The organism is Streptomyces sp. NPDC050610, from assembly GCF_040654875.1.
In the GTDB taxonomy this organism is placed as follows: Bacteria; Actinomycetota; Actinomycetes; order Streptomycetales; family Streptomycetaceae; genus Streptomyces.
This window is the reverse complement of record NZ_JBFAIV010000009.1, coordinates 56,627-171,969: the sequence shown is the minus strand read 5'-3', so window position 1 is coordinate 171,969 and position 115,343 is coordinate 56,627. Positions and strand designations below refer to the sequence as shown.

The following is a 115,343-nucleotide window of genomic DNA, read 5'->3' as shown; positions in this document are numbered from 1 at the left end:
CGGAGGACACCCCCGGCGGCGGCATGACCATGGTGCTCACCCTGCGGGCCGCGCCGGGCCGCCCGCCCGTACGCCCGGACCTCCCGGCCCAGGCCATCTCATGAACCCTGACACCGACAGGACAACCCCAGAAAGGCGGGCCACCGAATGAACCGGGTGCTCGTGGTGGACGACGAGCCGCAGATCGTCCGCGCCCTCGTGATCAATCTGAAGGCGCGGAAGTACGACGTGGACGCGGCCCCCGACGGCGCGACCGCCCTCCAGCTCGCCGCCGCCCGCCACCCCGACGTGATCATCCTCGATCTCGGCCTGCCCGACATGGACGGCGTCGAGGTCATCCGGGGTCTGCGCGGCTGGACCCGCGTCCCCATCCTGGTCCTCTCCGCCCGCCAGACCTCGGACGAGAAGGTCGAGGCACTGGACGCCGGCGCCGACGACTACGTCACCAAGCCCTTCGGCATGGACGAGCTGCTCGCCCGGCTGCGCGCCGCCGTACGCCGCGCCGAGCCCGCCGGCACCCCCGACGACGCCGTCGTCGTCGAGACCGACGGCTTCACCGTCGACCTGGCCGCCAAGAAGGTCAACCGCGGCGGCCGGGACGTACGGCTGACGCCCACCGAGTGGCACCTGCTGGAGGTGCTGGTCCGCAACACCGGCCGGCTGGTCAGCCAGAAGCAGCTGCTCCAGGAGGTCTGGGGCCCCTCCTACGGCACCGAGACCAACTATCTGCGGGTCTATATGGCGCAGCTGCGCCGCAAGCTGGAGGCCGATCCGTCGCATCCCAAGCACTTCGTCACCGAGCCCGGCATGGGATACCGCTTCGAGCAGTGATTGCGGGGCGTTCACCTGGGCTGCCCCCGGTACGCTGGCTGCATGAGTGCCGTACCCCGAACCGAGAAGCCGACCGGCCGCTTCCGCCGGATGCTGGACCGGCTGTCCACCTCACAGGAGGAGCTGCACTCCGCCGAGCTGCAGCAGGACACCCAGTCCGCCGGCTGCACCCGGATCTGCGACTGCGACGACCGCCAGATAGTCAAGGTCACGGGCACTCTCCGGACGGTCACGCTGCGGCCCCGGGCGGGCGTGCCCGCGCTGGAGGCCGAGCTGTTCGACGGATCCGCCGCGCTCGACGTGGTGTGGCTGGGCCGCCGGTCCATCGTCGGGATCGAACCCGGCCGCAAACTGATCGCCTCCGGCCGCATCGCCATGAGCCACGGACGCCGGGTGCTCTTCAACCCCAAATACGAACTCCGACCGCTCGGACAGGAGTAGCCGGTGCCGTCTACCGACAAGCCGACCACCACCGATCAGGACCCCGGCGCGCACGACCCGGCGGCGCCCGGCAAAGCGGCGGCCGACACCGCGCTGCTGGAGGCGTTCGGCGGCGTATGGGGCATGGTGGACACCACCGTGCCCGGCCTGGTCTTCGTGCTGATCTACACGATCAACCGCGACATCCACACCGCCGCCATCGCGTCCCTGGCGCTCACCGCGGTGCTCGCCGTGGCCCGCCTGGTGCGGCGGCAGACCCTCAAGCACGCGCTCAGCGGCGTCTTCGGGGTCGCCTTCGGCGCGATCTTCGCGATGATGTCCGGCGACGCCAAGAACTTCTACCTGCCGGGCATGCTCTACACCCTGGGCCTGGCCGTCGCGTACATCGTCTCGGCGCTCTGCCGGTTCCCGCTCATCGGGGTGCTGCTCGGCCCGATGCTCAAGGAGAACCTCTCCTGGCGCACCCGCAACCCGGGGCGCTTCCGCGCGTACACGAAGTCCACCTGGGCGTGGGGCCTCATCCTGTTCGCCAAGTCGGCGGTGCTCTTCCCGCTGTACTGGTGGGGCGACGCCACGCAGCTGGGCTGGGTCAAGGTGGCGCTGGGCATCCCGCCGTTCCTGCTCTGCGTCTATCTGACGTGGATCTTCCTCGCCAAGGCGCCGCCGCCGATCGACGTGATCGCGGAGATGGAGGCCGAGGAGACCGCGGAGCGCGCGGCGAAGAACGGGGCGGCCCCCGCCGACGGTGTCGCGCGCGACGCCGTCGTGACGACCGGGGCCGAGCCCCGGCAGCCGGGCCAGGCGCGCCACCGGCGCTGAGGCCCGTACGCCTCGTACACGACCTGTGCCCCCGGAAACCGCGTGGTTTCCGGGGGCACAGACTTTGGTACGGGCAGAGGCGCGTACGGGCGCAGGGGCGCCGTAGCGGCCGTACGGGCAGGGGCCGCCCCGACCCTCAGAGCCGTCGCGGCTGTACGGGCACGGGCCCGGCCCTCAGGCCGAAGCGTCCTCCCTGCGGACCGACAGCAGGTCCTCCAGCTGCTCCTCGCGCGCGGGCGCGGCCACGAAGAGGAGCTCGTCGCCGGCCTCCAGCGCGTCCTCCTGGCTCGGCGTGAGCACCCGGTTGCCGCGGATGATGGTGACCAGGGAGGTGTCCTCCGGCCAGTCCACGTCACCGACGCGGGTGCCGGCCAGCGCGGCCTCGGGCGGCAGCGTCAGCTCGACGAGGTTGGCGTCGCCCTGGCTGAAGCGCATCAGCCGCACCAGGTCGCCGACGCTCACGGCCTCCTCGACCAGCGCGGACATCAGCCGCGGGGTGGAGACGGCGACGTCGACGCCCCAGGACTCGTTGAACAGCCACTCGTTCTTCGGGTTGTTCACGCGCGCCACGACGCGCGGAACCCCGTACTCCGTCTTGGCGAGCAGCGAGACGACCAGGTTCACCTTGTCGTCGCCGGTCGCCGCGATCACCACATTGCAGCGCTGCAACGCCGCCTCGTCCAGCGAGGTGATCTCGCACGCGTCGGCCAGCAGCCACTCCGCCTGCGGCACCCGCTCCACCGAGATGGCGGTCGGCGTCTTGTCGATGAGCAGCACCTCGTGCCCGTTCTCCAGCAGCTCGCCCGCGATGGAGCGGCCCACCGCTCCGGCACCGGCAATAGCGACCCTCACAGCACCTCTCCGTTCGCTTGTGGGCGCGTCCGGCGCGGGCACGCGCCGGCGTTCTGCGGCCCGGCGGCCGCGTCGTGCACGCCGCTCACCGCTGGCCCTCCTCGGGGCCGTCGGAGAACGCCGCCTCGACCTGCCCGACCTCGTCGGTGCGCATCATCACGTGCACCAGGTCGCCCTCCTGGAGGACCGTCTGCGAGGTCGGCAGGATCGCCTCGCCCAGCCGGGTGATGAACGCGACGCGCACCCCGGTCTCCTCCTGGAGCCTGCTGACCTTGTGGCCCACCCATGCGTCGGAGGTGGGCACCTCCGCGAGCTGCACGCCGCCGCTGGGGTCCCGCCACAGCGGCTCCGCGCCGGACGGCAGCAGCCGGCGCAGCATCTGGTCGGCGGTCCACCGCACGGTGGCCACGGTCGGGATGCCCAGGCGCTGGTAGACCTCGGCGCGGCGCGGGTCGTAGATACGGGCCGCGACGTTCTCGACGGAGAACATCTCGCGCGCCACCCGGGCCGCGATGATGTTGGAGTTGTCGCCGCTGGAGACCGCGGCGAAGGCCCCGGCCTCCTCGATGCCCGCCTCGCGCAGGGTGTCCTGGTCGAAGCCGATGCCGGTCACCCGGCGCCCGCCGAAGCCGGCCCCCAGCCGCCGGAACGCCGTCGGGTCCTGGTCGACCACCGCGACGGTGTGCCCCTGCTGTTCAAGGGTCTGTGCGAGGGCGGAGCCCACGCGGCCGCAGCCCATGATGACGATGTGCATACGCCCTTACCTCGCACCTTCCCTGAGTGCTGTGATGTGGGCAGCCATCGTTCATCATCCTTCCGAGCCCCTGCCGGGGCCACCACGGGGCAGTGCCGGTCGGCCGTGCCGTTTCGGCGACCACGCTACCTGGGATCGCGGCCGCTGCCGCCATCCAAACGTTGTGACGAGACTCGGACGCACGGTCACGGGGGTGGTTAGGATGATCACCGCGTTCCGCTTGCGGGCGGGCGCCGGGACGCCGACCCGTCTCTCCACTCGCTCATGCCCCCTTTGCCCCTGAGGAATTGATGACTGATCACATACCGGCGGCGGTGATCTGGTGCCTGGCGGCCGCCCTGGCGGTGACTCTCGTCCTGCTGGTGCGCCAACGGCAGATCACCGCGGGCGCCCGAAAGCGCGCCGCTGCTCTGGAGAGCAGCCTGCGGGCGCGGGACGAGGAGATGCACCACCTGGCCACGGTCCGGATCCCCGCGATCGAGGACTCCGCGAACCAGCCGGTGCCCCCGCCCGGCCTGCTCGACCAGCGGCTCACCGGCACCGCGTACGCGCACAGCCTGCAGACCGTGATGGACCTCTTCCACCGGGCCGGGGACAAGGCCAACGCGCGCGCCGAACAGTCGGCCAAGGCGGCCCTGAAGGCGTCGATGCGCGCCCTCCAGGGGCTCGCCCACGAGCAGCAGCTGTCCATCTCCGACATGCAGGACCGGCACGACAACCCCGACGTGCTCAGCGACCTGCTGGAGATCGACCACGCCAACTCCCAGTTCGGCCGCCGCGCCCAGGCCATCGCCGTGCTCTGCGGCTCCTGGCCCGGCCGCCAGCGCGCCGCCTCCGCCATGACCGACGTGGTCCGCGGCGCGAAGTCCCGCATCCGCGACTACCGCCGCGTCCAGGTCCACAGTCAGGCCGACATCGCCGTCGTCAGCCGGGCCGTGGAGCCCGTCGTGCTGGCCGTCGCCGAGCTGCTCGACAACGCGGCCCGCCACTCGCAGCCCAACACCACCGTCGAGGTCAGCCTCCAGCCGGTGCACAACGGCGCCTGCATCGTCATCGACGACGCCGGCGTCGGCATGGACGGCCACGAGGTGCAGCAGGCCGCGGCCCTGCTCGGCGGCGAGCGCGTCGCGGACGTCTCCCGGCTCGGCGACCCGCCGCAGTTCGGCTTCGCCGCCATCGGCGTCCTCGCCGCCCGCTACGGCTTCAGCGTCTCCGTCGACACCCGGTCGCCCTACGGCGGCGTACGGGCGGTGCTCTTCCTGCCCAGCGCCCTGCTGACCCACCTCGACGCGGACGCGCCGGCCGCCGCCGCGCCCGCCCCGCCGCCCGCGCAGCAGCGCCCGCCCCGGCGCGCACCGGCCCCGGCGCCCGCGGCGGACGAGCTCCCGGACCCGTACGAGCGCCAGGCCCCGGCCCAGGCCCCGTACGCCTCCCACTCCGGGCCGCCCGGCGCGGTCCACGGAGCCACCGCGGGCGGCCTGCCCAAGCGGCGCCGCAGACAGGCCGCGCCCCCGCGGCCGGACGGACCCCAGCAGCCGGACGGGCCCGGCGCCGGATACGGCGAGGCCCCCGTCGCGGAACCCCCGCAGGAACGGACCGCGGAGGAGACCGCCCGCCGCATGGGCGCGTTCGCCCGCGGCACGAGGTTCGGCCGCAGCGCCGCCGACGCCACCGAAGACGAAGGGAACCCCCACGCGTGAACGACCACATGAACAACGAGCTGGGCTGGATGCTCGACGAGGTCGTGAAGATGCCGGAGGCCCGGCACGCGATCCTGCTCTCCGCCGACGGCATGCTCCGCGCCCACTCCCAGGGCATCGGGCGCGACGAGGCCGAGCGGCAGGCCGCCGGACTCTCCGGCCTCCAGTCGATCAGCCGCTCCACCGGCGAGTTCTGCTCGCACGAGGAGAGCCCCTGGCGGCAGACGCTCGTCGAGTTCGCGCACGGCTACGTCTTCCTGATCGCCGCCGGCCCCGGCGCGTACCTCGCGGTCTCCGCCACCGACGAGGTCGACATGGAGGCCGTCACCTACCGCATGCAGAAGCTGGTCGACCGGCTCGGCAAGGAACTCACCAGTCCGCCCCGGCAGGACGCCCCCTGGCTGGGTACCGGCAGCCCGGCATGACCCCGCCCCGGCGCGGCCCAGGACGCGACAAAGGGCTGGTGCGGCCGTACGTCGTCACGGACGGCCGCGCCTACCCGACCCGCAACACCTTCGACCTCGTCACGCTGGTCATGGCGCAGGGCGACCGGCCGCTCGGCGGCCTCAGCCCCGAGAAGCGCAGACTCATGGACCTCTGCCTCGGCGGCGCCCTGTCGGTCGCCGAGGTCTCCGGCCACCTGATGCTGCCCGTCAGCGTCGTCAAGGTGCTGCTCGGTGACCTCGTGGACAGCGGGCATATCACCACCAGGTCCCCCATCCCCTCGGCCCAACTGCCCGAGGCCCAGCTCCTTCAGGAGGTGCTCGATGGACTCCGCGCTCGCCTCTGACGGAGACGTCTATCTGCGGCAGAGCGTCCGCACCGCCGCGAAGCTCCTGGTCGTGGGGCACTTCGCGGTCGGCAAGACCACGTTCGTCGGCGCGCTCTCCGAGATCCGGCCGCTGCGCACCGAGGAGACGATGACCCAGGCCGGGGCGCACCTCGACGACCTCGCCGGCACCGAGTCCAAGACCACCACCACGGTCGCCATGGACTTCGGCCGCCTCACGCTCAGCGACAGCCTCGTCCTCTACCTCTTCGGCGCGCCCGGACAGAAGCGCTTCACCCGGCTCTGGCAGGACATGACCCGAGGCGCCCTCGGCGCGCTCGTCCTCGCCGACACCCGCCGCCTGGAGCAGTCCTTCGACGTCATGGGGCTGCTGGAGGAGCACGGCCTGCCCTACGCCGTGGCCGTCAACCACTTCGACGGCGCGCCCGCCTACCCGGAGGAGGAGATCCGCGAGGCCCTCGACCTGCTCCCCGAGACCCCCCTGATCACCTGCGACGCCCGGGACCGGATCTCCTCCACCCGCGCGCTCATATCCCTCGTCGAGTACTTGCAGACCCGTACCGCCCAGGAGTACGCGTGACCTACAGCCCCGACACCGGCGCCACCCCGCCGCCGGGCTGCCCCGCCCACGCCGGCGGCGGCCCGCTCCCCGGGCTCGCCCAGCCGGGACCCACCCCGATGTACGGGCCCGACTTCGCCGCCGACCCGACCGCGTTCTACGAGCGGCTGCGCCGGTACGGGCCGACCGCCCCCGTCGAGCTGTCGCCCGGCGTGCACGCCACCCTGGTCACCGACTACCGCGCCGCGCTCGAAGTGCTGCGCAGCCCCGAGAAGTTCGCCAAGGACGCCCGCCGCTGGCGCGCCCTCGCCGACGGCCGGGTCGGCCCCGACAACCCCGTCGTGCCGATGATGGGCTACCGGCCCAACTGCCTCTTCTCCGACGGCGAGGCCCACCGCCGGCTCCGCCAGGCCGTCACCGACAGCCTCGGCCGGGTCGACCCCACCGCCCTGCGCGGCTACGTCGAGCGCAGCTCCGACACGCTCATCGACCGGTTCTCCCCGTACGGCGAGGCCGACCTCCTCGGCTCGTACGCCAAGGTCCTGCCGCTGCTGGTCTTCAACCAGCTCTTCGGCTGCCCGCCCGCCATCGGCGAGCGGCTCGTCGGCGCCATGTCCGCGATCTTCGACGGGGTCGACGCCGAGCGCGCCAACGCCCAGGCCACCCAGAGCTTCATCGAGCTCATCGGCCTCAAGCGCGAGCAGCCCGGCGCGGACGTCACCTCCTGGCTGCTCGCCCACCCCGCGAACCTCAGCGACGAGGAAATGATCCACCAGCTCGTCGTGCTGATGGGCGCGGGCACCGAGCCCCAGCAGAACCTCATCGCCAACGGGCTGCGGCTGCTGCTCTCCGACGACCGGTTCGCGGGCGACCTCTCCGGCGGCGCCATGCCCGTCGAGGACGCCCTCGACGAGGTGCTCTGGCTCGACCCGCCGATGGCCAACTACGGCGTCCACTACCCCGTGCACGACCTCGACTTCGGCGGCGTCCGGCTGCGCGAGGGCGAGCCCGTCGTCATCAGCTACGCCGCCGCCAACAACGACCCGGGCCTCCTGTCCGACCAGCGCGGCGGCAACCGCGCCCACCTCGCGTGGAGCGCCGGCCCGCACACCTGCCCGGCCAAGGACTCCGCCCGGCTGATCGCCGCCGTCGCCGTCGAGAAGCTCCTCGACCGCATCCCCGACCTCGAACTCGCCGTCCCCGCCGACCGGCTCGTCTGGCGGCCCGGCCCCTTCCACCGCGCCCTCACCGCGCTCCCCGTGCGGTTTCCCCCGGTACCGGTGCCCATGCCCGCCCCGGTACGCGACCAGTTCGACGAGACACCTGGAGACAGCCGATGGAACGTCAGACCTGCCCAGTCGCAATCGACCCCGCCGGCCACGACATCCACGCCGAAGCCGCCCGAATCCGCGAGCAGGGGCCCGCGGCGCGTGTGGAGCTCCCTGACGGCGTGGTGGCGTGGGCAGTAAGCAGCCCGGCCCTGCTCAAGCAGCTCCTCACCGACCCGCGGATCTCCAAGGACCCCCGGCAGCACTGGCCCGCGTGGATCAACGGTGAGATATCCCCCGAGTGGCCGCTGTTCACCTGGGTCGCGGTGCAGAACATGTTCACCGCCTACGGCAGCGACCACCGGCGGCTGCGCAAGCTCGTCGCCAAGGCGTTCACCGCCCGCCGCACCGCGGCCCTGCGCCCCCGCATCGAGGAGATCGTCAGCGGTCTGCTCGACCGGCTCGCCGCGACCCCGCGCGGCGAGACCGTGGACCTCCGGGAGGGCTACGCCTACCCGATCCCCATCCAGGTCATCTGCGACCTGTTCGGCATCGAGGACGAGGCCACCCGCGAGGGCCTGCGCGAGTGCGTCGACTCCGTCTTCCACACCTCCGCCGACCCGGCCGAGGTCACCGCCACGTACACCCGGATCTACGAGATCCTCGGCGCCCTCGTGGCGGAGAAGCGCGAGCAGCCCGGCGACGACATGGCCAGCGTGCTGATCGCCGCACGCGACGAGGACGACGGCGCGGGCCTCAGCGAGCAGGAGCTCGTCGACACCCTGCTGCTGGTCATCAGCGCCGGCCACGAGACCACCGTCAACCTCCTCGACAACGCCATCCACCTGCTGCTCACCCACCCCGACCAGCTCGCCCTCATCCGCGAGTCCAAGGCCGGCTGGGGCGACGTGATCGAGGAGGCGCTGCGCGTCGAGGCGCCCGTCGCCAACCTGCCGCTGCGCTACGCCGTCGAGGACATCGAACTGGACGGCGGCATCACCCTCCACAAGGGCGACGCCATCGTCGCCGCCTACGCCGCGGCCGGCCGCGACCCGAAGCAGCACGGCGCGGACGCCGACCGCTTCGACCTCACCCGCGCCAACAAGGAGCACCTCGCCTTCGGCCACGGCGTCCACTTCTGCCTCGGCGCGCCGCTGGCCCGGCTGGAGGCCGAGATCGCGCTGCCCGCGCTCTTCGAGCGCTTCCCCGACCTCGCCCTCGCCTCCCCGCCGGAGGGGCTGCGGCCGGTGGAGTCGTTCATCTCCAACGGGCACCGCAGCCTGCCGGCGCGACTGCACGCGACGGTGGCTGTCTGAGTCGCGGTGCGCACGCGGGCCCGGCCGGCAGGACGGCTGGGCCCGCGGTGTGTTCCGGGGCGGGGCAGGCCCGTTCCGGGGCGGAGGGGCGGGCCCGTTCCGGGGCGTACGGGCGGGTGCGCGTCTGAGGCGTGGCGGCAGGGGCGGGTGTGCGTCCGGGACGTACGGGGCGCGCGAGAGCCCATGAGCGCCGCCCGAGCGACCCCCGGCCGACCCCCGACCGCCCTCGTGCTGCCACCGGAACCGATCCGGGCGGGACAGCCCATGGGTGGCGGGTGGGCGACCGTATTCGCCAGCGCTTACGATCCTCTGCGTGTCCAAACTGACCGACGTGCCGAAACGGATCCTCATCGGCCGAGCGCTGCGCAGCGACAAGCTGGGGGAGACACTCCTCCCCAAGCGCGTCGCGCTCCCCGTCTTCGCCTCCGACCCGCTGTCCTCCGTGGCGTACGCGCCGGGCGAAGTGCTCCTCGTGCTGTCCGTGGCGGGCGTGTCGGCCTACCACTTCAGCCCGTGGATCGCCGTCGCGGTCGTCGTGCTGATGTTCACGGTGGTCGCCTCGTACCGCCAGAACGTGCACGCCTACCCGAGCGGCGGCGGCGACTACGAGGTCGCCACCACCAACCTCGGCGCCAAGGCCGGACTCACCGTCGCCAGCGCCCTGCTCGTCGACTACGTGCTGACCGTCGCGGTCTCCATCGCCTCCGGCATCGAGAACCTCGGCTCCGCCATCCCCTTCGTCGCCGAGCACAAGACGCTCTGCGCGATCACCGTCATCGTGCTGCTCACGGTGATGAACCTGCGCGGCGTCAAGGAGTCCGGGAAGCTCTTCGCCATCCCCACCTACGTCTTCGTGGGCGGCGTCTTCCTGATGATCCTGTGGGGCGTCGTCCGCGGCCTCTTCCTCGGCGACACCATGAAGGCGCCCACCGCCGACTACACCATCCACGCCGAACACCAGGGCCTGGCCGGCTTCGCCCTGATCTTCCTGCTGCTGCGCGCCTTCTCCTCGGGCTGCGCGGCGCTCACGGGCGTCGAGGCCATCAGCAACGGCGTGCCCGCGTTCCGCAAGCCGAAGAGCAAGAACGCGGCGTCCACGCTGGCGCTGATGGGCGGACTCGCCGTCACCATGTTCTGCGGCATCATCGCGCTGGCCATGACCACCAAGGTGCGGATGGCGGAGCACCCGGCCACCGACCTGCTCAGCAACGGCAAGCCCGTCGGCTCCGGCTACACCCAGAACCCCGTCATCTCGCAGGTCGCCGAGGCGGTCTTCGGCCACGGCTCGCTGCTGTTCGTCATCCTGGCCGCCGCCACCGCGCTCGTCCTGTTCCTGGCCGCCAACACCGCGTACAACGGCTTCCCGCTGCTCGGCTCGATCCTCGCCCAGGACCGCTACCTGCCGCGCCAGCTGCACACGCGGGGCGACCGGCTCGCCTTCTCCAACGGCATCGTGCTGCTGGCCGGCGCCGCCGCCGTGCTCACGTACATCTACGGCGCCGACTCGACCCGGCTGATCCAGCTCTACATCGTCGGCGTCTTCGTGTCCTTCACCCTCAGCCAGATCGGCATGGTGCGGCACTGGAACCGCCATCTGCGCACCGAGGCCGACCCGGCCAAGCGCCGCCACATGGTCCGCTCCCGCGCGATCAACACCTTCGGCGCGTTCCTGACCGGCCTGGTCCTGGTCGTCGTGCTGCTGACGAAGTTCACGCACGGCGCGTGGGTCGCCCTGCTCGGAATGGTGATCTTCTACGCCACGATGACCGCGATCCGCAAGCACTACGACCGGGTCGCCGAGGAGATCGCGGTCGAGGACGACCCGGACGACGAGATGGTCCGCCCGTCCCGCGTGCACTCCATCGTCCTCGTGTCCAAGGTCCACAAGCCGACGCTGCGCGCCCTCGCGTACGCCAAGCTCATGCGCTCCGACTCGCTCGAAGCGCTGAGCATCAGCGTCGACGCCGCCGAGACCAAGGCGCTCCAGGAGGAGTGGTCGCGGCGCGGCATGGACGTACCGCTCAAGGTCCTCGACTCGCCCTACCGCGAGATCACCCGGCCGATCATCGACTACGTCAAGAGCCTGCGAAAGGAGAGCCCGCGCGACGCGGTCAGCGTCTACATCCCGGAGTACGTGGTCGGCCACTGGTACGAGCACCTGCTGCACAACCAGAGCGCGCTGCGCCTCAAGGGGCGGCTGCTCTTCACGCCCGGGGTGATGGTCACCTCGGTGCCCTGGCAGCTCGACTCCTCGGAGGCGGCGAAGAAGCGGGCGCGCAGGCGGGCGGAGTGGAACGCGCCGGGGTCCGTGCGCCGGGGCCCGGTGACGCAGCCGAAGCGGGAGAAGGCGGGGACGAAGAAGTAGGGGCGCGCCGGCACGTAGACTGGTGGGCTGCTGCGCAGCGCGTACGCCCCACCCACCTCGCCCCACCCCAGCTCAGGAGCAATTCGCCATGCCGCAAGAGACCGAAGCATCGCAGGTAGCCGAATCGCTGGTGGGCGAGGAGTACGAGGTCGAGGTGGGGCCGGTCGCGCACGGCGGGCACTGCGTCGCGCGTACGGCCGGGGGAAGGGTGCTGTTCGTACGGCACGCGCTGCCGGGGGAGCGGGTGAAGGCCCGGGTCACGGACGGCGAGGAGACGTCCCGCTTCCTGCGCGCGGACGCCGTGGAGATCCTCGACCCGTCGAAGGACCGGGTGGAGGCGCCGTGCCCGTTCTCCGGCCCGGGCAAGTGCGGCGGCTGCGACTGGCAGCACGCCAAGCCGGGCGCGCAGCGCCGCCTCAAGGGCGAGGTCATCGCCGAACAGCTGACGCGGCTCGCGGGCCTGACCCCCGAGGAGGCGGGCTGGGACGGCACGGTCATGCCGGCGGAGGGCGACAAGCTCCCGGCGGGCGAGGTCCCGGCGTGGCGCACCCGCGTGCAGTACGCGGTGGACGCCGAGGGCCGCGCGGGCCTGCGCAAGCACCGCTCGCACGAGGTCGAGATCATCGACCGCTGCCTCATCGCCGCGCCCGCCGTCACGGAACTCGGCATCGAGAAGCGCGAGTGGCCCCAGATCGCCTCGGTCGAGGCCATCGCGGCCACCGGCTCCGCCGACCGCCAGGTCATCCTCACCCCGAAGCCCGGCGGCCGCCTCCCCATCGTCGAACTGGACAAGCCCGTCTCGGTCCTGCGCGTAGGCGAACGCGACAAGGCCGTCCACCGCGTCCACGGCCGCCCCTTCGTACGCGAACGCGCCGACGACCGCACCTACCGCGTAGGCGAAGGCGGTTTCTGGCAGGTCCACCCCCAGGCCGCCGACACGCTGGTCAAGGCCGTCATGCAGGGCCTGATGCCGCGCAAGGGCGACATGGCCCTCGACCTCTACTGCGGCGTGGGCCTCTTCGCGGGCGCCCTCGCGGAGCGCATCGGCGACAAGGGCGCCGTCCTGGGCATCGAATCCGGCAAACGCGCCGTCGAAGACGCCCGCCACAACCTCCAGGACCTCGACCGCGTCCGCATCGAACACGGCAAGGTCGAACAGGTCCTCCCCCGCACGAAGATCGAAGAGGCCGACCTCATCGTCCTCGACCCCCCGCGCGCCGGCGCCGGCAAACAGACCGTCCAGCACCTCTCATCGCTGGGAGCCCGCCGTATCGCCTACGTCGCCTGCGACCCGGCGGCCCTGGCCCGGGACTTGGCCTACTTCGCTGAGGAGGGATACCGGCCGGTCACGCTGCGGGCTTTCGACCTCTTTCCGATGACGCACCATGTGGAGTGCGTGGCGATTCTGAAGCCTGTGGCGAAGGACGCCTGACCTGAGGGTTCTTGGGCTGCGCGTGATGTGCGGGGCGGGCGTTACGGGCGATGTCTCGGCGCTCATATGACGCTTGTCCTGATGGGGTGTCAGGTGTGTTGCGTCGCTGGTCAGCTGGCCTGATGGAGGAGTCCGCGGGGTAGGGGTGCCGGAGAGTTCGCCGGACCGCCGCCCCTCGAGACCGTCCAGGCCGAGCCGCCCGAACCACGGCCGGGCCTCGGCCAGCGCGCTCGCCCTGCGGGACTTGGCGAGCAGCAGCGGCAAGGCGACGTTCTCCTCGGCGGTCAGCTCGGGGACGAGCTGACCGAACTGGAAGACGAAACCGAAGCGGTCTCGGCGCGGCGCGCTGCGCTCGGGTTCGCGCCGGGTGTCGACGCGGCGGCCGTCGAACCAGATCTCGCCGGAGTCGGGTACGAGGATCCCGGCCAGGCAGTGCAGCAACGTGGACTTGCCGGAGCCGCTCGGGCCGGTGACGGCGAGGATCTCGCCGGCACGGGCGGAGAGGTTCGCGCCCCGGAGCGCGGGCGTCTGACCGAATGAGAGCACGGGGCGCTCCGTGCTTCCACGAGGAAGGAGTCGTCGTACGAACTCGTAAACACACCTCCGCTGTCAGGGCGGCGAGCCGTGCCACGGTCTGGTCCATCCATCGCAGATCGGCCTCCAGGTGGAACACGCCGTGGTCGGCGAGGAGCGAGTCGATCGCGATGCCGGTCCGGCGCAGTTCGGTCAGCTCCCGCATCCGCTCCATATGGGCAGCGCGCTGGATGTCGAGGTACACGCGAGGGTCGCGTTCGAGCAGCACCGCCAGTACGACCTTGGTGAACAGCACCGTCTGCAGGTGCGGTTCACCCGTGACCGGCTCGGTCAGCCAGCTCTCGACCTGCGTGACCCCCAGCTCGGTGATCACGTAGCGCTTGCGGTCCGGCCCCGACCCGGGCTCGGTCTCACCGGCCTCGATCTTTCCGTCACGGGCGAGGCGGCCCAGGGTCGAGTAGACCTGGCCGGCGGGCAGCGGTTTGCCCCGGCCGAAGTAGGCGTCGTAGTCGCGCTTGAGGTCGTAGCCGTGGCTCGACTCCCGTTCCAGGAGTCCGAGGAGTGCCAGAGGAACGGTCATACCTTGGTGTCTACACTCAGTATCTAGTCGCATCAACGGGCGAGTTGGCCCGAACCGGGCTGGGATCACGAGGAGACGGTGACGGTCGGCCGGCGAGGACGGGACGGCCCTGGGAGTACGTGACCGCAGGGCGGGCGGGCCGGTGCGATCGCCTTTGGGCCTGCGAGACTGCTGCACATGAGCACGGAGCAGCGCCGCGTACTCGTCATCGGCACCGGAGCGGGGGACCCGGACCACCTGATCCTCGGAGCGGTCAAGGCCATCCGCGGGGCCGATGTCTTCTTCATCGTCGGCGAGGGACCGGACAAGTCCGCGCTGACCGGCCTACGCCACCGCATGCTCCAGGAGCATGCGCAGGGCCCGTACCGCGTCGTGGAGATGGAGGACCCCAGCCGGGACCGGCGTCCCATGGACCGCTCGGACTACGCCTCGGCCGTCCAGGACCGGCGCGGGGAGCTCTTCGAGGCGCTGATGCGCGACGAGATGACGGCGGGGGAGACCGGCGCGTTCCTGGCGCTGGTGACCGCGTTGCGTCGTGAGGGAGTAGGCGCGGTCCGGCGAGGCCGGCCGTGGAAGGTGCCGCTGGAGGACCGGGACTTGCTCCCCACCGGCTTTACCCGGCTCAACCCACGACCCGACCGCCGCCCGGCAGCACGGGATCATCGACGACCTCGCCGCAGCGGGCCTCAAGTGCTGGGCGGACAAGGCGTATCAAGGAGCCGGCAGACCCGTCCGGGTCCCGTTTCGGGGCCGCCGCCTCAAGCAGTGGAAGCGCCGCCACAACACAACCCACGCCAAGATCCGTTGTCTTGGCGAGCAGGCCATGCTCGCCCTCAAGGGCTGGCGGCTCCTGCGGAAACTCCGCTGCAGCACCAACCGCATCACCAACATCGTGAAAGCCTTCCTCGTCCTGCACCACACGCCAGCATGAGGTTGGAAGAGGCTCATTGTCCTGCGGCTTCTCCTTCGTTCAGCCGGCCGCGGTGGGGTAAGCCTGGGTTGTTTGGTAACCGAAGCGGCGGGCTACCTCGGCGATGTGACCGGAGCTGAATTTTCGGTGCAGGCTGGGGGTGATCCAGCGATGCCATTCATTGGGCGTGCCGCTGCGCATGATGCGTGTTTTTGTCATGGGTTCGCTTTTCTTGTTGTCCGGGTGGTTCTCCTCGTGAGCTCGCATGTTCGCAAAGCTGCTGCGTTCCACGGCTCGTGCAAGGTCTTCCGTGCCTACTTGGATGCCGAGGTCGCCGAGGCCGTTCCGGAGCGCCGCTATCGGTTCCTGTTTCAGCTCCTCGAAGGTGGTCACGGTGCTCCGCCGGAAGTTTTCGCGAGCCTCGTCCCACGCGTCGTAGAAGGTTGCCCAGTCGGTCAGCCGGTCGGCTCCGGTGGGCCCAGGCTGATCCAGCCATTCCTCGAAGGTGCCCGCCCGTAGGTCCAATGGATCCTTGGCGAAGTTCGTGCGGAATTTATGCCAGGAGTAGAGGGAGTCACGTGGGTCTCGGGGCAGGATCCATGCCCCGAGTAGATTCCTGTGGGCCAGGAACTCTGGGGTCAGGTGGGTTTTGATGAAACGGGGCCAGCGCGTCTGAACTCCGTCCTTGTTGTCGGCGGTGGTGCGGTCTGTCGCAGCCAGCCTGGTGCGATAATCGGCGTAGGCCGCAACGGGCTGGCTGGTTCCGTCGGCGCTCAGGGCGTCGATATAGGGATCTGCGTAGTTGAGGCCCAGTTCCAGAAGTATGTTCCCGAGGAGCGATTGACCGGAGCCGCCGATGCTGGCGATCGCGATGTCCTGATCCCCGAGTTGAGTGATGTTGTCCTGGTAGAGGGCGTTGTAGCGGTCCTGGATTCCGTGCAGTAGGTAGTGGATCTTTTCGCCCATCACCGTCTCCTGTGTGGTTTCTCTGGAACGGACTTTCTAGTGTGTGTGGAGTTGTTCCCCGTTGCTGTGGCTGCCGACTGAGGCGGGTGTTGGGGGCGCTGCCTCGGATCACGGAAGCCGCCCAGCAGGGTGACGAGGACACCGCCGAGGACGGCGATGCCCGCGGCGATGAAGAAGGCGAGCTGGTAGCCGGCGGTGAGCGCCGGAGTCTGGTGCGGTGCCGGTGCGGCATCGGCACGGGCAGCGGCGACCGTGCCCAGCCCTGCGATGGCGAAGGCGCCGGCGACGTACTTCGCGGTCTCGAAAAGGCCGTAGCCGACTCCCTTGTCCCTTGCGGGCAGATCCTTTCCGGCCGCGACGTTGAATGAGACTGCTCCCACCACGGTGCCCAGTCCCAGGACGAGCAGGCTGGGCAGGATGTGCAGCGGGTAGCTGCTGCCCGGGCCGGCAAGCGCGAGGAGAGCCAGGCCCGCGGCGCTGGCGCACTGGGCGCCGGCGGCGACCAGTGTCCAGCGACAGCGGCGCAGCAGTCGGTTGGCCACGGACGAGCCGAGCAGGACCACCAGACCCAGGGGGCTGAAGGCCAACCCGGCGATGAGCGGGCTGTAGTTGAGGGACTGCTGGAGGAAGAGCAGGCCGATGAAGACGCTGCCCTGGTAGGCGAATTCGTTGGCGGGCATGGCGAGCGCCGCAGTGCGAAAGGACGGCTGGCGCAGGATGCCGAACCGGAGCAGCGGGGTTCGCGTTTTGCGTTCGTGGAGAAAGAACCCGGCAAGGGCCGCGGCGGACAGCACCAGTGGTCCCAGCGTGGCCGGGGTCAGGACGCCGTCGTGCTCAATGTTGGTGATGGCGTAGACCAGCAGCATGAGGCCAGCCATGGAAAGGGCGACGCCCGGTAAATCCAGACCTTTGGTATTCGTCGGCGGTGGTTGGGCGGGCAGGAGCTTGAACGCTGCCGCTGCCGCGAGGAGCGCGACGGGTGCAGAGAGGAGGAAGATGTACCGCCAGCCGAGTCCTTGCGTGACGACGCCGCCGATGACGGCGCCGGCGGCCGCACCCACTCCTCCGGCGACCGCCACAGCGGCGAAGAGGCGGTTGCGCTCGGCGGGCGACTCTCTGGCGCTGATGATCGCAAAGGAGGTGGGCACGGCGAGGGCGGCTCCGACTCCCTGCAGCATGCGCGCCGCCAGCAACAGCCACGGGGCCGGGGCCACTGCAGCCAGCAGCAGACCGGCGGCGAAGAGCCCGAGGCCACCGACGAGGACTGGTCGACGCCCATAACGGTCACTGCATCGGCCGCCCAGCAGCAGCATGCCGCCCAGCGGGATGGTGTAGGCCGTCATGACCCACTGCGTCCCTGCCTGGCCGAGTCCGAAGCCTTGTTGCACCGCGGGAAGCGCCACGGTTACCACCAACCCGTCGAAGACGACCAGGAAGTTCGTGGTGGTGAGCAGGGCTGTAAGCAGGCGTGCCTGGTGACGGGGCATCCGCGCCGCGATTCGAGAACCAGTCATGATCTTCCATCTGCCCGGTGAAGACAGCGCGTATCACCATCGGCGAGGGACGGGGTCGGCGAAGGAGGTCAGACGGCGGCCCGGCGCGCCGCCCAGGCGCGGGTGAGGTAGGTGGTCTTCACGGTTTCCGAATCTCCGATGCGCTCGCGCGCGTAGGCGAGGAAGCGTTCGAACTTCTCCTCACCGAGTTGCACCCGCACGTCGTTCACCGAGCGCCAGACCCCGATGTAGTGGTCGACGGTCTGCTGGACTTCGTGACGGCCCTCCAGGAGGAGCACATCGTCGAATTCAGGGCAGGCAGCGAGCCGGTCGGAGAGTTCGTCCATGAGGCCTTGCCGGGCGGAGGAGACCCTCTTCATGCCGGGCTGGAGCCTGCTCAGTTCCGCCTCAATGTCCGTCAGCAGCGGGCTCGCCTGGATGTATCGCGGGTTCCAGAGCGCGACGAACCACCCGCCGGGGCGCAGGACACGACAGAATTCCTGTGTGCCCTTCTCGAAGTCCACCCAATGAAACGAGGAGGCCATGGTCACGAGATTCGCAGAGGCGGACGGCAGTCCGGTGTCCTCGCCGCTTCCGGCATGCCACGTGATGTCGTGCTGCGCGGAGTCTCGGGCGCCCGTGGCGCGCATGGTGTTGTTGGGGTCGACGGCAGTCACCGACCGGAAGCCAGCCTCTGCGAGAGTACGGCTCCAAATCCCGGTGCCAGCTCCGACGTCGACGGCGTCGCAGTCGCCCGCCGATCCGCCTAGAAGGCCGATCAGGGCAGAAACGACTGATGGCGCGTAACCCTCTCGGTATTTGGCGTAGTCCTCTGCCAGGCTCGTGAAGTCACCGTGCTTGAGCGTTGCGGTCATGGGAGCTTCCTTTCTGCTCGGGACTGTGACCATGAGATCGCAGTATTAGCCGTCCATGCAGACCTCGAGAATGCGTGACGCCGCCGTTTCGGGGTCGATATCGGAGAAGTTGGCTATCTGCAGGTCAGGACTGACCGGAAACTCCGGCTTCACGCCGATCCCCACGATCTCTTCGTCATCCTTCTGTTCGTATATCCCCTTGCTGTCTCGCTTCTTCAACTCCTCCATCGGTACGTCCAGGAAAACCTCGATGTAGCGATTGATATTCTTTCGGTTCCATTCATGCACTTCGTGGTACAGGGATATGGTGGAGCAGATCACGAATTGGCCCTGACTCGCCAGCATATGGCTGAGGCGGGCGTAGGTGTAGGCCATTTTCTGCCTGCCTGCACGATCGAACGACCTCGTCTCCCCCAGCGCCTCGCGGACGATATTGCCGTCCAGGAGGACAGGATTCACCCCGCGTTCCTTTACGCAGCCGGACAGCGTTTGGGCCACGGTGGTCTTTCCGGACTCCGCAAGGCCGGTAATCCAGACCACGCCGCCCTCGCGAGCCAGGGGAGAGGTGAGAATTTTTGCTGCTGTCGTCATTCGGCGGCCACCCTTCGATGCGGCACTAGCTGAGCGGGGGCAGAGCCGTCGGGAGCACGCCTACGGCCGCGAAGCGCGCAGTAAAGGCGCGCCGCCGCCCCGCCAATTTGCGGCTGACTGTGAGTGCGTTAAATGTTCCGCGAACTAAGCATGAACATTACGAAGCACTGTCATCTTGCGTCAACGATGCCAGTTCGCAGGACGGAGGGGGTTTAGCTCGTTTTCCCGTTAATCACTCCGGCACGCCCCTCATGATCAGAGAGGGCCAGTTTTGAGTGGCGCGCAATGTGGCTATATCGTCTGATCTGGCTATTATCGGTGCAAAATGGAATAAAACGATCATTATGGCGCCGCCTGTAGATGGCCTTGCAGGTAGCGCGAGATGGATGTGAAGTGAGTCACATTGAAAGTGGAGAGGGATCACGCCAGCGTGCCTGCGCCGTGCTTCTCGAACCTGTCCGGCGCGGAGAGGGGGTGCCGGTAAGGGTGCTGTCGGTGCGCCACGAGGCGCTGTTGTTTCGGATGGAGGTGGAAGGCCCAAAGGCCACCATCGCTTCGCCGTCGTAGCGGCGAGGTGAAACTGGAGGCAGCCTGAGCCGGGGATCGCCGGGGAGGGTGAGAGCAGCCTCGGCAAAGTTCGACCCATCCGGCAGTGCCGGGCCGACCCGGCAACCTCAACACCCACCTGACAGCCGGCATGCGCCGCTACATCGCCGACCGCGATTGGCTCACCCTCTGTCAACTGCCCTCCTATGCACCCGACCTCAACCCGGTGGAAGGCATCTGGTCCATCCTGCGCCGCACCGCCCTGGCCAACCGCGCGTTCGCCGCCCCCGTCACCGCCGTCCGGCGCGGCTTGCGACAGGTCCAGTGCCGCAGCGACATCCTGAACGGCTGCCTCATCGGCACCGGACTTACCCCAGCCCCACCGTGACGACATCACGCATTCAAGGTCAGTAGTGAGGCAGTCCCGCTGAGCATGAGCCGGGAAGGCGTTGCGGCGGAGACGATTTCTGGGCGCCCGTTCGATCGACAAGGTGTCTCGTCGGATGAGTACGAGTACGGATGCCCGCCCCGGGCTCAAGCCTTTAGGGTCGCTCCATGTCCCAGACACCCATGCGTGCCGCAGTCGGCTTGTCCGGATGCGGCCGACTCTCCTCGGCAGCGTACTCAGGTTCTTCGCGGTCATCCCGGGCGCTCTCACCTTTGCTGCAGGAGAGAGGATCGCTGGTGCGGACGCCGGGCAGTGAATCGTCGGGATCGGGGTTTTGGGCTCAGGGCGCGCCGGGCTGGCTCCGCTCGCCTGGTGGGCGGAGCGTGATGGACGAGCGGAGTTGGGTCGTTTCACGGAGAACGCGCCCCCTTGCGCGCTCCTGATGATGCGGTTCTCCGGGGCCAGTGCTTGAACCATCACAGGTTCCCTGGCTGAGAACCCGTGACCACCAGGTGGCGACCTTGGTTCGACTGACCTAGGCACTCGAACTCAGCTGGTTTCGTGCAAGGTTGAGGCCGCCGGACACCGCACGTACTTGCCGAACGTGTCTGTCTGGCCCTCAGATATTCGCCGGGTGCGGGCCAAGAGATAGGTGCCGGATGTTCGAGCGGCGGCCGAGACAACTCTGCGGCTGCGACCGCGCCGACCGTGGACGTGATGCTGGCCGGACGGGAGATGCGCTTTCATCTCGCGCTGCTGAGGAGGGCGCTGACCGCTTGCCGGCAGGGGCACATAGGCTGTTCGCCGCCGCTGCTATTCCCTTTCCTCTGCCGCAAAGAGCTGGGGGGAGCCGGTGGATTGCGAAGGGATGGAATCGTTCGCCGAACCGTATTCGGCTGGGGGGATTCCTCTTGTCTCACCACAGACATAGGAGAAGAACGAGTTATGACCAGTCAGACGCCGGGCGCCGACCCGGCGCGTCGAAGACTGACAGTGGCGATCGTGGTGGTCACAGGTCTTGCCTTGGTCGCGCTGACCGCGGTCGGCGTGCTCGCACTGCAGCGCAGCGACACCTCGGCAGGGGAGAAGGGGAAGCCCTCGGACGAGACGGTGGCGATCACGGATGACGCATTGGCGGATCTGGTCAGGGACAGGTCGGACGCCCTGAGCGACGGGGACGAGGAACGCTTCCTGTCCGCCTTCTCCGGACAGGCAAAGGATCAACAGCGCGTCGTGTTCCGCAACTTGCGGAAGGTGAAGCTCGAATCCGCAAGCTTCCACATCAACGGGACAGCCGGTCGTCTGGAGAGCAGTTTCGGCAGCGTGACGGCCCGGGTCGATGTGGCCTTCGCCCACCAGATAGCCGGCGTCGATGTGCAGCCGCTGAAGGAGGGCTACCGGTGGACGGTGACAAAGAAGGACGCCAAGGCGAAGCCGGTGATCACGGCCGTCGACGGCGCTCCGTACAAGCTGCGGGGTCCGGATGAGCCCGTCAGGAAGGTGGCCTACCCAGCCCCCTGGGACTTGTACCGGGATCTGCGGGTCATCCGCACCGATCATGTGGCGCTGATGACTGACGCCGCTCATGCCGACGCGGCCCGGTCGGCGGCCCCGCAGCTGGAGAAGGCGGGCCGCGATGTGCTGGCCGCATGGAAGGCCGACGGCCCCAGTTCCCCGCCCGCCGCCCGCGGGTTCGCCGTCACCTTCGAGCCGGACAGCAAACGCCTCGCGAAGCTGTACGGGCACGGCGGCGAACCCGGCAACGAGGACGGGTTCGCCGCGAGCCTCTTCAACGACTCTGCCTCCGACGACTTTCCCTTCGGCGGGGCACGCGTGGTGCTGAAGAGTGCCACCGCCCGCGTTGGGAAGCACGAGATGACCCACGCACTGCTCGCACCGATGATGCGGCACGCCCCGCTCGGTGCCCTGGGCGGCCCGCAGACCTGGCTCGTCGAGGGGGCCGCGGAGTACATGGCAGGCGGGGGCCTGGACGACCGGGGCGGACTCAGCGCCCTGCGCCGGGTCGGGTTCAATGGCCGCCTTCCCGATTCGATGGCGTTCTATGTCGAGGACGCCCACCAGCAGGCCGCCAATTACGAGCTGGGGCGCCTCGCGGTGACGTACCTCGCCGAGAAGTACGGCGAGAAGAAGGCGCTGGCATTCGTGGCCGCGCAGTACGACGCGCCTGACAAGCTCGACGAGCAGATCACGACTGCTACCGGACTCGACAAGGCCGGCTTCGAGGCGCAGTGGGCCGCCTACGTCAGGAGCACCCTCAAGTGAACACGCCGCAGGACGCGCCGATATTCATCCAGCCTCCGCCGTCCGGTCCCAGACCGGGCCGTACTCGGCTGATCGCGATGCTGGTCGCCGCGAGCGTGGTGCTGGCCAGTGCTGTTGCCGCGGGCGTCTGGCTGCTGCTCAGCCCTTCTCCGGAGGTCGGGCAGCAGGATTCCGGGGCCGGACAGCAGTCCAAAGCGCAGTTGCCCTGGTCCCTGCCGTACACGAAATCCGGACGTGAGCAGCCCACGATGGTGCGCGGCCTCTGGTTCACCGACCGGTTCGTGGTCAAGGCGTTGCCAGACGGCATCGCCGGGCTGGACCGCGGCACGGGCAAGAGGGTGTGGGGTACTCCCACCCCCGGGGTCGGCTCCGTCGTGTGCCAGGCGTCCACGGACGACTCGGACGGCATCGCCGTCCTCGCTTCCGGTGTCGGCGAGGAGTGCTCGACCTTCTTCGCGATCGATCTGGCGTCGGGGAAGGTTTTGTGGGAGCACGAACTCGCCCAGGACGAGTGGGTCCGGGAGAGCGGTACGCGCATCGCGCGCAGCGGCAACACGGTCGTCGTCAACGCGAAGACCAGGAAGACCACCGCGTTCCGGGTCAGCGACGGCAAGAAGCTGTGGACGGACTCCAAGGCCGTCTACGGCGGCCACGACTGCAAGGGCACCGGGTACACCGGCGGTCGGCAACTGATCCGGCTCCAGCGCTGTTACAGCGACGACCCCGATGCCATCGGCGCCCCGTACGACGTCGCCGCGGTAGACCCGGCATCCGGTCACACCCGGTGGACCTACCGGCTGGGCGAGGATGGGGTCCTGACGAAGGTCCTGGCCACCAGCCCGGTTGTCATCGGCGAATCCCCCAGAGACAGTGGGATGCGTCTGACCGTCATCGACGGTGGCAAGCGGCGCAGCAGCCTCGCCGCGGGCCCGGAGCGCCAGTTGTCGGGCAGCGGGCGCGGGGACGGCAGTCCGGATACCGCCGTGCAGATCGCGGGTGACACGATCACCGTGGTGGCGGACAAGCTGAAGACCGATTCCAACGAGAACAACAAGATCATCGGCTGGTCGTTGTCGAGCGGCAAGCGGCTGTGGGAGCACACCGCCCAGGGAAAGCTCCAGAGTTACCATGCCGTGGCCTCGGACACTGGCGATCTCCTCGCCTACGTCTCCGGCAATCGCTACGACCCTGCCTCACTGGTCAAACTCGACCCCAAAAACGGACGGCAAAGCATCGTGCACAAATACGAGCCGTCCCCCAAGGGCAAACCGTGGATCGGAGCAGACCCTTTGGCCCTGGTCGATCGCAAGGTTCTCTACCTCTCCGTCGGATTCGGTTTCGAAGTGCGCGGTATAGGTACGGAACCAGATGAAAGGTCTTTGATCGCTCTGCCCGCGGCGTAGTAGCGGCCCGCGCCCACTCGGCCAACCTGCCGGGCGGTTCCTCTTCGTGACGGTGAGAGGACAGCGGCTGTACGTCGAACGGCAGACGGCGATGACGTTCCGTCCGCCTCGCACCTGCCCGGCGATACCACGCCGACTCGTGAATGCCCGGAAGTGGAACCTGCACGGAAGGGGTTCTTTCACCCTCAGAAGAGTGAAGGGGCCCCTTCCGCTGTCTCGCCGCGGGATGCGGGCAGGCGCGGCCGGTGGGTGGTCGGGGAGTGTGGTCGAGGAATGGTCGGCCGGTTCTACCGGCCTGTCGGGGGTTCCAGGTCGCTTGCGCGTAACCGTATTGCCGAAGCGCTGCGGGCACGAGTTGGCATCTCGGAGCAGATCCGCGAAGCGATCCAGCCCACTCAGGGAAGGCCGACCGGGCCGCGGTATTTCTTGCCTGCGTACTGGGAGAGGGCGGCCATCAGGCGGCCGGCGTCGGCTGCGGGGATGCCGTGGCCGGTGAATACCTCGCGCTCCGGGTCGCTGCTGGGGGGCTTGATGGTCAGGGACACGGTGGTGCCTGAGCGCTTGAGTTCTACGGCGGCCAGGTTGCTCGAATCTGTACTCGTCCTTCTTCTGGCCCGTCATCGTCAGCCCTCCCGGACTGACCGTGAGGCTGTCGAGTTCACCGAACAGGGCCTCCACCCACCCACTCGTCCAGCCTAAGAAGACACCCAACGCCGCTCCCCCCAGGCAGCCGAAGAAGCCGAACTGCAGCAGGCTGCCCTCCCCGGTGCCTGCGGAGAGACGCATGCACACCGACCTCGCGCGCGCCTGGTGGCTGGTGAACCGCCGTGCTCAACGCGAGGGGCCGGCCACCCTGGCAGATCATCGGCTCGATACGTTCGTCGACGGCCGCCTGCTCACAGCCGTACGCCCGGTCGACAGCCCCCGACCGAGCTGGGACCGGATCAGCGCAGAGCTGCTGGAGCATATCTGAGGCCCGTATCTCGTACGTCGGCTGGCGGCCAGTCACATGGACTTGCTCTTGGTGACTGGCCTGTTGCCCGTGGCGGACCGACGCACTCGACGACATCCCGCGGACCGACACTTTGGAACGGTGGGGCGTGGCCCCCGGGGGTGGCTCACTTCGGGACGATGACTGTCCCCGGGGGCAGACGAAGTGGCCGGGACGGGGGCGAATGACGGCGTCAGAGGGGTACGGGCGTGACGCTCATATGACGCTCCGATCCGGGGTAGGCCGTTCCGGTGCCAGAAAAAGGCCCTCTCACCTGCGGTTTTCTCCAGCTGGGGAATCCGGAAATATCTCCGATGACGCATCATGTGGAGTGCGTGGCGATTTTGAAGCCGGCGGCGAAGGACGCCTGACCTGCGGGTTCTTGGGTTGTGAGTGATGTGCGGGGTGAGCGTTACGGGCGATGTCTTGACGCTCGTGACGCTCGTCCTGATGGGTTGTCAGCCGTGCTGAGCTGACGGCCTGATGGTCGGCTCGGTGAGGTGGGACTGGTCTTCGTGGCTGGGGGCCTCACATGGATCTCCGCAGCGTCCCACAAGGGGCCGCCAGCGCCTGCACCTCCGCGTAGGAGAGGGGCGCGCGTTTCACGGGGAGGCCGTCGCGGATGGCGGTCGCGGTGGTCACGGCCGCCGCCAGGGCGTTGCGGTAGAGCAAAGAGCCGAGACTGACCCTGCGCACGCCGAGTGCGGCCAGGTCGGCGAGGGTGGGTCCGGTCGGCGTGTACAGGATGTTCAGCGGCACGGTGAGGGTTGCCGTCAGGGCGGCGATCCTGTCCGGATCCGACAGTCCTGGCACGAATGCCCCGTCCGCGCCGGCCTGTTCGTACACCGCGAGGCGCCTTGCGGTCTCTTCCTCCTGGTGTCCGAGCCAGTAGGTGTCGGTGCGAGCGTTCACGAACAGCGCGGGCACGGCGGCCTTGACGGCGGCGATCTTCGCGGCGTGGAGTTCCACGGGGGCGAGGGTGCTGTCCGGGCGGCCGTCTTCGATGTTGATTCCCGCGGCGCCTGCGTCGTGAAGCCTGCCGGCCAGCTCGGCCACTTCCTCGGGGTCATCGCTGAAGCCCCCTTCGGCGTCGACGGTGAACAGGAAGGAGCCCTGCCCGAGTCGGCGGGCCAGAACCAAGGTCTCCTCGACGGTCGCTGCTGCCCCGTCCGGCAGGCCGGCGGCCGCAGCCACGCCGAGGCTTGTGGTGCCGATCGCCTGGAAGCCCTGTGCCGCCAGAAGGGCCGCTGAGGCGTAGTCCCAGGCGTTGGGCAGCAGCAGCGGCGTGGCCTGGTGGTGCAGGCGGGCGAAGGCGGTCGGCGGCATGCTGTGCGTCATGGTGCCAAGGCTAGGGCCGGAACGGTTCGGCACCCTCCGAACTGTGCCTGCGGCATTGTGACCTCATGCCCCGCTCGCCGAGGCCGCCGGCCGGTTCGCCGAACGCACCTGGGCCGCCTTCTGCCAGGCGCTGCTCGACGGCCGCGCCTGGACAGCGGGCGAGCCTGCTCGGCACCCAGGGGTGCGGCCGTCCACTGCCGACGCGCAGCGCTCCCGGCTCGTCGCGGGCGGACTGCTGATCGAGGAACGCAACGTCGGCACCGCTACGTCCGTCCGGTCGGCCCGGAGGCAGCCGCCCTGATCGCAGCCCTCTCCCCGTACGCGCCAGACACCCCGCACCCGCGGAGTCTGCGCGAGCCGGCGCGGCTCGGTGCCGAAGCACGGGCCCGTACCTGCTACGACCATCCGGCGGGGCGGCCGGGTGTGGCTCTGGCAGACGCGATGATCGCCCGAGGCTTGGTCGTCACTGGCGCCGGGCCCGCGGGCACCTTGGAGGGCGGGCCTGGCCGGCCGACGCCGTGGGCTACAGGCGGCCTCCGGACTCTCGGCGGCTCCGCGTGCGGGCCTGCCTGGGCTGGACCAAGCGTCGCCCCCCACCTCCCCGGAGCGCTGGAGGCGGCCCCGTGCGTCACGACGCTGGACCAGCAGTGGGTGCGGCGAGTCGGCTCCGGGCGCGCTGTGAAGGTGACACCGCAGGGGGTCGGAGCCTTCGGGGAGCTGCTGGGCGCCGAGTTTCAGCCACGCCCCTCGAAGCCGGACTTCCCTATCAGGTGCGCGAGTTGTCGTACGCCGGGTACGAACGATGACTCGGGGGTGTTGCCGTATCCCAGGACGAGCCCGTTGTGGGCCGAGTCCGCGAGCAGTGACGAGCGGGACAGGGGCCAGGGGGCCATCCCGTGCTGCCGGGCGGCCTGGGCCACGCGCTGATCCGGGAAGTCCGCCGGCAGCCGGACCGTCAGGTGCATGCCGCTGTCGCCGCCGGTCATGGTGTGCGGCACGTCGAGGTGTTCGGCCAGCGCCGCCCTGAGCGCGTCCCGGCGGCCGCGGTACAGGCGGCGCATGCGGGCGAGGTGCCTGCTGTACTGGCCGCTCTCCATGAAGTGCGCCAGGGCCAGCTGCTCGCAGCGGTGCCCGCCGCGCAGTATCTCGTCCACGACTGGTGTCGCCTGGTCGACCAGGGCCTCGGGCAGCACGAGGAATCCCAGGCGCAGTGAGGGGAACAGCGTCTTGCTGAAGGTGCCCGCGTAGAACACGGGGGCGTTCGGCGTCATGCCCTGCATGCAGGCCAGGAGTTCTCCGCTGTGGCGGAATTCGCTGTCGTAGTCGTCCTCCATGATCCAGGCGCCGTGGTCGCGGCATTTCTCGATCAGGTCGAGACGCCGGGAGGCCGTGAGGACCGAACCCATCGGGTACTGGTGCGCGGGGGTGGTGTAGACGAGGCGCGGCGGGCGGTCCCTCCAGTCGGCCGCGGAGACGCGCAGGCCCTCCGCGTCGACCGGCAGGGGGTGGACGTCCAGGTCGCCGGAGGCCAGAGCGGTCTGTGCGCCGCGATAGCCGGGGTCCTCGATCCAGGCGGTGTCTCCCGGGTCGGTGACCAGCCGGACGCACAGTGAGAGCGCCTCCTGCGATCCCTCCGTGATGACGACCTGCTCCGGGGCACAGCGCATGCCGCGGGCCAGTGCGAGGTGGCGCAGGACGGCGGTTCTCAGCGCGGGCTCCCCCTGGGCCGGGCCGTAGCCCAGCAGACCCGTGCCGCCCTGCTGGAGCGTCCGGTCGAGGGAGCGTCGCCAGGCCGCCAGCGGGAACTGGGCCAGGGCGGGCACCCCCGGCATGAAGGCGAGGGAGTCGACGCCTCCCTGGAGGGGCTTTTTACGGATCCGGGCGCTGCGCCGCGACAACGTGGGCGGGGCGGGGGCGTGGTGGGCGTGGCTGTCGGGCTCCGGCCGGGCCAGCGCGGCGACCCGCGTTCCTTGTCTACTGAGCTCGATGTAGCCCTCGGTGCCCAGCACGTCGTAGACGAGCGTCACGGTGTTGCGGGAGATCCCGAGCCCTCTGGCGAGGGTGCGCGAGCCCGGCAGGCGGCTGCCGGCGGGCAGCCGGCCGTCGAGGACGGCGGTGCGGATGCGGTGCAGGAGCTGCGTTTGCAGGGACTCCCCGTCGCGGGCTCGGGACAGCGGTTCCTGCTGGAGGAAGTCGAGTTGCGGCCCCAGGGCCTCGCTGCTGGAGGTCGACACTGCTCCGTCTCCCCTCGTACGACGCCCGCCTCCCCAGGGCCGGACCTTGTGGACCCATGGAATGGCCCCATTGTGGACCTTTTCGGGGGTCCACGCCAAGCCTAACCTGGCAGGGGCGACACGCACAGGGAGAAGAGAATGTCCGCACGTCTGAACGACTCCGTGAACGGCAGTCAGTCCTCGGTCCTTCGCCGCACCGGCCGGGTGGTGGTCGGTGTTTCCGGTTCGCCCGGCAGCCTGGCGGCGCTGACCCGAGCTGTTCAGGAGGCCCGGCGCCGCGGACACCTGCTCGTACCGGTGAGCGCCTGGACCCCGAGGGGCGGCGAGGCGGCAGCACGGCGCGCACCCTCGCCGGGGCTCGACGCGCAGACGGAGCGTGCCGCCGAGGAGCGCCTGAAGCGCGCCATCGCCTCCGCACTCGGCGGCATGCCCGAGGACGTACCGGTCGCGCCGACCGTGGTACGCGGCTCGGTCCCCGACGCTCTCGTCTCCCTCGCCACCCACCCCGGCGACCTGCTCGTCCTCGGCGGCGGCCCGCGCCATCCGCTGGTCAGGCTGGTGCGGGGCGGTATACGCCGCCAGGTGACGGCCAGGGCGCAGGCACCCGTCCTGCTGGTCCTGGAGCCGACCGTGCCGCGCGGGACCCGCCGCTGGCTGCGGAACCTGACCGCCGACGACTTCCGCCGTAGGGCGGTCGACGGCCTGGCCGGCTAGCAGGGTGCCGCGAATCCAATGCGCCGCGCCGGCTTCGGTCCAGCCTGGGCGCGCCTGAACTGGGCAGTACGTCCGACAGTTCGGCGGTTGGGTGGTTGGTTGGGTGGTCGGGCGGTCCGGGGCCTCCACTGCTCGTGCGCCCTGCCCCTTCGCGGACAGAACGGGAGTGGACCTATGGAATGACTCCATTGTGGATCTCATCGGGGATCCACTCGTTGCCTAGCCTGGCAGCAACCGGCACGAAGCGAGAGAAGAGAATGTCCGCACGTCTGAATGAATACGGCCAGCCCACCGGCCACCCGCTGCCCGACTGGACAGTCCGTCCGGCACCCGCCCGAGTCACCCTCGACGGCCGCTTCTGCCGGGTGGAACCGCTGAACGCGGACTGGCACACCGACGACCTGTACTCCGCCTACGCACGCGCGGCGGACGGCAGGGACTGGACCTACATGACGGCCGGTCCATTCGGGAGCCGGGACGACTACCGCGGCTACGTGGAGACGGTGACGCAGGCGGACGACCCTCTGCACTACGCGGTCATCGACCTGCGCAGCGGAAAGGCGGTGGGCACCCTCTCCCTGATGCGCCAAGACCCGTCCAACGGCGTCGTCGAGGTGGGAAACGTGGCGTTCTCACCCCTGCTCAAGCAGACCCCGATCTCGACGGAAGCACAGTTCCTGCTGATGTCCTACGTCTTCGACGAGCTCGGCTACCGGCGCTACGAGTGGAAGTGCGACAGCCTCAACGAGCCCTCGCGCAGGGCGGCACAGCGGCTCGGTTTCACCTTCGAGGGGATCTTCCGCCAAGCCGTGGTCTACAAGGGCCGCAGCCGGGACACCGCCTGGTACTCCGTCATCGACTCCGAGTGGCCCCAGGTCGGCAAGGCGCTGCGGGAGTGGCTTTCGCCGGACAACTTCGACGCGGACGGCCGGCAGAAGCAGTCCCTGTCCGCTGTACGCACCTGCGATGCGGACCCCGAGGCGGAACGGGCGCTCTGAGGTCTTGAGGTCCTGAGATCCTGGGGTCCGACACTGGATGCCGCAGGCGCCCGGCGCATCCACGCGAGTCCGAGGACGTTCCGACGCCCGCGGCACCGCCACCCGGCAACAACTCCTTGAGGTGGCTGCTCCTGTCGTCGCGGACGCTCTCGGCTACCACGACAAGACCACCACCGTATGGTCAGCCCCGACTGACAGTGTGCCCTGGAAATCATGGCCGAGAAAACTGCGTCCTCTGGTGCTGAGCAGGCTCGGTGAAGTCCGGTGCGGTTCGGCAGTGCTTTGGAAGGGAGCGGGAAACTGCGCGGCCGGTCGCGATGCTCCCGCCGGTGGCGCACCGGGTTTCCAGTGAGGAGCTTAGGGCGGTTTGGCGGACTGAGTGGCCGTACTCGTCGTCACCGCATTTCCCCGAGGGGCTCTGCGCTTGTCGTCCGGGTTCGCGTGCCAGTGCGGTTCGGCGATGGTGTCGGCCAGGGGCTCGCGTCCTATTCCGTGAGGAGGTGCGGCAGTCGGGTGCCTATCGGTAGGCCAACGAGGTCCTCGTGTTTGTGATTCGAGACGTCAGATGTCTCTCTCAACAGCGCGAGGACCTCGGTCATTACGGGACCGGCGGGGTCCCCCCGATCTGTGGCCGGAGAACCTCGGCAGTGTCAGCAGTACACGTCTACTCCGGTGACCAGGTTGCCCTTGTCCAGGGCCCGCTCGGTCCAGGCGTAGGTGGTGTCCGACGTGCCATTCACGTAGCGGACGACGAAGGTGTTGCCGTGCGCCTTGGCTCGCTCGTAAAAGTCGCGGATGGGGTTGTACCCGCAATTCTCCAAGTTCCATACCTCCGAGGAGGACTTGTAGATACAGGCCCTCCCGTAGTCGCATTTATTCGACCAGTACGGAGCAGGGGTTGCGGAAGCCGTGCCGGCACCGCCGATAATCGCGGTGGTAGCGAGGGCGGTAGCAAGGGACGCAAAACGAGTGATCGGCCGCATTTGAGATCCTTCTCTCTGTCCGGACCATCGCTGCGCCCTCAGCATGAGCAATGTGCGGCCGAGGAACCAGGTGGTTTTCGGCTTTCATCATGGAGCCCTGAGGCGGGGCTCGACTTTCCAGGGGGCCGATACTTCAGTTGTTGCAGCGACAGCTGTCTACTCTTGAGCTTTACGCAGTACGACTGTCGGGTGCCGGCGTGGAGGTGCCGGCGACGGCGTGGCTGGTGCCTGCCCGCCCGCCGCTACCGGTAGGGCTCGTCCGGCAGATCATGGGCCGGGCCAGGGCCCGACCGGGGCGAGGGCCGGCCAGTGCCTAATCGTGTTGACCGCCCAGGCAGGCAGTGCTGGAGTCGGCACGTGGACAGCATCCCCGCCAACCGGCGGCTCTGGAACCAGATCAGCAGCGCCTACCAGCACGAGCACGACCCGCGAATCGGCGCCACACCCCGGCTGTGGGGCATGTACTCCATCCCCGACGCGCACCTGCACGCCCTGGGCGACGTCACCGGCAAGCGCGTCCTCGAACTGGGTTGCGGCGCCGGGCAGTGGTCCAGGGCGCTCGCCGCCGAGGGCGCCGCCGTTGTCGGGCTCGACCTGTCCGAAGCTCAACTCGCTGCAGCTGCCCGCGCAATGGGAGTGGCCCGCTACCCGCTGGTGCAAGGTGCCGCCGAACAACTCCCCTTCGCCGACAACAGCTTCGACCTGGTGTTCTGCGACTTCGGCGGGCTCAGCTGGGCGCCCCCGCGCCTGGCCGTCCCGGAGGCCGCACGCGTCCTGGGCCGAGGCGGGCGCCTGGTGTTCAACGTCGCCAGCCCATGGTTCGAAGCCTGCTACGACGAAGCCGCCGACCGCGTGACCACGACGCTGCGGCAGGACTACTTCGGGCTGGACACCATCGCCGAAGACGACGGCGCAACCAGCTATCAGCTCACCTACGGGGACTGGGTCAAGGTCCTGCGCGGCGCGGGTCTCATCATCGACGACCTCATCGAGCCGCGGCCCGAACTCGGAACACCCAACGGCTACAACGAAACCGACCCGCCCGACTGGGCGCACCGCTGGCCGGCGGAACTGCTCTGGGTAACCCACAAACCGTAAGCTCCGCCGCTCCGAGGCGTGAAGGCATCCCCTCGCCGGACAGGCCCTAACGGCACACGGTCACCAAGTCGGGGCGGGACGTGGGGTGGTCGTGGCCTGCGGATGCGCGAGCCGTCCAGCGCCGGAGGGCCGACGAGTTTCAGTCGCACCAGCGGGCGGTGCGCGAGGAGTTGCTCGCCGCCGGCAGCGGCTACGGGCAGCACTCCAGTTCCTCGACCGCCCGCGGGCTCATGGCCCGGATGCTCGCCGCCCTGCGCCCGGCCGACGGCGACACCGTGCTGGAGATCGGCACCGGCACTGGCCCCGGCACCGGCTGCAACGCCGCGCTGCTGTGCGAACGCCTCGGCGACCAGCACGTTCACCAGCCTCGACATCGACGGACATCTCGTCGGCCGGGCCCGCGACGTCGTCATCATCGGTGGAAGCTCGGGGATCGCCTGAAGGAAAGCCTGGAACGCGCTTACGAGTTCGACCAGGAGAACCGCTCGGAGACCGGGCCGCCCGCCCGGCTCAAGGACCCCGGTGACGTCCTCGGCTCCACCAACGCGCCTGGCCTCCTCATGCTCTACGGTCTCAACCGCCAAGTCGGCGACGCGACGTTCCAGAAGATCGAGAAGACCTTCTTCGAGCGTTTCCGCCACAAGACCGCCTCGACCCAGGACTACATCAACGTCGCCAACGAAGTCTCCGGACGAGACTTCACCGCCTACATCAAGAGCTGGATCTACGGCGCAAAAACACCGCCCAACCCCATCGAGGCCCCCACCTCGGCACTCACTCCAACGCCGACAGAGGGACACAAGGTTCGAGCAGCCGGCCCATCGTCCCGACCCTGACCGACCTCAACGACTGGGGGCACGACCCGGCACCCCGCACGCGGAGACCGTCCTGCTCGACGGCGGCCACTTCCTCCTGGAGATCGTTTTCAAGGTCAGAGCCAGAGCAGGATCGAGGCGATGGTGACGGTGGCCTGGTAGGGCTCGCGGGTCTTGTCACAGCGGGTGGCCAGGTCCCGCCACTGCTTGAGCCGGTCGAAGCAGGCAGACGCGGATCTCGCGGGAACCGCAACCCTTGCCGACGATCACGTGGCCGGCCGGGGCCGGTGCCGGGAACGCGAAGGGCGCTCATGACCACCTCGAAGCGGGTGCTGTCGTTGGCGTTGCCGCCTGCCTTGCGTTCGTAGCGGCGGTGCGGGCGGCAGGCAGCCAACCAGACTGTCAGCGAGCCACGCCACGGTCCGCTCTACGGCCCAGCGGTGGCGGCCCAGGTGATGAGAGCTTCGCTCACCTCGGGGAGCTGTTCGTGGTCGTGGCAGCGCCGGCAGGCCCGCATGGTCCACGGCCAGCCTCGTTCCACCGCCCAGCGGCGCGGCAGGACGATGAAGTCCTTGGCCTGCGGCGGCCTGCGCACCGTCTTGATGATGTCGCGGTATTTCTTCGCGCAGGGCACCACCCGACCCGGAACAGCGGAACCCGGCGACCACCCGAACCGACACTCGGGCCACCGGGCTGCCCGCCCTCAGCCACAGGACGCGAAATGATCCACCGACTCCATCGGCGGATCACCGCGAAAGATCGAGGTTAAGGGAGCGGCTTGAGCGACCCTGCCCCAAAGGGCACCCAACTCACCTGGCAGTAATTCTTTATGGCATCCGTCTCGACGGAAATCCTGCTGCCGTCCCTCACCATGCCCCTGAAGGTTTCATGGAATTCCTTGATCGTGTTTCTCGAATTCCATCCGAAGTCGTCCTTCGGCCTGTGGATCGTAATCGTCGCCGAGTAATTATCGTAAAAAGGAAATAGAACCTCCACATACCCGTCTCCGACAGCTTCCCACCTGTTGGCCTTTCCGGCTTCCGCCGTATACCACTGCGTTTCCTGCATCATCGTGACGGGGCCGTTGAGCGCGGTGGCGCCGTTGACGGTGAGGTTGCCGGTGTCGAGGTCCGGCCTGCGTACGGTGACCTGTGTGGACAGGATTCGGATGACGGGGTTCGAGGGGTCGCCGGCGGTGCCTCGGAGGTAGAACGTGGTGTCGGATTTGATGTTGGTGATGGGCCGGGTGGTGTCGTTGGTGACGTCGGGGATGTGGACGTCGCCGTAGAGCAGTTCGTAGGCGGCATTCGCGGAGCGTTCCCAGGTGAGCTTGACCTCGCCGCCGTTGTCGATGACGAGGGGCTCGCAGATGAAGTTCCGCAGGTAGAAGTCGGCCGGGAATTTCCCGACGTCGAAGGCGGTGTCTCTGCTCAGGAACGCGGCGGAGCCGGCGCGGGAATTCTCCGTCACCTTGATGGGCGAGGTCCCGACCTTGCGGTTGATCGGGATCTGGGCCAGCTGAATGGTGAACCCGGTGTCGGGGCCGATTGTCGCGAACTCCGCTGTGGGGGTGAACACGAATTCTTTGGTCGAGGAGTTCAGTGCCACGGTCCAGCCGCTGAGGCTGATCTTCGCGGTGATCTTGGCCAGGTCCGTGGCGAGGTCCGGTGACATCGCCCCCGCGAGAACCTGAACCTTGATCCACTTCACGTCCGCCGGGGTGCGGTCGCGCCGTGAGGCGACGATGAGCAGTTCCCCGATCTCCTCGGGTGCGTCGGGGTTCTCGGGGGAAGCCTTGAGCGGGTCGGGCGTGGTCTGGATGGTGTACGACACCAGCGGGTCATTGGCGACGGTGCCCGCACCGCGGGTCTCGGAGACCAGGGCCATGAGGGGGTGCTCCTTTGGCTGGGGTGCCGCGTCGCCCGGTGAGTGCGGGGGCGCGGCGGGGGTGGTGGCGTTCTCAGTGGTCGGTTCGGCTGTGTGCGGCGGCGTCGTCGAGGGTGAGGAAGCCCGAGCGGATTTCGGGCCGGGCGAGCGGCAGGTCGTACTGGTCCTGGCTGAGGATCGGCAGTTTCTCCCAGGCGCCTGCCCGGTTCTCGCTCCATGTCCAGGTGCCGACGGCGCCGGCCGGGGTCAGCATGAGGACGGTTTCCTCGGCCTCGTCCTGGGGGCCGCGCAGGGGGGTGGTGGCGGCGAGGAGCGGTCCGGTGCGGAAGTTCACCGTCATCCGGGCGATGGCCTGGTCGGTGAACTCCTGGGGGACGAAGACCCGTTTGGTGGTGAGGATGTCGGTGGTCGCGTGGACGGCGGCGCGCGGGTCCAGCAGGACTGTGGCGACCGCGGTGGTGTTGCTCCCGAAGTCCAGTCGCAGGCGCGGCTTGTCGCCGATCGGCCGGAGGAAGTCGCCGCTGCCGGTGTCGGGGTCGATGACGGTTTCGAAGTGCTTGTAGTCGTCGTTCAGGACGTAGCCGATGAGGCCGTCGTCGCTCTGCTGCGCCTCGCCCAGGCGGATTGTCCAGGGGTAGTGCGGCAGTTGCGGGGCGGGCGGTTCGAAGAGGTGCTGCCAGCTGGTGTCGGTGCGCAGGGGGCCGCGCAGGTCCATGGTGAGGCGGGTGCGGACCAGGGCGAGGGGCCGGCCGAGGAGGAAGCCGAGGCCGGGGTCGGCGGGGCCTTCGGGGTCGATGGTCTGCAGGGCGCGGTCCACGGTGGCGCGCAGGGCGTCGAAGGTGCTGGGGCCACGGGTCTTGACGGTGTTGAGCAGGTGGTACGCGTGCGGGGAGGCTGCCCGTAGCTGGTCGAAGTCGGTCAGGTGCGAGCCGGGCAGGGGGGACCAGGTCACTTCGCGCTGCCCACCGCGGTTGAGGGTGACGCGCAGTTCGCCCAGGGCCGCGCCGTCGGGCGCGTAGACGACGAGGGATCGGTCGAGGCGGTTGTGGAGCAGCCAGGCGCAGACGGGGTTGGCCCCGGGGGTCAGGTCCGTCTCGTCGTCGGTGGCGGCGGCCAGGAAATCGAAGCGCAGGCGGGCCGGCTGGAGCAGGCGGGGGCCCAGTTCCGCCAGGCGCCTGGTGTCGTAGTCGCTGACGGGGTGGGCCGGTCGCATTGTGTCGGGCATCTCGGGCCGGAAGTGGCTGGGGTTGTTGATGAGGTTGACGGAGCGTCCGAAGCGGTCGACGACAGCGAGGTCGAGGAAGGCGAGCTGGCCGGCGCGCAGTTCCTGGAACGTGGAGTCGGGCCAGGGGTCCCAGCCGACGGGCAGGTCGCCGGGGTCGGGCGGGGAGTAGTCGCCGTTGCCGATGAGATCAGCGGTGGTGCCGCTGGGCCGGAGGCCGGCCTGGGCCTGGCGCTGGGCGATGGCGGCGCCGAAGCCGTCGAGGCTCTGGGAGAGCATGTCGGTCTCGCGGGCCTGGGTGCGGACCTGTCGCAGGGTGTCGGCCGGCAGGTGGTCGCGCAGGCGGGCGTAGCTTTGGAGGGTGCCGTCGATGATGTGTCCGGCGGTGGGGGCGAGGATCTGGCGGCCGGAGATGATCAGGGGGGTGCCTGGTTCTCCGGTGCCGTTCCACTGGTAGCGGGAGCGGTCGACGAAGTCCCAGTGCGGTGCGTCCCCGTCGCGGAATGGCAGGGGAAAGTATTCGGCTTTCCACAGAAGGTAGAGCGGCTGCCAGGGCATGCGCCAGGGGGCGGTGCCGTACTCGGGCAGGGTGCCGGTGACGTCGCGGATCTGACCTGCGCGCAGGGCGCGGTCGAGGATGAGGAACTCGGTGAGCAGGGCCGGGAAGCAGGCCGGCTGGTTCCGGAGGTTGAGCTGGCCCGCGACGGCGGCCACGTCGGTGGTGGTGACGCCCGAGGCGCGGGTGACCAGGCGTTCGGGAGTGCGGCAGGGCAGGGCGGTGGCGCGGGTGAGGGGGGCGTTGAGGTTGGCGCCCTGGAGGGTGAGGACCGGGTCGGCGCAGTACTCGAAGTCTGCCGTGGGCACGCGGATCAGGCGGCGGTGGGCGCGGGTGCCGAAGGCGGGGTGCAGGGTGTCGATGCTGGCTGCCAGGTCCGTTTCGGTCTTTCCCCAGGGCAGGGTGGCGCGTTGTTCGGTCAGGCGGTGGGCGAGGGCCACGACGCGCCCGGCCGCCCCGTCGGGATTGGTGGGGTCGAGTTCGGCGTCGGCGCGGTCGGCGAAGTCCTCGGACTGGCGTTCCAGGCGGCTGAGCCACCACAGGTGGTAGAGGTGTTCGCGGGCGGCGTCCAGGTCGGCTTCGGTGGTGTCGTGTTCGGCCTGGCGGCGGTTGAGGTCGGCGAGGGTCTCGGCCTCTGCCGCCTGGCCGGCCTGCCGGGTGGGCGTTCGGGCGATCTCCTCGCCGCGTTCGCCGATGAACCAGCGGTAGCCGCCGGGCACGGGCCCGAAGGCGGTGTCGTGGGCGCGGCGGTCGGTGAGGATGTCGGCTTCGGGGCGGTCGCGTTCCTCCAGGGCGTCGACGCCGCCGAGGAGGAAGGCCCGGAACAGTTCCGCCTCGTCGGTGGAGAGGGCTCCCTCGCCGTCCGCCTGCGCGCTGAGGTGGGCGACGGCCTCGGTGGTGCTGTTGGACACGACGGGGGTGACGTCGGCCGGCTTGGGGCAGTCGGAGTCGGGGACCGGGCCGGTCAGGTTCCAGTCCAGGCCGAGGACGGTCCCGCTGTAGACGGAGGTGCGGATGGCGCTGCCGGATCCGACCGGCTGTGTCCACTCCAGGCGTTCCAGGAGGGCAGGGAGGCTGTCGGTGCCGGCGAGGATGTCGCTGGCCGGATCGGCGTTCCAGCCGGCGACGAAGTAGCTCAGCCGTTCCTGGCCGGCCACGCCCTGGAGCGTGTCGTGCAGGGAGAACACGTTGCTGTTGTAGGGCTGGAAAGCGGAGAAGGCCAGCAGGCCGGGGCCGATCGCGGTGAGGAACGGTGTGTGCCGGTCGGCGGGTTCGCTCCAGGCGCCGGTGAGTTCGTGGCACTTGCCGATCAGGGTGGCCGACGGTTCGGCGCTGTCGGGGTCCTGGAAGGAGACGCTGCCGTCCATCGCGTCGAGGTAGTCGCTCTCGACGATCCAGGCTTTCACCTTGCGGGTGCTGTCTGTGTGGCGCACGACGAGCCAGCGGTTGGGCACCAGAGGGAAGTCGCCGACGCCTTCCTCCTCGTCGTGGCGGCCGCGGGTGAGGGCGGCGGGCAGTTCCCACTGGAGGTAGACGCCGAGGCGGTCCTCGCGGCCGGTCCAGTCCTCGGAGCCGGAGAAGGGCTCCGGCTCGGGGGCGATGCCCGTACCGATGTTCTTGAAGTTGGTGATCCAGCGGTGGATGACGTGGTGGCTGCCGGTGTCGCGGGTCTGCCGGTTGACGGCCAGAGCGGCCACCTCGACCGGCACGATGAGGGTGTTGTCCACGGACATGGCCCGGGGTCCTTTCGTTCAGGGAGGGTGGGGCTCAGGGCCGCGAGAAGGTCTGCGCCTGCGGGGCATTGATCATCTGCAGGGCGAACTGGGCGGAGGAGATCTGCTGGACCCCATGGGCCCGGGACAGGGCGGGTACCAGGGCGTCGCCGGTGCCGTGGACGTTGAGTACGTCGTGACCGCCGGGGCGCAGGAAGCGGGCGAATCCGGCGGGCTGCGGGAATTCGCCCTTGGGGTGGCCGACCCGGTCCCCGCTGATCTCGCGCAGCTCGACGGTGCCGAGGTCGCCGATGCCGAAGCACAGACCGCGCGGCGGCTCCGCCAGCTCGAAGCGCTCGATCACTTCGGGGTAGAGCACCAGCTGAATCTCGGTGCCGAAGACGGCCGAGCGCAGCGGCTCCACGACGCGCTGCCCCGCGTAGGCGGTCATCACCGTGTGGGGCCAGTTCGGGACCAGGCTGGAGTTGATCAGCACCGCGCACCGCGGGACCGGGCCGCCTTCGGCGGCCAGGGCGTTGAGGTCGGCGTCCAGGGCGTGGCCGACACCGATGCTGAGCGCCCCGTCCACCGCCGCTCGCACCCAGGCGCTGTCGACGTAGGCGAAGCGGATGCTCTCGGCCGGCAGTGCGCGGCTGTCGGGCACCAGGTGCGGCAGGCTCAGCGGCTGCAGGCGGCGCAGCGCGTCGAGCCAGTCGGTGACCTTGTCGAACTCGTCGGGGGCGGCCTGGGTGAGGAGGTGGGCCACGCCCGGTTCGCGGAGTACGGCGCGCGCGTCGCCCGCGGTGCGGCGGGTGCGGGCGGCGGTCGTCCGGCGACGGCCGTCGCGCAGCTGCGGGCCGGCCTGGTCGACGGCCCGTGTCAGGCGGGTGCCGTCGCCGTCCAGGAGGATCCGGTCGAACGCTTCGAAGGCGAGCGGTGCGGTGAGGTGGCGGGCTGTCAGCGCTGTCGCGGTACGGGCGGCGAGTTCGGGGTGGGAGGCCAGGCGGCGGGCGGCCGTACGGGCGGCGGAGCGGAACTCCAGGAGCGCGGTGCGGAAGTCGGCGTCCGCGAGGGCCAGGGTGCGTCCGGCGGTGAACGCCGCCGCGTAGGCGGTGTCGAAGACGCCGTGCTGCTGCAGGTAGATCAGCGCTTCGCCGGGTGAGTCCAGCCGGGTGGCCTCGGGAGCGGGCAGACCTTGGGCGGGCTGGGCGGTGAGGGGGCCGCGGTAGAAGGCGAGGGTGCGCTCGCCGGTCTCCAGGCGCTGCGGCAGGGCGACCGCGCCGCTCCGCATCCGGCCGAGGGCCTCGGCCTGCGGGCCGGTCGGGTCGGCCGGCGCCGGGGTGGGTACGCGAAGGCGCAGCTCGTCCTCGGGGCGGGGGGGTGGTGCCGTCGGCAGTGGCCAGGTGCTGGCACACGTCGCCGAAGCCGATGCCGGAGTCCGGCTCGGTGGTGAAGGACCAGCAGGTGAGGGAGGCCAGGCGCAGGCCCTCGGCGGGGGCGGCCGTGTTCAGGTACTGGTCGAAGCCTTCGAGGGAGACCAGGTGGGCGACGTGCCGCCCGCCTGTGGCGGCGGGGAAGCGGTTGGCGACCAGGACGGCGTTGAGTTCGCCCTCGTCCGGGGCGGGGTCATCGCCCGCCAAGGTAGCGTCAGGGCGCCCGCCCTCCCGCAGGTGCGCGAGGTAGCCCATCTCCACGGGCAGCGGCTTGACCGCGTCGAACAGGGGCCCCGGGACCAGGACCGTGGCGCACTGCTCGTCGTACTCATCCGGTCGCAGGCTCGCCGGGTCGAGGTCGGGCGCCGTGCCGGGGCCGAACTCGCCGTTCAGGAACCGGCGTACGGTGCCGGCCGTGACGAGGCCGACGGCATCAGGATCCTCGGGCAGCTCGTCCTCCCGGAACAGCAGCAGCGCCATCCACGGGACCTCGCCCGGCTGTGCCGGGGCCAGGAGCCGGTTCCACGGCAGGCCGGGGGCGTCGAGGTTGATGTGCGCGAGGGTCTGGCTGTAGGCGCCGACGGCATCCGGTACCGGGAAGCGGGCGTTGATGCCGACCGGGTCGATGCTGAAGCGCGGCTGGATGACGTCGAAGGGCTGTGGGGCCGCCTCGATGACGCGGTCGTCGCCGTCGAGGTCCTTGAGGACCTGCCGGTTGTCGATCTGGTAGCGGCCGGCGTGCAGGGAGGGAATCCGGTGGTCGAAGAACCGGGTGCGGTGCTGGGCCCCGGGCGCGCTGGTGCGCGGGCGGGGGCCGGATTCAGGTGCGGTGGTCACAGGACATGCCTCTCAGCAGGACACGGCAGCGGGGGCGGCGGGGCAGCGGGGGCGGCTCGGGCGGGGCACGGCGCGGCAGTCCGGTGCCCGGGCGCGGTGGTGCGGCAGGCGTCGGCCCGCGGTGGCGGCAGGCCGGCGGGGCGGGTCAGCCGGCCGGGACCAGCATCGGCGCGTTGGTGAAGGCGGTGCCCGCCGCGCGGGCGTAGCCGCTCAGGTCCGCGTCGAGGGCGTCGAGGTCCGCGCCGAGGCTCGTGAGGGCCTCGGCGAGAGCGGTGCGGTTGCCGCGGGTGGCGGCGGTGTCGATGCCGTCCTGGATCGCCGCGATGACGCCGCCCGGCCGCAGCGGTACGGGGCCTGTGGCGTCCTCGCCGGCGGAGAGTGGCTGGTTGCCGTCGGGGGCGATCGGGTCGAAGGAGATGCCCTTCTCGCTGATGAACCCGGTGGAGGTGCCGTGGTCCACCATGGGCGAGATCAGCCGTACGCCGATAATCCGGTCGGGGATGAGCCCCTCACCAGGCGCGTCGGCCTGGGTACCCCACAGGCCGTTGGGAACGTTGCCGCGCATCGCGGTGGCGGTCCAGTCCGCCAGGCTGTCCTCGCTGCCGTTGTAGGTGAGCCAGGCGCGCAGTTCGCTGTCCTTGCCCCGGACGCGCATCGGCAGGATGTCCACCGCGTCCTCCTCGATGACCGGGGCGGTGCTGTGCTGGTCCAGATACACCTTGCTGACCGGCGCCTGGGTGTCCGCGGTGAACGTGAACCCGCCGTTGCTGACCAGCCACGGCTTGACCGCGCCGCGAGTGGCGGGGGCGCCCTCGCCCGCGTACCCGGCGACCGGCGTGGTGCGGACCATGTTCTCGGGCGGCGGCAGCATGCCCTGGAAGCCGCCCCAGTCCAGCGCGGGCGCCTCGCTGCGGCGCTCGGCCCCGAAGCCGATGGTGAAGGAGATGAACCACAGGTGGACGGTGGCCTCACCGCCCACGGCGGGGCCCCACACCCGCACGCTGACGCCGACCTCGACCGAGACCTTGACGTTGACGAACCACACCTTGACCGTCGCTGAGACCCCGACCCGCACCCCGACGCCGACGTCGAAGTAGAAGGGGTTCCACTCCAGCAGGGCGTCGATGCGGGCGGTCAGCCAGGCGCGCAGCATCCCGGAGTGGAAGGTGACGTCCAGCGCGCCGCCGGCCATCAAGGACTGGGGCGTGAACGCGGCGTACGCGCTGCCGGCGATGTTGACGGTCGAGCCGACACTCCAGGTGAGGCCCGCGGCCTGCTGCTTGGGGTAGCGGGCGGGCAACTGCCGTCCGGCCGGGATCGCGCCGAGTATCACCGCGAAGTCGCCGGCCTTGGCGTGCTCGCCGAACCAGAACTTCAGACCGATGCCGCCGCGCAGCTTGCAGTTCGGATCGATGAGGAACGTCTTGTCGGTGAACGCGGCGCCGATGCTCAGCTCCCCGGCCGCCGGGCGCAGCGTCGCCTCGATGCCGATCTCCACCCGGGCGATCTTCGAGGTGCTCTTGGTGGGCAACTGCGCGCCGCCGACCCCCAGCAGACTGATCGTCAGGTCCGAGCCGGTCTGGACCAGCGCCATCGCATGGCCCCGGAAAGTCTCGAAGCAGTCGAAGGCCAGACCCGCGGCGAACCACAGGTCACCCTCTTGCGGGCGCACCCAGGGGGCGGGGCCACTGATCAGCTCCCCCAGCACCTTCAGCGGATCGACCTCGTCGTCGGCCCCGATCGCTCCCGGGTCGTCGAGCGCCATCAGGAACGGGAAACCGCTCAGCGCGTCGGCCGCCGGCACCCGCACCCGGCTGTTCCAGCCGAACCCCGCCGAGATTCCGCGTACTTGGAACATCGGCGGACCGAACCCGGTGGCGCTGCCCAGCGAGCCGTAGGCGAACAGCGACGGCTCGCCGCCGTTGTCGGGGATGACGTAGGCGCCCATCGCGGAACCGTTGAACGCCCCGGTGTCCACCAGCAGTACCCCGCCGACCACCGCCTTGTAGGGCGGTGAGGCCGGCAGCGCGGTCAGCGCGCCCGCGATCCGCAGCGGCGGGTTCGCGTAGTCCACGCTCAGGCCGTTCTCACCGCCCGGCGTACCGATCGGCGACCAACCGCGTACCGACGGGGCCTCCAGGATCCGCACGCCCTTGCGTCGCCGAGGCCCGGGGCGGGGGATGAAGACGCCGTTGTCGGTGACCAGGGCCTGCGGGCCACGATCAGCCTCGCGTTCACCGCCGGTACGCCGTCGCACCGCGGGCAGGGCACGGCCCAGGCCGTCCAGGCGTCCGGAGTCGGCCGTCGGCACGGGAGCCCGCCGGGTCAGCCGCAGGGCACGGCCGTCCGCCACCGCCCAGGCCCCGGCCGGCAGCGGCGCCCCGGCCGGGGCACCGTCGACCAGCACCAGCCCGCGGCCCTCGCCCAGGTCGGCGGCGGCCAACGTCCCGGTCACCCGTTCGCCGTCATCGGTGAAAGAGACCCGCACCGGGACCGGGGCGGGTGACGCGGTGGTCATGGCCCGCCCCGTGACCGCGAATTCACCCGGGTCGCATATAGCGCCCTCGACCCGTAAGAGGCCCCCTCGCAGAACCAGCGCCGCGGCACCGTGGTCGCCGAGGACGGACCCCGGAATTTCGACAGCACCTCCCGGGCCCGTCTGATCGAGGAGCTTACGGATATCTTCCACACGTGCTGTCACAGCGCTCCAGCCCTCGAATCGGCGGAAAAGGTGGGAAGGCCCACCCAGGCACCACCCAGGCGCGGGCCCGGAAAGGGCCAGGGCATCCACTGCGAGATCTTAATCAGCACCCCACGGTAAGTGCATGGATGGCTACTTTCGGTTAGCGGATTGGCTGAAAGGTGATACCCGGACAACTCTCCGTGCGGCGGACCAAAGGGATTCGGTCCTTGACCTCGGTCTTTCGTGGTGATTCGCCGAGGGGGTCGGTGGATCATCGGCTCCCTATCGGATCTCACCGTGCTGCTCGACGGCCGGTGTCCGGGCCGATGCCGGGTCCTCGGCGTGTGCGGATGGAACGGCGCCGGTGATCACCATGCCGGCCGGGCTTCGGCCCGTACGGAGCGGACCGCCCGCAGCGCGCCGCACCACCCCTCGGCTGGGTCGACCGGAACTTCAGCGCCTTCGTGCCGTATCCAGTGGTTTCTGCGGACGCGCAGAGGGCGCTCCCGGGGCGGGGCCGCCTGGCGGGCTCAGCCGCGGGCCCCGATCAGCCGTCTGGCACACTGTGCTCACTCAATCAAGGCGGTCAGGGCCAGGAAGCCGGTGCGAATCCGGCGCGGTCCCGCCACTGTGACCGGTCGACCTCTCGTGGGCGCGGCCGGCAGCCAGATACTGTCTGGCCGCCTTTCCGTACCGACCGGGGACGAGGATCCCTCGGAAAGGCATGTACATGCTCCGCACCGGCGCGGTCTCGCGCACGCTTCTGACGTCTCTGCTGCTGCTCCCGCTCGCCGCGTGCGGCACGTCCGGCTCATCCGGCGCGGACAAGAGCGACGACAAGGCGGGCGGTGCGGCCGCCGGTTTCCCGTACACGGTCACCAACTGCGGAGTGAAGACCACGTTCACGCAGGCGCCGAAGCGGGCCGTCGCGCTCAATCAGCACGCCACCGAGATCCTGCTCGCCCTGGGGCTGAAGGACCGCATGGCGGGCACCGCCTATCTCGACGACAAGATCAGTCCCGAATACCGGAAGGCTTACGACTCGGTGAAGGTGCTCGCCGAGAAGTACCCGTCGAAGGAGACCCTGCTCGGCGCGAATCCCGATTTCGTGTACGGCGGCTACGCCAGCGCCTTCGACAAGGGCGAGGGCCGCGACCGTACCGGATTTCAGAAGTCCGGGATCAACACCCGCCTGAACATCGAGAGCTGCGCCAAGGGGCCGATCGGCGTCGACGACCTCAAGACCGAGGTCACGCAGGTGTCGCGGATCTTCAACGTCCCCGAGCGCGGCAAGAAGCTCATCGCGCGGGAACAGAAGGGCCTCGACTCCGTCGCCGCACGCCTCACGGGCATCGAGCCGGTCTCCGTGTTCGTGTACGACTCCGGCGACTCCAGCGCGTTCACCGCGGGCGGCCAGGGGCTCGGCAACGACATCATCCGCCGCGCGGGCGGCCGCAACGTCTTCGCGGACGTCGGCAAGTCCTTCGCCGACGTCTCCTGGGAACGCGTCATCGCCCGCAAGCCCGACGTCGTCGTGATCTACGACTACGGCGGCACCAGCGTCGCCGCGAAGAAGCAGCGGCTGCTGGACGACCCGGCGCTCAAGAACGTCCCGGCGATCAAGAACAAGCGGTTCGCGGTGCTGCCGCTGTCCTCGGCCGTGCTCGGGATACGCGCCGCCGACGCCGTCGACGGCCTCGCCGCGCAACTGCACCCCGACGCGAAGTGAGCGGCGTCCGCACCCGGTGCTTTCCCCTGCTCGTCGCCGTGCTCGTCCTGGCGGTGGGCGCGGCGGCTGTCGCCGGACTCGCCATCGGGGCCGTGGGGATCCCGCCGGGGGAGGTGCTGCGCATCCTGGTCTCCGGTGAGCGCGGCGGCGCGTTCGCGTCCATCGTGTGGGACGTGCGGATGCCGCGCGTCATCCTCGCCGTCGTGGTCGGCGCGGGGCTCGCCGTCGCCGGAACCGTGCTACAGGCCGTGGTCCGCAACCCGCTCGCCGACCCGTACCTGCTCGGCGCCTCGTCGGGCGCCTCCTCCGGCGCGGTCCTCGTCATCGTGCTCGGGGTCGGAGCGGGCACCGCGAGCACCGTCGCGCTGCCGGTGGCCGCGTTCATCGGCTCCATGGGCGCCCTCGTCGTCGTGTACGCGCTCGCGCGGCGCGGCGGCACCATGACGTCCGGGCGACTCGTGCTCGCCGGGGTCGCCGTGCAGTACATCCTGGCCGCGTTCACCAGTCTCGTCCTTGTCGTCTCGGCGCAGGCCGAGCACGCGCGGGCCATCATGTTCTGGACGCTCGGCGGTCTCGGCGCGGCCCGTTGGAGTCAACTCCCTCTGCCTGCCGTCGTGTTGACTCTCGGCACGGTGCTGCTCGTCGCGCTCGCCCGTCCGCTCGACCTGCTGCTCGCGGGCGAGGAGGGAGCCCAGGTTCTCGGCCTGGACACCAACCGCTTCCGGGCCGCCGTCTTCGTCCTCACCTCGCTCGTCATCGGCGTCCTCGTCGCGTTCAGCGGCGCGATCGGCTTCGTCGGCCTGATGGTGCCCCACGCCGCCCGCATGATCACCGGCGCGGGACACCGCAGGCTGCTGCCCGTCGCCGCGCTCGGCGGCGCCGTGTTCCTGCTCCTGGCCGACCTGGGGGCCCGCACCGTCGCCGCACCACAGGAGATCCCCGTCGGCGTCGTCACCGCACTCACCGGAGGCCCCTACTTCCTGTGGCTGCTGCGCCGCCGCACCCGGGCGGAAGGAGTCACGGCATGACCCAGCCGCCACCGGCCGCCCTCACGGTCACCGGCCTCGGCTACGCCGCCCCCGACGGCACCACGCTCATCCGCGACATCGACCTCGACGCCGCGCCCGGCGAGACGGTCGGCCTGGTCGGCCCCAACGGCAGCGGCAAGACCACCCTCCTGCGCTGCGTCTACGGCACCCTGCGCCCCACCGCCGGCGCCGTCCGCGTCGACGGCGCCGACTCCGCCGCCCTCACCGTCAAGGAGCGCGCCCGCCGGATCGCCGTCGTCCCGCAGGACGCGCCCGGCGCCTTCGGCCTCACCGTCGCCGAGGTCGTCGCCATGGGCCGCAGCCCGCACAAACGGTTCTGGGAACAGGACACCAAGGACGACGCCCGCCGCGTCACCGACGCCCTCACCCGCGTCGGCTCCGCCGACCTCGCCCACCGCCCCTACGAACAGCTCTCCGGCGGCGAACGGCAACGCACCCTCGTGGCACGGGCGTTGGTGCAGGAACCCGGCCTCCTCGCCCTGGACGAGCCCACCAACCACCTCGACATCCGCCACCAGCTGGAACTCCTCGCCCTGCTGCGCAACCTGCCCGCCACCAAGCTGGTCGTCCTGCACGACCTCAACCTCGCCGCCTCTTACTGCGACCGCCTCCACGTCCTGGACGCGGGAAGCGTCGTCGCCTCCGGGCGGCCCGCCGACGTCCTCACCGAAGACCTCCTGGAGAGGGTCTACGGCGTACGCGCCCACATCGGCGCCCATCCGACGACCGGCGCCCCGCACATCGTCTACATCCCGCCGGAGGAGCCGAGTTGAGCAGCGGAGCCCACCGGAGATCGCGCTGGCACATCGAAGCGGGCCTGCCGCCCGCCGCGCAGGCGGCGAACTGGCTCGCCGCCGACCGCCTCCTGAACCCCACGAGCCCCGAACTGGGCCGTCTCCTCGCCTACGAACACGAGGCCGCCGGCCACCGCACCGCACACGCCGCCGCCCTCACCGTCATGGCCGTCTACGCGGGCCACGTCACGGCGGCGGCCCTGCTGCACTGGGCCCTGCACGACGAGGTTCTCGACCTGTCCGCCCCCAATGTCCTCGTCACCGCGGACGGCCACGGCATCACGGGCGTACGCGCACGGCGACCCCGCACCCTCCCTCAAGAGGGCTCCACCGTCCGCCAGTTGCACGACACGGTCCTCGATCGGCACCTGCTGCCCTTCGCCGACGCCCTGCACCGGCGCACCCGTGCGGGCCTGCGCCAGCTCAGGGGCGGCATCGCCCACGGCTGCGCGACCGCCCTGTGCGCGTCGGACGCGGACCCGGACCTGCTGGAGCGACGCTGGAACCTGTTCGCCGAGGACGCGCCGGGCGGCCTGGCCGCGCTCGGCCGCGTCGCCCGGGTGCGGCGCGCGAGCAACGGCGCGACCCGGCTCGTGTACCTGCGCCGCACCTGCTGCCTGTACTACACGAGCGCCGAAGCCGTGCGCTGCGCGAGCTGCTGCCTCACCAGCGAGGAGGAACGGCTGAAGCGGTACGCGGCGCGCGGGTAGGACCGCGGCCTGCCCCGGCCGGTCGTTCAGCGCGTTCCAGAAGTCGAGTGCGCCGTCGCCGGCCATCGAGGCGGGAGCGCGCGTACCGCGCGGGGCAGTCCCGCACGCAGCCGACTGGTACTGCGATCACAGTTGCGGGGTGTGGCCTCGGCGTCTGTAGCGACTGTGGCGGGCGGCGCGGGTCTCTGACTGAGGCGTCCCCACCGTGGCCAGTGTGGGCGGTGGGCCGGAGTGAGGTGTCGGGGGTGGGGGAGGAGTCCGATCGGGCGGTGGATCTCTGCGACGGACCATGTGGAGTGCGCGGCTATGTTGAAGCCGGTGGCGAAGGGCGCCTGACCTGCGGGTTCGCGGGTTGCGCGTTATGGGTGTTATGCGCGGAGTGGGCGTTGTGGGCGATATCTTGACGCTGGAATGACGCTCTCCGAGGTGTCCTGACGCTCGTACGACGCTCGTCCTGATGGGGCGTCAGCCGTGCTGAGCGGCTGGTCGGACGGCCTGACGGGTGACCCGGTGAGGTGGGATCACGGAGAATTCCGTCGTGCCGGGCGGCCGTGCTCAGCTACGTGCTCGGCGGGCCGCTCACCCGGCGGGCCGGCCGGAGCGTACGCCGTCCGCATCATCCGCACTGGGGCCGTAGCCGTGGGCATGGGCCCAGGCGACGGCCTCCGCACGGGTGCGGACCTGGAGCTTGGCGAACAGGTGGTTGATGTGGGTCTTTACGGTGGCCTCCCCGACCAGCAGGCGCCGGCCGATCGCGCCGTTCGACAGCCCTTGGGCGAGCAGCCGCAGTACGTCGGACTCGCGCGGGGTCAGCAGGTCCTGCGGCGGTTCGGCCCGCCGCCGCTCGGCCGGATGGTCGGCGCCGCGCATGGCGGCGGCCAGCAGCCGTTCCTGGGCGATCGGGTCCAAGGTGGTGTGCCGGGCGAGCGCGGCCTCGATCGCGCGGACGATCTCGGCCTTGCCGGCGTCCTTGGTCAGGTAGGCGCGGGCGCCGGCGTGCAGGGCGTCGAGAATCAGCTGATCGTCCGCCATGGTCGTCAGCACCACGACGGCCACGTCCGGGTGCGCCGCCACGATCCGGCGGGTGGCCTCCACGCCGCCCATCCCCGGCATGCTCAGGTCCATCAGCACCGCGTCCGGATGCGTTTCGGCGACCTGGGCGACGGCCTCCTCGCCGTTCGCGCCCCCGGCGACGACGTCGATGCCGGGCATCATGTCCAGCAGGGTCATCAGGCCCTCGCGGACCACCTGCTGATCGTCGACGACCACGACCCGAGTACTCATGCGGGCACCTCCGCCTGCACGCGCCACCCCTCCGGGGTGGGGCCGACCGCCAGGTCGCCGCCTACCAGCAGCAGCCGCTCACGCATGCCGGCCAGCCCGTAGCCGCCGTCCATCCCCGCCACTCGGGGCCGTGGGCCGGCCTCGCCGCTGGCGGAGTCGGCGGGCTCGGCGCTGGCGGGTCCGGAGCTGACAGGCCCGGAGCCGGCGGGCTCGGAGCTGACAGGCCCGGAGCCGGCGGGCTCGGAGCCGGTGGGCTCGGAGCTGACAGGCCCGGACAGCACGGTCAGCCTCACCTGGTCCTCTTCGTAGTCCAAAGTGGCGGTCAGCTCCTGTCCACGGGCGTGCTTGGCGGCGTTCGCCAGGGACTCCTGGGCGACTCTCAGCAACGCTAGCCCGACGTCCGGTTCGAGCGCGCGCGGGGTGCCGACCGGTGTGAAGGTCGCGGGCGCGCCGGAGGCGGTGCGGTGGTCGTGGACCAGCGCGGTGAGGGCCTCCGGCAGGGGCGGGGTGTCCGCACGCAGGGCCGCGATCGCGCGGCGGGTCTCGGTCAGTCCGTCGACGGCGATCCGGCGGGCGTTGCGGACCCGCTCCACCGCCTCTTCGGTGCGCGGCGAATCCGCGGTGAGCAGCGAGTCGGTCACGTCCAACTGCACCGCCAGGGCGCCCAGCGACTGCGCCAGGACGTCGTGGATCTCCCGGGCGACCCGGGTCCGCTCGGCCAACGCCGCGGCCCGCTGCTCCTCCTCGTGCACACGCCGGGTCTGGAGCAGCAGTTCCTCCGCCTGCGCGTGCTGAGTCCCGATGTTGCGCCGGGTCGCGCCGGCGAGCTGACAAGCCAGCAGGGCGGCGATCCAGGCGGCGACGCTCGCCCAGGCCTGCCCGGGGAGGCCGGCCACGATCCCGCCGATCGCCAGTGCCAGGATGCCGGCCGCCAGCACGGCAGCGCTGACCAGCGTGGACAGGAACACTCCGGACGACACCGCCGCCATGCCGACGATCGCCGTGGCCAGCATGGCCTTGGGTTCGAGGGTGATCAGGACGTTCCCGCTGATCATCGCGACGCCCAGGACCGGCACTGCCAGCGCCTCGGACACGGGAGATCCCGTACGGAAGCCGGCAGCGCTCCACAGCGCCCAGGCGCCGCTCATCAGCACCACCAGCACCCAGGTGGTGGCGGACCAGACAAGCCCGTCCGCGAACGGCAGGCCGATCAGCACCAGAGCCAGCCCGAGCACCCGGGGCAGCGCATGCTGCCAGAGATCAGGACGGGGCAGAACCGGCCGCGGTGGCACGGGGTGCGCCGACGACGGCTTGCCTTCGGTGGTGACGACCATGGTTTCAGCTTGGCATGTACCTCTGCCCCGCAGCCGGGTCGGGGCCCGCCGGCAGGTGGAGGAGGGTGGAGAAGGGTGGAGGCATCCGCGCTCCACCCTCCTCGGTTCCTCGGCCGACGCCCGGACCGGGGCACAGATTCGACGCTGTGTGGACAAGATCCCCTCTTCACCGACCGGCGGAATCCATGTCCACTTTGCAGAGCGCTCTCCTCATCAACCTCGTCGTGCTGCTCACGACCCTGTACGCCGACCTCGGCACCAAGGCGGTGAGCCGCGGACGCCTGCTCCGCCCGCTGATCGTCGCGGTGATCATCGTCCCCGTGTTCGTCCACACCTTCTTCGGCAGCGGGATCGGCCTGGCCATCGAGATCTGCGGCCTCGCGGCCGGCGTGCTGTTCGGGCTGATCGCGGTCAGCCAGGTCCAGGTCTTCCGGGAGCCGGAGGGCGGGGTCGTCTCCCGGGCCGGCCGCAGCTACGCGGCGCTGTGGATCGGCCTGGTCGTCGCACGCTCGGTGTTCTCCATCGGCGCCACCTACTGGTTCGAGGACGAGCTCGGCCGCTTCTTCTTCCGGCATGGCGCCCCGCCTCAGGACATCCCCTCGATCGTCGCCAACGGGCTGGTGTTCATGGCGATTGCCGCTCTGCTCACCCGCTCGGGAGCGCTGATGGTGCGCGCCTCCGGGCAGCGCTGAGCCCTGGCCTGCCCCGGGGTGCGGAGGGCGCGGCCACCCAGTGCGAAGAAGAGGCGGTCGAGTCGCGCACAGTCGAGATCGGGGCGCTCGGGCTGTCGGGGCACGCCTGCGGCGGAGCGAAGTATGAAGTTCGACGATGTCCGATGTATATGGAGGGGCGCGCGGCCAGCGCTCAGAGAAGGGAAGGAGGCCACCGCCGATGAACCCGCGCTTGGTGCGAGCCGGCGCCGGCCTCGTGGCGGCCACCGGGGCGGGTGAGCGACGAGTGCGTCATCGGCCTCGACCGCCGCCTCCGGCGGGCTGCCGTGGCCGGATCTGCCCCCGTGGGCAGCGGCTGCTTCGTGCTCGAACTCGAAGCCGTTTTGCCCAACAGCCCTTTGCCCGACAGCCCTTTACCCAACAGTCCATTACCCAACAGCCCTTGTACAGCCAGACATTGGGGTCCGCCCTGGTCGTGGGAGCCGCCGCAGTCGGCAGACCCCGGCCCGACGGACCGGACAGAAGAAAGGTGCAACACGCATGAGTGCCAGCGACGCCGTCGACCAAACCGGTGCCGGAGGACACGGCCCGGCTCAGCCGCCGGTCCCCGCGCCGGGCAAAGGCGAAGGGGGTGCCTCGGGGGAACGGCTGGTGCTGTTCACCGACGCGGTGACCGCGATCTCGATCACCTTGCTGATCCTGCCGCTGATCGATCTCGTCCCGGAGGCCGTGTCCGCCCACGAGCGGGCCAGCGAGGTGTTCACCGGCCACCTCGACCAGGTCTGGAGCTTCCTGCTCAGCTTCGCGGTCATCGCGAACATCTGGCGGGAGCACCACCGGACCTTCTCGTCGGTCGCGAGGGTCACCCGCCCCTTGATGGTGTGGAACATGGGGTGGCTGCTGTCCGTCGTCGTGCTCCCCCTGCCGACGGAGATGATCGGTGCCTACGGCCGTGACCGGTTCGTGGCAGCGTTCTACTACACGGTTCTCCTGGCGAGCATGGTGTGCCGGCTGGCGATGCTGAGGATCCTGAAATCCACCCCGGGGCTGCTCGACGAGGACGATCAGGAACCGGGCAAGATCCAGGAGTCCTACACCGAGAGCTATCTCAACGTTCTCCTTCTGATCCTGGCTCTTGTCATCGCCCTCGCCGTACCCGTCCTGCAGTACTACAGCCTGCTGCTGCTCATCCTGCCCAGGCGGGTGCTCCTCCGGGGCCGACTCGCCCGCTGACCCGCAGCCAAGGGGACGATCACGTCCGGGCCGGCACCGGTGCCGGCCCGGCTGGAGCCGAGTGCCGCCTCGCAGCAGGATGTGCTCCATCGGCTCCCTCCTCGGTTTGGACCCGGGCGGCCCGTCGTGGCTCAATCTCGCCACCACGGCGTCCAACCCCACCCAGGAGGCCGTTCTGTTCTTGCCGCACCGGCACTGGCACCAGGTCCTGGTCCCGTCGGTGCCCCCGCCTACAGTGAGCGGCTGGCAGCCGTATGCGCGGACCCGCGTCCCGTACCTGGACGCCAACCGCACGCAACAGGATGCCCCCGTGACGCCGATCGGGGCAGAAGCTACTGCTCGGATGGTCGCCGTAGATGTGCAAGCACAGCGGCGTGGTCGGACGGCCAGACGCCGTCCACGGGTTCGTCACCGACACGGCGGACCGAGGCGACGGAGCCAAGGCCTTTTTGACCAGGCGGTCCTGTGTGGATGTAGTCGATTCGGGCGCTGGGCTCGAATCCGGCCGCAACATAGGGGTTCGCCGCATTCCACGTCGCTGACGGTTGCCCTGGATCCGCGTACTCCCACGCATCGAGGAACACCTGGCCAGGGGCGGCGGGTGACGTTTTGTACCCGCCGAACTGCCGTACCTCGTCGGAGTCCGGAAATGCGTTGAAGTCGCCCGTAACAATGGGCGGGAAGCCGGTTCCATGGCGGTGCGTCGCAACGAACTGGGCCAGGACTGCTACCTGTTGACAACGAATCGCAGAGGCGTCAATGGCTGACGAGAGATGGGTGGTGAAGAACGGCACCTGATGGGTGGGAGTCTCGATTCCTGCGTAGAGGGCCAGACGGCCGTCATCATCGCCCCGGCGGGCCGGCAGCTGCGCCACGTCGTGCTCGACGATGGGCCACCGGCTTGGAACAGCGTTGCCGATGCCGATCGTCGAGTCCCCGATTCGCCGTTGCCATCGTTGTGGCGCACGGGACGGTGCCCAGGTCCAGTGCATGTCGAGGTGGGACGCGAGCCACTCCGCGAGGTTCTCTCCGCCGCAGGCCCATACTTCCTGCAGACCGATGACATCGGGTTGGAGATCGTTCAGCACAGTGCGGATGGCCTTGCGTCGCTCCTCCCACGGACCAAAGCGCCACCAGAGGTTCCACGTCAGTACGCGCATCGTCTCGCCCCTTCGTTCCGACTGGCGACCGCCGGACGCATCATGCCGGGGGGCCGTCCGGCGAGTACCAGGTTGTGGAGACGCGCGATGCCGCGCCTGGCGTAATGGATGCCGTCGCCTTTGAGGCGCCAGTCTCGCAGGATCTTCCAGCCTTTCATTCGTGCGAAGACATGCTCCACACGAGCGCGAACTCGTATGTGAGACCAGTTGTGTTCCTCCTGCCAGGCCGGAATTTCCTCACCCTTCGCACAACGGTGCGGGATGACGAGGCCAGTGCCCTGGCAGCCGCCGTCCGCAATGGTCATGGTGTGGCCGACGGCGGCCTTGGCATCGGATTCTGCCCAGCCGCGGGAGCCGTGCCGGTTGCCGGGCAAGGGTCGACCGACCACGACGATCAGGCTGGTATCGGCATCGATGACGACCTGGTGAGCCGTGGAATAGCGATAGTTCTTCGACTGCTCGGCGATCGACCGGTCACGGATGGGCTCAAGGGTGCCGTCCACGATGCGCACGGTGTCCTTCGCGAACCGCTTGCGCGGCTTGAGCTTGCTCCGCTTTGACGGACACCATTGGTGTGGTGGTCAGGCTGCGAGTGCGGTCTCGGTGAGTTCGAAGTCCCTGGCGCCCTGCCCGACCGGGCGGTCGCCTCGTCGGCATAGCCCGACGATCTCGTCCTTGAACTCCGGCGTGAACGAACGGCGAGGGCGGCGCGGCTTCTTCTTCCCCACGCTCTCCATGATGGACATCCTGCCGGAGCTGAACCCCTGACTTCGAATGTCCGTCCAAGCGGACCAAGCCCCGTACGCGGCTTCTTCCGTGTCGCGGTCAGAGGCGGAGGGCGGGCCGCCGAGGCGCTGCGCCCCGGCCCACCTCCTCAAACTGAGTGGCAGCCTCCTGCGCGGCCCTGCGAGCCCAGCTTCCGGTGCTGATCAGTGCCAGGGTGCCGATGCCGATGCCGATGCCGATGCCGATGCCAAGGCCGAGCAGCAGCCACCACACGCCGCGCTCCGAGGGACACACGGACTCCGGCCACCGCCAGGGACGTCATGCGCCGCGGGCGACTGCCCGCTGACGCTGCTCTGAAGCAGCGTCGAGCACCATGCCCGGTAGCTGACGATGACGGCCATGTACTCCTTGCTCTCCTGGTCAGGGACCCCGCAGAAACTCAGCGTGGCAGTGATCTCCAGTGCGAAGAGCCGCCGGTAACCAGAGCGGTCGCCCAGTCGTGCGGCGGGGATGAGCAGGCACGTGTACGCCAGGGTGTACCCGGCCGGCAGAAGCGGCACCGTGCCGTGCCTGCGACCAGGCCGGACTGGATGGCCGGCACGGTGACTCAGCGGGCCGCCACCAGGTGACGGAAACAGGGCCGCGCGGCCCCCTGGCATCAGCCACAGGGGCGCACGGTGATCGGGGAACCTAAGGCCCCTCTTCTTCCTGGTCAGAAGCCGACCCCAGGGCTGTCCGCGTCCAGTTTCAGGTCCACGCTGTACAACGGGCGGTCCTCGGCCCCCAGAGGGTGGGCCGATCTCAAGGAACCCCGCCTCCTGTAGGCGGTCAACAGCCTCATCGCCAACCCCAACAGCCCCCACCAGGTGACCCAGTTGCGCCCGGCACCATGGATGGACGGCACCGACCGCGACCCCAACGGTCCCGCGGCCAAGGTCGGCGTCCCCGTTCTGCCGTTCCCCCAGTGGCTGCGCTGCACCGCTTGCAACGAACTCGGGGCCCTGGACTCCAGTAACTTCCGCTTCGAGAACGACAGGCCCCGCCGCCCCGACAAGGCCCGTTTTTTCCACGCGGGCTGCAACGCCAAGCGCAAGGGCAAGCCTCCGCTCGCCGTGGCAGCCCGCTTCGTCCTCGTCTGTCAGGCCGGCCACCTCGACGACTTCCCGTACACGACCTTCGTGCACCGCGGCGGCAGATGAGCCGTGCGGCCTTCCGGCAGGCAGCGGCGGCCCGGGTAGGCCCCTGTCCGGCGAGGGCCGTGGCGTCGAGGGTGTACTTGCGGCCCTGTATTCCGGAGCGCGCGGGGAGTGCGGCGGAGTTACGGACTGGTGCCGCGCAGACGACGTGCAATGTCGATGTCCCGTTGCAGTGCGCTGAGCCGCGGAGGTTCGCGGCTGGCGTCCAGGACGGTGACGTGGAGGGTGTCGCCGACCTGGGGAGGGGCGGCGTTCTCGTCCCACCAGGAGGGATGTTTGACCTGGTCGATAAAACCGGTCGCGCCGTCTACGTCGACCTTCGCTCCCACGGGGGCTACAGCGACCACCGTCACGTCGAATTCCTGGTGATTTCGCATCGTCACTTCGGCCCTCCGAAAATAGATACCCAACTCCGGCCCTGCGTCAGCTCGTTGAACCTGTCGAGCTTCCCCACGGGAATCTCGAATTCTAGTCGCGCCGCCACCCAGCACGGCGGAAGCCGCCGGGGAGGGTATCGCCGAGGAGGGAGCTACTCCGGGTGAAGCCGCCGAGGCCGCCTCACCGAGGGAGCCGACTGCCGAAGCCGACGCGTCGGCCCGCATCACCAGCAGCCTCCGGACTCCGCTCTTCGCCCGCTATGACGATGAGACCCTCGTCGGGCTCGGTGTGGTCCCCTCGCTCCTGCCGGCCCTGCGGAAAGTCCGCACGCCCGACCAGTTCAAGGGACTGCTCGGCCACAACCTCCCGGAACTCACCCGTGACGTCCTCCTCGCGCTCCACGACCGTGTGGAGCCGCAGGACGTGCGGCAGCACATCACCGAAAAGTGGCGTCCCGAGGAGGATGTCAACCCTCGCGACTGGTCCCGGGCCGCCCAGCGCGCCGTCTCCCAGGCCGAGACCGACGACGACGCCGTACTCGGCGCCCTCGGCAGGAGCTTCGACGCTTGGCGGTTGTTTCTCCACCCGGAACAGAGATGCCTCGCCGTGGGCGACTTCAAGGGGTCCGCCAAGGTGACGGGCGGCCCCGGTACGGGCAAGACGGTCGTGGCCCTCCACCGCGTGCGCCACCTCGTGAACCAGCTGCCTCCCGGCCACTCGCGTCCGGTTCTGCTCACCACGTACAACACCAACCTCGCGCTGGACCTCAAGGAGCGGCTTCGCCAACTGGGCGGCGACGAACTGCTGCGCCGTGTCGACGTGAAGTCCGCCGACGCGCTGGCCCGCGAGATCATCCAGGAGGCCCGGGTAGAACTGGGCAGGCCGATGGACGACGACGCGGCCATGAACTTGTGGCACACGGTGCTCACCGAGACGGGCCGGTTCGAATACGACGCCGACTTCCTGGACACCGAGTTCAAGCATGTGATCGTCGCGGGCCGCTGTGGCTCGTGGGACGCCTCCCGGCGCGTCGGCCGCTCGGGACGCCCTCGAATCAGCACAGCCCAGCGCCATGAGATCTGGCAACTTGTGCTGGCCTACAAGGCGCACTTGGAGTCTCCGCCGAGGCAGACGACGTACGCCCTGATCGCCGACGAAGCGGCCGTCATCGAGCAGCACCGTATGGCCAGAACCGAGGAGCAGGCCCGGTACAAGGAGGAACAGGGCGGTCGCGATCTCGTCCACCGGGAGGCCGGCAGCGGCATGTGGCTCAAGCCCCGCTACGACCACATCGTCGTCGACGAGGCGCAGGACCTGTCCGCCTCGCACTGGCGGATGCTGCGCGCCATGGTCCGCAAAGGACCGAACGACATCTTCCTCGTCGGCGACGCTCACCAGCGTATTTACGGCAACCGAGTCGTCCTCAGCCACCAGGGCATCGAGATCCGCGGCCGTGCGTCACGGCGTCTCACGCTGAACTACCGCACCACCCGGCAGATTCTGGGCAGCGCCAATGGTCTGATCACCGGTGCCGCCTTCGACGACCTCGACACCGGGACCGACACCCTCGACAGCTATCGTTCCGTCCTCACGGGGCTGGCCCCGCAGTTCTGGCGGGCCCCCGACCGGCTGACTGAGATGCGTGCTGTGGCCATTCTTATCAGGGAGCGCCACGACACTTACGGGACGCCGTACTCCGCGATGGCCGTGAGCGTCCCGGACGGGAGTTCCGCGCAGCAGTTCGCCAACGTCCTGGCCCGGGAGCCCTTCTCCATCCCGGTGGTCGAACTCGGCAGGGACGGAGTCCGTGCCGACCGCGAGGCCGTGCGCATTGGCACCATGCACCGTTTTAAGGGCCTCGAATTCCAGCGCGTCTTTCTCACATCGGTCGGCGAGGGGCAGGTACCGCATCAGCGAATCGAGCAGTATCGCCTTGCGAACCCGGCCCGCTACCGTCAAGAGGAACAGCGGTGTCGCTCCCTGGTCTTCGTCGCCGCCACTCGCGCGCGGGACGAACTCGTCGTCACGTGGAGCGGCAAGGCCAGCCGTTTCCTTCCGCGGGACGCCGACGCAACCGCTTACCGGGCCACGGATCTGCTCAGGCCTGATGGACCACCGTCCGGGTCGTCGAGATCCGCCGCCTGACTGTTCGTGGCATACCGCGTTGTTTTCGCCATCGTCTCCGGGGATCGAGTTGGGCTGGATCTGGATCTCTCCGTCGGGGATGTCGGCGCGGTGATAGATCCCTCGGAAGTGGCTGTCGCGCTCGATGAAGACCAGGCCGAGGCGGTCGCTGACGAGGCGGACGAGTTCGTGGGCGGTGTGGCTGCTGGTGTCGTAGGTGGTCATGGTGCGGCAGACCCTATGTCGTGACGGCGGCGCGACGTTCAGCCGTTTTGTCGTCGTTCGAAGTGGGTGCCCGTGCGGGTGGCGTCGTTGCCCGGTAGGGGGTGGGGAATTGGGGGGCGTGTCAGGACGCGGGCCGTAGGTTTTTCTGTGTCCATTCCTCGAAGTTGGTGAGTGGGATGCCGAGGGCCGTGGCGTACTGCGGGCGGGCCGGTTGGCCGGCTGTGTTCAGCCATTCGTGGGAGGCGCCCATTTTCGGCATTCCGGCGGCGAGGGCCTGTTCCTCGGTCATGTCCGGTGCGGACAGTGGTGTGCCCAGGGTTCGGGAGAGGGTCTCGGCTATCTCGGTCATCGACAGGTAGTCGCTCGCCAGCTCCAGTTCGATCCCGTTGAACCGCTCCGGCGCGGTGATGGCCGCGGCGGCGGCCCTGCCGATGTCGTCCACGGCGATGAGGGACAGCCGGGTTTCGGGGTTGAGGACGCTCACCAGGCCGCCCTCGATGCCGCGGGGGAAGAGGAACGCCATGGAGGGCAGGAAGTTCTCCATGAAGAAGCCCGGCTTGAGGAGGGCCCAGTGGGGGAAGCCTGCCGCGCGGACCCGGTCCTGGATCGTGCTCTTGGCGCCCATGACGGGTTCCAACGATGTCCAGCGGCCCTCGGCCCAGCCGGGGGTTTCGGTGTGCCGGCCGGCGCCGGTGACGGACGTGTGCACGAACTGCGTCACTCCGGCGGTCTTCGCGCCCTCTATGAGGTTGACGCCCTGGGCTATCTCCCCTTCGAAATCGGGGCCCTCCGCGGTCATGGCGGGCATTTGCACGGAGAAGACGGCGCGGGCGCCTTCGGCGGCCCGGATGACGGAGGCGCGGTCGTGAAGGTCGCCGGTGACCAGTTCGACGCCGAGTGCCTCGACGGCCTTGGCGCGGGCGGTGGCCGGGTCGCGTACGAGGGCGCGTACGGGAATGCCCGCCGCGCGCAGGGCGCGGGCGGTGGCGCCGCCCTGTCTGCCGGTGGCGCCGGTGACCAGGACGGGCGCGGAGTCTGCGGACATGGTGCTCCTCGGGGTGCGTCCATTAAGTGGCGGGGGCCGCCGTTTCTACTCGGGTACGATATGGCGGGCCCCGCCACTTAGCAAGCGTGGAGGTCACGCCATGCCCGACCGCCAGCGCGCCGACGCCCGGCGCAACTACACGCGCATCTTCGCCGTGGCCGAGGAGGAGGTCGCCGCCCGTGGCGCCGACGCCTCCCTGGAGCAGATCGCCCGTACCGCGGGGGTGGGCTCGGCGACCGTACGGCGGCATTTCCCCACCCGCCAGGCGTTGTTGGAGGCGGTCTCCCGGCAGCGGATCGAGGCCCTGTGCGTCCGCGCCCGCGATCTGGCCGGCGAGGGCGACAGCCGGAACGCGCTCCTGGAATGGCTGAGCGACGTCGTCGCCTACTGCGTCTCCGCCCGTGGGCTGGCGGCCGTGCTGGCCTACGACGGCGCCGGGGCCGGGCCGGTGCACGAGAACGCCTGCTCGGCGGCGCTGGAAGAGGCGGCAGGGCCGCTGCTCCACCGCGCCGCGCGGGACGGCGCGGTGGCGTCGGGCGTCACTGTCGCCGACCTGATCACGCTGGCCGTCGGCATCGTCCTGGCCACGGAGCACCACCCCGGCCCCGCCGCCCGAGCGGACCGGCTGTTCCGGCTGGCGGTGGCGGGACTGAGCCCGCAGGGCTGAGGACGGCGCGCGACCGGCAGTCCGGCAGCATCGAGGCCAGGAGCGCGTGCCCCGTCGTGCCGTTCGTCGGTGACCCGGGCCTCTCCGCTCGGCCTCGGCGGTGGCGGTGAGCGCGCCGCGCCGATCCCCGCATCCCGCCCGCGCCAGCGCCAACCGGAGGTTCAGCAGGTCCGCTTCGGCCGAGTGCCGCGGCTCGCCGTCGAGCGCGGCAACCGCCAACCCGAGCGCCTGGTCTCCGTGGCCGAGGTCCTGCGCCTGCGCGCTCATGGCGCACAGCGTGACCGCGTAGCGATGCGCGTCACCGACGGCGGCGGCGAACGCGGTCGAGGCGCGGAAGTACGAAAGGGCTGCGCCGTGCGCCAGCTCGTCGACGCTCATCCGGCCCGCGAGCCGCGCGAGATCCGCGGTGACCGCCAGCAGTCGATGGCGCACCGTGGGGGCGGCCGGAGAGCGCAGGCGCGGAGCCAGGTCGCCGGCGAGCAGCGCGGCGAGCGCGTCCCGCGCGAAGCCGCCGCCGAGCATCCGGTCGCAGTCGACGAGTACGGGCAGCAGCCGCTCGGCCGCTCGTACCTGCGCGGCGCCGACGCGCTCACGGCGCGGATCGAGGGCAGGGGGAACCACGCGGGGCAGGGCACGGAACGGCGGAAGCTCCGTCGAGTCGAGGCGGTACGGGGGAGTGCGCGCGCCCTTGTCCCCTCCGCGACCGCCGGCCGCGAGGCCCAGCAGCAGGCCGACCGCCTCCTCGGCGGTGGGGAGCGGATCACCGGGCGGAGGCGGCACGGCGGCGTCCGGCGCCATGCCCAGATCCGCCGCCGACACCTGCCGGCCGAGCCGGCGGGAGAAGACCTCGGCGGCGAACGCCACGATGTCCGGCGCGGGGCGGCTGCCCCGCAACCAGTGCGCCACCGACGTACGGTCGTAGCTGACGACGCGGCCCGCCTCGCCCGCGGCCGCGTTGACGGAGTCCGCCAGCGCCTGTCCCGTCATCACGGCCTCGCCCATCAGCGATCGCAACCGGGAATTGGGCGGAAGGGGATTACGCATCGGAGCGTTTCGGAGCGTGCGAAGTGGGGCTCAACGGCCTGAACATTTCCACGGGGCGGCGATGCCGGGATCTCCCGAAACCGCGACCGGTCAGGACCACTCGGAGAGCGGCGGGTATGGATCGAACACTGCCCGAATCCGAAGCGGACGAACGCGGCGCACACCGGCGCACCGGAGCGCGGCCCGGGCATGCGGTGCGGCGGCCCGCACCCTCTCGTGCGACGACGTCTGACGCACGATGTTCGCAGGAGCGCGTCCCCCCCGGCTGGCCGTCGGCTGCTCGGGCGGTCGTGGGGCGTTCGGGCTGGGCCGGGGGTTTTGCCGGACCTGCCGATCGAAGGAACTGAGGACCGACGGAACCGGGGAGCGACGGAACCGAGGAACGAAAGACCGGAGGATCGACGTATCGGAGCCGAGAGCATGGCCGTATCGATCAGGAATGATCAGGAATCGATCAGGAATCGAGAAGCGCGGGGCACAGGCCGGTTCTAGCCTTCTCGACATGGACATCACCATTCATACGAGCTTCCTGCCGCACGACGATCCGGACGCGTCGCTCGCCTTCTACCGCGACATCCTCGGCTTCGAGGTACGCACTGAAGTCGGGCAGGGCAGGATGCGCTGGATCACGGTCGGCCCGGCCGGTCAGCCCGACACGTCCCTCCTCCTGGCGCCGCCGGCCGCCGACCCGGGAATCACCGAGGACGAGCGCCGCACCATCACCGAAATGATGGCCAAGGGCACCTACGGCTGGATTCTGCTGGCCACCCCGGACCTCGACGCCACGTTCGCGAAGGTCCAGGCCGGTGACACCGAGGTCGTCCAGGAGCCGACCGAGCAGCCGTACGGCATCCGGGACTGCGCTTTCCGCGACCCCGCGGGCAACCTGATCCGCATCCAGGAGCTTCGCGGCGCTTGAGCGCATGCGTGCCGGGGGCCTGTCTCAGCTGGCCCCCGGCACGCGTAGGCGGCGTAGACGCGATGAAAGATGAAAATGGAAGAGAAAGAAGAAAAAGAGGAATGGAAGGGATGCACTCCCGTGTGCCGACCTGAGTGGCAGCGTGCCCGCGTCGAGGCGCAGCGCCTCGCCGATCTCGCGCGGCTGCGCCGCGTCCGCGACCGGATCGACCGGGAGTACGCGCAGCCGCTGAACGTGGAGGCGCTCGCCCGTGGGGTGAACATGTCCGCCGGGCACCTCAGCCGGCAGTTCCGGGCCGCGTACGGCGAGCCGCCGTACTCGTACCTGATGACGCGTCGCATCGAGCGCGCGGCGGCGTTGCTGCGGCGTGGCGACCTCAGCGTCACCGAGGTGTGCTTCACGGTCGGCTGCGCGTCGCTGCCCACGTTCACCGCCCGCTTCACCGAGTTGGTCGGCATGTCGCCCGGGGCCTTCCGGCGCCGCGCCGCCGGTGCGGTGGATGCGGCGGCCGACCGTACTGACGACGCGAGTACGGCCGGTGCGGCGGGGCCTGCGGTCACCGTGGAGGGGATGCCGGCGTGTGTGGCGAAGCAGGTGACAAGACCGGTCAGGAATCGAGAAGCGCCGGCCACCGAGCGACCCCTAGCGTGATGGCCATGGCAACCACCGCATCGACGGCATCCACCGCATCGACCATGTTCATCGCGTCCGTCACCCTTGAGGTGGCCGACCCCGAGGCCGCCCGGCGCTTCTACACCGCCTTCGGGGTGGACGCGTACGTACGCCTGCGGGCGTCCGAGGCGCACACCACCGGATTCCGCGGCTTCACCCTGGCGCTCACGGTGTCCCGCCCTGCCACCGTCGACAGCTTCTTCTCCGCCGCCGTGGACGCCGGTGCCACGGTGCTGAAGCCCGCCGCGAAGTCGCTGTGGGGCTACGGCGGCGTCGTCCAGGCGCCGGACGGGACGATCTGGAAGGTCGCGACCTCGGCGAAGAAGGACACCGGCCCGGCCACCCGCGAGATCGACGAGATCGTCCTCCTGCTCGGCGTCGAGGACGTGAAGGCCGGCAAGCGGTTCTACGCCGGCCGGGGGCTGACCGTGGCCAGGAGTTTCGGCGGCAAGTACGCCGAGTTCGCCTCCGGCGAGTCCAGCCCCGTCAAGCTGGCGCTGTACAAGCGCGGCGGCCTCGCCAAGGATCTCGGCGTCCCCGCCGAAGGCGCCGGCTCGCACCGCATCGTCATCGGCGGCACCGCGGGCCCCTTCACCGACCCGGACGGGTTCGCCTGGGAGGCCGCCGCGTAGCTCACTCCGGCGCCGTTCGCGGCGTCAGCACCGTCAGGAGACGGACGTCGGGGCGTCCCGCAGGGTGACGTTGGCGTGGCTCTCCTGGAAGCTCTGTTCCGAGACGATGGTGAGCCGGGCCGTGGACCGGAACTCCGGCAGGGTGGCGGAGCCGCAGGAGACCATCGTGGTCTTGAGCTTGGCGACGGTCTGGGCGAGCCCTTCGTCGAGGCCGCCCGCGTAGGGGACGTAGCCGTCCACGCCTTCTTCGAAGACCAGCCCCTGGCCGCCCTGGCCGTAGCGCTGCCAGTTGCGGGCCCGGTTCGAACCCTCGCCCCAGTACTCCTTCACGAAGCCGTCGCGGGTGGGCAGCTTCGCGCCGGCCGCCTGGTCGAAGCGCGCGAAGTAGCGCCCCATCATGACGAAGTCGGCGCCCATCGCCAGGGCCAGTGCCACGTGGTAGTCGTGCACCAGTCCGCCGTCGGAGCAGACCGGTACGTACTCGCCGGTACGTTCGCGGAAGGCGTCCCGGGCGGCCGCGACGTCCAGTACGGCGCTGGCCTGGCCCCGGCCGATGCCCTTCTGGTCCCGGGTGATGCAGATGGAGCCGCCGCCCACCCCGACCTTGACGAAGTCCGCGCCCGCCTCGGCGAGGAAGGTGAACGCCTCGCCGTCGACCACGTTGCCGCCGCCGACCGGGATCTCCGGATAGTGCTTCTTCACCCAGGACAGCGCCTGCGCCTGCCAGTCGCTGTAGCCGTCGGACGAGTCGAAGCACAACGCGTCCACGCCCGCCTCCAGCAGGGCCGGGACGCGCTCTTGATAGTCGTGGGTGTTGACGCCCGCGCCCACGCGCAGGCGTTTGGCGGCGTCCACGGCCTGGTTGGGGAAGCGCTTGTTGTCCGCGTAGTCGGAACGGAACACCAGGTGCCGCAGGCGGCCTTCGGCGTCCAGCACCGGGAGGCAGTCCAGCCGTCCGTCCCACAGGCGCGCGTTGGCTTCGGAGAGCGTGATGTCGGCCCCGGCGTGGACCAGGTCGGCGACCGCGGTCATCCGCCCGCTGACCGGCCCGTCCAGATCATGGCGCTGGGGGTGGAAGTCCCGCGAGGTCACGAGCCCGAGCAGCCGCCCGCCGGCGGTCCCGTCGTGGGTGACCGCGGCGGTGCTGTGACCGGTGCGGCGCATGACATCGACCAGGAGGCTCAGGCTGTCGTCGGGCCGGACGTTCGTATCGCTGGTGACGAACCCGGCCTTGAAGTTCTTCACCTGGCGGACCGCCGCGGCCTGGTCCTGGACCGGCTGATTGTGGTGCAGGAAACTGAGACCGCCGTTTCGCGCGAGCGCGATGGCGAGTTCGGGTGTGCTGACGGCCTGCATGATCGCGGACGTGAACGGGGACCGCAGCTCGATCGCCGACGCCTCGCCCGCGATGTGCCGGACCAGGGGCGTACGCAAGTCGACCGTCGCGGTAGAGCAGTCGGTCCGAGTCCGGTTCGGCAAGAGCAGGAACTCGTTGAACGTCCGTGAGACCTCGGCGATGATCTGTGCCACTCGTTCCTCCTGACCCGTCGGCCGGGGCCCGACTGCCCCGCCGTGAGGCTCGCCCCCGTGTTCCCGGGCCGGACGGACAGAGACCGGCGCGCAGCCGTGGAGTTGCCACCGACTGCGGCAGAGCCCTGACCGGTCCGTGGATCGAACGGGGAGCGGTCGTGACGTGGCACCTTAGCGACAGACTCAGCCGCCGCACGAATCGTGGCCGCCACAGGTAACCGGCGCGCCGGGGCGATTGCTTCCCGCCCTTTTGGCTGGGGCCGTCAGCCGCCATGAGATACGCGCCCCAGCGCGCGGGTCGCGCCGTGCGGGTCGAGTTCGGGTCGATTTCGGGTCGCACGGGACGGGCCGGCGAGGGTCTGGACGGGCTCGTGAGAACTGGGGCTGCGGCTACGGCCGTTCGGCGCGGCGCCGCCCCAGGACTGCGGCGAGTCGTGGGGGCAACAGAGAGGGGCGGCGCCTGGCCAGTTGGGGCCGCCTGCATACGTATGGGCTGGGTCTCTGGGCTGTCCGGGGCCAGGCGGGCGAAAACCACAATTGCTCGCGCCGGGCCTGCTCGTAGGGCAGAGGCTTGCCGAGGGGGAGAGGCTCGTTCTCGTCCTCGACATTGGGCCGAGCTCGCCGCATGGAGCAGAGCCGATCGGACCACGGAGCCTGCCTACAAGGCGCGCTGCGCTCCCCAGCAGCCGGCGCGCGCCAGTACCGTAAGACGATGTCGAGCGATCAGGCAGGATGCCTGATTCGGTTGCCCGCGTACGTTAGAGGGCAAGGACGGTATAGGGCGTCTCTCCGAACTGATCGGCGACCAACTCCTCCTCGTACGGAGTCGGTGCACGGAAGACCAGAGCATGAAACTGGTCGTGCACCTCACGAAGACCGGCTCGGCGAAGACCAGTTTCCAGTAATGGATATACGACATGTCGTGTCCCGCCCGTCAGTCGCCGTCGGTCCGCGTTCCACCCTCGCAACTTCTCAAGCAGTGGCCGCCGCTTCGGAGGGCGCGCGCAAGGGATACACAAGCAAATGACGCCGTCGGTGCCCCCACGCGCCCCTGTTTCGGCCCGCTCGGCCGAAGAAGCACTTGGCCGGGCCAGTAGACCCTCCCGATACTCATAGAGGCGCGGTGTGGGGAATGGGGGGGGGATCCGATGCTGCTCGTCGTGGCATTACTGGTGATCGGCGGCACCGCACTGGTGTCGCGTTGCGGAGGCCCGACCGCTTACAACCGGCCGTGTCGCCGTAGGCGCAGGGGGCTGTTCGCGCGCTGTCGCGACCATGCCTTCACCTTGGTCACGATCACCGATCTGGCGGGCCTCGCACTGTTCGGGCTGGCCGGCGGAGTGTGGGCGCTCTTCGGCCCGGTCGTCTGATGCGGCGCGGCCGGAGCCAGGGAGGGTGGGAGGCGATTCCCTGGTGGGGGTGGGGCGTCGGAGCCCTGGCTGGGGGCAGTGCGCTCTGGCAGGCGGCCGAGCAGTGGCCCGTGTGGGCGGGCATCGTGTTGACCGCCGCGGCAGTGGGGCTGGGCTGGAAGCCGGGGTGGCCGACTGTACGGAGATGGATCGACCGCTCGCGGTTCTCCGCCGGGCCCGTGCGGTATTCACTGGCATATCTCGACGCCCTGGATCCTCGGGCGTTCGAGTTGGCGGTCTGCTCCCTGCTGCGCCGTGACGGACTGGCCGCGGAGCATGTGGGCAGAGCGGGGGACAAAGGCGCCGACGTGCTTGTAGTCGACCGTTCGCGACGGCGGGTCGTCGTGCAGTGCAAGCGGTTGCGTCAGGACCGGCGGGTCGGGGACCAGGATGTGCAGCGAGTCAACGGCACGTACCGCCATGACCACGGCGCCCAATTCGCGGTGATCATCACCACCGGTGGTTTTACGGCATCCGCGAGAGCCAGCGGGCCACGCTATGGGATTCACCTGGTGGATCGGGACGCACTGGAGAGATGGGCGGACCTGGGCGAGCCGCTGTACAGAATTTTGTCGGTTTCGGACGGAAGCGCACGACACAGGCGCTGGATGCTCGGATCGGCGCGGCGAGATCAGTAGCTAGGCTGACGAGCCATCAGCAGTGCTGATAATCCAGCTTGTAAGCACGTGAGTTGGCGGTATGAGGGAGAATATGTCCGACGAGATCGAGGCCGCGACAATCCAGGTGTTCGGCGCCGACCCGCGGCATGCGGAGGCCGAGGCGCGAGAGCTCCGTGAGGTCCTGCGCCGGCTGGACGACGCCCAGGTGCGCTTTGCCGAGTCCGAAGCGTCGCTGGACCTGGTGAGTGCGAAAGGGACGGAACTGCTGTCCCCGGAGGTCGTGCTCATCCTCACTTCGGGAACTTTCGCGCTGGCGAGGTCTGCCATCAGGGCGTGGGTCGAAGTCCGTAAAAGCCGCAAGGTGCGCATCGTGCACTCCGACGGTACGGTCACGGAATTCCAGGGCGGAGTATCCGGGCGAGAGGTAAGGGCGCTGCGGGACGGACAGGACGGAAGGCAGGGCATCGCCCCGGGGGACGAGCGATGAGCCGCAAGCACGCCTTGCTCGTGGGCACCGCTGTCTATGGGGACGCTCACTTCCCCGCCCTGCCCTCCGTTCGCGCAGACGTCCATTACCTGAGCCAGGTTCTGGACATGCCGGCGGTTGGCGGGTATGAGAAATGCTTGAAGGTCGAGGATTCATCGAAGGCCGCGATCAGACAGGCCGTCGAAGATTTTCTGAGGGATCGCGAGCCGGACGAACTGGTCGTGCTCTATCTCAGCGGCCACGGGGCGTACGACCGTGAGGACGGTCAGCTCTACTACGTCACTACGGACACTGTGGAAGGCCGAATCCAGCAGACCGCCATCGAAGCCTCCTATGTGACCGACCAGTTGGAGAAGTGCGCGGCACGACGCAAGGTCCTGCTGCTCGACTGCTGTTTCAGCGGTAGCGCGGTACAGGGTTTCCGCAGCAAGGGAGCCTCGCGCTCGGCCTCAGCTCCGGTGGTCGAGGCCAGCGGAGTGCACGTCATCACCGCCTCGCAGCACTGGGAACCGGCATTCACCACCGATGCGGACCAGCCCTCGCAGTTCACCAGAGCAATAGTCGAAGGTCTGCACTCGGGACAGGCGGACCTCGACGGCGACGGGCAGGTCTCGGCGAATGACCTGTTCCGGCACATCAGCCGAGACCTGCAGAAAGCGCCCGACGGACGTCGGCAGACGCCGACCCAGTCGAGTCTTCAGGTGACCGGCGACATTTATCTCGCCCGTGCCTCCGCAGGCCGGCAGATCCCGGCCCTCAAGCCGTTGCCCGCCGGACACACGGCGGTCAGTGACGGAGTCGGAGGGGTGGTGCCGTCACCGGCCAAGTCCGTCGAGGCAGCACATGACGACTCCGCCTTCACCGACGCCGACTGGTCACGGCTGTTGACGTACTACCAGCACTGCCTGGAGGCGGAGAACTCCACTGACGAACTGCTGCCGCTGGTGGGCAGCGACCCTCCGCGCGCGGTCTGGCCGGCGGGGGAGGAAGTCTTGCTCTCCGGCACGGAAGCCACAGTGCAAGCGCCGGAACGTGTGGTGGACCTCGCCGAGCAGGCCCATAAGGATGGTGCCGATCTCTGGTACGGGTATCCCGTCGCCGTCCTCTACGACGGAAAGCGGCAGGTGTGTGCGCCCCTCGCTATGCGTCAGATCGAGGTCGAACGCGACCCGCAGGGACGCAGTGCGGTAACCCCCACAGGGCCGATCGCCTTGCATCCGAAACTCGTTCTCGACCGGTTGGGCAAGGATGAAGGCACGGAGCTGCTCGCCGCCTACCAGCCCAACTGGCGCCCGGGTTTCCGCGACGACATGATCCGCGACCTGCGCAGCCTGCTGCAGGAACTGGGACTACCCGACACGGAGCACCTGGACCCCGGATCACTCGGCGACGGCAGCACGCTGTACGCCGCGCACGAAGGCGTCCGCAATGTGGCCATCGTCTTCGCCGCACGGCCGGACTCAGCTGCCACCGCACAGCTGTTGAAGGACTACAAGACCCTGCAGAAGAGTGTCGGCCAGTTCGCAGGCACCGCGCTCGACGCGTTCACCGCGCGGGCGGGCCAAGAGGTGGACGAACGCGCCGAACAGCAGGTGAGGGTAGTCGCCCCACTGGAGCTGAACGAAGGACAGGAGGCGGCCATCCGGGCCGCCATGGTTCGTAAGCTCACCGTCGCCACGGGGCCGCCCGGCACCGGGAAGAGCCAGCTCATCGTCAACGCGGTCGCCACCGCCAGAGCAGCTGGTCAGACCGTGCTCGTCGCATCGACCAACAACAAGGCGGTGGACGAGGTCTGGGAGCGCTGCGAGGTCCTGGCTCCGGGCCTTCTCGTCCGTACGGGCAATCAGGCAGCCGTAGAGGAAGAACTGCGGACGTTGGAGCGGCTGACCCGCAGTGCTGAGCCCCTCCAGTCCTTCCAGATGCACCAAGGCGAACTGCGGAACCACCTCCGAGAGCAGGAAGCGCAGCGTCGAGGCCTCGCCGAGGCCGCCCGTCGGGAGCGAGAATTGGCCGACCTCGGCCGAATGCGCTTCTCCTATGCCGAACAACGACACAGCGACCCCGAGATGCTCGCTGTGGCCCTGGGCGACGATGTCTCACTCAACCGGTGGCTGCGCCGGGCTCGTATGGCAGTGCGCCTCGGCATCTTCGGCGGGTGGCTGCGAAGGCGATGCCTGCGCGGCCTCGCCTCGCTGTCCCTACAGGTCGCGGAGCCTGAGGAGTTCGCTGACCTTATCCGCTTCGCGGAAGCCGAGGCGATCTGGCGGGACAAGCGTGCCGATGCCGACGCGGCTGCGGACGACACTCAACTCCTGACGACGCTCCGGGAGGCTGATCGACGGGCCCGGGAGACGGCAGCGGTACTGCTGCGGACTTTGGTGGCGGAGCAGGCGACAACCGTGCGTGCGGCCATCCACGACCGCATCGAAGCCGTGAAGTCACGGTCGCCGCGGCAATGGTCGTCCTTGGACCGCATTCTGCCGCAGGTGTCCGGCTGGGCCGTCACCGCGAGGTCTCCTCGGCGGTTCCGTGACCGGGCCGCCCTCTTCGACCTGGTCATCATCGACGAGGCGAGCCAGTGTTCTACGCCGGATGTTCTGCCTCTGCTCTTTCGCGCACGTCGGGCCCTCGTGATCGGCGACCCCATGCAGTTGCAGCACATCACGACACTTCAACCCCGGCAGGAGGCCGAGGCGCACCGCGGAGCGGGGCTGCGGGCGAGTTGGCTCGACGAGCACCGGTTCGAGCACCGCCGCTACTCCTCGTTCCACGCGGCTGCCCAGGCGGCAGGGGAGACCCTGCTGCTGGATGAGCATTTCCGCTGTCACCCCGACATCGTCGGCATCTCCAATCGGTATTGCTACGGCGACCGGCTGACGGTCCTCACCGAGCCTCGGTCGTTGCGCCGTCTGGAAGGGGTCGACGCGGTTCAGTGGCTCGATGTGACAGGAACGGCGCGCCGGGGCCGCAACGGGTCGTGGGAGAACCAGGAAGAGGCGGATCGAGTCCACCTTTCGGTGGAGCGGCTGCTGATGCGTCTGCCTGAAGGATCGACGGTAGGGGTCGTCACCCCGTTCCGGGCCCAGAAGGACCTGGTCGCCAAGCGTTGGGAAAACGAGCCGCGGGTACGCGTCGGTACGGTGCACACGTTTCAAGGAGGACAGCAGGACGTGATCCTGCTGTCGCTCGTCGCGGGCGCGAGGATGCGCCCCAGTGCGGTCAACTGGCTCTGCCGCGAGATCAACTTGTGGAACGTAGCCATCACCCGCGCCCGTTCGCACCTCATCGTCTTCGGCGACCGCGACTTCTGGTCGGCCCGTTCGGGTATGCCGCATGCTCTCTTGGACGCGGCTGAAGCCAAGGCCGCGCGGTCTCCGCAGGGCGTGGAATCCGATCAACAGCGCGAGCTTGTCGGAGACCGGCTCCAACTCCTGCTGACAGACGAGGTTTCCGGAGCCCTGTTCGACCGGAATGTCACGGCAGACGGCTATCCTTACGACTTCGATGTCCGCCGGGGTATGGACGCAGTCCAGGTTCAGATCGACCATGGGGCGTCGGCCGCCATGGAAGGCGCACGCCACTTGAGGCTCACCCTCAGCCATGCAGCCCTGTTGCCGAATGGCGTGCGGCTGCCTGCCTGGCACGTGTGGGCGGGCCGAGCGGATCGAGTGACGCGACGGCTCAGCGGCGGATGAGAGAGAAGACCAGGAACACGGGGAGCAGGCGATCGTGCCGTCGCCTGCTCCCCGTGAGCTTGGCCTTGACAGCGGTCAACCACATTCGCGGAGCATTGGATTGCTGGCCCTGTCGACGCTGTCCAGACAGCCTTGTGGGCGGTGTGTCGGTACTCGCCGATGGGGGCCGGGGAGCACCGACTGTGGGTAATGGCATGGGACTTCGGCTGAGATCACTTGTCGTTTGCCTGCCGCAAACCGATGCCGTCGCATTACGATATGCGTGGGGGCCTCGGCGGCTCGGCGTGAGTGCTGGTGACCGGTGTGTCGGCGTGCCTTGCGAGCTGGCAGGCCGCATGAGCACCTCCCGTAACTGACTTCTTCGCAGTCCGCCAGGAGCGTAACGTGCCGTATACGGCAGAGATCAGCCGCAGCAATCCGACGAGCATCATCTTCCTCATCGACCAGTCGACTTCCATGAGCGACCCCATCGGCGGTGAAGTCCCCCGGCAGAAGGCCGATGTCGTTTCCGACGCCATCAACCGGCTTCTCACTGAACTCTCCGTCAAGTGCGCCAAAGAAGAGGGCGTACGCGACTACTTCCACGTCGCGGTCGTCGGCTATGGAGCCACCGTCGGCTCGGCGTTCGCGGGGGCGCTTGGCGGCCGGGATATCGTTCCCCTCAGCGAGGTGGCGGACAACCCGGCCCGGGTCGACGAGCGGAGCAAGAAGGTGTCCGACGGCGCCGGCGGCTTGGTCGAGACCGTGGTCAATTTCCCGCTGTGGATGGACCCGGTGGCGCACGGTGGAACCCCGATGAACCGGGCTCTTCAGTACGCCGAGAGCCTCGTCGCAGGCTGGACCGAGCAGTACCCGGCGAGTTTCCCGCCTATCGTCATCAACTTGACGGATGGCGAGTCGACCGATGGCGACCCGACCGCGGCAGCCGAGGCCATCACCTCACACGCCACGGCCGACGGCGCGGCACTGCTCTTCAACCTGCACGTCTCCGCTGCAGGCGGCACCCCCACCGCCTTCCCCGACACCGTCGACGGCCTCCCCGACAGTTATGCTCGTACCCTCTTCGCCATGTCGAGCCTCCTGCCGAGCCATATGCGTTCGTACGCGGCCTCACAGGGCCAGCGGGTCAGCGAGACCACCCGCGGCTTCGTCTACAACGCGGATATCACCACGGTCGTGCAGTTCCTCGACATCGGCACGCGCGCCACTGAGCTGCGGTGACGGGTCGTCCCTCCTGCGTATACGTCACTCGCCTCGTAGCTCCTAAGGACGGGAGCACTGAAGCGGAATGCGAAGACGCCGTCGTCGTGCTTCCCAGTCGCTCCCACGACTACGAGTTGAAGGAGCCCATCACAGCAGGCGTCTGTGATGGGGCGACGGAGAGTGCCCTGGCGAAGGACTGGGCTCGGTTGCTGTCCCGCTCGGTGGCCGAACACGCCATGAAGAGGCCGGAACTGCTGGCCGGTGGCACCGCCTTTGAGGAGTTCGCGGCGTCGGCGGTAGCTCAGTGGGACCCCTGGCTCCTCCAGTACACACAGGCGCGCGTCGCGGAAGGACGCCCGCTGAAGTGGTACGAGCACACCAAGCTCGCCGAAGGCGCCTTCGCGACTCTGCTGACCGTGCGTGTCGACCCGGACCCTGGCCCTGGTGCCGGCATCGACGTGGAGGAGGCTGAACCTGCGTGGCACTGGCGGGCCGCCGCCCTTGGGGACAGCTGTCTGTTTCACCTGCGCGACGAGCGGTTGGTACAGGCATTCCCCGTGGGCGACGCCGACGAGTTCGGCACGGTCCCTGACCTTTTCGGCAGCCGTAACCACGATGCGGCGCTGCTGGCTTGCCGTACTCGGTTCACAGAAGGCCGGTGCAGGCCCGGCGACCGGTTGTTTCTGATGACCGACGCACTGGCCGCGTGGTTCCTGTCGGCCCCCGATCAAAAGGTCGCCGTGCACCAGTTGCTGGAATTCTCCGGGCCCGACGATCTGAGCGGGTTCGTGGACTGGCTGAACAGCCTGCGGGACCGACGGCAACTGCGCAACGACGACGTCGCTGTCGTACGGATCGATTTCGAAGGACGGTGAACGTGAACTCGCCGACCGGTCGGCAACGGCAGTTCCCCAGCGGTGCCGCCTACGCGGAGGCTTTGCAGCATACGCAGTTGTGTTTCGATCACCCTGAGCTCAAGGGGGCGAGGCCGGAGCTGACCAACCTCGGCCTGCCCCGCGCCATTTCTGGTGCCTTCGCGAGCGTGTTCTCCCTGACCTCGGCCACGTCGGGCCAGCGGTACGCCGTCAAATGTTTCACTCGCTACGTCCCTGACCAGGAACTCCGTTACCAGGCCATCAGCAGCCAACTCGCGCGGCTGAACTCGGCAGAGCTCTCCCAGCCGTGGAACCTCGGCTTCGAGTACCTTCCCGACGCGATCGGCGTCGGCCAAGAGCGCTACCCGGTCCTGAAGATGGAGTGGATCGAGGCAGTTACCTTGTCCTCCTGGCTCGACGACAACCATGCCGACCAGTTCGCTGTCGGCCGTCTGGCCGACCGGTTCGAGGCTCTGATCCGCGATCTGTCGGATCACGAGATCGCCCACGGCGACCTTCAGCACGGGAACCTGCTGGTCGCGAGCGACGACACCTTGCGCCTGGTGGACTACGACGGCATGTTCGTGCCGGCGCTGGCGGGCCTCGGCGGTACTGAGCGGGGCCACCGCAACTACCAATCACCCATGCGCGGAAACGACGACTTCGGGGTGGAGTTGGACCGGTTTTCCGCCTGGGTCATCTTCATGTCACTCAAGGCGATCGCCACCGACCCTGCTCTGTGGCATCGGCTGCATGAGCCCAGCGGTGAGTTTCTGCTGCTTACCGAGGACGACTTCAAGAGTCCGGGCGGTTCCACAGGGTTGCAGACGCTCCTCACCCATCCGGACGGGACAGTGAGCGGCCTGGCTGATCAGGTGAGGTCCTTGGCTTTCCAGCCGCTGGACTTCCTTCCGCCGCTCGCTCACGCGATTCCCAAGCAGCGGAAGACCACGACGACGACCACCTCGGCGTCGGCTCCCTCCACGACCGCTGCACCGGGTGCGGGCGGCCTGCCCGGCTGGATGACCGGACATGTTCCCCCGCAGGTCGCACCGCCGTCGGTCTCGCCCGCCGCCACTTCACCGGACGGCTTCCGTACCCGGACGCCGTTGGACGTCGTCACAGCCGTACTCTGGCCACTGCTGTTGGCCGTGGCGGTATTGATGGCCGTCGGAGGGCTCCCGATCCCGCTGATCGGAGCCGCCGCGCCCGTCATCCTGGCCGCCGCGATCACAGGCTACGCATGGAGCCGCCGAGTGGAGACCGCCCAGTCCCGGGCTGTCCTGGCCAGGCTGACGGACGAGGTGGACCGACTTGGAGACCCCGCCAAGGCCGCGGAGAGGCTGCGCAAGGACAAGGCGAAGCTCGACGCGGCGGAGACGAAGCGGGCCACCGCCTACCCGCAGGCTCAGGACAAACTCACAGCCCAGTACCACGCCGAGCTCAAGGAGGCCGAGAAGCGCAAGATCCGCAAGTCGCGCGACATCGACAAGAAGATCGACGGGCTCTCGGAGGAACTCCGCAAGTCTTTGGCCAAAGCGCTTGTCGACAAGCAGGCCGCGTATATTCGGGACCAATTGAGCCGTCGGTTGATCGCCCAGTCCCCGCCGCATGGCATCGGCTCGACACTGGCCGCTCGACTTGCCACGGCGGGCATTCGGACGGCGGCTGATTTTACGGGGTATCGGCCCGTGCAGAACAGTTCCTACAACAGCACGGGAGCAGTGCTGGTACTGAGCAACGGCCGAGTCACCAATGTCCAGGGAATCGGCGAGGCCAAGGCCATCGCCCTCGACAGATGGCGCCAAGGCTTGGTCGCGTCCGCCGTCGCCCGGCAGCCGACCGCCCTCGGTGCGGCGGAACGACAACAATTCGAGCAGGACATTACTCGCCGCCGGGCGCGATTCGCCGACCAACGCAAGGGCGTGGAGTCCGAGACCGATTTCTTGCGCGAGCAGGCGCGGAAGCACTTGGCGGTGGAGCTAGAGCGGCTCGCCCAGGAAAACACACTGGCGGGCGACCGGGCCCGGCAACAGCGTCAGGAGTTCGGCCGTCGTACGGTTGCGCTCCAGCAGAACAGCGTGCTCCATGGGACGCTGAGCGCCTCCCTGGAGGCTGCGAACCTCCAGCACCGCCGTCTGGCGTGGGGGTATTACTTGCGGTTCCTCTACACCGGTCGCTGACGCTGAGCCCGGATGCGGGCAGTGGCGCAGATCGATGGGGCAGGGCGTCGCGTTGCGGCGTCGCGGCGACCGTGCCCGTTGCGCTTGCGGGTCACCTGCTCGCGGCCTACCTCGCCGGGAACCCGTACGCGTTCCAGTTCTCGATCACTCGGCGGCGGATGTCGGCCGGGAACGAGTTGTGGAATGACGCGGTGGTGCCTCTGGTCCTGCCCTCGAACTGTTCCGGCAGCAGGCAGCTCGTGATGGATTTGCCGCCGTGGCCGGTGCGGGTCTCCTCTTCGGTGAGGTACGGGACCAGGGGGATGCCCGGGGCCCGCGGGTAGAGGTACTGGCCTGTCGTGGGGTGGTGGCGGGTGGCCAGGGCCCAGGTCACCTGATTGATGTCGGTGATGTCTATGTCGTCGGCCACCAGGATCACCTTCGGCACCAGCCAGCCCGTGTGCGAGGTGAAGAGCACTTCGGCCACCGCGTCGGACAGCTGGCGTTCGGTCAGGTGCAGTTCGGCGAGGCGGCGGATGTCGATGGAGACGACGAGCCAGCAGGTGGCAGCCTCGTAGGAGCACCAGGCCAGGGAGACGGGGAGGCCGCTGGAGCGGAGGAGGTCCAGGCTGGTGGCCGAGATCATGGTGCCCCAGATGGTGTGGTTCTCCTCTGGGGGGACGCCTGCCACGCAGATGGGCAGGATGGGGTCGTCGCGGAACGTCACCGCCTCCACATGGAAGACGGGCTGCGGCTTGCTCTCGGCGAACGCGTAGCCGTGGTACTCGCCCATCGGGCCCTCGGGGGCCGTCTCGTCAGGGCTGATGAACCCTTCGACCACGATTTCCGCGTTGGCCGGGACGTAGAGGCCGTTGGTCTCGGTGCGGACCACCTCGACGGGGCTGCCGGTCAGTGCGCCTACGTAGCCGTCCTCGCTCACCTCGGCGGGCAGCGGCATGCCGGCCGCGGCGAGGGCTGCCGGCGGGGCGCCGAGGACCATGGCCCACGGGGTGCGCTCGCCCCGCTCGCGCCACATCTGGTGGATCATGCCGAGGTGCTGCTGCGGCATGGCCGGGCCGACCAGGGTGTTCCGTCCGTGCAGCATGGCGCGGCTGACCGACCAGCTCGTCCACCGTTCGTCCGGAGTGCGTACGACGTGGAAGCCGTACGTACCGAAGTACCGGCCGCCGTCGTGTTCGTGCAGGAGCGGCACCGGGAAGCGCTCCAGGTCGACGTCGTCGCCGGTGCGGATGTTCTCCTTGCAGGGGCCCGTCTCCACGACGCGCGGGGCGACGGGTTCCGCCTTCATCGCGGAGATCAGCTTCTCCAGCAGCTCGCTCGGCGTGGTGTCGCGTTCGAGGCCGAAGTGGGCCGCCAGTCTGGCGAAGGGGGCCGCCGGGGACGCGCTCAGCCCGGCGGGCGCGCCGAGGATGCGGCAGCCGGGAGCGCCCTCCGTCAAGGCGCTGAACAGCGGTGCGGGGCTCCTCGTGTCGTACGTACGCCGGGTGACGGCTCCGGCCTCCAGCGTCGGGCTGACCGGTTCGCGGACGTCGATCGCGTCGCCGGTCGCCAGCAAGTCCGTTACGAAGTCCCGGAAGTTGAGCGCACTGCCCCTTTGCGACGGGCGTGATCGCTGCGGCTGATGTGTCATTCCTGGAAGCCTTTCCGTGCGAGGGGGAGCGGGTCGCCGGGGGTCCGGTGCGCGGCCGGGCCCATGCCCTGCCACCGTTCGGCGTTGGGCATCTCCAGGCCGAACTGGTCGAGAACGCGCGCGACGATGTGGTCGACCAGGTCCTCGATGGTCGACGGCCGGTTGTAGAACGCGGGCACCGGCGGCATCACCACGGCGCCCATCCGCGCCAGCTCGTACATGTTCTTCAGATGCACGGCCGACAGCGGCGTCTCCCGGGCCACCAGGACGAGGGGGCGCCGCTCCTTGAGCGTCACATCGGCGGCTCGCGCGATGAGGCCCTCGCCGTAGCCCGTGTTGACGGCCGCCAGCGTCTTCATGCTGCATGGCGCGACGATCATTCCGTCCACCTGGAACGATCCGCTGGAGATCGACGCTCCTTGGTCGTCCGGGCTGTGACACACCGACGCCAGCGCCCGTACGTCGCGCAGCGAGAGGCCCGTCTCCTGCGCGAGGGTGGCGCGCGCCCAGCGGCTGACGACGAGGTGCGTCTCGACGTCCAGTTCCCTCAACGCCTCAAGCAGGCGCACTCCGATGGGCGCGCCGGTGGCTCCGGTCATCGCGACGACCAGACGCACCATGGCGGCCTCCTTTCATTCATTACGCTACGCAGAGTTATTCCGTCTACGTCCTATTTCTCCAAGGTATAGTACGTGTACGTCCTAATCAACCGTGGGGGCGGGGAGCGAAGGTGGAAACGATGGCGCACGGGGACTCGGACTCCCGCGCTCTCCTCGACGCGATCAGCGGGGTCGGCCCCCTGGCACGCCGGCTGAACCAGGTGCACACCCGGCTCTGGTACGAGCAGGTGGACTCGGACCTCACCGGGCCGCAGTTCACGGTGCTGAGCCTGCTGTGCGAGCGCGGCGTCACGGACCAGGGCACCCTCGGCGCGCTGGCCCATCTCGACAAGTCGACCGCCGCCCCCCTGCTCGAACGGCTGCGCCGACGCGGCCTGGTCGACCTCGCCAAGGACGCGAGCGACCGGCGGCGCAAACTGGTCAGCATCACCGATGAGGGCCGGGAACTGGCGGCCCGGTTGGCTCCCGCGGTCCTCAGGGTGAACGAGCAGATGCTGGAGCCGTTCTCCGGGGAGGAGCGGGAACAGCTCCTGAGCCTGCTACGTCGCGCGGTTCAAGGGGCCGAGCGTTAGCCGGGTTCCGGTTTCTGTTCCGCGGCGGGACCCGATCCTGCCCGAGCGGGCGCTCGCCGGGTCGGTTGGCGGCCCTTGAGGGGTGTACGTCTCATGCCCCATGCCCCATGCGACATGCCGCACACTGGGCGGCGGGGGAGCGGCATGGCGGGCTACCCGGATCGGCCGACCCGGCGTCGTACGGCGAGGGATCACACCCGCCACACCACCCTCAATCGTGTTATTCAGGTGCGGTGACGACTCCCTCGATACCGGGCCGCCCTTTCGACGCGGTGCTGTGCGACCTCGACAATGTGATCCGCTTCTACGACACGAGCCGGCTGGCGGAAATGGAGCGTGCCGCCGGGCTGGTGGAGGGCACGACCGGAAAAGTGGCCTTCGAGCCCGCGACGGACCTGCCGGTGCTTCTCGGCGAGATCAGCCACGAGCAGTGGATCGATTCCATCGCGCTCGGCCTTTCGGGGCAGGTGTCCCGCGAGTTGGCCCGCGAGCTGGCCACGACGTTGACCGGCTCGCCGTTCTCGGCGGACGAGGCGGTGGTGGCTCTGCTGCGCCGGGTACGGGCCCACGTGCCGCTGGTCCTGGTGACGAACGCGACTTCGCAACTGGAAAGCGACCTGGCGACCATGGGGCTGGACGACCTCGCGGACCACGTCGTCAGCAGCGCCCGGGTGGGAGTGGTCAAGCCCGACCGCGAAATCTATGAGATCGCCGCCGGGCGCGCGGGCGTCGCCATGGACCGGTGCCTCTTCGTGGACGACCGGCTGGAGAACGTGGAAGCCGCGGTCGCGCTGGGAATGACCGGCGTGCACTATCGCGAATTGGGGGATCTCCGCGCGGCGCTGGGCGGTTTGCCGGGCATCTGAGGTGAGCTGCCCGCGGGGCGGCGAGCCTCCGGACGGACCGTTGGAACGGACTGACGGCCTGGGGCCGAAGATCGGATGCGCAGGCTTCCCCCGACGATCACGAATCCGCATACTGCGGAAAGGGAAGCCCGAACTCCTCTTACCGTCGCGGCCGTTGTCCTTGACCGCCCGTCCGTCCAACAGGAGCAGCGCGTGTCTGATGCACAACCCGATGTGGGCCCCGCCGGACCGGCCGTCGACAGACCCGCCGCCGACGGGCCCCCTGCCGACGTGCCCGCCGTCGACGGCTACCCCGGCTCGCCGAGCGTACGGGCCGGGGGCACCCTGCGGCTGCACGTGTCGACGCGCGCCGAACGGTTCCGGGCCGACTTCTTCCGCTGCGGTGCCACGATCCGCCACATGGGCACCACGCACGGGCCCGGCCGCTACGCGCCTCCTCGCCGACAGGACGAGGACTGGGGCTGGCCCGGCCACGACTTCGCCGTACCGGAGGACTGGCCGTCGGGCGTGTACGTCGCGGTACTGAGCCCGTACGCCGAAGAGCCGTGCCCCGAAGTCCCCGATGTCCCCGAAGCCCCGGCCTGCGCCGAAGACCTCGACGCCCGCCACTCCCGGCTGCTGTTCGTCGTGACGGCCCGCGAGCCCGGCCGGACCACGAACATCCTGTACAAGGTGCCGGTCTTCACCTACCACGCGTACAACATCAGCGGCGGCGGCAGCCTGTACGGCCCGGTCGACGCGGCCGACCCCGCCCCGCACACCGGCACTCTGGCCGTCACCCTGCGGCGCCCCGGCGGCGGAATCGGCGGGCCGGTCAAGGGGCGCCCGGACCCCCACGACCCGCGTACGCCCCGCCAGACCTTCGCGCACTGGGACGCCCCCTTCATCGCCTGGCTCGAAGGCGCCGGGCTGACCGCCGACTACTGCACCGACCTCGACCTGCACGAATCGCCCGGCATCTCCGACCGTTACCAGCTACTCCTCTCCGTCGGCCATGACGAGTACTGGAGCGCGCGTGTCCGCGACAACGTCACCGCCTTCCGCGACGGGGGCGGCAACATCGCGATATTCGGGGCGAATACGTGCTGGTGGCGGGTCGCGGTGACGGACGGCGGTACGGCCATACGGTGCGCCAAGTACCCGCCGGGCGTCCCCCGCGGCGCCGACGTCGACCAGATGCGCGGCGCCCCCGACCACTGGTGGGAGACGGAACCCGAGAACACCCTGACCGGCGTCAGCTACCGCAACGCCGGCGGACACTGGGAAGGCCCCCGGGCGCCGTTGGGCTTCACGGTCCAGGACACCGACCACAAGATATTCGCGGACACCGAACTGCACGACGGGGACGTTCTCGGCGCGGAACACCGCCTCGTGGGGTACGAATGCGACGGCGCCGCATACGCACGCGACGCCTTCGGCCGGGCGGTCGCGACCGGCAAGGACGGCACCCCCGCCGACTTCGCCATCCTCGGCACCGCCGACCTCCCCCAGGAACCGTCCGCAGGCTGGCACACCGCCGCCCGCGAAGACCCCGCCCCGGCCCGCGCCGCGACCTTCGGCCTCTACACCCAGGGCGGCACGGTCTTCACCGCGGCCACCACCGACTGGCCCCGACTGCTGCCACTGGACCCGCGGGTACGCGCCATCACCAACAACGTGATCACTCTGCTGACCTGAAGCCAGGCAGCGCGAGCGGCTGCCCTGGAATCGGCCGGGGCCGCACCGTCGTCTCGACGCAACTGCGGTTCTCCGCTGTGCTGGACGATCACGGCACCCCGGGGGCGGTCTGGCGCGGCGCATGGGCGTCACACGTCAGACCGCCCATCAGGCCGTACACGGTCCGGTCGCCGCCGGGTTGCTCGAACAGGCCCCGACCTGCCCTCCGCCCGGCAGCGGCTGATTCGGCGCACCCGTGAGCGCGTAGTGGTGAGGCCGCTACCCGAAGGGGTGGTTTGGGAGAAGGGTGCGTCTATAGGGCGTGGGTGTGGGCACGGTCCGGCCGTTGGCTTCCGCGCCGGCGTTGAGGTCGAGGCCGAGGCCGAGGTCGACCGAGCCGCGCGGGCGCTCATTCCGGCACGCATCCCGATCCCGAGGAGTCGCTTGTGTTCGACGGCATTCGCATTCCGCACTCGTTCCCCAAGGCCCGCGTCGTGGCGTCAGCTCTGGCCGTCGTCGGCCTGACCTGCGCGGCTCTCGCGCCGGGCAGCGCCTCGGCGGACGTGGGAGACCGCAACGGGACGATCAAGTCGGGCTACGCGCAGAAGTACTGCCTCCAAGGCGACAAGGGTGCGGCGAAGGTCTCCGTCGCGCCGTGCAACGGCAGGCAGAACCAGGCGTGGCTGGTCTCGGCGGTCGGCAACCGCAACGGGACGATCAAGTTGGGGTACGCGCAGAAGTACTGCCTCCAGGGGGACAAGGGTGCGGCGAAGGTCTCTGTCGCGCCGTGCAACGGCAGGCAGAACCAGGCGTGGCTGGTGTCGGAGTCCGGCAGCCGTAACGGGACGATCAAGCTGGGGTACGCCACGGGGTACTGCCTGACGCATGACAAGGGCGCGGCGAAGACCCGCCTCGCCGCGTGCAAGGGCACGCAGAACCAGGCCTGGCTGGTGTCCTGAGCCGCGGTGTCGGACATGGCGGTGCGCCACGACCTGATGGTCGTGGCGCACCGGTTCGAGGCGGCGGGCAGCCGGGTCAGCGGTGGCTGTGGTGATTGTGGTGGGGGTGGCCCCAGTGCTTGGTGTCGACGGTGTGGTGGTGGGCGTTGCGCAGGGTGGCGGTGTCGCGGTGGTCGTCCCACGCGTACTCGCGGCTGTTCTGGAAGACATCGCGCGCGGTGTCGTGACCGCGACCGGTGTGGACGCGGACGCTCTTGTGGCCGCCCAGGTTCAGGTGGCGGAAGTGGTAGACCTTGTGGGTGCAGTCGCTGGTGAGGGTCCAGCCCTTGAGGTCGACCGGGCGGTTGCCGGTGTTCTTCACGGTGACCCATTCCGCGTTCAGGCTGCGGTTGGAGTGGTCGTCGTGCCCAGGGCTGTCGGCCTGGACGGCGCCCAGCACGATCGGCGAGTGGTGCTTGCCCGGCGTGTGATGGCCGGTGGCCGAGGCCGGCAGGGCCAGGGCGGCGGCCAGTGCGGCCGAGCCCAGGACAGCTGTGGCGAGACGCGGTGCGAAACGGATCACGTGAACCTCCTGCGAACAGCCCCTTGTTCTGGGGCTGCTGTTACCTGATGCCCGGACTGTCGCCGGGCGAGCCCCACTGTGGCGGACCGTGAGTGCCGTGGTTGAAGAAGCGGTTGCCCTTTACGAAATACGGACATTTGCACACCCGGTGCGCGCCGGGCGTACACGCCTCGGCGCGCGCTCACCGCCTGGCGCTCACTTGCACTTTCACTCTTCTCTCGTCTCCGTTCGCGGCTCGCCTTCCGCGCCCGCGCCCACGCCCCTGCCCCCCCGCCCTGGCCCGAGCCCGCGCTTGCTCCGTGGAAAACTCTTCGCCGCTCCACCAATCCGCCCGCGCCCCCGCTCCGAATACGGGGCATGAGAACGTGGCGCAAGAGTCTTCTCCACGCCGCACTGGGCGCACTGAGCGGCCTGGTCGCCGGTTACGTGGCCCTCGCCGTCGCCGAGCTGGCAGCCGTCGCGGTACGGCCCGAGGCCAGCCCCGTGACGGCCGTCGGCGGCGCGGCCGTCGACCGCACGCCCGCGGCGGTCAAGATCTGGGCCATCCGGAACTTCGGGACCGACGACAAGCTGGTCCTGCGACTCGGCATCGTCGCCGTGCTCGCCCTCTTCGCCATGGCCCTGGGCGTCCTGGCGCCGCGCTTCCGGCGGGCGGCCCCGGCCGGGGTGCTCGTCTTCGGCGTGGTGGGCGCCCTGGCGGCGACGGGGCGGCCCGATTCGCCGGGTGCGCTGGACGCCGTGCCCTCCCTCGTCGGGGCCTTCGCGGCGGCGGTGGTCCTCTACTTCCTCGCCGGACGACTCCCATCACCCGGTACGGCCGTGGCGGTGGCGGGGTCCGGCGTGGACCGCCGACGCTTCGTCCTCGGGCTGGCCGGTGCGACGGCGGCGGCCACCGTCGCCGGGCCGCTCGGCCGGGGGCTGAACGACGCCGACGCCGAACGGGCCGCGGAGTCGCGGGCCAAGGTCGAGCTCCCCGCGCCCGCTTCCCCCGCGCCCCCGCTGCCGCGCGGCGTGGACCTGAAGCTGCCCGGCCTCAGCCCGTTCACCACGGCCAACCGTGACTTCTACCGGGTGGACACCGCGCTGACCGTACCCCGCGTGGACGTCGGCGGCTGGCGGCTGCGCGTACACGGCAAGGGCGTCGGCACGCCCCTGACCTTGGACTTCCAGGATCTGCTGCGCCGACCGCTGATCGAGCGGGACATCACCATGACGTGTGTGTCCAACGAAGTCGGCGGTCCGTACGTCGGGACCGCCCGCTGGCTCGGCGTCCGCCTCGCCGACGTCCTGCGGGAGGCCGGGGTGCGGCCGCCGTCGAAGGGCGGCCCGGCCGATCAGCTCGTGGCCCGGTCCGTGGACGGCATGACGCTCGGCACGCCCGTCGAGACCGTACTGGACGGCAGGGACGCGCTCCTCGCGGTCGGGATGAACGGCGCACCGCTGCCGTTCGAGCACGGCTTCCCGGTGCGCATGCTCGTACCCGGCCTGTTCGGCTACGTCTCGGCCTGCAAGTGGATCAAGGACATCGAGCTGACCACGTTCGACGCGTACGACCCGTACTGGGTCCGGCGCGACTGGGCCGCCGAGGCGCCGGTCAAGACCCAGTCGCGCATCGACACCCCCAAACCGTTCGCGAACGTCCGGTCCGGCACCGTCACCGTGGCCGGGGTGGCCTGGGCCCAGCACAAGGGCATCGGCCGCGTCGAGGTCCGCGTCGACGGCGGCGGCTGGCAGCCGGCCGAACTGGCCGCCGAGGCGGGCGTGGACACCTGGCGGCAGTGGTCGTGGGAGTGGCGGGCCACGCCCGGCACGCACGCCCTGCACGTCCGGGCCACCGACCGTACTGGCTATACCCAGACCGCCCGGCGTGCCCGCACCATCCCCGACGGCGCCTCGGGCCGGCACTCGGTGGTGATCACCGTGGCCTGACGCCCATGACCTGGCACCGGGCCCCGGACAGCTGATCCCGGACCCCCGGCCCCTGACCTCCGCTCGTCCTCACCGACACACCACTTGGAGCACACCATGAACACTCGCATCACCTCGCGCCTGCGCCGTCGCACCGCTCTCGCCGTCACCGCCGTCGCGCTGCTGCCGATCGCCTTGACCGCCTGTTCCGACAGCGGCGGCGGCAGCGGCAAGGAGAAGACGGCCGAGAGTTCCGCCTCCGCCGAGCAGCCCTCGGCGACCGGCGGCACCGACGGCGGCAGCGACGGCGGGGACGACAGCATGGACACCGCCGCGAAGCCCTTCGGGCCGGCGTGCTCGACGGTGCCCAAGGACGGCAAGGGCAGCTTCGACGGCATGGCCAAGGACCCGGTCGCCACGGCCGCCTCCAACAACCCGGCCCTCTCGACGCTGGTCGCCGCCGTCAAGAAGGCCGGTCTCGTCGACACCCTCAACAGCGCCAAGGACATCACCGTCTTCGCGCCGACCAACGACGCCTTCAAGAAGATCCCCAAGGCCCAGCTGGACAAGGTCCTGGCCGACAAGGCGCTGCTCACCAAGATCCTCACGGGACACGTCGTCGGTGAGACGATCGCCCCGGCGCAACTGGCCGGCGGCTCCTTCGACACGCTGGCCAAGAGCAAGCTCACCACGTCCGGGTCCGGCGAGTCCTACACGGTCGACGGCTCCGCCAAGGTGGTCTGCGGCAATGTGCGGACCGCCAACGCCACCGTCCACCTCATCGACAGCGTCCTGCTCCCCAAGAAGTAGCGCGCGGCCGTTCCGAGAATCCAGTGCCGTACTTCCGTCGGCCACAACGCAGTTCGGAGGCGACCATGCCCGTAGCGGCCCCCGGTGATCAGTACCCGGCCCCGGCCCCCGCCCACGGCGCTCTGGAGGCCCTGCTGGACCGCGTCGCGCGCGGCGACCAGCGGGCGTTCGAGAGCCTCTACACGGCGGTGGCCGGTACGGTCCTCGGTCTGGTGCGGCGGCTCGTACGGGACCCCGCCCAGTCCGAGGAGGTCGCCCAGGAGGTGCTCATCGAGGTGTGGCGGTCCGCCGCCCGCTTCGACGTACGGCAGGGCAGCGCCATGTCCTGGATCGTGACGATGGCCCACCGGCGCGCGGTGGACCGGGTGCGTTCGGCGCAGGCGGCGGCCGACCGCGAGCAACGGGCCGGGGCGGCCGCCGCGCACGTCCCCTTCGACGAGGTCGGCGAGCAGGTCGAACGGCGCCTGGAACGGGAGCAGGTGCGGCGCTGCCTTGAGCAACTGACCGAATTGCAGCGGGAGTCGGTGACCCTGGCCTACTACCGGGGCTACACCTACCGGGAGACGGCAGAAGTGCTGGACACGGCGCTGGGGACGGTCAAGACCCGATTGCGCGACGGGCTGATCCGGCTCCGCGACTGCCTGGGGGTGGCGGCGTGAGCACCGTCGATCTGCACACCTTGACCGGTGCGTACGCGCTCGGCGCGCTGTCCGGGCAGGAGGCGGCGGAGTTCGCCCGCCACCTGGCGCGGTGCCCGGCGTGCGCCCGGGAGGTGCGGGAGCTCCGCGAGACCGCGGCCCGGCTGGCGGGGGCGGTGGCCGAGGTGCCTCCGGCGGAGCTGCGTACACGGGTGATGGCGGCGCTGCCCGACGTCCGGCAACTGCCGCCCGTACAGCGCGAGTCCACGGCCGTACCGCCCCGGCGGCTGCGGCACCGGGCGCCGCAACTCGCGGCCGCCGCCTGCCTGGTGGCCGCCGCCGTCGCCGGCGGGTTCGCCGTCGACGCCCGGCAGGACGCCGACCGGCAGCACGACCGGATGGCCCGTGTCGAACAGCGGGCGTCCGCGCTCAGCGCGCTGATGGCCGCTCCGGACGCCGCCTTCCATACCACCGCGCTCAAGGGCGGCGGCAGCGCGACCCTCGTCGCCTCGGAGCGCCAGGGCCGTTCGGCGCTCGTCTACGACGGGCTGCCGGCCCTGTCGGGCTCCCGCGTCTACCAGCTCTGGTACAGCCGCGGCGGCACGATGGTCCCCGCCGGGTTCCTCGGGCCGGGCGGCTCCGGCCGTGCCGGCGGCGCGGCGCTGCTGAGCGGTACGGTCCGGGGGGCCGACGGGGTGGGGGTGACGGCGGAGCCCGCCGGCGGCTCGGCCACGCCGACCGGCAAGCCCCTGGCGCTGCTGCCCGTATGAGTCCGGCGTGGCTCCGTACGACCGTCGGCCCTGCGATCTGTCGTCCGGTGTGGCTTCGTACGGCCGGTCGGCCCCGCTACCTGTCGTCCGCCCTGTCTCCGTACGGCCGGTCGGCCCTGCGACATCCCGTCCGCCCTGGCCCCGTACGACCGTCAGACGCGCCGACCTGCCGTCCTCCGCGGGCGAGCCGACCGCGGAGTAGCCGTTGTCCGCCCAGGGCAGGGCGGCAGGGCAGAGTGGTAGGGCAGGCCGGCGGGGGCCCGCCGGCCCGAGTCCCTACGGCGTCACGATGATCTTCCGCCCCTTGCCCGCCTTGAAGCGGTCGACGGCCTCGGCGTAGTCGTCCAGCGGCAGCCGGTCGCTGATGAAGACGGACGGGTCCAGGACGCCTCCGGCGAAGAGCGCCGCCGCGCGTTCGTAGCTGTGCAGGACGGCCATCGAGCCGGTGATGGTGATCTCCTGGTTGTAGATCTTGTACGGCTCGATGACCGCGGTCGTCGCGTAGTCGGCGACCCCGAACTGGAGGAACGTGCCGCCCTTCGCGACGCGGCCCAGGCCGTCCTGGATCGCGGCGGCGTTGCCGGTGGCGTCGACCACGAGGTTCCAGCCCTGCGGCCGGTCCAGTTCGTCGGCGTGCGCCGCCGCCTGTGAGACGCCGAGCGAGCGCGCGGTGGCCAGCCGCTCGGGGTTGACGTCGAGGACGTCGACGCTGACGGCGCCGGTGCGCTTGGCCAGTTCCAGCATCATCAGGCCCATGGTGCCGGAGCCGTAGATCAGGACCTCCGCGCCGAGGGTGGAGCGCAGCACGTCGTAGCCGCGCACCGCGCAGGACAGCGGCTCGATGAGGGCGGCGTCGCGGACGTCCACGTGGTCGGGCAGTTTCACGCAGTTCGCGACGGGGGCCACCGCGTACTCCGCCGCGCCGCCCGCGACCGTGACGCCGATCGCGCCCCAGCGGTCGCAGAGGTTGCCGCGCCCGGCCCGGCAGTACTTGCACTCGTGGCAGTACAGCGACGGGTCGACGGCCACCTGGTCGCCGACGGACACCTCCGTCACGTCGCTGCCGACGCCGACGACCTCGCCCGCGAACTCGTGGCCGGGCACCACGGGCAGCACCGGAGCGAACTCGCCCTGGAGGATGTGCAGATCGGTGCCGCACAGCCCGCACGCGGCGACGTCGACCACCACCTCGCGCGGCCCCGGCGTGGGGTCGGGGAGCTGGGTGACGGATACCTTGCCGGGCGCCTCGATGAGCGCAGCTTTCATTTGACCGCTCCTAGCGAAAGGCCCTGGACGAGTTTGTCCTGGGCGGCGAAGCCGGCGACGAGCACCGGCAGGGACACGACGACCGACGCGGCACAGAGCTGGGCGAGGAAGAGGCCCTGGCTGGTGACGAAGCTGGTCAGGAACACGGGGGCGGTCTCGGCGACCACCCCGGTGAGGACCCGGGCGAAGAGCATCTCGTTCCAGCTGAAGATGAAGCAGATCAGCGAGGTGGCGGCGATGCCCGGGCCGGCCAGCGGGGCGACGATGCGGACGAGGACCGTCGGCAGCCCGGCCCCGTCCATATGGGCCGCCTCGATGATGGAGACGGGGATGTCGGCGAGGAAGGACTGCAGCATCCACACGGCGATGGGCAGGTTCATCGAGGTGTAGAGGATGACGAGCAGCCAGACGTTGTCGAGCAGCCCGGCGTTCTTCGCGAACAGGTAGATCGGCAGCAGCCCGGCCACCACCGGCAGCATCTTGGTGGACAGGAAGAAGAACATCGCGTCGGTCCATTTGCGGACCGGGCGGATGGACAGGGCGTACGCCGCGGGGAGCGCCAGGACGAGGACGAACAGGGTCGACATGAGGCTCGCCGTGGCCGAGTTGAGCAGCGCGGGCGCGGGGTCGGCGCCGCCGCCCGCGCCGAAGAACTTCTTGTAGCCGTCCAGCGTGAGCGACGCGGTGAGCGACGGCGGGTTGGTCGCCGCGTCCGGTTCGGAGTGCAGCGAGGTGAGCAGCATCCAGAAGACGGGCAGGCAGAAGAGGATGCCCGCGACCCAGGCGAGCAGGCCGAGCGCGGCGGAGCGGCGCCGGGCCCGGCGGGCCATGGGCGGCAGGGGCGTGGTGGCGATGGCGGTCATGCCTGGTTCCCTCCTTCGCGGAAGAGGGACGAGACCACCCGCAGCGCGAAGGTCGCGATCACGATCGTGCCGATCACGACGAGCACCCCGGCGGCGGAGGCCATCCCGTACTCATGGGCTCCGTAGAAGGTCTGGTAGATGGTGTACGGGAGGTTGGCGGTGCCCAGCCCTCCGGAGGTGATGGTGAACACCGCGTCGAAGTTCTGCACGACGTAGATGGAGCCGAGCAGGATGCCGAGTTCCAGGTAGCGGCGCAGGTGCGGCAGGGTCAGGTAGCGGAACATCTGCCAGGCGTTCGCGCCGTCCAGCCGGGCGGCCTCCATCATGTCGGCGGGCCGGCTCTGCAGCCCGGCGAGCAGGATCAGCATCATGAACGGCGTCCACTGCCACACCAGGGCCGTCTCGACCGCGACCAGCGGCATGCCGGACACCCAGTCCGGCTGGGCCGGCGAGGAGTCCCCGAAGAGCCCGGCGATCCAGTTCCAGGCGCCGTTCAGGAGCCCGTACTCGGGGTTGTAGAGGGCGTGCTTCCACAGCAGCGCCGCGGATACGGGCACCAGCAGGAACGGCGTGATGAGCAGGGTGCGTACGAGGCCCCGGCCGCGGAACTTGCGGTCCAGCAGCACCGCGAGCAGCAGCCCGAGCACCACGGAGACGATGACCACGGTCACGGTCAGCAGGATCGTGGTGAGGACCGACTTGCGCAGATCGGCGTCGGTCGCGGCGGTGACGTAGTTCTCGAACCCGGCGAAGCGGCGGGCGTCGGGGGCGAGCGCGTTCCAGTTGAAGAGGGAGATCACCAGCGTCGCCACGAACGGCAGCTGGGTGACGACGATCAGGAACACCAGGGCGGGCAGCAGCGGAGCGCGCCTCGCCCAGGCGCGTTTCCCGCCGCGGCGGGCGGGGGCGGCCGGGCGCGGCGGGGCGCCGACGGTCCGCGGTGAGTCGTTCAGGGCAGTGGTCACCGGTATTTTCCTCCGGTCTTCTCGGCCAGCGCCTGCGACTTCTTGAGCGCCGCGTCGACGGACTGGCGGCCGGCGATGGCGGCGCTGATCTCCTGGGAGACCTTCAGGCCGAGGTCGGTGAACTGGGGGATGCCGACGAACTGGATGCCGGGCGCGGGCCGCGGCTGGACGCCGGGGTCGTTCGGCCGGGCGGAGCGGATGGCCTGCAGTGTGACGTCCGAGAAGGCCGACGCGGCCTTGACGTACGGGGGGCGGGCGTAGGTGGAGGCACGGCGGCCGGCCGGCACGTTGGCCCAGCCGCTCTTCTCGCCGACCAGCTCCTCGTACTTCTTGCCGGAGGCCCAGGAGATGAACTTCCAGGCGCGCTCGGTGTTCCGGGACGCCTTCTCCATGCCCCAGGCCCAGGTGTAGAGCCAGCCCGAGCTCTTCGTACGGTCGACCGGCGCCGGTACGTAGCCGATCTTGCCCTTGACGGGGGAGTTGGCGGCCTCCAGGGAACCGGCGGCGGACGTGGCGTCGTACCACATGGCCGTCTTGCCCTGGGTGAGGTTGTTGAGGCACTCGGCGAAGCCGGACTGCGCGGCGCCGGTCTCGCCGTGCGAGCGGACCAGGTCCACGTAGAACTTCGTCGCCTTCTTGAACTCCGGGGAGTCGAGCCGCGCCTTCCAGTCCTTGTCGAACCAGGTGCCGCCCATGGTGTTGACGACGGTGGTCAGCGGGGCGGTGAGCTCCCCCCAGCCGGGCAGGCCGCGCAGGCAGATGCCCTTCATGCCGGACTGGGCGCCGTCGGCCTTGGCCGCGAGGTCGGCGACCTGCTGCCACGTCGGGCGGTCGGGCATCTTCAGCCCCTTCTGGGCGAAGACGTCCTTGCGGTACATGAGGAACGACGACTCGCCGTAGAACGGCTCGGCGTAGAGCTTGCCGTCCTCGGCGGTCAGCGACTGCGTGAGGGGGCGGAGGACGTCCTTCTGGTCGAAGGCGGCGTCCTTGGCGACGTAGTCGTCGAGCGGGTGCAGCCAGCCGTTCTTCGCGAAGAAGGGGACCTCGTAGTTGCTGAGGGTGGCGACGTCGTACTGGCCGCCCTGGTTGGAGAAGTCCTGGCTGATCTTGTCGCGTACGTCGTTCTCCGGCAGCACCGTGAAGTTGACCTTGATGCCGGTCTCCTTCGTGAAATGGGCCGCGGTGAGCTTCTGCAACTCGATCATCTGCGGGTTGTTCACCATGAGCACATTGATGGTGTCGCCGCCGGAGCCGGTGCCGCCCGCTCCGGCGCACGCGGTGCTCGTGGCGAGGAGGGCGGCCGTGACGGCGGCCACGCGTATGCGTGTGCCGCGGCCCCGGCGTCGGTGCTGAAGGGGCATGGAGCCTCCTGGCGTTCGGGCGCGGGTTGATAGCGGGTACTACAGGCAGTGGGCGGTGCGGAGGGTGATGCGGAGGGCGGTGCGGAGGGGGTGCTGTCGGCGGCGGGTGGTCACACCCGGATGACCTGCGGACCCAGCAGGGTGTAGCGCTGGGCCTCGGCCGGCGGCAGGCCGCTGTCGGTCACGATGGCCTCGACGTCGGCGACATCGGCGAACCGGCAGAAGCTGGCGGCGCCGAACTTGGTGTGCACCCCCGCGAACACCCGCCGCCGGGAGCCGCGCACCGCCTGCGCCTTCACCTCGCTGACGGCGGGGTCGGGCGTGGTCAGACCGTGTTCCCGTGAGATCCCGTTGGCGCCGATGAAGGCCAGGTCGATGACGAATCCGGCGAGCATCCGGGTGGCCCAGTGGTCGACGGTCGCCATCGTGCCGCTGCGCAGCCGGCCGCCGAGCAGCAGGACCGTGGCCTTTTCGGCGTCGGCCAGGGCCTGTGCGACGGCCAGCGAAGCGGTGACGACGGTCAGCGGCCGGTCGCGGGGCAGCGCCCCGGCGATCAGCTGCGGGGTGAACCCCTCGTCGATGAACACGGTCTCCGCGTCGCTGAGGAGCCGGGCGGCGGCAGCGGCTATCCGGGTCTTCTGCGGCACGAGCTGGGTGGTGCGGACGGCGAGGGTGGTCTCGAACCCGGAGCTCTCGACCGGGTAGGCCCCGCCGTGCGTACGCCGCACCAGCCCGTGTTCCTCCAGGACGTGCAGGTCCCGGCGGATCGTCTCCTTCGCCACCTTGAAGTCGGCGGCCAGACCGGTGACATCGACGCCTCCGGTCCGCCGAGCGAGTTGGAGGATCCCTCGTCGGCGTTCCTCGGTGTTCACGGCACTCTTCCCTGCGGTCTGCTGTGGAGCGACGCCCGATCGGGCGCCTGGCATGTTTGTACAAGCGCCGGGGTGATCGTGAACAGGGTGTCCGGGAGATCGATGGGGCCCGTTCGTGCCCGTTTTCCGGCGTGTGTCACCGCTGGTCAAGTGTGCGATGAGGGATATGTCGGATGGGAGGGCCGCCCCGCTTGGGCCGACTGAGCTCCGTTTGAGGCCCGTTCGGGCATCGGCGGCTGCCCGGCGCGGCGGCGCCCCGGGGCCGTGGTGTCCGGTCCCGGGGCGCGGTCTCGCGGGCTGTGTCCGGTCAGCGGTCGAGGGTGCAGTAGGCCCGTGCCTTCTTGTGCGGGTCGCTCTCGGAGCGGGCTTCGAGCGCGATGCGGCCGTGCCGGGCGGCGTCCGGGCGGGCGGCCACGGTGACCGGGACGGAGACGGTCTTCCCGGCCCCGGCGGCGGTGAGGCGGTTGGGCAGCCAGGCCGACCAGCCGCGGGCGGCGGAGGTCGCGGAGAGCCGGTAGACGTCGGAGGACAGATGCGGCGCGCTGCCCGCGCCGCCGGTGTTGGTCAGCGGGAACGTGCACACGGCGCGGCCCTTCGCGGGGGAGCCGTGCGCGGCGCCGCGGCGCAGGTCCAGGCCGCGGCGCTGCGGGCCCGCGCCGTCCAGGGACTTGACGGCGACGGTGTAGCTGAGCACGCCGGACGCGTCGCGTGCGATGTCCAGGACGTAGAAGTGCAGCCGGTTGGCCTCGTCCACGTACTCGTAGCTGCTGCCGGAGTCCGCGCCGGCGTGGAAGAGGGCGTCGCTGAGCTGCCGGTAGTCGCCGATGGTGATCTTCTGCTGGGTGCCGTCGGGGCGCTTGAAGTCCACCATGTCGATGTCCTCGGGGTGGGCGTCGACCACCCACGCGAAGGGGGCGCGGTCCTTGTCCTTGGTCTTGGAGACCAGGACGCCGTGGTCCGGGGTGAAGGAGTCCATGCCCATCCGGTCGACGACCTCGACGGTGTAGTTGTCGTAGCCGCCGCCGTCGCACAGCGGGTCCGTCGAGGGGGAGCAGGCGGGCGCGCGGTCGCCGCTCATGGTGATGTTGACGCCGGACAGCCCCTTGTCGCCGGGCGGCGCGGAGCGCGCGGTGACCCGGGCGACGGCGAGGCCCGAGGCGGCCAGGGCGTCCCGGTCCAGGCGCAGGACGTTCTTCTCGTCGACGATGCCGAGCTTGAGCTTGTCGCGCAGCACGTGCTGGGAGCCCATCGTCGCGCCCTCGGTCGCCGGTATCCGCCAGCGGGTGTGCGGGCCGCCGGGGCCGTTGAAGGAGCCCCGCGAGAGCATGCTCCAGATGCCGGTGTACGCGCGTCTGGGCGGCGAGCCGTAGGGGTTGTTGTAGTTGTCCGCGATGCCGAGGATATGGCTGAACTCATGGGCGTACACGGCCATTCCGGAGCTCTCGGCCTGGGTGGAGGAGCCGTCCTCGGCGTTGGGCCAGATGCGGGCGGCGGCCTGCCAGGAGGTCCACGGCACGTAGCGGGTGGCGGCCGCGTTGCCGCCGCCGGCGATCGGCGACGGAGGTCCCCAGGCGGCCGGTACGTCCTTGGGGTCCGCGAACTTCATCTGGCCGAACTCCTGCCAGGCGGCCGACTCGTCCTGACCGGCGGTCAGGTAGAAGACGAAGTCGAACTCCTTGGTGCGGTCGGCGCCCACGTCGGCGGTCCAGGCGGCCTTGCCGTCGGTCCGGATGTCCTTGCCGCAGGCGTCGCCCACGGGGCAGGCGCCGGGGTTCATCGACTTCTCGATGCCGTACTGGTAGGACTTGAACGGCATGCGGTACGTGCCGAATCCGGTCAGATCGACGCCGATGCGCCCGCCGGAGTCCTCCATCCAGTACTCGTTGATGGTGTGGCCGTGGTTGAGCTTGCCGGGCTTGTTGAGGAAGTCCTGGTAGAAGCGCGGCAGTTGGGCTCGCGGCACGTCGTGGGCGGCGGACTGCGGGTTGCCGAAGATCGTGGAGCCGGCCGGCCTGCTGACCGTGAACTCCTCGTCGGGGTAGTCCAGCAGCACGAGCGCGCCCTTGAACGTCCGCCGGGTCGGCACGGCGTTCGGGTCGGCCCAGTGGGCGCCGGGGACGGCCCGGTAGTCGGCCCAGGTCATGTCGTCGGGGTTGCGCCAGTTCTGGGGGTCGATGGGCCGGTTGAGCGGCGGCCGGTCCGGGGGAGCGGGGTCGGGGTGGGCCCGCGCGGGGCCGGCGGCGAGCGCGGCCAGCAGCCCGAGGAGGAGGAAGACGATGCCGGAGCGGCGGAGCGGTCCGCCGCGCGTACGGGCCCGTCTGAGGGGGAGGAACAAGACGCACCTCTTGTCGGTAATCTTCAACAAGGACATGACAAGCGATCGGACGGCATTCCTACCGCTGCCAAGGTAAGCCGGGGGCGGAAGGGGCACCAGAGGGTCGAGGAGTCGAAGGGGACCATGACGGACACCGACCGGCACGGCTACGCCATGTCGCACACCGGCCAGCAGGCCCTGGCCCACTACGAGAACGCCCTGGGAGCGCTGCTCCTCTTCCGCGGCGAAGTGGCCGACGAGTCGCGGGCGGTCCTGGACACCGCGCCCCACTCCGTCATGGGCAACGTCCTCGCGGCCTACCTCGGGCTGCTGGGCACGGAGGAGAAGGACGCCGCCGCCTCCCGCGCCGCCTTCGCCCGCTACCGGAAGTCCAGCCCCGCCGGGGCGACCGCGCGCGAACGCATGCACCTCGCCGCCGCCACCGCCTGGCTCGCCGGCGACCTGCGCCGGGCCGGCGCGCTGCTCGGCGAGATCACCGTGGAGTACCCGCTCGACGTCCTCGCACTGGCCGCCGGGCACCAGATCGACTTCTTCACCGGCGACGCCGTACGGCTGCGCGACCGCGTCGGCGGCGCGCTGTCCGCGTGGCGCGAAGGCGACCCGCAGTACGGGCAGGTGCTGGGCATGTACGCGTTCGGGCTGGAGGAGACCGGCCACTACAGCCGCGCGCAGCAGACCGCCCTCGCGGCCGTCGAGCGCGACCCGCGCGACGTGTGGGGCATCCACGCGGTCGCGCACACCTACGAGATGCAGGGCCAGTTCGCGGAGGGCATCCGATACCTGGACGCCCGTACCGACGACTGGGCCGCCGGCAACTACCTGAACGTGCACAACTGGTGGCACTACTGCCTCTACGCCCTTGAGGCCGGCGACACCCGGCGGGTGCTGGAGATCTACGACGCCGTGCTGCACAACGACCGGTCGCAGGGCCTGGCCATGGAACTCCTCGACGCCTCCGCCCTGCTGTGGCGGCTGCTGCTGGCCGACCACGACGCCGGCCCGCGCCGGGCGGCGCTCGCCGACGCCTGGGCGGCCCGCCACGACGCGCCCTACTACGCCTTCAACGACGTGCACGCCGTCATGGCGTACGTCGGCGCGGACCGCGTCGCCGACGCCGAACGCCTCGTACGGGACCGGGAAGCGTGGCTCGCGGAGGCGGGGGCGGGGACCCGGGCGGGGGCCGGGACGAGGGACGAGGAGGCGGGGGTTGAGACGGCCGGCGGGGCTGTGAACGGGCAGGCTTCGGCCTGCCGCGTCGTGACCAACCGCGCCATGACCGAGCGGATCGGGCTGCCCGTGTGCCGGGCGCTGATCGCCTACGGGCAGCGGCGGTACGGGCAGGCGGTCGACCTGCTGGCGCCCGTCCGCTACCGCCTGAACGACTTCGGCGGCAGCCACGCGCAGCGGGACGCGATCCAGAAGACCCTGCTGGAGGCGGCCCTGCGCGCCGGCCGCGCCGACACCGCCCGCACCCTGGTGAGCGAGCGCATCAACCTGCGCCCGGTCTGCCCGTACAACTGGCTCGCCCAGGCCCGCCTCGCCGACCGCATGGGCCGGGCGGCGGAGGCGGCCGCCGCGCGCGTACGGGCGGAGGAACAGGCTTCTTCGGGGGCGGCGGCGTTGGGGCGCTGAGGCGGGGACGGGGGAGGGGGCGCGGCACCGTCGTCAGGCGTCTCCGGACGTTTCGAAATGACGGTGTCTGCATTTCTGCTGAATTGCCGTCGGGCTCGGATCGCTATCCGATCATGATTCTTGGGAGCTATATCGAATCGTGACCCGTTAGTCATGTGCATGAGTATTCAGGGAACGGTTCGGCTGCTAATCCTGTGGTGTCCCATCCCCCCACCCTCGGAGAAGACACCACAATGCGATCGATGAGGTTACTGTTCGCCGCACTCCTGGCGTTCATCGCGATGGCCGCCGCCGCATCCCAGGCACAGGCCGGCCCGCAGAGAGATGTCACCGTCCCGGAGAGCGGCGTCACCGCCCCGCAGAGACACGCCGCCGCCGCGCAGAGAGATGTCGTGGCGGGGAAGTATGTCGCCCTCGGCGATTCCTATGCGGTGGCCGTCGGCACCCGGAAGTACGACAACCCCGACGACGCGTGCCGTCGCGGACCGCTCGCCTACCCCAGGCTGTGGCACGCGGCCCATCCCGCCGTCGGATTCGTGGAGGCGTCGTGTTCCGGCGCGACCACAGCCGACATCGACAAGACGCAGATCGGCTCGCTGACTCCGGACACCAGTCTCGTAACGCTCCAGGTCGGCGGCAATGACGTCGGGTTCGTCGACGTCCTCACGCACTGCATCCTCACCGTGGACGACAAGGACTGCCTGGCCGGGGTCGAGGCCGCGAAGCAGGCCGCCACGGGCAAGCTGTCGCCCGCGCTCGCCCGGACCTACGCCGTTGTGCGCAAGGCCGCGCCGGCCGCGAAGGTCGTCGTCGTCGGATATCCGCGCCTTTACACGATCGGGGGCGACTGCGGAATTCTCGGCCTCAGCGACACCGAGCGCAAAGCGCTGAATTCGGCGGCCGACACATTGGCCGACATCACCGCGTCGCGCGCGAAGGAAGCCGGATTCACCTTCCTCGACGCGCGCCCCGTGTTCGACCCGCACACGCTCTGCTCCGGCAAATCGGAGTGGGTGACCAGCCTTGAGTGGAACAAACTGAACGAGTCCTACCACCCGAATACCGACGGGCACCGGGACGGTTACCTCGCCGCCCTCAACCGCATTACGGGATGAGGCCGGCGGGTGAATAGCGGGCGGCCGACTGCATGGGCAGCCGGCCGCCCGCTCACCCGGCCGCCCGTACGTTCCCCGCCCTCGCGCCGGTGGCCCGCGCGCCGACGTCTTCGAGGCGGTCGGCCGCCGCCGGGGCGCCGCCCGCCGCACGGAAAGAGTCACCGATCGCCTCGGCCGCCGCGCGATGGCCGCCCGCCGGATCGAGTACGGCGTCGACGGCCGCGCCCAGCCCCCGGGCGTCCACCCGGCTGAAGCGGACCCGCACCCCCGCGCCCGCGTCCACCACCTGCCCCGCCACGATCGGCTGATCGTCACGGATCGGCGCGAGCACCAGCGGCACCCCGTGCCACAGCGACTCGCACACGGTGTTGTGGCCGCCGTGGCAGACGACGGCGTCGACGCGCGGGAGCAGATCGAGTTGCGGCACGTACGGTCGCACGAGCATGCCGGGCGGGACCGTGGCCCCGGCGAGCGTACGGCCGGGGTCGACGACGACGCCCTGCACCCGGTCGCGCGCGGCGTCCAGCGCGGCCACCGCCTCCGCCAGGAACCGGCCGCCCGCGTCCGCGTTCGCCGTGCCCAGCGTCACGAGTACGGTGCGGCGTCGCGGGTCCAGTTCCGACCAGGGGAAGCCGGGCCGGTGCGGCCGGGCGGCGATGGCGGGGCCGACCAAGTGCAGGGGAGCGTCCGGCAGTTCGGCGTCACCGAGGAGTGCCCGACCGGTGAAGGCGATGATCCCGTACGGGGAGAACCGCGGGTCAGTGCGGTGCGCCGGGTCGCCGAGCCGCTCCCGCAGCCCGCTCAGCAGACCGTTGAGCCAGGCGGCCACTTTGGGCATGGCGGCCAGTGGGTCGACGAGTTCGGCGGAGGTGGTGGACGAGGTGACGTACGGGATGCCGTGGCGCTCGGCGACCAGCGCGCCCGCGACGGCGTGCTGGTCGGTGACGATCGCATCAGGCGTGAACGCCTCGATCGCGGCCTCGACACCCGGAGCCATCGACTCGGCCAGCGGGAGGAAGAACTCCGCCCACAGGAACCGGAACGCCGCGGGCCCGGTCAGCTTCGGCGGCCTGCTCAGCTCATCGCCGGGCAGCGCGCAGCCGAACACCATGGCCTCCGCGCCCGCGAGCTCCCGGAGCTGGTCGGCGTGGCCCGCCCAGGCCACCCGGTGCCCGCGCGAGCGGAGTTCGTCCGCGACGCCCAGCAGCGGATTGATGTGCCCGACCAGCGGCGGGACGACGAACAGGAAGCGGAAGCGCGTCACGGCGTCGCCGCCCCCAGCAGTGCGTGCTCCCGCACCCAGGAGAGCAGGAGTTCGCGGGTCTCGGCGGTGCGCTCCACCAGTACGGAGTGGCCCTGGTCCGGCAGGACGACGGTGCGGCATGCCGTCAGTTTCCTTTGCAGGTCGGCCACTTGCTCGGAGAGGCCCGACTCATCGCCGAAGATCGCGAGCAAGGGGCAGTCGATCGCCCGTAGATCATCGTTGATGATCCGCCCCGCCGGTACGTCCTCGGCCAGCGTCGTGGTCTGGAGGATGCGGCCGGCGGCGCGGGAGAGCCGCGCCGTGTGCGCGCCGTGCTCGGCGTGTATCCAGTCGATGACCTCCTCGCGCGCGAGCCGGTCCTTCGCGTCGGCGAGCCCGTCGGCCATGTGCCGGGTCCACTCCGCGACTGGCGGCTCCGACTCGATCATCGTCACGGTCGCCACCCGCTCCGGGTGCCACGCGGCGGTCGCCGCCGCGACCGTACCGCCGAACGAATTGCCCACCACATGCGCCGGCCTCCTCTCGCCGAGCGCGTCGAGCAGCGCGACCAGGTCATCCACGAAGGACTCCAGGCGGTAGCCGGTGCGCGGGCGGTCGCTGCGGCCGTGCCCGCGCAGGTCGTACATGATGACGTCGATCCCCTCGGCGGCGAAGGCCGGGCCGAGAGTGAAGTAGTAGCTGGCCAGACTGTCGGTGAGCAGGCCGTGTACGAACACCACCAGCGGCGCCTCGCCCTGTCCGGCGGGTGGCCGGGCGGCGGCGTCGAGGCGCTGTACATGTGTGGTGATCCCGCCCGTACGGATCTTGGCCATCGCGGTCAGTCCTGTTCGGAGGGGGCGGCAGTAGCGTGCAGTGACTCCACTACGTAGTCCACGAGTTGACCGATTGTCAGCGCGATGATCTCGTCCAGTTCGAGATCGGCGATGAACGCGGCGAAGTTGACCCGGTCTCCGTAGTGTTCGCGCAGCGCTCCGGAGAGCCCCACCAGGTCGATGCTCTCCAGTTCGAGATCGTCGTGGAAGGTGGTCTCCCGCGCGATCTCGGCATCGTCGAGCCCGTACTCCGCCAGCAGTTCCCGCAGCATGCCGGCGATGTCCGCCAGTACGGACGCGGGGGCGGGATCGGGGCTGGTGCCGTTGTCGAGGCTGTGGCCGGTGTCCGTGGTGAGGTCGCCCCCGCCGGCCGACGGCGCGCTCTCGGCCGTCTCCGCCGTCGCGAGCCCGGTAGCGTCAGTGGTCATCCCGCTCTCCTGTCTCCTCTGTCTGCTCGTCGGCGGCCGTCCACGCGACCACGTAACTCCGCGCGGGCAAGCGCGGCGGATTGGCTGTGTCCCGCACTTGCGCGGTGTACGGAACGCCCCCGGCCAGCACGCGCAGCCGGTCGCTGTCCGCCGCCACCACCCGGAAGTCGGCGGGGCGGCCGCGCAATCCGGTGCCGCGCGCCTTGGCGACGGCCTCCTTGGCCGCCCAGAAGCGTGTGAACCACAGAGCGCCGCTGCCTGCTCCGCCCTGCACGCTCACTTGATCGAGGATCTCCAACTCCGCGTCGCAGCAAGCTGCTTCGACGGTCGATCGCGGACGGTCCGCGACCTCCTCGACGTCGATGCCGCACGGGCCGCGCCGGGCGATGGCGACCGCGGTCTCCGCGCAGTGCGCGAGGGAGACGGTGATGCCGTCGACCACCCGCCCGTGCACTCCGTACATGAGAGGACGCCCCGACTCGTCGTTGCGCACGGCGATCTCGGCCGGATAGATCTCGCCCGCGCCCTCCCGCCACAGCAGGCCGCGCACCGCGTCCTTGGCCGCGATCCGCCCGAGCAGCCAGTGCCGGCGACGGACGGGGGAGAGCCGCTCGTACTGGGCGCGTTCGGCGCTGCCGAGCATGTTGCGCATGATCAGTTCACGGGTGGCGAGGTCCGGCCAGCGCTCGTGGACCTGGGCCCACCCCTCTGGCCGCAGCGTGGACAGCGTGTTCTCGCCCGGGAACCGGTCGACCGCCCGGATGCCGGGATCGGTGTCGAACCGGCGGTCCGTCCAGCCTGTCAACTCGGCCCATACACGTCCCTCTTGCAGCAGCTGCATGTCGGCGGTGAGGGTGCTGTCGGTGACCTCGGTGATGCGGATCGCGCACATCAGGCGCGTACCGGGGCGGAGCTCGGGGCCGTGGAAGCGGATGCGGTCCATGCCCACCGGGAGCACGGTGGTGCGCTCCGTGAGCGTCGCCATGATCCAGTAGCCGAGCAGCTGCCCGGCGTTGTCGAGCAGCGCACCGGGCGCCTCCGGTGCGGTGATCAGCCCGCGTACGTGCCGGTCGCCGATCGCGGTCAGTTCGGTGACGCCTTGGAAGCGCGGGCCGTGGAACATCCACCGCTCGCTGTAGAGCTGTTCGGCGCGCATCGCCGGTACGCGTTCGGCGGCCGGGTCGACGGGCCATGGTGCGGGCGGGGCCGGGTGTTCGGCGGCCAGCTCGACGACGGCTCGGGAGGACTCCGCAAGGATCACTTCAACCCGGCCTGGAGCTATTTGACGTACCGTCACCGGCACGTCTGTGGCGGGGATCGCCTCGATCCACTTCAGCAGCCGCACCTGGTGCACCGCCACGGCTCGTAGGCCAGGCATCGCGCGCTCGGCGATGTCCATGAGATGCCGGACCACCGTGGTGGCGGGCACCACCGGCCACCGGTCGACGGCGTCGGGCCAGCCCGGCCGCTGCCGGAAGAAGCAGTGATCGAGCAGATACGGCATCCGCGCGACATCGATGCGGAGGGAGGCGGGGGCGAGCGCCGGCGCGGACGTACGGTCGTACGTTCGTGGCCGTTTCCCCTCTTGTACGGGCTCTTGTACGGGCGTGGGCTCGGCCGGGGCGCGACGCTCGGGGACCCGGGGCTGAGGCGGCTCCGGGCTCCGGGGGCGGGCGCGGCCTCGCCGGGCGGCGGCTATGAGGTCGGCTGCTGTGGCGGCGGTGTCGCCCAGCAGCGCGGACAGCTCGGCGGCCATCGGGAGCCCGGCCCCCACCCGTTCGAGCCGGTCCAATGGGCTGCCGTTCGCGGCGTCGCTGACGCGCGGGAGGGTGGTTTCCGCGGTGACGGGGGATGGGTGGTTCGAGCCGTTCGTGTTCCCGTTTCCGATCCCGTTTCCGTTCTCGCCGTTGTCGGGGGCGTTGGCCCTCTCTGCTGCCACGCCCTCTGGTGCGGCGAGCAGTCCCGTGAGGAGACCCCGGGAGTGAGCGGGCAACGACACCAGTGCCCCGCCGAGGTCCAACCGGAAGCCGGGCCGGTCGGGGCGGTGGGTCGGCTCGGTCCGGTCGGTCCGGGTGGGGGCGGCTGTGGAGACGGAGGATGGGCTGTTCGAGGCGAGCAGCGGGGCCACGTCCGGCTCGGCGCCGTCCGTCCACAGCGCGGTGACCACCCTGCGGAGCTGCGCCAGGCTGTCCCGCGACCCCGCGTGCGCGGAGACGACGAGCCGGTCCCGGCCGGCCAGCGTGTCGTCGATCAGCGAACCGAGCTGGCCCGCGCCCAACTGGACGAAGGCGCGGAACCCCGCGTCGTGCATGGCGGAGATCAGCAGGCGGAACCGCACGGGTTCCAGCAAGTGACGGACGAACAACTCCCGTACCTCGTCAGCATCCTGCGGGTACGGCGCGGCGGTCGTCGCCGACCACACCGGGGTGGACGGCGGGCGCAGCGTGTACGCCTCGGCGGCGGCGCGGATCGGCGCCAGGTAGGGCGCGAGCATCGGCGTGTGGAACCCCGAGCGGAACGGCAGTACTTGGCCGACCACCCCCTGGGCGCGCAGCCGCAGCACAAGGGCGGTGACGGCGTCGTGCGGGCCGCAGACCATCGACTGGTTCGGGGCGTTGTCGTGCGAGAGCACCACGTCTTCACGGCCGGCCAGTTCGGCGCGTACCCGGTCCGCGGGCAGGCCGAGCATGGCGAAGGCGGCGCCGGGCACGCGCAGCGCGTCGGGGTCGAAGTCGGCGAGAAAGGCGTCCACTTCCTCCGGCGCGTGCATGCCGCCGCAGGCCATGGCGGTCCACTCGCCGACGCTGTGCCCGGCGACCGCGTCGGGCACCACGCCGAGGCGCCGCAGTGCGGCGTCGAGCACCCGGCCGAGCTGGAACACGGCCGCACCGTGCCGCCCGACGTCCCCGACCTTCGCCCCGCCGGGCGACCAGTCGAGACCGAACCGCTCCACCAGCTCGGCGACGCGCGGCTCGAACTCCGCCTCCAGGCCGGGGAAGACGAACGCGGTACGCCCGTCGGCTCCGCCGAGCAGTGGACGTGGGCTGAACCACACGTCGCTCCGGCCACGCCAGGGCGCGCCCTTGGCCACGGCCTTGCGCGCCAGCGCGAGCCGACGCCGCGTGGGGTCGACGATGCCCAGCCGGCACGGACCGCTCGCCCTCGCCCGCTCGTCCAGCCCGGCGGCCAGCACCGCCGAGTCGTCCTCGGAAAGCATCGCGGCGAGCGCCTCGGGGGAGGCCCCGGCAAGCCGCAGCACCCGTTCCGGCTCAGTTATGGAGGTGCGGGCGGTACGGGCAGCCGGTTCCGTACGGGCACTGGGTTCCGTGCCCGCGCTGTGGCCCGCACAGGGGCTCGCGATCGTACGGGTCGTACGGGCTGTCCGGGTGTCAGGGGCTGGCGCGCTGCCGGTGGCCGTCCCGGTACCGGATCTCGTACGCGAACTCGTGCCGCCTGGGCGCGCCCCGCCCCCGGCCTCCTCCAGCACGACATGGGCGTTGATGCCGCCGAACCCGAAGGCGTTGACGCCCGCTCGGCGTGGGGCGCCGCTGGCGGGGGCGTGCCACGGCCGGGCGTGGTCGAGTGGCCTGAAGCGGGTGTGGGCGAGCGCCGGGTGGGGGGTGTCGCAGTGGAGTGTGGGGGGCAGCACGCCGTGGTGCAGTGCCAGGGCGACTTTGATCAGGCCGGCGATGCCCGCCGCCGGCATGGTGTGGCCGATCATGGACTTCACCGAGCCGATGACGGCCCGGTCGGCGGCGATCGCCGGGCCTGTGTCGTCTTCAGGGCCGAACACCGTGGCCAGCGTGGCGAGTTCGGCACTGTCTCCGGCGGGAGTCGCCGTGCCGTGCGCCTCCAGCAGCCCCACGGAGTCCGCGGCTCGCGGGTCCAGGCCCGCCGCGTCCCACGCCTGGCGCACCGCGCGCACCTGGCCGCCGGAGTCCGGGTTGAACAGGCTCGCCGAACGGCCGTCCCCGGCCACCCCCGTGCCGGACACCACGGCGTAGACGCGGTCACCGTCGCGCTCGGCGTCGGCCAGGCGCTTGAGGACCACGATGCCCGTACCTTCGCCGATCAGCACGCCGTCGGCGGCGAGGTGCAGGGGACGGCAACGCTGGCTGCGCGACAGCGCGCCGAGCTGGCTGAAGACGCTCCACAGGGTGATGTCGTGGCAGTGGTGCACGCCGCCCGCGAGCATGACGTCGCACCGGCCAGCCCCGAGTTCGCGTACCGCGTGGTCGACCGCCACGAGCGAGGAGGCGCACGCCGCGTCCACGGTGTAGGCGGGGCCGCGCAGGTCCAGCCGGTTGGCGATGCGGGACGCGGCCAGATTCGGGACCAGCCCGATGGCGGACTCCGGCTGTTCGGGGCCGAGTTGGCCGGCGAACGCCGAGCGGACCCGCTCCAGCCGCTCTTCGTCGAGTTCTGGCAGCAACTCGCTTAGCGTGCGCACCACTTGATGCGCGGTGCGCACCCGCTGGTCGAGCCGGGCCAACCCCGGCGTGAGGTAGCCGCCCCGGCCCAGTACGACGCCGACCCGCTCCCGGTCGGCAGGCAGGACCCCGTACCCGCCCGCGTCCTCCACGGACCGGTCGGCGACATCCAGCGCGATCAGCTGATCGGGCTCGGTCCCCGGGACCGAGTTGGGCATGACGCCCAGCCTGGCGAGGTCGTACGCGATGCCCTCGTCCACGAAGCCCCCGCGCCGGCAGTAGACGCGATCGGCCCGCCGCGGCCCCTCCGGCGCGTAGAACTCCTCGTCCCAGCGCCCCGCCGGGACGTCCGTGATCGAGTCCACGCCGCCCTCGATGTTCCGCCAGTAGCCGCCGAGGTCCCTGGCGCCCGGGAAGAGCGCGGCCATGCCGACGATCGCCACCGGAGTCGTACGGGCGGGGGTGGGCGGGAGCCTGTGGGAGGGCTTTTGCGGGGTCGCTGTACGGGCGATGCCGGTCGCCGCGTGGTTGTCGCCGGTCGTGGAGCGGGACCTGTCGATCGCCGGGCGGGTTGCGGCGGCCACAGCCCCAGCTCCGGCGGCCACGGTCCCAACTTCGGCGTTCTCGGTCCCAACTTCGGCGTTCTCGGCCTCGGCCTCGGCCTCGGCCTTGGTGGTCGGGGTCTCGGCCTCGGCGGCCACCGCCCGGGCTTCGTCGGCCGCCGACCCGACTCCGCTGGTCACCGCTCCGCCCCCGGCGGTCGCGGACCTGGCGGCCGCTGCCTCGGACCCGGCGGCCACCGCCCCGACTCCGCTGGTCACCGCTCCGGCCTCGGCGGTCGTGGACCTGGCGGCCGCTGCCTTGGACTTGGCTGCCTCGGACCTGGCGTCCACCGCCCCAACCCCTCCGGTCGCCGACCCGGGCCCGGCTTTCGCGGATCTGGCGGTCACCGCTCCGGCCCCGCTGGTCGCGGTCCTGGCTCCGCCGGCTACCGACCTGGCCGAGTTGATCGCCGCACGGTCGGCCTCGGTCGTGGTACGGGGCCCGTCGGCAGCCGTACGGGCTCCGTTGGTCGCCGACTCGGCTCCGCCGGGCACCGCTCCGACCCTGGCGGTCGCGGACCCGGCGGCCACCGCCCCGGCTCCGCCGGTCGCGTCCTCGCCCCCGCCGGTCACCGACTCGTCCTCGCCCCCGCCGGTCACCGACCCGCCCTCGCCCCCGCCGGTCACCATCCCGACGCCGTGTAGAGGACCGAGTGCACTGTGGGCGCGCCCCAGGCCAGTTCGCGCAGCAGGCTGAGCGGGCCTTCCTCGGGGTCGATGAGTTTGATGCCGCGGGCGGCGTACGAGCGCATCAGCTCGGGCGTCACCATGCCGCCGCCGCTCTCCGCCGCGGCCCAGGGCCCCCAGTGCACCGTCAGGCCCCGGCGGCCGGGGGCCGACCAGCGGCGGCCGAGTTCCTCCAGCGCGTCGTTCGCCGCCGCGTAGTCGCACTGGCCGCGGTTGCCGAGGGCGGCGGCGATGCTGCCGAACAGCACCGCGAACCGCGGCTCGTCGGTCAGCGCGCCGGCCGCGTCGAGCAGTACGCGCGCGCCGTCGACCTTCGTGGCGAACACCCGACGGAAGGACTCGGCCGACTTCTCGGCGATCAGCCGGTCCTCGACGACCCCCGCCGCGTACACGATCCCGTCGAGCCTGCCGTGTTCGGCGTGGATGTCCTTGACGGCGGCGCGCACCGCCTCCTCGTCGCGCACGTCGATCGAGCGGTAGCCCACCGAGCTGCCGAGTTCCCGCAGGTCAGAGATGGTGGCTCGGACCTCCCGCTCGGCGAGTACGGCCGCGCAGGCCCGCTCGATCCCGGCGGGCGAGCCCGCCCCGGCGGCGATGAACGCGGCCCGCAGCTCATCCCGGCCGACGATCCCCGCCGTCTTCGGGTCCTCGGCCTCGGCGGGCGCCGGGGTGCGGCCCAGCAACTCGATCCGGCACCGGCTCGCCGCCGCGAGCGCGCGGGCGAAGCGCGCCGTGATGCCCCGCGCGCCACCGGCGAGCAGGACCACCGAATCGCGGTCGAGCCCGGCGGCGGCAGCCTCCGCGACGCCGCCGCCCGCCGGCCCCGCGCCGGTGGCGGCGAGCGTGCCGAGGCCGGTGGGCGTCGGGCGCAGCGTGCGCCGCCGCCCGCCGTCGGCCAGGACCACGACCGGCGTCCGTTCCACGGCCGATTCGGCGGCGGAAACGGTGGTGGGACCGGTGGCGGCTCCCGTAGTGGCTCCGGCGGAGGCGAGTTCCGTGACGACCGCTCCGGCCACCGCCTCCGGACTGTCGTCCGCTCCGACCTCTACGAGCGTCACGGCGACGTCCTCGTACTCGCGGGCGAGACTGCGGAAGAAGCCCCGCAGGCCGCGCACCGTGCCCTCGTCCCGGCGCTCGACGGCGAGCAGCCGCCGCAGGCCGCTGTCCGCCAGGGCCGCCTTGAACAGCGGGAACGCGTCGGGGAGCGAGGTGTCGGGCGCCTCGAAAGCGTGCAGGTAGACGACGGTGTCACCGCCGAGCCGTTCCGGGAGCCGGTCACCGGAGACGATGGGCACGATCTCGGGGTGCGCACCGGCGGCCCGTAGCTGTTCGGCCAGGAGCCGCGCGAGAGGACCGTCGCCCAGCAGTGCCACGGTGCCGCCGGGGGCGATCGGGGCGGTGACCGGCGGGAGGTTGACTTCGGTGAACTCCAGGCGCTGCGGGGGGAGTACGGAGGCTTCCAGGGGCTCCTCAGTGGTTGCGGCCGGTTCGGCTCCTTGCGGCGTTCCGGCCTCCGGGCCGTCGAGCCTGGCCAGGAACAGACCGGCGATGGCCGCCGCCGTACGCGCCGAGCTGAGCTCGTCGAGCTCCGTACCGTCGCCCAGGGGCAGGCCGAGGCGAGTCGCCAACTCCCCGGCTATTTCAGTCCTCTTGATGGAGTCGACGCTGAGGTCGGCCTCCAGGTCCAGCTCCGGTTCGATCATGTCGACCGGGTAGCCGGTGCGCTCCGCGACGACTGCCAGCACCGATGCGAGCACGGTGCTCCGGTCGGCGGCGACGCCAGCGGGCGCGTGCGTCTCCGAGGGTGCGGCCTCCGCCACGGGCTCCAGGCCGGGGCCAAGCCCGAGGGCCGGTGCGCCGAGCGGCCTGGCGGCCGGCTCGTACGCCACAGTCGAGGCCGTGACTGGAGCCGTCAGGGCGGGCGGCGCGGGTTCCGTGCCTCCGCCTCCCAGATAGCGCAGCAGCACATCGCGCTGCGCAGCGACCATCTCCCGGCTGCTGCGCAGGAATTCGGCGATCAGGGCATCCGGACCGGACGGCGGGGCGCCGTCCTGGGCGGGGTTCTCCGGCACGATCAGCTCCGTGAGGGGGCGGGCGGGGTGGAGGGCGTTGGGCAGGAGGGTGCCGTCGGCGCGGCGGGCGAGCTGACCGTTCACGGTCCAGCCGGCGGCGGAGGGCGCGGTGCCGGTCTCCGCGTCCACGGCGTCGCGTCCTTGGAACAGCCGCCCGGTGCGCACATCGGCTCCGGCTACGGCGAGTTGGGCGACGGCGGCGAGGAAGCCGTAGAGCCCGCCGCGCCGTCCGCCGCCGTCCAGCGGGACCGTGCGGTGCGGGCGGTCGCCGAGTACGGCGGAGACCAGGCGGGTCAGCACCCGGCCGGGGCCGACCTCGGCGAAGACCCGGGCCCCGGCCGCGTACATGGCCTCGATTTCCTCGGCGAACCGGACGGGCGCGCCGAGCTGCTCGGCGAGTCCGGCCCGTACGGCGTCCGGGTCGGCCGGGTACGCGGCGGCCGTGCTGTTGGCCCACACCTGAACGGACGGCGGGCGTACGGTCAGCGTCTCCAACGTGCGGGCGAATACCTCGCCCGCACCGGCCAACAGCGGGCTGTGGAACGCGCAGGCCACCTGGAGCCGCTTCGCCGCGAGCCCCGCGTCCCGCAGGTGGCCGATCGCCGCGTCAACTGCCGCAGTCGGGCCAGAAATCACGGTCTGCCGGGGAGAGTTGTGGTTCGCGGTGACGACTTCTCCCGCGAGACCGGAGAGTTTGAGCACCTCGTCGACCTGCGCGGCCGACGCCGTGACGGCCGCCATGGTGCCGGGGTCCTCATCCCGGCCCTCGCCCCCGCCCCTGACCCTGGAGAGGATGGCTTCGGCGCGTGCGGCGCTCGCGGTGAGCAGGTCTTCGGGCGTCAGCGCCCCGGCGACCGCGAGTGCGACGAGTTCGCCGTAGCTGTGACCTGCGGTCATGTCCGGGCGTACGCCCACGGTGGCGAGGAGTTCGGCGGCGGCGAGCCCGGTGATGCCGAGCGCGGGCTGCGCGACGGCGGTGTCGGTGAGCCGGGCGAGCTGACCGGCCGTGGTCGCTTCGTCGAAGGCGGCGGGCGGGTGGATGGCGTCCGCCCAGCGGGAGCCGAGCCGCAGGCAGCCGTGCAGTTCGGGGAAGGCGACGAAGAGGTCCGCGAGCATGCCGGGGCGCTGACTGCCCTGCCCAGGGAAGAGGAACGCCAACTTGCTTTCCTCGGCATCCCCTTGATCCGAACCGTCAGCGGTTGATCCGGCAGAGTCGCCCCCAGCCCCCGCAGTGAAGAGCCCCGCCCCCGGATCGTCCGCCCCCTCCGCGGCCCCGTGCAGCAGCTGGGTCAGGTGCGGCACGCTGTCGGCCAGCAGCGCGATCCGCACCGGTTCGCCGCGCGCGGCGGCCGAATCGCTGCGCCGGGCGGCGCTACGCGCGTAGTCACGCAACCGCCACGTTTCGCCGCGTTCGACCAGGCCGAGCAGCGTACGGGCGCCCCGCCGGGCGGCGGCGTCGTCCTTGCCGCGGAAGGTGAACAGCTCGGCCGGCCACTCGTCGAGCGCGTGGGCGGCCGTGGCCTGGGCGTACGCGCGTAGAACGACGTGGAAGTTGGTGCCGCCGAAGCCGAAGGCGCTCACCCCGGCGATCCGCTCGGCCGGTTCCGCGGGCCAGGGCCGGGCCTCGGTGTGGAAGACGAACGGGCTGCGGTCGGCGTCCCAGGCCGGGTTCGGCTGCCGTAGGTGCAGGGTCGGCGGCCGTACCCCGTGGTACAGCGACAGGGCCGTCTTGATGAGCCCGGCCAGCCCCGCCGCGCACTTGGTGTGGCCGATCTGCGACTTCACCGAGCCGATGGCGCAGCTGCCCGGAGCGGCCCCGGCTGCGGTGAACACCTCGGTGAGCGTGGCCAGTTCGGCACGGTCGCCGACGACCGTGCCCGTGCCGTGCGCCTCGATGAGGCCGACCTGCGCGGGCGAGACTCCGGCGTTGCGGTAGGCGCGGGTCAGGGCGGCGTGCTGGCCCTCGGGGCGTGGCGCGGTCAGGCCGAGCGCGCGGCCGTCGCTGGCGCTGCCGACTCCGTCGATGACGGCGTAGACGCGGTCCCCGTCGCGTTCGGCGTCGGCCAGCCGCTTGAGCACCACGCAGCCGACGCCCTCGCCGAGCGCGATCCCGTCGGCCGACCGGTCGAAGGTCGCCGAGCGGCCGGTGGGCGAGAGGGCGTGCACGGAGGAGAAGAGCAGATAGTCGTTGATGCCGTTGTGCAGGTCCGCGCCGCCGCACAGCACCAAGTCGCTGGTCCCGGAGGTCAGTTCCTTGCACGCCACGTCGACGGCGGTGAGCGAGGAGGCGCAGGCCGCGTCGACGGTGTAGTTGGCGCCGCCGAGGTCGAGGCGGTTGGCGATCCGGCCCGCGATGACGTTGGCGAGCATGCCGGGGAACGAGTCCTCGGTGAGGCGCGGCAGTTGGCCGTCGAGGGCGGCGGGGAGTTCGCCGACGTACGCGGGCAGGACCGTGCGCAGGGTGCTCGCGTTGGCGAGGTCGCTGCCCGCCTCGGCCCCGAACACCACCGACGTACGGGCGTGATCACGCTCCGTCTGACCCGCGTCCGCGAGGGCGCGCCGGGCGGCCTCCAGCGCGAGCAACTGCACCGGTTCGATGCTGCTCAGAGAGGCGGGCGGGATGCCGAAGCGCAGCGGGTCGAAGGGGATCTCGGGCAGGAACCCGCCCCACCGCGACGGCGTGCGCTCGCCGTCGCCGTCGGGCGCGTAGTACCGCTCGGGGTCCCAGCGCTCGGCCGGCACCTCGGTCACACAGTCCTTGCCGGCCAGCACATTGGCCCAGAACGCGGCCGTGTCGGGGGCGCCGGGGAACATGCCCGCCATGCCCACGACGGCGATGCGCAGCGGTTCGGGAGCGGGCCGTTCGGCGGCCTCCGGGGCGAGGCCCAAGGCGTCGCGGACCGCTTCATTCCGGGCCCGCAGCCACTCGACGGCTCCGTCGCCCACCGACCGGTGGAGGGCGGCGACGGTGGTGACCTCGTCGCGCAGCACGCACACCTCGCCGGCCATGAACATGCCCTCGGCGCCCTGCCGACCCTCGTCCACGGGGCGCAGCTCCGCGCCGACGCGTTCGATGCCCTTGCTGGCCAGCCGCAACCTGCCGACGTTGAACTCTTCGAGCCGCGCCCACCGCTCGCGGTCGGGCACGCCCCGCTCGCGCAGCTCGCCCTTGAGGGCGGCGAAGTCCGCGGTGAACGCGCTGTGCGCGCAGCGGGTGGCGTGGCCGGGCGCGGTCTCCAGCAGGTCGGTCCGCTCGGCGGCGAGGACCCGCCGCTGGAACAGCGGCTGGACGGCCCCGGCCCGTACCGCTTCCTCCGTGAACAGGTAGGCGGTGCCCATGAGCAGGCCGAACGCGACGCCCGCGAGGGTCAGCGGCGCGGCGAGAGCGGCGACCATCGCGGCCGAGCGCTCGTCGTGGATGCCTCCGGCGAACAGGACGGTGATGCGCGCGGGGGCGGCCGCTCCGGTGGATGCCGTCGCCGTCACGAAGTCGAGCAGGACCCCGATCTGGGCCTCCCAGAGCGGGAAGCTGTTGCGCGGGCCGACGTGCCCGCCGCACTCGGCGCCCTCGAAGACGAACCGGCGCGCACCGGCCGCGAGGAACTGCCGCAGCAGCCCCGGCGACGGTACGTGCAGAAAGGCGGCGATGCCCGCCGCCTCCAGGTCGGCGGCCTGCGCGGGCCGGCCGCCGGCGATGATCGCGTGGGTCGGCCGCAGCCGCCGTACGACCTCCAACTGCGCGGCCCGGATCTCCTCGTCGGCGAACCCGAGGACGCCGACGCCCCAGGGCGCGTCGTCGACCGCGTCGCGGGTGCGCTCCAGCATCGTCCTGGTCTGCTCGGCGTCGCTGAGCGCCAACGCGAGGAACGGCAGCGCGCCGCCCGCCGCGACGGCGGCGGCGAACTCGGGGCGGTCGCTGACCCGGGTCATAGGGCCCTGAACGATGGGCAGTCGGGTGCCGAGTGCCCGCGCGCCGGGGGAGTGGGGGCCGAGGGCGGCGGCGGGGGCGTCATCCTCGACGGCGTCGACGATCGCGGCCCGGACGCCGCGTACGACTTCGGTGACCGTGGTCCATCGGCGGGCGAAGGAAGCGGTGAGGAAGGCGTCCTGCCCGACGGGAAGGAACTGGGTCCGCAGGTCATCCCCACCGATCAAGTCCTCGAACTCCGACCGAGTGGCAGGTAGTTGAGGTGTCCCGGGGCCGCGTCGCAGTAGGACGCGGCTGCCGTGGTGCAGTACGGTCTCCGACCCGTCGAGCCCGCTGAGGGCATCGACGATCTCCAGCGGCAGCTCCGCCTCGTCCAGCAAGGCGAGTTGAGTGTCGAGCACGACGCCCGCCGCGCCGCCGGCCACTGCGGCAGCGGCGGTATGTGCGCCGATGCCGCCCCAGGCCCAGACGGGGATGTCGATCCGAGGGGCGCTGAGGAGCTGCTGGAGCAGTACGAACGTACTCAACTCGCCTACTCTGCCGCCGCATTCCGCTCCGCGTGCAATGAGCCCGCAGGCTCCGGCCTCGACGGCCCGTACGGCCTCGGCGAGGTCGGTGACCTCGGCCAGGACTTGCCGGCCGGTGAACTCCTCGGGGCGGCGGTCCGGGTCGGCGAGCAGTACGAACGTCGCGCGGCTCGGCAACTCATCGTTCGAGGTGGAGCAGTTGGGCCTTATGCGTACGCCGAAGGGCCTGGTCGACCAGTGGTCGGTACGGGCGAGGAGTTCGGCGGCCTTTCCGGAGTCGCCGGTGGGCAGTTCGAGTACGCCCAGAGCGCCCGCCGCGCAGGCGGCGGCGGTGAGCCTGGGCGACGGCCGGTGGACGGGGTTGACCGCGATGACCGGACCCGGCCATGAATCGGAAGGAGACCGCGGAGGCTCGGAGGAGGAGTGGCCGCGCTCGGGTGCTGGCTGAGCGGAATCGGGCGTCGCGGAGGTCGCGTTGGACGGTCTTGGGCCCGGCATCCTCATGGGTTCTCCCCGACTGCGAGATCGGTCGACCAGCTGATGGTGCGTAGTAGACGGGACGGTTTTCCGAGAGGTCAACTGTCCACTTCCTACAGCTGATTACTCTCCGTCGATCATGTGCGACGTGCTGACTGCCGGGCATTTCGCCCCTAGTGGCCCAACGGGTCGCGGCTTCTCGCGCCCGCCATCCCCGAGTAACGCAATAGAGATGAAATTGTCATGCTCACATAACTGTGTGCCTATCGGCGGGACGCCGATTGTGGGGCAGATCACAGTCGGGCTGTGGGGGTTTCGGTGGCGGGTCGGTGCCGGGTCGGCGGCTTGCTGTCGTGCAGGGGGTGGCGTCGGTGGCGCTTTCGGGGAGGTGGCGGAGCCGCCTCGGGGGCGGTCCGGAACCTGATGGTGCGTCAGTAGAATGCCTGATGGTTAGTCAGTTCGGAACCTGAGCGCACAGGGAGACCGGAACCCGATTGCACGGGGAGTCCGGAACCCGACGCTGGATCGGTCCGGCATCTGAACTCGGGTCCTGGACTCGCAACCTGAACTCGGCGCCGGTCCGGGGCTGGTCCGGAACCGAACCGGAACAACCCGTACAGGCCCGGTCCGCGACCCGGCCTGCATCGGTACGGTGGCCGCTCGGGGGCCGGGAGGGGCGCAGCGGGAGGGCAGTTCGTATGGCTCGTACAGCTCGTACAGCTCGCACGGCTGAAGCGACCGCGCCGGTGACCGTCGCGCTCATCGACGACCACCCCGTCGTGCTCGCGGGCATCGAGTCCTGGTACGCCGCCTCCGAACGGCCGATCACCGTGGTGGCGAAAGGCCCCGACATCGCACTCGCCCTGGCCGGTGCGGGGAGTACCGCCGACGTCGTGGTCCTCGACCTCCAGCTCTCACGCGGCGCCCCCGTCTACCCCGAGCTGAAGCAACTCGTCGCGATGGAGCGGCAGGTGGTCGTCTACACCATGCAGGAGAGCCAGGACGCCGCGCTGACCTGCCTGGATCTGGGGGCGTTCACCTTCCTGACGAAGGCCGAGGGGGAGGACCACCTCGTGGCGGCCACGCTCGCCGCCGCCGACTGCCGCCCCTATACGCCCCCGGCCCTGGCCGGAGCCTTCGGCAGTGACGTCCGGCTCGGGCGGCCCTCGCTGGCCCCGCGGGAGGTGGAGGTACTGCTGGAGTGGTTCCAGTCGGAGTCCAAGGCCATGGTGGGGCTCAGCCTCGGGATCTCGGTGCGTACGGTCAACACCTACCTCGACCGGGTGCGGATCAAGTACGCCAACGCGGGCCGGCCGGCGCCGACCAAGGCGAACCTCGTCGCCCGCGCCATTCAGGACGGCTGGGTGTCGCTCGACGAACTGTGACCGGGTGGGAGGGGGTTGGGGGAAGCGGAGCCGGTACCGGCCCCGACGGCCCCGGCTCCACCGGCCGTCCGGGAAGCGTCGGTCGCGTGGGCAGGGCCGGCCGCACGGGAAGCGTCGGCCGTACGGGCAGGGTCGGCCTCGGCGCCGCCCGGTACGGCGCACACCGCCTCGACCCACAGCCGCCCCTCGCTCTGCACCGTACGCACCTGGACGCCCGGTTCGCCCGAGGCCGGGATGTCCGTACGCGGGGCGTCGGTGACGACACTGACGCGCACCCGCCCGCCGCCGCGCACCACGGTCGCGCGGGCGGCGTGCTCGGCCGTCGTGAGGGCGGCGAGTACGGGTTCGGTCAGGGCGCGCCGCAACTGCCGCGGCACCGGCGCGGGCGTGCCCCGCACGGCGAGCTGTACGTCCACGCCGTTGCGCTCCGCGACCCCGATGCACGCCCGCAGCTCGTGCACCAGCGGGTCGGCGGCCTGGTCCCGCTCCGCGAACAGCCGCCGCAGCCGCGCGGCCTCGAAGGCGCACCGGCGGCGCACCCGCTCGTCCGCCGGGTCCAGCTCCCCGCCGGCCAGCCCGGCCAGCAGCGGCAGCACGGAACGGCGCAGATCCTCGTAGCGCGCCCGCTGGTCCGTGTGGATCCGGGCGGACACCTCGGCCTCGGTACGTACCCGCTCCTGCTCCCGCGCGGTCGCGCTCGCCGCCGCCGCGCACCCTCGCAGCAGCCCCGCCATGACCGCGGCGGCCACCTGGAACGCGCAGATGACCATGGCGCTGACCGCCATCCCCGCCGCCGCCTGACGCGACGGCGCGCCCGCCGACAGCAACTGCGCGAGCGTGAGCGCCACGCAGCAGCCGATGAACAGCAGCGTCCACCGCAGCCGCTCGCCGTACAGCAGCAGGACCCCGAACCATCCGATCTCCAGGAACGACCAGTGCGGGGTGGCGAGAAAGTACGCGGCGGGTAGCTGTGCGGTGGCGACGGCCGCCGCGGCCAGCGCGCAGCCGAGCCCGGCGACGGCCCAGCGCCGCGATCGGGTCCGGTCCCGGTCCCGGGTTCGGGCCTGGCCCTGTGACTCGGTCCGGTCCGGCGACTGGGACCCGTCCTGCGACTCGGTCCGGTACTGAGAAGGGGGCCGGTCCTGCGACTCGGTCCGCTCCCGCGAACGGGTCCGGTCCTGTGACTGGTCCCGGCCCCGCGCGCCGAGCAGCAGGTCCACCGCCATCACCAGTGTGAGCACGCCGAAGGCGACGAACTGGATCCAGGGCTGCCGGTAGTGGCCGAGATTGGTCAGCAGGGCGGGCAGCGCCAGCCCGAAGTGGACGGCGGCGAGGATGACCAGGCCCGCGACGCGCAGCCCGCCGCGCATGTCATCGGCGATCCGTTCCGTCAGCGCCTCGGACACGAGACCATCCACTCCGTCAGCGGTTCGCGCGTACGGCCACTCCGGTAGCGGCCCGGCCGGGTGTGCGGTGCCTCAGACATACGGCCACTCCAACCGTACGGTCGTGCCCCGGCCCAGCGTGGAGTCGACGCTCGCCCGTCCGCCGACGGCGGTCATGCGCTCGACCACCGACCAGGCCAGCCCGCGGCAGTGAGCGGGTACGAGCGCCACATCGAACCCGGCGCCGTCGTCGCTGACCGTCACGGTGACCCGCTCGCCCGCGCGCTCCGCCCGTACCGTGGCATGGTCGACGCCCGAGTGCAGCGCCACATTGCGCAGCGCCTCGGCCACGCCGCCGCGCAGCGCCACGACCGCCGGGTGCCAGGCGCGCCCGAGCCCGCCCGCGAACTCCGTGCGTACCCGCAGCGGATTTCCGGAGATCTCCTCCCGCAGCTCCTCGGCCACCTCCGACTCCCCGGTCGTCACCCGCTCGGCAGCCAACTTCCTTAAATCCTCGGCCGCCTGACGCCGCACCACATCGCCGGGGATCGACGAGCCGCGCACCGCGACCATCAGCAGCGTCGCGCACGCCGTGTCGTGCAGCGTCGCCAGGTACTCGCGCTCCGCCGAGCGCTGCGCCTGGGCGACCTCGTGACCGCGCCGGGCCGCGGCGGTCCGCGCGGCCGCCGCGTCGGCGGTGCGGCTGCTGCGCAGGACGAGCCGGTACAGCCCCTGGGCGAGCGACGACTGGATCAGCAGCCACCCCACATTGGGCAGCGCGTACGCCCAGCCCTCCGGCCGGTCCAGCATCGCCCCGGCCAGATCGGCGGCGGCGAGATACAGCGCCAGCGCGAGTGCGAGCGGCGCCGGGTACACCAGCTGGTACGACACCGCCACGATGCTGACCGCCACCAGCACCCAGGTGCTTCCGTGCAGCGTCTGCGCCGCGGGAACGGACAGCGCCTGGCCGAGGCAGAGCCCGGTCATCACCGTCAGGTCGGCGGCGAGCAGCAGCCGGGGCCGCCGCCCGGTTGTGCCGAACCGGTAGTGCACGGCGCTCCACGCGAGCATCCCGGCCGCGACGGCCACGGCCGCAGGCATCGCGTCCACCGGCATCGCAGGCGGGGCGAGCAGCGCGCAGGAGCCCACCACGAC

The 115,343-nt window shown here is 70.6% G+C and carries 87 protein-coding genes, 9 pseudogenes and 1 riboswitch (2 of these 97 running past the window's edge); of the genes and pseudogenes, 55 read left to right on the top strand and 41 right to left on the bottom strand.

What is annotated here, in order from left to right; genetic code table 11:
• The 4 genes from AB0I22_RS14300 to AB0I22_RS14285 form a co-directional block, all read left to right on the top strand.
• A protein-coding gene (locus tag AB0I22_RS14300) for a sensor histidine kinase KdpD (protein ID WP_363131038.1) crosses the window boundary here: on the top strand, nucleotides 1–104 show its 3' portion. 2,443 nt of this gene lie to the left of the window's left edge; only the last 104 of its 2,547 coding nucleotides appear in the window; the start codon falls outside the window, past its left edge; its stop codon occupies nucleotides 102–104.
• Nucleotides 105–147: 43 nt separating this feature from the next.
• Entirely contained in the window at nucleotides 148–831 is a 684-nt protein-coding gene (locus AB0I22_RS14295) for a response regulator (protein WP_363131037.1), read from the top strand.
• A gap of 42 nt (nucleotides 832–873) precedes the next feature.
• The gene (locus tag AB0I22_RS14290) at nucleotides 874–1,272 is read left to right on the top strand and encodes an OB-fold nucleic acid binding domain-containing protein (RefSeq protein ID WP_363131036.1); all 399 of its coding nucleotides are present in this window, start codon (nucleotides 874–876) and stop codon (nucleotides 1,270–1,272) included.
• A gap of 93 nt (nucleotides 1,273–1,365) precedes the next feature.
• Entirely contained in the window at nucleotides 1,366–2,091 is a 726-nt protein-coding gene (locus AB0I22_RS14285) for a DUF3159 domain-containing protein (RefSeq protein ID WP_363131132.1), read from the top strand.
• Nucleotides 2,092–2,265: 174 nt separating this feature from the next.
• Here the strand turns inward: AB0I22_RS14285 and AB0I22_RS14280 are convergent, their stop codons facing one another.
• Both AB0I22_RS14280 and AB0I22_RS14275 read right to left on the bottom strand, forming a co-directional pair.
• Nucleotides 2,266–2,943: a TrkA family potassium uptake protein gene (locus AB0I22_RS14280; RefSeq protein ID WP_030884277.1), complete on the bottom strand. Its 678-nt coding sequence runs from the start codon at nucleotides 2,941–2,943 to the stop codon at nucleotides 2,266–2,268.
• Nucleotides 2,944–3,028: 85 nt separating this feature from the next.
• Nucleotides 3,029–3,697, bottom strand: coding sequence for a TrkA family potassium uptake protein (locus tag AB0I22_RS14275; RefSeq protein ID WP_363131035.1), 669 nt, complete (start codon nucleotides 3,695–3,697; stop codon nucleotides 3,029–3,031).
• Nucleotides 3,698–3,987: 290 nt separating this feature from the next.
• Here AB0I22_RS14275 and AB0I22_RS14270 point away from each other — a divergent pair, with 290 nt between their 5' ends.
• The 8 genes from AB0I22_RS14270 to AB0I22_RS14235 all read left to right on the top strand — a co-directional run bounded on the left by AB0I22_RS14270 (nucleotide 3,988) and on the right by AB0I22_RS14235 (nucleotide 13,127).
• Nucleotides 3,988–5,397, top strand: coding sequence for an ATP-binding protein (locus AB0I22_RS14270; RefSeq protein WP_363131034.1), 1,410 nt, complete (start codon nucleotides 3,988–3,990; stop codon nucleotides 5,395–5,397).
• On the top strand, nucleotides 5,394–5,822 hold the full coding sequence (locus tag AB0I22_RS14265) for a roadblock/LC7 domain-containing protein (protein ID WP_363131033.1): 429 nt from the start codon (nucleotides 5,394–5,396) through the stop codon (nucleotides 5,820–5,822). Before AB0I22_RS14270 ends, AB0I22_RS14265 begins: the two co-directional genes overlap by 4 nt.
• Complete coding sequence (locus AB0I22_RS14260; RefSeq protein ID WP_363131032.1) at nucleotides 5,819–6,187, top strand: DUF742 domain-containing protein; 369 nt, start codon at nucleotides 5,819–5,821, stop codon at nucleotides 6,185–6,187. The genes AB0I22_RS14265 and AB0I22_RS14260 overlap by 4 nt, the downstream gene beginning before the upstream one ends.
• A complete protein-coding gene (locus tag AB0I22_RS14255) occupies nucleotides 6,165–6,767 on the top strand; it encodes an ATP/GTP-binding protein (protein WP_363131031.1) in 603 nt (200 codons plus the stop codon). The genes AB0I22_RS14260 and AB0I22_RS14255 overlap by 23 nt, the downstream gene beginning before the upstream one ends.
• Nucleotides 6,768–6,865: 98 nt before the next feature.
• On the top strand, nucleotides 6,866–8,215 hold the full coding sequence (locus AB0I22_RS14250; protein WP_363131131.1) for a cytochrome P450: 1,350 nt from the start codon (nucleotides 6,866–6,868) through the stop codon (nucleotides 8,213–8,215).
• Entirely contained in the window at nucleotides 8,179–9,330 is a 1,152-nt protein-coding gene (locus AB0I22_RS14245; RefSeq protein WP_363131030.1) for a cytochrome P450, read from the top strand. Before AB0I22_RS14250 ends, AB0I22_RS14245 begins: the two co-directional genes overlap by 37 nt.
• 313 nt (nucleotides 9,331–9,643) lie before the next feature.
• Nucleotides 9,644–11,695, top strand: a complete 2,052-nt coding sequence (locus AB0I22_RS14240) for an APC family permease (RefSeq protein WP_363131029.1) — start codon at nucleotides 9,644–9,646, stop codon at nucleotides 11,693–11,695.
• Between the two features lie 88 nt (nucleotides 11,696–11,783).
• Nucleotides 11,784–13,127, top strand: a complete 1,344-nt coding sequence (locus tag AB0I22_RS14235) for a TRAM domain-containing protein (protein ID WP_363131028.1) — start codon at nucleotides 11,784–11,786, stop codon at nucleotides 13,125–13,127.
• Between the two features lie 147 nt (nucleotides 13,128–13,274).
• Here the strand turns inward: AB0I22_RS14235 and AB0I22_RS14230 are convergent.
• Nucleotides 13,275–13,673, bottom strand: a pseudogene (locus AB0I22_RS14230) (ATP-binding cassette domain-containing protein); the annotation flags it as partial.
• 73 nt (nucleotides 13,674–13,746) lie between these two features.
• Nucleotides 13,747–14,241 (bottom strand): annotated as a pseudogene (locus tag AB0I22_RS14225) (PadR family transcriptional regulator); the annotation flags it as partial.
• Between the two features lie 516 nt (nucleotides 14,242–14,757).
• On the opposite strand from AB0I22_RS14225, the pseudogene AB0I22_RS14220 reads away from it, so the two are divergent.
• Together AB0I22_RS14220 and AB0I22_RS14215 are read left to right on the top strand one after the other, a co-directional pair.
• Nucleotides 14,758–14,844, top strand: a pseudogene (locus AB0I22_RS14220) (IS5/IS1182 family transposase); the annotation flags it as partial.
• A pseudogene (locus AB0I22_RS14215) lies at nucleotides 14,843–15,172 on the top strand (transposase family protein); the annotation flags it as partial. The pseudogenes AB0I22_RS14220 and AB0I22_RS14215, both read left to right, overlap by 2 nt.
• Nucleotides 15,173–15,211: 39 nt before the next feature.
• Here the strand turns inward: AB0I22_RS14215 and AB0I22_RS14210 are convergent.
• The 4 genes from AB0I22_RS14210 to AB0I22_RS14195 form a co-directional block, all read right to left on the bottom strand.
• Nucleotides 15,212–16,117, bottom strand: a complete 906-nt coding sequence (locus AB0I22_RS14210) for a sulfotransferase domain-containing protein (protein WP_363131027.1) — start codon at nucleotides 16,115–16,117, stop codon at nucleotides 15,212–15,214.
• Nucleotides 16,117–17,631: an MFS transporter gene (locus tag AB0I22_RS14205; protein WP_363131026.1), complete on the bottom strand. Its 1,515-nt coding sequence runs from the start codon at nucleotides 17,629–17,631 to the stop codon at nucleotides 16,117–16,119. Before AB0I22_RS14205 ends, AB0I22_RS14210 begins: the two co-directional genes overlap by 1 nt.
• A 68-nt stretch (nucleotides 17,632–17,699) precedes the next feature.
• Complete coding sequence (locus AB0I22_RS14200; protein ID WP_363131025.1) at nucleotides 17,700–18,485, bottom strand: class I SAM-dependent methyltransferase; 786 nt, start codon at nucleotides 18,483–18,485, stop codon at nucleotides 17,700–17,702.
• Nucleotides 18,486–18,530: 45 nt separating this feature from the next.
• Nucleotides 18,531–19,076, bottom strand: a complete 546-nt coding sequence (locus AB0I22_RS14195; RefSeq protein ID WP_363131024.1) for an adenylyl-sulfate kinase — start codon at nucleotides 19,074–19,076, stop codon at nucleotides 18,531–18,533.
• Nucleotides 19,077–19,746: 670 nt separating this feature from the next.
• Between AB0I22_RS14195 and AB0I22_RS14190 the strand changes: the two are divergent.
• The 3 genes and pseudogenes from AB0I22_RS14190 to AB0I22_RS14180 all read left to right on the top strand — a co-directional run.
• A pseudogene (locus tag AB0I22_RS14190) lies at nucleotides 19,747–20,010 on the top strand (transposase); the annotation flags it as partial.
• A gap of 708 nt (nucleotides 20,011–20,718) precedes the next feature.
• Complete coding sequence (locus AB0I22_RS14185) at nucleotides 20,719–22,293, top strand: hypothetical protein (protein WP_363131023.1); 1,575 nt, start codon at nucleotides 20,719–20,721, stop codon at nucleotides 22,291–22,293.
• Nucleotides 22,290–23,696: a PQQ-binding-like beta-propeller repeat protein gene (locus tag AB0I22_RS14180; protein ID WP_363131022.1), complete on the top strand. Its 1,407-nt coding sequence runs from the start codon at nucleotides 22,290–22,292 to the stop codon at nucleotides 23,694–23,696. The genes AB0I22_RS14185 and AB0I22_RS14180 overlap by 4 nt, the downstream gene beginning before the upstream one ends.
• Nucleotides 23,697–24,091: 395 nt before the next feature.
• Here AB0I22_RS14180 and AB0I22_RS14175 read toward each other — a convergent pair whose 3' ends face one another.
• The gene (locus AB0I22_RS14175) at nucleotides 24,092–24,241 is read right to left on the bottom strand and encodes a hypothetical protein (protein WP_363131021.1); all 150 of its coding nucleotides are present in this window, start codon (nucleotides 24,239–24,241) and stop codon (nucleotides 24,092–24,094) included.
• Nucleotides 24,242–24,480: 239 nt separating this feature from the next.
• Here AB0I22_RS14175 and AB0I22_RS14170 point away from each other — a divergent pair, with 239 nt between their 5' ends.
• A complete protein-coding gene (locus AB0I22_RS14170; RefSeq protein ID WP_363131020.1) occupies nucleotides 24,481–24,669 on the top strand; it encodes a hypothetical protein in 189 nt (62 codons plus the stop codon).
• Nucleotides 24,670–25,215: 546 nt separating this feature from the next.
• On the opposite strand, the pseudogene AB0I22_RS14165 reads toward AB0I22_RS14170, so the two are convergent.
• Nucleotides 25,216–26,004: pseudogene (locus tag AB0I22_RS14165) on the bottom strand (isocitrate lyase/phosphoenolpyruvate mutase family protein); the annotation flags it as partial.
• 91 nt (nucleotides 26,005–26,095) lie between these two features.
• On the opposite strand from AB0I22_RS14165, the pseudogene AB0I22_RS14160 reads away from it, so the two are divergent.
• Nucleotides 26,096–26,757, top strand: a pseudogene (locus tag AB0I22_RS14160) (transcriptional regulator); the annotation flags it as partial.
• A gap of 2 nt (nucleotides 26,758–26,759) precedes the next feature.
• On the opposite strand, the gene AB0I22_RS14155 reads toward AB0I22_RS14160, so the two are convergent.
• Nucleotides 26,760–28,259: a PLP-dependent aminotransferase family protein gene (locus AB0I22_RS14155; RefSeq protein WP_363131019.1), complete on the bottom strand. Its 1,500-nt coding sequence runs from the start codon at nucleotides 28,257–28,259 to the stop codon at nucleotides 26,760–26,762.
• Between the two features lie 138 nt (nucleotides 28,260–28,397).
• Between AB0I22_RS14155 and AB0I22_RS14150 the strand changes: the two genes are divergently transcribed.
• Complete coding sequence (locus tag AB0I22_RS14150) at nucleotides 28,398–28,973, top strand: universal stress protein (protein ID WP_363131018.1); 576 nt, start codon at nucleotides 28,398–28,400, stop codon at nucleotides 28,971–28,973.
• Between the two features lie 257 nt (nucleotides 28,974–29,230).
• Entirely contained in the window at nucleotides 29,231–29,971 is a 741-nt protein-coding gene (locus tag AB0I22_RS14145) for a GNAT family protein (RefSeq protein ID WP_363131017.1), read from the top strand.
• A gap of 650 nt (nucleotides 29,972–30,621) precedes the next feature.
• Here the strand turns inward: AB0I22_RS14145 and AB0I22_RS14140 are convergent.
• Entirely contained in the window at nucleotides 30,622–30,792 is a 171-nt protein-coding gene (locus AB0I22_RS14140) for a hypothetical protein (RefSeq protein ID WP_363131016.1), read from the bottom strand.
• A gap of 519 nt (nucleotides 30,793–31,311) precedes the next feature.
• On the opposite strand from AB0I22_RS14140, the gene AB0I22_RS14135 reads away from it, so the two are divergent.
• On the top strand, nucleotides 31,312–32,052 hold the full coding sequence (locus tag AB0I22_RS14135; RefSeq protein WP_363131015.1) for a methyltransferase domain-containing protein: 741 nt from the start codon (nucleotides 31,312–31,314) through the stop codon (nucleotides 32,050–32,052).
• A gap of 158 nt (nucleotides 32,053–32,210) precedes the next feature.
• Nucleotides 32,211–32,888 carry a hypothetical protein gene (locus AB0I22_RS14130; RefSeq protein WP_363131014.1) on the top strand — a complete coding sequence of 226 codons (678 nt, stop codon included), beginning with the start codon at nucleotides 32,211–32,213 and terminating at the stop codon, nucleotides 32,886–32,888.
• A 383-nt stretch (nucleotides 32,889–33,271) separates the two neighbouring features.
• Here AB0I22_RS14130 and AB0I22_RS14125 read toward each other — a convergent pair.
• From AB0I22_RS14125 to AB0I22_RS14110, 4 genes and pseudogenes are all read right to left on the bottom strand, one after another.
• Nucleotides 33,272–33,358: pseudogene (locus tag AB0I22_RS14125) on the bottom strand (IS5/IS1182 family transposase); the annotation flags it as partial.
• 274 nt (nucleotides 33,359–33,632) lie between these two features.
• Nucleotides 33,633–34,754, bottom strand: a complete 1,122-nt coding sequence (locus AB0I22_RS14120) for a hypothetical protein (protein WP_363131013.1) — start codon at nucleotides 34,752–34,754, stop codon at nucleotides 33,633–33,635.
• A gap of 73 nt (nucleotides 34,755–34,827) precedes the next feature.
• Nucleotides 34,828–38,265: a hypothetical protein gene (locus tag AB0I22_RS14115; RefSeq protein ID WP_363131012.1), complete on the bottom strand. Its 3,438-nt coding sequence runs from the start codon at nucleotides 38,263–38,265 to the stop codon at nucleotides 34,828–34,830.
• Between the two features lie 34 nt (nucleotides 38,266–38,299).
• Nucleotides 38,300–39,535, bottom strand: coding sequence for a hypothetical protein (locus AB0I22_RS14110; RefSeq protein ID WP_363131011.1), 1,236 nt, complete (start codon nucleotides 39,533–39,535; stop codon nucleotides 38,300–38,302).
• 112 nt (nucleotides 39,536–39,647) lie between these two features.
• Here AB0I22_RS14110 and AB0I22_RS14105 point away from each other — a divergent pair, with 112 nt between their 5' ends.
• Nucleotides 39,648–40,694: a hypothetical protein gene (locus tag AB0I22_RS14105; protein WP_363131010.1), complete on the top strand. Its 1,047-nt coding sequence runs from the start codon at nucleotides 39,648–39,650 to the stop codon at nucleotides 40,692–40,694.
• Here the strand turns inward: AB0I22_RS14105 and AB0I22_RS14100 are convergent.
• Nucleotides 40,660–43,032 (bottom strand): DUF6603 domain-containing protein, encoded by a 2,373-nt coding sequence (locus tag AB0I22_RS14100; RefSeq protein WP_363131009.1) that lies wholly within the window; start codon nucleotides 43,030–43,032, stop codon nucleotides 40,660–40,662. The two genes, AB0I22_RS14105 and AB0I22_RS14100, sit on opposite strands and share 35 nt — an antisense overlap.
• Nucleotides 43,033–43,760: 728 nt before the next feature.
• Nucleotides 43,761–43,892: riboswitch (cobalamin riboswitch) on the top strand.
• A 35-nt stretch (nucleotides 43,893–43,927) separates the two neighbouring features.
• Here AB0I22_RS14100 and AB0I22_RS14095 point away from each other — a divergent pair.
• From AB0I22_RS14095 to AB0I22_RS14080, 4 genes are read left to right on the top strand one after another with little or no spacing between them, the layout of a single operon-like run.
• Nucleotides 43,928–44,926, top strand: coding sequence for an ABC transporter substrate-binding protein (locus tag AB0I22_RS14095; protein ID WP_363131130.1), 999 nt, complete (start codon nucleotides 43,928–43,930; stop codon nucleotides 44,924–44,926).
• Nucleotides 44,923–45,954 (top strand): iron ABC transporter permease, encoded by a 1,032-nt coding sequence (locus tag AB0I22_RS14090; protein ID WP_363131008.1) that lies wholly within the window; start codon nucleotides 44,923–44,925, stop codon nucleotides 45,952–45,954. The genes AB0I22_RS14095 and AB0I22_RS14090 overlap by 4 nt, the downstream gene beginning before the upstream one ends.
• Entirely contained in the window at nucleotides 45,951–46,748 is a 798-nt protein-coding gene (locus tag AB0I22_RS14085; RefSeq protein ID WP_363131007.1) for an ABC transporter ATP-binding protein, read from the top strand. Before AB0I22_RS14090 ends, AB0I22_RS14085 begins: the two co-directional genes overlap by 4 nt.
• Nucleotides 46,745–47,479, top strand: coding sequence for a (2Fe-2S)-binding protein (locus tag AB0I22_RS14080; protein ID WP_363131006.1), 735 nt, complete (start codon nucleotides 46,745–46,747; stop codon nucleotides 47,477–47,479). The genes AB0I22_RS14085 and AB0I22_RS14080 overlap by 4 nt, the downstream gene beginning before the upstream one ends.
• Nucleotides 47,480–48,058: 579 nt before the next feature.
• On the opposite strand, the gene AB0I22_RS14075 is transcribed toward AB0I22_RS14080, so the two are convergent.
• Together AB0I22_RS14075 and AB0I22_RS14070 are read right to left on the bottom strand one after the other, a co-directional pair.
• On the bottom strand, nucleotides 48,059–48,763 hold the full coding sequence (locus AB0I22_RS14075) for a response regulator transcription factor (RefSeq protein WP_363131005.1): 705 nt from the start codon (nucleotides 48,761–48,763) through the stop codon (nucleotides 48,059–48,061).
• On the bottom strand, nucleotides 48,760–50,097 hold the full coding sequence (locus tag AB0I22_RS14070; RefSeq protein WP_363131004.1) for a histidine kinase: 1,338 nt from the start codon (nucleotides 50,095–50,097) through the stop codon (nucleotides 48,760–48,762). Before AB0I22_RS14070 ends, AB0I22_RS14075 begins: the two co-directional genes overlap by 4 nt.
• 185 nt (nucleotides 50,098–50,282) lie before the next feature.
• Between AB0I22_RS14070 and AB0I22_RS14065 the strand changes: the two genes are divergently transcribed.
• Together AB0I22_RS14065 and AB0I22_RS14060 are read left to right on the top strand one after the other, a co-directional pair.
• Nucleotides 50,283–50,789: a hypothetical protein gene (locus tag AB0I22_RS14065; protein ID WP_363131003.1), complete on the top strand. Its 507-nt coding sequence runs from the start codon at nucleotides 50,283–50,285 to the stop codon at nucleotides 50,787–50,789.
• Between the two features lie 519 nt (nucleotides 50,790–51,308).
• The gene (locus tag AB0I22_RS14060; RefSeq protein WP_363131002.1) at nucleotides 51,309–52,001 is read left to right on the top strand and encodes a TMEM175 family protein; all 693 of its coding nucleotides are present in this window, start codon (nucleotides 51,309–51,311) and stop codon (nucleotides 51,999–52,001) included.
• Between the two features lie 332 nt (nucleotides 52,002–52,333).
• Here the strand turns inward: AB0I22_RS14060 and AB0I22_RS14055 are convergent, their stop codons facing one another.
• The 3 genes and pseudogenes from AB0I22_RS14055 to AB0I22_RS14045 form a co-directional block, all read right to left on the bottom strand.
• Nucleotides 52,334–53,161 (bottom strand): endonuclease/exonuclease/phosphatase family protein, encoded by an 828-nt coding sequence (locus tag AB0I22_RS14055; RefSeq protein WP_363131001.1) that lies wholly within the window; start codon nucleotides 53,159–53,161, stop codon nucleotides 52,334–52,336.
• Between the two features lie 56 nt (nucleotides 53,162–53,217).
• Nucleotides 53,218–53,706 (bottom strand): annotated as a pseudogene (locus AB0I22_RS14050) (transposase); the annotation flags it as partial.
• Nucleotides 53,707–53,986: 280 nt separating this feature from the next.
• Nucleotides 53,987–54,160: a hypothetical protein gene (locus AB0I22_RS14045; RefSeq protein ID WP_363131000.1), complete on the bottom strand. Its 174-nt coding sequence runs from the start codon at nucleotides 54,158–54,160 to the stop codon at nucleotides 53,987–53,989.
• 593 nt (nucleotides 54,161–54,753) lie between these two features.
• Between AB0I22_RS14045 and AB0I22_RS14040 the strand changes: the two genes are divergently transcribed.
• Entirely contained in the window at nucleotides 54,754–55,086 is a 333-nt protein-coding gene (locus tag AB0I22_RS14040) for a hypothetical protein (protein ID WP_363130999.1), read from the top strand.
• Between the two features lie 119 nt (nucleotides 55,087–55,205).
• Here the strand turns inward: AB0I22_RS14040 and AB0I22_RS14035 are convergent, their stop codons facing one another.
• Complete coding sequence (locus AB0I22_RS14035; protein ID WP_363131129.1) at nucleotides 55,206–55,460, bottom strand: hypothetical protein; 255 nt, start codon at nucleotides 55,458–55,460, stop codon at nucleotides 55,206–55,208.
• Nucleotides 55,461–55,749: 289 nt separating this feature from the next.
• Here AB0I22_RS14035 and AB0I22_RS14030 point away from each other — a divergent pair, with 289 nt between their 5' ends.
• Nucleotides 55,750–57,606, top strand: coding sequence for a UvrD-helicase domain-containing protein (locus AB0I22_RS14030; protein WP_363130998.1), 1,857 nt, complete (start codon nucleotides 55,750–55,752; stop codon nucleotides 57,604–57,606).
• A 325-nt stretch (nucleotides 57,607–57,931) separates the two neighbouring features.
• Here AB0I22_RS14030 and AB0I22_RS14025 read toward each other — a convergent pair whose 3' ends face one another.
• Nucleotides 57,932–58,855, bottom strand: coding sequence for an NmrA family NAD(P)-binding protein (locus tag AB0I22_RS14025; protein WP_363130997.1), 924 nt, complete (start codon nucleotides 58,853–58,855; stop codon nucleotides 57,932–57,934).
• Nucleotides 58,856–58,955: 100 nt separating this feature from the next.
• Here AB0I22_RS14025 and AB0I22_RS14020 point away from each other — a divergent pair, with 100 nt between their 5' ends.
• The 5 genes from AB0I22_RS14020 to AB0I22_RS14000 all read left to right on the top strand — a co-directional run bounded on the left by AB0I22_RS14020 (nucleotide 58,956) and on the right by AB0I22_RS14000 (nucleotide 62,789).
• Nucleotides 58,956–59,522: a helix-turn-helix domain-containing protein gene (locus tag AB0I22_RS14020; protein WP_363130996.1), complete on the top strand. Its 567-nt coding sequence runs from the start codon at nucleotides 58,956–58,958 to the stop codon at nucleotides 59,520–59,522.
• A 69-nt stretch (nucleotides 59,523–59,591) separates the two neighbouring features.
• A complete protein-coding gene (locus AB0I22_RS14015; protein WP_363130995.1) occupies nucleotides 59,592–60,608 on the top strand; it encodes a hypothetical protein in 1,017 nt (338 codons plus the stop codon).
• 460 nt (nucleotides 60,609–61,068) lie between these two features.
• Nucleotides 61,069–61,485, top strand: coding sequence for a VOC family protein (locus AB0I22_RS14010; protein ID WP_363130994.1), 417 nt, complete (start codon nucleotides 61,069–61,071; stop codon nucleotides 61,483–61,485).
• A 120-nt stretch (nucleotides 61,486–61,605) separates the two neighbouring features.
• On the top strand, nucleotides 61,606–62,136 hold the full coding sequence (locus AB0I22_RS14005) for a helix-turn-helix transcriptional regulator (protein ID WP_363130993.1): 531 nt from the start codon (nucleotides 61,606–61,608) through the stop codon (nucleotides 62,134–62,136).
• Between the two features lie 5 nt (nucleotides 62,137–62,141).
• The gene (locus AB0I22_RS14000) at nucleotides 62,142–62,789 is read left to right on the top strand and encodes a glyoxalase (RefSeq protein ID WP_363130992.1); all 648 of its coding nucleotides are present in this window, start codon (nucleotides 62,142–62,144) and stop codon (nucleotides 62,787–62,789) included.
• Between the two features lie 33 nt (nucleotides 62,790–62,822).
• On the opposite strand, the gene AB0I22_RS13995 is transcribed toward AB0I22_RS14000, so the two are convergent.
• Nucleotides 62,823–64,319 carry an IMP dehydrogenase gene (locus AB0I22_RS13995; RefSeq protein ID WP_363130991.1) on the bottom strand — a complete coding sequence of 499 codons (1,497 nt, stop codon included), beginning with the start codon at nucleotides 64,317–64,319 and terminating at the stop codon, nucleotides 62,823–62,825.
• A 1,148-nt stretch (nucleotides 64,320–65,467) separates the two neighbouring features.
• On the opposite strand from AB0I22_RS13995, the gene AB0I22_RS13990 reads away from it, so the two are divergent.
• From AB0I22_RS13990 to AB0I22_RS13960, 7 genes are all read left to right on the top strand, one after another.
• The gene (locus tag AB0I22_RS13990) at nucleotides 65,468–65,689 is read left to right on the top strand and encodes a hypothetical protein (RefSeq protein ID WP_363130990.1); all 222 of its coding nucleotides are present in this window, start codon (nucleotides 65,468–65,470) and stop codon (nucleotides 65,687–65,689) included.
• Complete coding sequence (locus AB0I22_RS13985) at nucleotides 65,689–66,366, top strand: restriction endonuclease (protein WP_363130989.1); 678 nt, start codon at nucleotides 65,689–65,691, stop codon at nucleotides 66,364–66,366. The genes AB0I22_RS13990 and AB0I22_RS13985 overlap by 1 nt, the downstream gene beginning before the upstream one ends.
• A 73-nt stretch (nucleotides 66,367–66,439) precedes the next feature.
• On the top strand, nucleotides 66,440–66,835 hold the full coding sequence (locus tag AB0I22_RS13980) for a hypothetical protein (RefSeq protein ID WP_363130988.1): 396 nt from the start codon (nucleotides 66,440–66,442) through the stop codon (nucleotides 66,833–66,835).
• Complete coding sequence (locus tag AB0I22_RS13975) at nucleotides 66,832–70,530, top strand: AAA domain-containing protein (protein WP_363130987.1); 3,699 nt, start codon at nucleotides 66,832–66,834, stop codon at nucleotides 70,528–70,530. The genes AB0I22_RS13980 and AB0I22_RS13975 overlap by 4 nt, the downstream gene beginning before the upstream one ends.
• 384 nt (nucleotides 70,531–70,914) lie before the next feature.
• Nucleotides 70,915–71,751: a vWA domain-containing protein gene (locus AB0I22_RS13970; protein WP_363130986.1), complete on the top strand. Its 837-nt coding sequence runs from the start codon at nucleotides 70,915–70,917 to the stop codon at nucleotides 71,749–71,751.
• 116 nt (nucleotides 71,752–71,867) lie between these two features.
• Nucleotides 71,868–72,608 (top strand): hypothetical protein, encoded by a 741-nt coding sequence (locus AB0I22_RS13965; protein WP_363130985.1) that lies wholly within the window; start codon nucleotides 71,868–71,870, stop codon nucleotides 72,606–72,608.
• 2 nt (nucleotides 72,609–72,610) lie between these two features.
• The gene (locus AB0I22_RS13960; protein ID WP_363130984.1) at nucleotides 72,611–74,791 is read left to right on the top strand and encodes a hypothetical protein; all 2,181 of its coding nucleotides are present in this window, start codon (nucleotides 72,611–72,613) and stop codon (nucleotides 74,789–74,791) included.
• Between the two features lie 106 nt (nucleotides 74,792–74,897).
• Here AB0I22_RS13960 and AB0I22_RS13955 read toward each other — a convergent pair whose 3' ends face one another.
• Together AB0I22_RS13955 and AB0I22_RS13950 are read right to left on the bottom strand one after the other, a co-directional pair.
• Nucleotides 74,898–76,421, bottom strand: coding sequence for a UbiD family decarboxylase (locus AB0I22_RS13955; RefSeq protein WP_363130983.1), 1,524 nt, complete (start codon nucleotides 76,419–76,421; stop codon nucleotides 74,898–74,900).
• Nucleotides 76,418–77,038, bottom strand: a complete 621-nt coding sequence (locus AB0I22_RS13950; RefSeq protein ID WP_363131128.1) for a UbiX family flavin prenyltransferase — start codon at nucleotides 77,036–77,038, stop codon at nucleotides 76,418–76,420. The genes AB0I22_RS13955 and AB0I22_RS13950 overlap by 4 nt, the downstream gene beginning before the upstream one ends.
• Nucleotides 77,039–77,160: 122 nt before the next feature.
• On the opposite strand from AB0I22_RS13950, the gene AB0I22_RS13945 reads away from it, so the two are divergent.
• The 4 genes from AB0I22_RS13945 to AB0I22_RS13930 all read left to right on the top strand — a co-directional run bounded on the left by AB0I22_RS13945 (nucleotide 77,161) and on the right by AB0I22_RS13930 (nucleotide 81,094).
• The gene (locus AB0I22_RS13945) at nucleotides 77,161–77,613 is read left to right on the top strand and encodes a MarR family winged helix-turn-helix transcriptional regulator (protein ID WP_363130982.1); all 453 of its coding nucleotides are present in this window, start codon (nucleotides 77,161–77,163) and stop codon (nucleotides 77,611–77,613) included.
• Between the two features lie 233 nt (nucleotides 77,614–77,846).
• The gene (locus AB0I22_RS13940; RefSeq protein ID WP_363130981.1) at nucleotides 77,847–78,479 is read left to right on the top strand and encodes an HAD-IA family hydrolase; all 633 of its coding nucleotides are present in this window, start codon (nucleotides 77,847–77,849) and stop codon (nucleotides 78,477–78,479) included.
• Between the two features lie 192 nt (nucleotides 78,480–78,671).
• Nucleotides 78,672–80,156 (top strand): N,N-dimethylformamidase beta subunit family domain-containing protein, encoded by a 1,485-nt coding sequence (locus AB0I22_RS13935; protein ID WP_363130980.1) that lies wholly within the window; start codon nucleotides 78,672–78,674, stop codon nucleotides 80,154–80,156.
• Between the two features lie 425 nt (nucleotides 80,157–80,581).
• Nucleotides 80,582–81,094: an RICIN domain-containing protein gene (locus AB0I22_RS13930; protein ID WP_363130979.1), complete on the top strand. Its 513-nt coding sequence runs from the start codon at nucleotides 80,582–80,584 to the stop codon at nucleotides 81,092–81,094.
• 76 nt (nucleotides 81,095–81,170) lie between these two features.
• On the opposite strand, the gene AB0I22_RS13925 is transcribed toward AB0I22_RS13930, so the two are convergent.
• On the bottom strand, nucleotides 81,171–81,656 hold the full coding sequence (locus tag AB0I22_RS13925) for a lamin tail domain-containing protein (protein WP_363130978.1): 486 nt from the start codon (nucleotides 81,654–81,656) through the stop codon (nucleotides 81,171–81,173).
• 357 nt (nucleotides 81,657–82,013) lie between these two features.
• Between AB0I22_RS13925 and AB0I22_RS13920 the strand changes: the two genes are divergently transcribed.
• From AB0I22_RS13920 to AB0I22_RS13905, 4 genes are all read left to right on the top strand, one after another.
• Complete coding sequence (locus AB0I22_RS13920; RefSeq protein WP_363130977.1) at nucleotides 82,014–83,585, top strand: molybdopterin-dependent oxidoreductase; 1,572 nt, start codon at nucleotides 82,014–82,016, stop codon at nucleotides 83,583–83,585.
• Between the two features lie 96 nt (nucleotides 83,586–83,681).
• A complete protein-coding gene (locus tag AB0I22_RS13915; protein ID WP_363130976.1) occupies nucleotides 83,682–84,374 on the top strand; it encodes a fasciclin domain-containing protein in 693 nt (230 codons plus the stop codon).
• Nucleotides 84,375–84,439: 65 nt separating this feature from the next.
• A complete protein-coding gene (sigK, locus tag AB0I22_RS13910) occupies nucleotides 84,440–85,033 on the top strand; it encodes an ECF RNA polymerase sigma factor SigK (RefSeq protein ID WP_363130975.1) in 594 nt (197 codons plus the stop codon).
• Nucleotides 85,030–85,782, top strand: coding sequence for an anti-sigma factor (locus AB0I22_RS13905; RefSeq protein ID WP_363130974.1), 753 nt, complete (start codon nucleotides 85,030–85,032; stop codon nucleotides 85,780–85,782). Before sigK ends, AB0I22_RS13905 begins: the two co-directional genes overlap by 4 nt.
• Nucleotides 85,783–86,058: 276 nt before the next feature.
• On the opposite strand, the gene AB0I22_RS13900 is transcribed toward AB0I22_RS13905, so the two are convergent.
• The 6 genes from AB0I22_RS13900 to AB0I22_RS13875 all read right to left on the bottom strand — a co-directional run bounded on the left by AB0I22_RS13900 (nucleotide 86,059) and on the right by AB0I22_RS13875 (nucleotide 93,444).
• The gene (locus AB0I22_RS13900) at nucleotides 86,059–87,048 is read right to left on the bottom strand and encodes a zinc-dependent alcohol dehydrogenase family protein (protein WP_363130973.1); all 990 of its coding nucleotides are present in this window, start codon (nucleotides 87,046–87,048) and stop codon (nucleotides 86,059–86,061) included.
• Nucleotides 87,045–87,911: a carbohydrate ABC transporter permease gene (locus AB0I22_RS13895; protein ID WP_363130972.1), complete on the bottom strand. Its 867-nt coding sequence runs from the start codon at nucleotides 87,909–87,911 to the stop codon at nucleotides 87,045–87,047. Before AB0I22_RS13895 ends, AB0I22_RS13900 begins: the two co-directional genes overlap by 4 nt.
• Nucleotides 87,908–88,876, bottom strand: coding sequence for a sugar ABC transporter permease (locus tag AB0I22_RS13890; protein WP_363130971.1), 969 nt, complete (start codon nucleotides 88,874–88,876; stop codon nucleotides 87,908–87,910). The genes AB0I22_RS13895 and AB0I22_RS13890 overlap by 4 nt, the downstream gene beginning before the upstream one ends.
• On the bottom strand, nucleotides 88,873–90,237 hold the full coding sequence (locus AB0I22_RS13885) for a sugar ABC transporter substrate-binding protein (RefSeq protein ID WP_363130970.1): 1,365 nt from the start codon (nucleotides 90,235–90,237) through the stop codon (nucleotides 88,873–88,875). The genes AB0I22_RS13890 and AB0I22_RS13885 overlap by 4 nt, the downstream gene beginning before the upstream one ends.
• Nucleotides 90,238–90,347: 110 nt before the next feature.
• A complete protein-coding gene (locus tag AB0I22_RS13880; protein WP_363130969.1) occupies nucleotides 90,348–91,109 on the bottom strand; it encodes a DeoR/GlpR family DNA-binding transcription regulator in 762 nt (253 codons plus the stop codon).
• 307 nt (nucleotides 91,110–91,416) lie between these two features.
• A complete protein-coding gene (locus AB0I22_RS13875; RefSeq protein ID WP_363130968.1) occupies nucleotides 91,417–93,444 on the bottom strand; it encodes a M6 family metalloprotease domain-containing protein in 2,028 nt (675 codons plus the stop codon).
• 123 nt (nucleotides 93,445–93,567) lie between these two features.
• On the opposite strand from AB0I22_RS13875, the gene AB0I22_RS13870 reads away from it, so the two are divergent.
• A complete protein-coding gene (locus tag AB0I22_RS13870) occupies nucleotides 93,568–95,076 on the top strand; it encodes a tetratricopeptide repeat protein (protein WP_363130967.1) in 1,509 nt (502 codons plus the stop codon).
• A 242-nt stretch (nucleotides 95,077–95,318) separates the two neighbouring features.
• On the top strand, nucleotides 95,319–96,191 hold the full coding sequence (locus AB0I22_RS13865; RefSeq protein ID WP_363130966.1) for an SGNH/GDSL hydrolase family protein: 873 nt from the start codon (nucleotides 95,319–95,321) through the stop codon (nucleotides 96,189–96,191).
• A 52-nt stretch (nucleotides 96,192–96,243) separates the two neighbouring features.
• Here AB0I22_RS13865 and AB0I22_RS13860 read toward each other — a convergent pair whose 3' ends face one another.
• The 5 genes from AB0I22_RS13860 to AB0I22_RS13840 all read right to left on the bottom strand — a co-directional run bounded on the left by AB0I22_RS13860 (nucleotide 96,244) and on the right by AB0I22_RS13840 (nucleotide 111,445).
• Nucleotides 96,244–97,455, bottom strand: a complete 1,212-nt coding sequence (locus tag AB0I22_RS13860; RefSeq protein ID WP_363130965.1) for a nucleotide disphospho-sugar-binding domain-containing protein — start codon at nucleotides 97,453–97,455, stop codon at nucleotides 96,244–96,246.
• On the bottom strand, nucleotides 97,452–98,267 hold the full coding sequence (locus tag AB0I22_RS13855; protein WP_363130964.1) for an alpha/beta hydrolase: 816 nt from the start codon (nucleotides 98,265–98,267) through the stop codon (nucleotides 97,452–97,454). Before AB0I22_RS13855 ends, AB0I22_RS13860 begins: the two co-directional genes overlap by 4 nt.
• Nucleotides 98,268–98,272: 5 nt before the next feature.
• On the bottom strand, nucleotides 98,273–98,539 hold the full coding sequence (locus tag AB0I22_RS13850; protein WP_363131127.1) for a phosphopantetheine-binding protein: 267 nt from the start codon (nucleotides 98,537–98,539) through the stop codon (nucleotides 98,273–98,275).
• A 145-nt stretch (nucleotides 98,540–98,684) separates the two neighbouring features.
• The gene (locus AB0I22_RS13845; RefSeq protein WP_363131126.1) at nucleotides 98,685–103,553 is read right to left on the bottom strand and encodes a beta-ketoacyl synthase N-terminal-like domain-containing protein; all 4,869 of its coding nucleotides are present in this window, start codon (nucleotides 103,551–103,553) and stop codon (nucleotides 98,685–98,687) included.
• Nucleotides 103,554–104,350: 797 nt separating this feature from the next.
• The gene (locus tag AB0I22_RS13840) at nucleotides 104,351–111,445 is read right to left on the bottom strand and encodes an SDR family NAD(P)-dependent oxidoreductase (RefSeq protein WP_363130963.1); all 7,095 of its coding nucleotides are present in this window, start codon (nucleotides 111,443–111,445) and stop codon (nucleotides 104,351–104,353) included.
• A gap of 671 nt (nucleotides 111,446–112,116) precedes the next feature.
• Here AB0I22_RS13840 and AB0I22_RS13835 point away from each other — a divergent pair.
• Complete coding sequence (locus AB0I22_RS13835) at nucleotides 112,117–112,803, top strand: response regulator transcription factor (protein WP_363130962.1); 687 nt, start codon at nucleotides 112,117–112,119, stop codon at nucleotides 112,801–112,803.
• Here the strand turns inward: AB0I22_RS13835 and AB0I22_RS13830 are convergent.
• Entirely contained in the window at nucleotides 112,770–114,209 is a 1,440-nt protein-coding gene (locus AB0I22_RS13830) for a hypothetical protein (RefSeq protein WP_363130961.1), read from the bottom strand. The two genes, AB0I22_RS13835 and AB0I22_RS13830, sit on opposite strands and share 34 nt — an antisense overlap.
• Before the next feature lie 72 nt (nucleotides 114,210–114,281).
• A protein-coding gene (locus AB0I22_RS13825) for an ATP-binding protein (RefSeq protein WP_363130960.1) crosses the window boundary here: on the bottom strand, nucleotides 114,282–115,343 show its 3' portion. It continues 39 nt past the right edge of the window; 1,062 of the gene's 1,101 nt are visible here — the last part of the coding sequence; its start codon lies off the right edge, out of view; its stop codon occupies nucleotides 114,282–114,284.

Bases quoted from the DNA above. Each gene is read 5' to 3' on its own strand.
- AB0I22_RS14295 (WP_363131037.1), top strand. From the start codon at position 148: ATGAACCGGGTGCTCGTGGTGGACGACGAGCCGCAGATCGTCCGCGCC.
- AB0I22_RS14290 (WP_363131036.1), top strand. From the start codon at position 874: ATGAGTGCCGTACCCCGAACCGAGAAGCCGACCGGCCGCTTCCGCCGG.
- AB0I22_RS14275 (WP_363131035.1), bottom strand. From the start codon at position 3,697: ATGCACATCGTCATCATGGGCTGCGGCCGCGTGGGCTCCGCCCTCGCA.
- AB0I22_RS14270 (WP_363131034.1), top strand. From the start codon at position 3,988: ATGACTGATCACATACCGGCGGCGGTGATCTGGTGCCTGGCGGCCGCC.
- AB0I22_RS14260 (WP_363131032.1), top strand. From the start codon at position 5,819: ATGACCCCGCCCCGGCGCGGCCCAGGACGCGACAAAGGGCTGGTGCGG.
- AB0I22_RS14255 (WP_363131031.1), top strand. From the start codon at position 6,165: ATGGACTCCGCGCTCGCCTCTGACGGAGACGTCTATCTGCGGCAGAGC.
- AB0I22_RS14250 (WP_363131131.1), top strand. From the start codon at position 6,866: ATGTACGGGCCCGACTTCGCCGCCGACCCGACCGCGTTCTACGAGCGG.
- AB0I22_RS14235 (WP_363131028.1), top strand. From the start codon at position 11,784: ATGCCGCAAGAGACCGAAGCATCGCAGGTAGCCGAATCGCTGGTGGGC.
- AB0I22_RS14210 (WP_363131027.1), bottom strand. From the start codon at position 16,117: ATGGGCGAAAAGATCCACTACCTACTGCACGGAATCCAGGACCGCTAC.
- AB0I22_RS14205 (WP_363131026.1), bottom strand. From the start codon at position 17,631: ATGACTGGTTCTCGAATCGCGGCGCGGATGCCCCGTCACCAGGCACGC.
- AB0I22_RS14200 (WP_363131025.1), bottom strand. From the start codon at position 18,485: ATGACCGCAACGCTCAAGCACGGTGACTTCACGAGCCTGGCAGAGGAC.
- AB0I22_RS14195 (WP_363131024.1), bottom strand. From the start codon at position 19,076: ATGACGACAGCAGCAAAAATTCTCACCTCTCCCCTGGCTCGCGAGGGC.
- AB0I22_RS14170 (WP_363131020.1), top strand. From the start codon at position 24,481: ATGCACACCGACCTCGCGCGCGCCTGGTGGCTGGTGAACCGCCGTGCT.
- AB0I22_RS14150 (WP_363131018.1), top strand. From the start codon at position 28,398: ATGTCCGCACGTCTGAACGACTCCGTGAACGGCAGTCAGTCCTCGGTC.
- AB0I22_RS14145 (WP_363131017.1), top strand. From the start codon at position 29,231: ATGTCCGCACGTCTGAATGAATACGGCCAGCCCACCGGCCACCCGCTG.
- AB0I22_RS14120 (WP_363131013.1), bottom strand. From the start codon at position 34,754: ATGGCCCTGGTCTCCGAGACCCGCGGTGCGGGCACCGTCGCCAATGAC.
- AB0I22_RS14115 (WP_363131012.1), bottom strand. From the start codon at position 38,265: ATGTCCGTGGACAACACCCTCATCGTGCCGGTCGAGGTGGCCGCTCTG.
- AB0I22_RS14110 (WP_363131011.1), bottom strand. From the start codon at position 39,535: ATGCGGAGCGGCGCGGTCGCCCTGCCGCAGCGCCTGGAGACCGGCGAG.
- AB0I22_RS14100 (WP_363131009.1), bottom strand. From the start codon at position 43,032: ATGACCACCGCGTCACCCGCCCCGGTCCCGGTGCGGGTCTCTTTCACC.
- AB0I22_RS14095 (WP_363131130.1), top strand. From the start codon at position 43,928: ATGCTCCGCACCGGCGCGGTCTCGCGCACGCTTCTGACGTCTCTGCTG.
- AB0I22_RS14085 (WP_363131007.1), top strand. From the start codon at position 45,951: ATGACCCAGCCGCCACCGGCCGCCCTCACGGTCACCGGCCTCGGCTAC.
- AB0I22_RS14075 (WP_363131005.1), bottom strand. From the start codon at position 48,763: ATGAGTACTCGGGTCGTGGTCGTCGACGATCAGCAGGTGGTCCGCGAG.
- AB0I22_RS14070 (WP_363131004.1), bottom strand. From the start codon at position 50,097: ATGGTCGTCACCACCGAAGGCAAGCCGTCGTCGGCGCACCCCGTGCCA.
- AB0I22_RS14065 (WP_363131003.1), top strand. From the start codon at position 50,283: ATGTCCACTTTGCAGAGCGCTCTCCTCATCAACCTCGTCGTGCTGCTC.
- AB0I22_RS14060 (WP_363131002.1), top strand. From the start codon at position 51,309: ATGAGTGCCAGCGACGCCGTCGACCAAACCGGTGCCGGAGGACACGGC.
- AB0I22_RS14055 (WP_363131001.1), bottom strand. From the start codon at position 53,161: ATGCGCGTACTGACGTGGAACCTCTGGTGGCGCTTTGGTCCGTGGGAG.
- AB0I22_RS14035 (WP_363131129.1), bottom strand. From the start codon at position 55,460: ATGCGAAATCACCAGGAATTCGACGTGACGGTGGTCGCTGTAGCCCCC.
- AB0I22_RS14025 (WP_363130997.1), bottom strand. From the start codon at position 58,855: ATGTCCGCAGACTCCGCGCCCGTCCTGGTCACCGGCGCCACCGGCAGA.
- AB0I22_RS14020 (WP_363130996.1), top strand. From the start codon at position 58,956: ATGCCCGACCGCCAGCGCGCCGACGCCCGGCGCAACTACACGCGCATC.
- AB0I22_RS14010 (WP_363130994.1), top strand. From the start codon at position 61,069: ATGGACATCACCATTCATACGAGCTTCCTGCCGCACGACGATCCGGAC.
- AB0I22_RS14000 (WP_363130992.1), top strand. From the start codon at position 62,142: ATGGCAACCACCGCATCGACGGCATCCACCGCATCGACCATGTTCATC.
- AB0I22_RS13990 (WP_363130990.1), top strand. From the start codon at position 65,468: ATGCTGCTCGTCGTGGCATTACTGGTGATCGGCGGCACCGCACTGGTG.
- AB0I22_RS13985 (WP_363130989.1), top strand. From the start codon at position 65,689: ATGCGGCGCGGCCGGAGCCAGGGAGGGTGGGAGGCGATTCCCTGGTGG.
- AB0I22_RS13980 (WP_363130988.1), top strand. From the start codon at position 66,440: ATGTCCGACGAGATCGAGGCCGCGACAATCCAGGTGTTCGGCGCCGAC.
- AB0I22_RS13975 (WP_363130987.1), top strand. From the start codon at position 66,832: ATGAGCCGCAAGCACGCCTTGCTCGTGGGCACCGCTGTCTATGGGGAC.
- AB0I22_RS13955 (WP_363130983.1), bottom strand. From the start codon at position 76,421: ATGACACATCAGCCGCAGCGATCACGCCCGTCGCAAAGGGGCAGTGCG.
- AB0I22_RS13945 (WP_363130982.1), top strand. From the start codon at position 77,161: ATGGCGCACGGGGACTCGGACTCCCGCGCTCTCCTCGACGCGATCAGC.
- AB0I22_RS13920 (WP_363130977.1), top strand. From the start codon at position 82,014: ATGAGAACGTGGCGCAAGAGTCTTCTCCACGCCGCACTGGGCGCACTG.
- AB0I22_RS13915 (WP_363130976.1), top strand. From the start codon at position 83,682: ATGAACACTCGCATCACCTCGCGCCTGCGCCGTCGCACCGCTCTCGCC.
- sigK (WP_363130975.1), top strand. From the start codon at position 84,440: ATGCCCGTAGCGGCCCCCGGTGATCAGTACCCGGCCCCGGCCCCCGCC.
- AB0I22_RS13900 (WP_363130973.1), bottom strand. From the start codon at position 87,048: ATGAAAGCTGCGCTCATCGAGGCGCCCGGCAAGGTATCCGTCACCCAG.
- AB0I22_RS13895 (WP_363130972.1), bottom strand. From the start codon at position 87,911: ATGACCGCCATCGCCACCACGCCCCTGCCGCCCATGGCCCGCCGGGCC.
- AB0I22_RS13885 (WP_363130970.1), bottom strand. From the start codon at position 90,237: ATGCCCCTTCAGCACCGACGCCGGGGCCGCGGCACACGCATACGCGTG.
- AB0I22_RS13870 (WP_363130967.1), top strand. From the start codon at position 93,568: ATGACGGACACCGACCGGCACGGCTACGCCATGTCGCACACCGGCCAG.
- AB0I22_RS13865 (WP_363130966.1), top strand. From the start codon at position 95,319: ATGAGGTTACTGTTCGCCGCACTCCTGGCGTTCATCGCGATGGCCGCC.
- AB0I22_RS13855 (WP_363130964.1), bottom strand. From the start codon at position 98,267: ATGGCCAAGATCCGTACGGGCGGGATCACCACACATGTACAGCGCCTC.
- AB0I22_RS13850 (WP_363131127.1), bottom strand. From the start codon at position 98,539: ATGCTGCGGGAACTGCTGGCGGAGTACGGGCTCGACGATGCCGAGATC.
- AB0I22_RS13845 (WP_363131126.1), bottom strand. From the start codon at position 103,553: ATGGCCGCGCTCTTCCCGGGCGCCAGGGACCTCGGCGGCTACTGGCGG.
- AB0I22_RS13840 (WP_363130963.1), bottom strand. From the start codon at position 111,445: ATGAGGATGCCGGGCCCAAGACCGTCCAACGCGACCTCCGCGACGCCC.
- AB0I22_RS13835 (WP_363130962.1), top strand. From the start codon at position 112,117: ATGGCTCGTACAGCTCGTACAGCTCGCACGGCTGAAGCGACCGCGCCG.